The sequence below is a fragment of the Acinetobacter sp. BIGb0102 genome (genome assembly GCF_003815055.1).
GTDB classification, from domain to species: Bacteria; Pseudomonadota; Gammaproteobacteria; order Pseudomonadales; family Moraxellaceae; genus Acinetobacter; species Acinetobacter vivianii.
The window spans coordinates 57672-173014 of the sequence record NZ_RKQE01000016.1 but is presented as its reverse complement, the minus strand read 5'-3'; the positions used below and the strand labels follow the sequence as shown (position 1 = coordinate 173014).

Genomic DNA, 115343 nt, shown 5'->3' with positions numbered 1-115343 from the left:
ATTTTGTACACGTGGACATAGTAACGGTACTTTATGTGATTCGTCTAACAGGAGCCGTTCAATATCAATACTACTAATATTTATAAGCCCTCTAGCATTTTTTATGGTGGCTAATTTTTCTTTTTGAATTAAGGTTTTCAATCTAGTATAGGAAATATCTAGAATGGTCCTTGTTTGATCCAAAGAAAAAAGCTGTTTTAGATGATTTATTGCTGGTTGATTAACATGATTGCAATTGGCCAATATAGAATTTGCATATTCACGTAGTATTGAACTTTGTTTTTTAAAATAGACAGCCTGAATTTGAGGATGGGCTTTAGAAACTCTTGAATTAATGATATGGATAAGTGTTTTCTTAGATTGTTCGGGGTTTGTTAAGTACTCATATGCCATTTGAATACGTTGATGATCGGCATCGATATTATTAGATTTCCAGTCAAACTTTTCTAAAGCTAACCAATAATCTGATAGTTGATTAATAATTTTTTGATCACCATGGTATATGGTATCCATGAACCACTGTATTGCCTCAGAATTCTTTGAATAAGTTGGTAATATTCTTAAGTCATGTTCACAATTGAGACAAAAATTAATTCTATTTCGACTGATATTGAGTGCTTTTTTACATTTTGGACAGCAATCATATAACTGTGTGCCATGTTTCAAACATACAGTGTAAGGGCGCAGTAACCAATGACGTCTCCAATAAGATTGTTCACTTAAACATTTAGGGCAGAAAGCATGAACATCTTTTCGAAAGAAGCTGTGCTTTAAAATAATTTTAGAATATTTTCTTGGCATAGCTTGAGTAGAGCCACTTAGTGCAAATGCTAGTGATGCATATTCATCAGATAAGCCTAGTAAATGAAGTAGTTTTCTAAATCGCTTTTGATGAGTTACATGACTACTGAGTGTTGTGGCAGGACTGCTTGACTGAATTTTACAAAGAGAATAAACACTAGAAAACCCATTGGCCTCGGCAGCTCTAATTAAAAGGCTGGCCGCACTTTCATCTGGATAGGGGATAGGTTTAATTAATAAAGAATAAGAATTCATAGAGCAATCCTCATCTGACTCGCCAAAATATTACGTGACATCTTGAAAGGATCACTTTTGGTCAGATTGACTTTAGCTGTCGTTCCCTGTAACCATGCATTGCTGAAATCATGAGTTGTAATGATTTCTCGATTATCTTTAAGAGCAAATAGCACACTATCTTTGATAAGTGTCATGATAAAGGCTGGATTGCCAGCAGTGGCAGCATAAAGTTGTGTAGTTATCAAGGGCGAGTTTAGGCTTTGATCAAACGTTACTTCACATCTGGTTTTGATTTGATTTTCTACTTCAGCAAGAAATGGAAACATCGAGCCGTATGATGTAGATGAACCTATTGTCAGAGCATGCAAGGGATAGTGATATTGAAATCGTCGGGTTAGCTGTGAATCCATTTCTAATAAGGGAACAAACTGTGATAGACCAACCAAGCAGAAGCTAATTTGTGTCTCATTAACGATTGATTTAATCCAATCGCACACCACAATATTTAATTTAGTAGTTGTTTTTTGAAAACGGAAGAGGTGATGAAACTCATCTAGAAAAACCAGTTTAGTTTCACATTGGCGCAGTAAATGACACAGTCGCAACGAGATTTGAGTCGTATTTCCAGATGCTGGATTAGGATCTCCTAGTTCCTTGAGTAGCATACTGGCCACTGATTTGACTGATGCAGGAGATGGAACCTGAGCATAAAATGCAGGAATAATAGTTTTTTCATAACCCTCAACGATAGTTGTATAAGATGGCATTTGTTTGATAATGGCTCTACAAAGCAAAGTCTTACCATGACCACCGTCAGCGTGTAAAATACTGCCAATAGGCTCTTGGTAAGTCTGACTTTTTTGCATACATTCAGTGATGCCATGAAATGCGCGATTAAATTCTGGATGGCGCACAATAAAGCGATTAATGTGAGCAACTCGTTCAAGAATAGATATTGAATGATTCATCTTAGATCTCCATTGAAGAGAATGCTGTATAGTTATCGGTGGCTTGCTGTTCTTCCGCAACGATTGGGGATGGCTTGATTGGCATTGAAAGATTTTTAATTTCTTCAGGAAAATCTATTACTAGTTGGCGTAATTTGGGCTTTTTTCTCTGTAAATCTTCTTGGATCTTTTTCAGTAAATGCCAACGGGCAAGTAGGTTAGCCTTTTCACCTAAACGTCTAAGATCTGCCTGAGCCATCTGTTTTTTGATTTTTTGTGCTTCTTGATGGGCATACATGGTTAAACCTTGTGCATAATCAAGATTGGTACATTTAGCTTTGATGAGATTAGTTGAATCATTTGGATCAACGATAAATACATGTCCTAAATCTATTTCATCAACAAGTACAGTCACTTTGGTGAGCTTCTGTTGTTCAAAGGTTGCGAGTGCAGAAGAGGAATAATATAAATAGTCGATTAAGACTCTACCTTTATTGATACTACGTTCATAAGGTTTTCGGCATAGTACAGATGCCTCATCATCTGAAAGCGAAGTTGGCTTGACGATTTTTGTGGCATCTTCCCAAGCAAGTGTTGGTATACGATTGGTTTCAGAATGAGTATCTGTGTGATAAATCTCATTGATCCATTGCTCTGCATATTTTTGAACATCTGCAAGTGTCATTTTGGCATTTTTACTGGCGTTATAATCTCCTCTCGCTGTGGGGTTCGAGAAAGTTGTACCAGGTAGTTTTTGGATTAAACCTTCAGTTAATGTTCTGAAGAAACTTTCAATATGCGGTTTATTATTTGGCGTGCCGATCTGCGATGGCGTAATGGTAATTTTTAAAGTTTCACATAGTCGAGCAAAAGAATTATTTTTGAACTCCACGCCATTGTCTGGAATAATTTGGCTCGGCACACCACCAGGTAAACCTCTTTGGGGTCGGGTAATCATGTCCCGAATCACACACATTGTGGTCAATGCACTTGGTGGATATAAATTGACGTAAATCCCAACGATGACTCGAGTGTAAATATCAATCGCACATGATAAAAATGGACGACCTAAAATGGCTCCTGTTATATCATCAATAATAATGATATCCAGATAATGGGTATCAATTTCCACCAAAGCCATTACGGTTGGGCTGATGATGGATTGTCCAGCAGCTTTGAGTAATTTTCTTGCAGTACGAGATCCTTTTTTAGCGTTAATGACTACATAAGGATCCAAACGATTGATACGACGTTCAATCGTTCGTAAACAAGGGATTTTATGTGATGTCCAGCCATGTTCCATGGCTTTTCCAACAATAAACGCCAGTACATCTTTACCATCTCGTCGCTCTGAACAGAGGTAAATTTCTTGTATGGCTTGATGGATTAGACGTTCGATTTCTAAAGAAAATCGGACATAATGATTACCTGATTTTTTCTTTTCAAGAGATTCTGTAGACTGATTACTTAGTAGATATACTCGAATCCATCGTGCAACAGATCTAGGGCTTGGTGGTAACTGGTCTTGAATCTCTTTGGCAATCTGCTGAATTAATATTGTTAATGGTTGAACTGCAGTTGGCCGTGGCAGCTTAGATAAAGCTGCTTGTATATATCTAAATTTACGTATTCTTTTTGCTGTCATCTCAGGATTAACTAACAAATTTGATGTATTAAAATCATATTCAATCTGCCCAGACTTATACCATTCTTCAAACTGATGATATGGAATTTGAAATATACGACCACCAGCGATCGCAGAATATCGGCATATACCATGACCGATAAAGCTAATTTCAAACTGTGAACCGTGAAATAAAAAGCGAGTACCAATATTGGGAATAGGAATGGAAGTATTCATAGATCTACTCCCAGCATAAGATGTTTATTTTTGGCGTTTTTGATTTGAATGATTTGATGGAAAAGCAAATAGTCTGCAAGCTGTGGAGACAATTGGTCTTTTGCTAAAATGCTATACGCTTGTTCTAGATCATCCAATTCATAGCGAATCAAAAGGTCTTGTGCCAATTCAATTTCAAGTGATGTCCAGTCCTGAAGATGGCCACGAGAATAAAGATGCAATAACTGTGTTAGGGATTGGCGTTGGGGTAATGTATTTGCATCAACTAACTTAAAAGGGATATTTATTGACGCCAAAATGGAAGCTAGTCTCTCAAAGCGTTGAAGGCTTTCTAGGGATAGATGTTGAATGGATGGCTTAACCTCATGGACTTCAAAATCACCTTTTTGAGTACGAATCAGAAAGTCAGGATAAAGTTCCAAATTTTGCCCAATTGGAATTTTTAAGGCCTGTGTTCGATAAGATTCAACCGCAGGATGACTTTCTAGTTGTACAGCATAAGCCAATTCCAGAAAGCTTTCTAAAGCAACTGAACCACCAGCTTTACGGCTGGGAAAAAGAGAAGTTCGACGTTCTAAGCAGCCTTGGTAAATACGACGCTGGCCATGTAGTGTTCCAGCAATATTTGGTTTTTGATTAAACGCTGAATGGATCTGTTCATGAATGAGTTGCTGTATATGTTGTTGTATGTGGCTTATAGGATAAGACATATTATATCTCCATGTTTTTGAAGCATATGTATCCATAGAATGTTGTTTTCTAGGGATAAATAAGCCCATCACAGCTAAAAAAGATAGGTGTGAAAGACTTGACGTATGGTTCTACACAGAAGATACTAGGGGTCTCAATCTCTATATTATCTTCGTGTAATGTAGAACTAACGGATCTTTAAAAAGATCCGTTTTTTATTTATGCATGACTAATTTTTCGTTAATTTGTCTCCTTATTTGTATCAAAGTTAAATATAGGAACATTAACTTCTTCTTTTAAACCTAATTTGACTGCGATCTTATGGCTTTCTCCACGAATGGGAATGTGCTTACTTTTAAGTACGCTATACACAAGATCTGGTGAAAAATTATTTTGACGAGCCCAATCAGCTATTGAGAGTCCACTAAGTTCGAATTTTCGTCGAATCTCATTTTTATCTACCATAGTCACATTGCCCGAAAAAATTTGGAATAGTTTAAAAATAAGTCAAATTTTGTGTAAGGTCAACTTTTTACTTTGACTAAGATAATGTTTTATAAGATATTTTTAGTATAATTTGTATTATATTGAAATTCTCTATAAGCAATTTAAAATGATATGTAGAATTTCTATTGCCGTATCAGATGTCTGTATAAAAAATGCTTTGTGCAAAATATATCCATTTTAGTTTGTTTGTAGACAAAATAATAAAAGTTGGTAAAGAAAGGTTTTGTTTTAAGTTTTTGATTTTTAAATATAATATATGTTCAATGGAGAAGTGTTTGTGTGAAGACTCCAAAAACTTTAGAAATCAAAATGTTAATGATTGATAGAGTCAATAAGAAACAGTATATTTAGTTTCTTCAGTTGGTTTTGTGGAAAGTAAATTTTTCACCTTGAAAATTGGGATTTCATAATGGCTTTAGTTCCTTTTACCGTTTCAGCAAGAGCAGCAATACTTATAGGTCGAGAAAATATTGCTAACTCGAAAGGGGCTATTATAGAGCTAGTTAAAAATTGTTACGATGCAGATTCTCCATTTTGTATAATTTATATTGATAATGAGTTTTGTGAAGTTCCACAAATTTTATCTGAGGAACAATACAAAAAACTTATACGAAAAAATATAGATGAAGACCAAATCAATTTGTTTTATAAGGAAAAACAAGGTGAGTTTGAATTAGTTGATATCACTAAGTTATCGGCTTTAGAAACTGAAAAACTTACATTATTTAAAAATCAATTACTGCAATTATGTACTTTATATATCATTGATGTGGGTGATGGCATGACGAAGAGCATCATCGAAAATCATTGGATGACAATTGGGACTGATAACAAATTACATAACTATAAAACATCTTCTGGTCGAATAAAATCAGGTGCCAAAGGAATAGGTCGTTTTGCTTTGGATAAGCTTGGAGCAAAGTGCGAGATGCTCACAATAACTCGAGCAAGAGATACGAATACTAACAATGGATTGGTATGGGCTGTAAATTGGGGAGATTTTGAAGAATCAAATAAAATAATTAATGAGGTAACAGCTAATTTGGAAGAGTTTGATTCCGGCGGATTAGTTGAAAATGTGCAAAAAATTAATGATTCATTTGATTTTCATTTTATTACTTCAAAAGTATTAGAGCTAAGTAGTTCTGATCTACATAGTTTATTACCTGAAAGACTAGAGGATACTTTTTCTCACGGAACAATTTTAAAAATATCTCATTTACATGATCTATGGGATGATAATTTAGTTAAGCAGTTATTTAATGATCTAGAAGTATTAGTACCACCACGTGATACAGAAGACTTTTCTATACATATTTTATCAACTTTAGAGGTTGATAAATATGGTGAAGTATTGAGTTCGATTTGTGATGATTTTGATTATAAGTTAACAGCAATAGCTGATGAAAATCAGAGTGTAACTATCACTATTGAGCGAGAAGAATATGATACTCAAATTATTCCATCCGATTTTTTTGAGAGGGAATTAGTTAAAAGCTCATTGTTTGCAAGTAGAAAAGAATTCTTAAAGAAAAAATATACCCAAACTTTTACCTTTGACCAATTGGTTGGAGAATCAGTGGAAGCGAATATTTTAAATCAAATAGGGTCATTTGAGTTTATCTTTTATTTTTTGAAAAAAACAACCAATACCTCAGACTCTAAAAGATTTTTTTATAAACCAATTGCTGCTAATTTACGAAAGCAATGGTTAGATAAATTTGGAGGAGTTAAAATTTATCGAGATAACTTTCGTGTAAGACCCTATGGCGAAGTAAACGAACCTGCATTTGATTGGCTAGGTTTAGGATCTAGAAAAGGGGCAAGTCCTGCTGGTGTTGCTAAGGCAGAGGGTGGCTATCGTGTAGAACCAGACAATATAGCAGGTGTTATCAAAATCTCTCGATTAACAAATTTAGAGTTTGAAGATAAATCTAGTCGTGAGGGGCTGCAAGAAACACAAACATTTCATGTGTTTAAAAATATTATTAAGTCTATTATCAATAAGTTTGAAGAAGACAGATCATTTATTGCAAGAGAGCTTAAACATTATGACGATGAGAAATTTGGTCCAGAGAGAGATCTTGCAAAAGCACGAAAATTAACAGAGAGTATTTTGGCTCGAAATCGTCAGAAAAAGGATGAGGGAAATAGCACAGACTCTGGAATAAATGATGATGATCAATCAAAACAACATAGTGATACAGATGGTAATGAGGGGCTCGATAATTCAGAAACGAAGCTAATGGCTTTATATGCGGATTCTTTACAAGAAGAAAACGAGAGGTTGAAAGATGAACATAAGCTTCTTCGTGGAATGGCAAGTAGCGGTATTATATCTGCTGCTCTTGGACATGATTTAGGGAAAATCCAGGGGAAACTTAAATCTAGAGCAGATAAACTTTCAAATTTATTGAAAACTTTGTTTGAAAGTGATCAGTTTAATGGTGTTGAAGAGTATGAGAATCCATTCATATCACTTGATGAGATTAAAGCAGCCGATAAGAAAATTTTAACTTGGCTTGGTTTCTCATTAGGGTTTTCTCGTAAAGATAAACGAAAGAGAAAACAGCTAAGCCTTGATTCTTATTTTGAGCATCTTAAATTAAATTGGGCAAGTACTTTAACAGAGCGTGGAATAGATTTTTCAATAGAGTCTTCACAGAAAATAAACCTTAGGGCTTTTGAAATTGATTTTGATAGTATTTTTGTGAATTTATTGACGAATTCAATGGATGCTTTTACACGTCCATCTGGACGAAAAGTATCTAGAAAAATTCACATTATATTTAAAGAGGTAGGAAATCAGATTTTAATTGAATATAGAGATAATGGACCTGGACTTTCTTCCAGTATATCTAATCCTGAGTCAATTTTTGCACCATTGTATACAACAAAAAGAGATAGTAATGGCGATGAAGTCGGTACAGGGTTAGGAATGTGGATCGCAAAAACAGTTATTGAAGAATATGATGGAACAATTAAACTATTATTAAATCATATTAATGAAAGTGATACTGGATTTGGGGTTAGAATTTCTATTCCAGTAAAATATAAAGTTCAAGAGGTAAAGGATGGCCTATAAAATAGTCTTTATTGATGAACAAAAGAGTGAGCAGAATCAATTCAAAGCAGCTTTTGATATTCATAAAAAAAGTGGTGAAGTTTGTATAATAACTTTATTTCCAGCTCCTACCCTTGATGAAATGATTGCGAATATATGTGAATTGCATCCAGATGCTTTAGTTTCTGATTGGAATCTTAATGAGATCAAAACTGATTTACCTAGTGTATATGAAGTCGACTATTATGGTTCAGAATTAATTTCAGAATTTAGAAAGATTAGAACAGATTTTCCTTGTTTTATTGCTTCTTCTTATGATACTGATGCTTCACATGCAGATTCTACATATGATGTAAACCAAGTTTATTCAAAAGAGTTGAATATAGAAAGTTTTGATAATGAACAACATTTAACTTTTCCTCAAAAAGTAATTCTTCAGATTCAAAAATATAATAAAAGGATAGATGATGCAAAAAATGAACTGCATGAATTGTGTTCTAGAAAGTTCCAAAATGAAATGTTAACAGTCTTTGAAGAGCAAAAAATTATTGAATTAGATAGTTTCTTAGAAAAAACTTTTGGTGCTGATTCTGCTGTTCCCGATGAATTAAAAAGTACAACTAATTCAAAACAGTTAAGCGATTTGTTGGAGTCAGTAAATAAAGTACTCGAGACTATTAAAAATGTTAAGTAATACTTTTAGAACTTTTATTCCTGTAAGAACATGTACAAATCAATACACTGTATATACTCGTTATAAGAGTATTTTAAAAAAAGATTTTAATGGTAGATGTGGTTATACAGATAGTCCAGATAATTGGTTTGGAGGATCAAAATGTTTTCATATTGATCATTTTAAACCTAAAGATCAGTTTCCTGAGTTAAGTTGTAGCTACTCAAATTTAGTATATTGTTGTTCGCATGTTAATAATAAAAAATCTAATAAAATAGGATTATTTTTAGATCCATGTGATGTAGATATGAATGATCATTTTTTCAGAGATGATCATGGAAATATTTGTGCTAAAGAAACCAGTGCGGAAGCACAGTTCATGATGAAAGAGCTTGCATTAAACCAGAGACGTTATGGTCTTATTTGGCAACTGGAACAATTGCAACTAAAATTGGAGGAAATAACAGTTTTACTTGATAAACATCTTAATCTTGATACAAAAGAAGAGTTAATATTATTAAGACTTTATAAAGAAACGAGCTCAATGTTCCAAAAATATTTTAAGTATTTAGGTACAGAATTATGAGTCTAAAGAAACAAACAGGTTCTTATTACACTCCAACCCATATTGCAAATTTTATTGTAAAAAGGGTTTTTAATAAATCTGAAGAAAGTAGGTTAACCATTCTTGAACCTAGTGCGGGAGATGGTGAGTTTATTCGAGCTTTATCTAATAATATTTTGTGTTCTGATATTAAAGTAGAGAAAATTTTAGCGGTTGAAATATCTGAAACTGAGTCTAATAAAATTAAAAAAAATATTAATTTGGATGAGCTTGATGTTGTTCATGCAGATTTTTTAGATTTTCAAACTGGGTTGCAAGATTGTAGTTTTGATCTTGTAATTGGTAACCCCCCTTATGTAAAAAGGAATTATCTTAGTGATAGACAGATTGAGCTTTGTGCTGCTATTCATGCTCAATTTCCTACATTATCAACTAGTACAGTAAAAAACATATGGAGTTCATTTCTTGTAAGATCTATTAGCCTTTTAGCTGAAAATGGAATACTTGCATTGGTTTTACCATCTGAACTATTACAGGTTAAGTATGCGAAAGAGTTAAGAGAGCTTCTATTAAATGAATTCGAGCGTATAGAGGTTTTTACATTTAATGAGCTACTATTTAAAGAATGTAAAGGGCAAGATACGCTAATTTTAATTGCCGAAAAAAAATCAAGTGCTCCTGGTCTTTTTTTCTGTAATATTGAAGCTCCTGATGAGCTAGGTGGAGATGTTACTAAACTAAAATTAAATGAACATAAGGTGGTAAACTCCCTAAAATGGACAAGCCATGCTCTAACTACATCAGAATGTTCATTAATTGAGAAGTTTATCAAGAAAATTCCTAAAGTTAATGATATATCATCTTCTAAAGCCGGCATAGTAACTGCCGCTAATTCCTTTTTTATTGTGAATCAGGATAATATCAATAAGTATTCTTTTGAAAAATATGCAAAACCAATTATACAGAAATCTACTTATGTTGGTTGTGGAGTCGTATTTGATAATAAATCTTTTAATGATTTATTAACGTTAGGTACTCCTTGTTTTTTATTGGATTTTAATAATAGTTTTGATGTGAGTGATAATTTATCAAAGAGCCAATATATTTTAGAGGGAGTTGAACAAGGTCTACATAATCGATTTAAAATGCTCAGTAGAAAGGAATGGTTTCATGTTCCAAATATTGGTACACCAGCACCAGCTTTCTTTTTTAAAAGATGTCATGAGTATCCTAAGATTATAAAAAATGAAGCAAATGTATTAGCAACTGACACAGCATATCTTGTTTACCCTAAAGACAATTATGACATAAATAGTCTGATTTTTTCTTTTTATAATTCTTTAACTTTGCTTTTGGCTGAGTTGTATGGCAGGTATTATGGAGGAGGGGTTCTTGAGTTAACACCTAATGAGTTTAAAAGTTTATCAATACCTTATATTTCAATAAGTGATTCTGATTTTGAGATTTATTCTAAAGAGTTTATGAATATAAGTTCAATAGATGATATTTGTCTTAAATATGATGCAATAATTTTAAAAAATTCATTTCCTAGAATAACTGATGAACAAATAAAAAAGTTACAAAGCATTCGTAAGAAACTTTCTTTGAGAAGACAAAGATTGTAGATTTTTTAAAATTCCATAACCATTTAGAGTTTTCTATGACACCTGTCATGTCGTTCCATGACAGGTGTTGTGTCGTTTATGACAACTGATGTGTCGTTCAACGCTGTTAATCAAACTTACCAGCTTAACGCACCACCAGTTTGGTAATCCGTTACACGCGTTTCAAAGAAGTTCTTCTCTTTACGCAAGTCCATCATCTCAGACATCCAGCCAAACGGGTTAGTTACACCAGCAAATTGCTCTGGTAAACCAAGTTGTGCTAAACGACGGTTACAGATGAACTTCAAGTATTCTTCCATCATGCTTGCGTTCATACCCAATACACCACGTGGCATAGTGTCGCGCGCATATTCGATTTCAAGCATAGTGCCTTCAAGAATCATTTGAATCACTTCTTCTTGGAACTCGGCAGTCCACAAATGTGGGTTCTCGATCTTGATCTGGTTGATCATGTCGATACCGAAGTTCAAGTGCATAGACTCATCACGCAAGATGTACTGGAACTGCTCAGCAACACCATTCATCTTGTTACGGCGACCCATACTCAAGATTTGAGTAAAGCCACAGTAGAAGAAGATCCCTTCAAGTACACAGTAGAATGCGATCAAGTTACGAAGTAAACGTTGGTCGTTTTCAGGTGTACCTGTATTGAAAGTAGGGTCACTTAAAGATTGAGTGTACTTCAAGCCCCAAGATGCTTTACGTGCAACACTTGGAATCTCACGGTACATGTTGAAGACTTCGCCTTCGTCCATACCCAAAGATTCGATACAGTATTGATAAGCATGTGTGTGAATCGCTTCTTCAAATGCTTGACGTAAGATGTACTGACGGCATTCTGGGTTGGTAATGTGACGGTAAATCGCCAATACCAAGTTGTTTGCAACCAATGAATCGGCAGTCGAGAAGAAACCTAAAGAACGCATGATAATGGTACGCTCATCTTCGGTTAAGCCATTTTCAGACTTCCAAAGTGCGATATCGTGGTTCATGTTGACTTCTTGTGGCATCCAGTGGTTTGCACACCCGTCAAGGTACTTCTGCCAAGCCCACTCGTATTTGAATGGCACAAGCTGGTTCAAGTCCGCACGACAGTTGATCATGGCTTTATCATCAACCTGAACGCGCTGAGCGCCCATTTCAAGTTCTTCTAAACCCGGTGCAACGTCTAGGCGTTCTAGGGCTGCAGATGCTCGAGCCAGCGAATCGGCTGAATCTGTTGATCGCACGGTACTGGTTCCAGCGGATTGTGGAGCTGCCACGCGCGGCGATGATTGCTCTGAATCAGATACCACTTGCGTATTAACCGTTTTTTGCGTGTCGATGGGCGCAGACTTGTGTTCAGGTGCAGTCGGTTTTTGCGAATCATCTTCAAAATCGTCCCAACTAAGGATAGACATATCAATTCTCTCTTCGTTGCTTTATATCTTTTATGAAGACATCTCAATCAAGAAGATGTCCTTACTATACGCTCAATTTGTGTAAGCAAAATTAAGTTTTATTGATTGATTTTTTATAAGTGACCAGTGGGCACTGACAATCCCTAAGACTTATTTTGATTACGCTGTTGTCTACGTATTTTAAAAAACGCGTAAACGAGGGGGATATAAAACACTAGAAAGGCACAAATCAGAACAATCACACCAAATTGATAATTATGACTGAGATGGAACATGATCTATGCCTCTATAGATTTAAATCTTGCAAGGCCCTTCCAGAGTGAGAAGGGCGTATGCGGATTTAATTACTGACAAGCTTCACAGTCTGGATTGTCGATTGAACAAGCCATTGGTACTGGTGCTGCTGTCGTAAAACCATCTTCTTCAACTGGAGTTTCTGGTTTTTTCTCTGCAACCGCCGCAGGTGCTGCTGCAACCACAGGCGCTTCAACCGATGCTGGTTTTACTGCATTGAGTGCACCAGTATTAATTGTTGATTTCTCAGCAGAGGTCGCACCTAAAGCTCGGAGGTAATATGTAGTTTTAAGACCACGTAACCATGCCATCTTATAAGTGATGTCAAGTTTCTTACCATTCGCGCCAGCGATGTAAAGGTTCAATGACTGTGCTTGGTCGATCCATTTTTGGCGACGTGATGCAGCATCTACGATCCAGCGCGTATCCACTTCAAACGCTGTTGCGAAGATTGCTTTTAATTCGTCAGGAATACGTGCAATCTTTTGAACCGAACCTTCAAAGTGTTTCAGGTCATTTACCATCACTGTATCCCAAAGACCACGTTCTTTTAATGCACGAACAAGGTAAGGGTTGATCACAGTGAATTCACCAGACAGGTTAGATTTCACATACAAGTTCTGGAATGTTGGCTCAATTGATTGAGACACGCCACAAATGTTTGAAATGGTTGCTGTTGGTGCAATCGCCATTACATTCGAGTTACGCATACCGTCTTTTTGAACTTTGGCACGTAAAGTGTCCCAGTCTAAACGTTGTGTACGATCCACTTCGAACATGCGTTCTGGACGTGATTTTGCAACGATTTCTAAAGAGTCGATTGGTAAGATACCTTGATCCCACAATGAACCTTTGAATGTTGAGTAAGCACCACGTTCGATTGCAAGGTTGCTTGATGTTTCGATTGCGTAGTAGCTGATCACTTCCATTGATTCATCAGCAAAATCAACTGCTGCGTCAGAACCGTAAGCAAGATTCATTTCATATAATGCATCTTGGAAGCCCATGATACCCATACCCACTGGGCGGTGTTTCATGTTTGAGTTTTTCGCTTGTGGAACAGCGTAGTAGTTGATGTCGATTACGTTATCGAGCATGCGTACCGCAGTTTTTACTGTACGAGCAAGCTTTTCACGGTCTAACACACCACCTTGAACGTGTTGTACAAGGTTGATCGAACCTAAGTTACATACCGCGATTTCGTCTTGGTTTGTATTTAAGGTGATTTCTGTACACAAGTTCGATGAGTGAACCACGCCCACGTGTTGTTGTGGTGAACGCAAGTTACATACATCTTTGAACGTGATCCACGGATGACCTGTTTCGAATAACATCGAAAGCATTTTGCGCCATAAGTCTTTCGCACGTACTTTCTTGTGTAGCATGTTTTGTTCTTTTGCTACAGCTTCGTAGTGTGCATAACGCTCAGCAAATTCAGCACCAGTTAAGTCATGCAGGTCTGGTGTTTCAGAAGGGGTGAACAGTGTCCATTCCGCATCTTCAAATACACGTTGCATGAATAGGTCAGGAACCCAGTTTGCAGTGTTCATGTCATGGGTACGACGACGGTCATCACCTGTGTTTTTACGTAGCTCTAGGAATTCTTCAACATCCAAGTGCCAAGTTTCGAGGTACGCACAGACTGCACCTTTACGCTTACCACCTTGGTTAACCGCAACCGCTGTATCATTCGCAACTTTAAGGAATGGTACAACACCTTGTGATTTACCGTTGGTGCCTTTGATATAAGAGTTCAATGCACGTACAGGTGTCCAGTCATTACCTAAACCGCCAGCCCATTTTGACAGCATTGCGTTGTCACGCATTGCGCCATAAATGTCATACAGGTCATCACCAATCGTGGTTAAGTAACAGCTTGATAACTGTGGACGTAACGTACCTGAGTTAAACAGGGTTGGTGTAGATGCCATGTAATCGAAGCTAGACAATAAGTCATAGAATTCGATTGCGCGGTCTTCTTTATGTTCTTCGTTGAGTGCAAGACCCATTGATACACGCATAAAGAATAATTGTGGTAATTCGAAACGGACGCCATTCGAGTGAATGAAGTAACGGTCAAATAAAGTTTGTAGACCTAAATAGGTAAACTGGTTTGAGCGCTCTGGCTTGATTGCAGCTGCCAATTTTTCAAGGTCAAAGTCAAGCAGGTCAGCAGAAAGAAGATCAAGCTCAATACCTTTCTTCAAGAAGGTTTCTAAAGCATTGCCTTCTGGTGTATCTGAAGGTAGACCTAAGAATTCAAGGCCAGTGCTCACCAATTCATTTGATAATAAACGTGCAGTCACATAAGTATAGTTTGGCTCTTGTTCGATACGCGTACGGGTCGCCATCATCATGGTCGTCGCGATATCGCTTTCTTTTACGCCGTTATATAAGTTTTTAACGGTCTCATCAACGATCGCTTGAACATCAATACCTTCCAAACCTTCGCTTGCCGTCTGGATGGTTGCAGTCAACGCATCAAGATCTAATGGCTGGAGCTGGCCATTGCTGTCGGTGATCTGAAGGGTAGGGTGATGGTTCGCACCAGTTTGCTGACGGGCACTTGCGCGTTGGTCACGATAGATCACATACGCACGGGCAACTTTTTGCTCGCCAGTACGCATCAGAGCCAATTCAACCTGATCCTGAATTTCTTCGATATGGATCGTGCCACCAGAAGGTAGGCGACGGTTAAATGTGTTCATAACCATTTCTGTAAGTTGGGTGATGCGGTCATGGATACGACTAGAGTCAGTACCTTGTTGACCTTCAACAGCTAGAAATGCTTTCCCAATCGCAACAGAAATTTTCTCGGCATTAAATGGCGCAATCTCACCAGTGCGCTTAATGACCTGAAGTTGGCCAGGAGTAGAAGTGATGATGCTCATGTCAGCATAGCTCCATTATCATCTATTTTTATGTTCATTGACCGTTTGAATCGAGCAAAAAGCATGCCACGATGTTTGAGGGATAAACACAATACTTAGTGGTTAAAGTTTATTTTCAACACAAGATACGGGATTTTTAGTACTAGATCAATCCTTGACATTTTACTAATTTTTTTTTCATGTCTTAACTGCTGAATTCACAGGGACATAGCATAACAAAGCCATTAAAAAAGGCTTATAGATAACTCTGTGGATAAGTCAAAAAACAGACACTTAAATTGTTATAGGCGAAGAAAGAAACAAATTGTTTAACATTGGCACAAAATCTATACTAAACATCCATCCTGAAGAAAAAACGCTTACAATTCTGAAAAATATATTAAAATTCATAATTTTAATAAAAAGATAACAAAACAGGGTAAGCGTGTATCAGTTTGGTGAACGGCTACTTGTTTACAATGTAAACGTGTGTATATTGCAATTCATAAACCAATGTATCTGTCAGATTTATATAGATAGACTCACTCAGATTTTAGGGGCAACAAATGAGCCAAGAAGAAAAGTTACCGAAGATTTTGATTGTTGAAGATGACGAGCGTTTAGCACGTTTAACACAAGAGTATTTGATTCGTAACGGTTTAGAAGTTGGTGTTGAAACTGATGGTAATCGTGCCATTCGTCGTATTATCAGCGAGCAACCAGATTTAGTGGTTCTCGATGTGATGTTACCTGGTGCAGATGGCCTGACCGTTTGTCGTGAAGTACGTCCGCATTATCATCAACCCATCTTGATGTTAACTGCGCGTACCGAAGATATGGATCAGGTACTGGGTCTGGAAATGGGCGCAGATGACTATGTTGCCAAGCCTGTTCAGCCACGCGTACTGTTAGCGCGTATTCGTGCCTTATTACGTCGTACCGATAAGACGGTTGAAGACGAAGTTGCACAACGTATCGAGTTTGATGATCTTGTGATTGATAACGGTGGCCGTTCAGTGACTTTAAATGGTGATCTGGTTGATTTCACCAGCGCTGAATATGACCTGTTATGGTTACTTGCTTCAAATGCAGGCCGTATCTTGTCTCGTGAAGATATCTTCGAGCGTTTACGCGGTATCGAATATGACGGTCAAGACCGTTCGATTGACGTACGTATCTCGCGTATCCGTCCAAAAATCGGTGATGACCCAGAAAATCCAAAACGTATTAAAACAGTACGTAGTAAAGGTTATCTATTCGTTAAAGAAACCAACGGGATCTAAATCCCTAGAATCCTCCTTCTTTAAGGGGGATTCTTTCCTTTCTGCTAAGGACTTGCGTAGCAGGCTGCTCAAGCGGGGTTTTAATGAGCTTGGAATTATTTAGCTTATGGTAAGTCGAGTACTGAAAAACAGCATATTCTTGCGTATTTATGCTGGCTTAGTGGTTTTGGTTGTTGTAGTTGCCGCATTTTGTTATTTGCTGGTGCAGATTATCAACTACCAACGGGCGCAAGAATATCGTGAATCTCTGACCGATGGCATTTCCTATGTCATTAGTGAGGGAGTATCTCGCCAGCCAGAAAAACAACAGAAACTCGACTGGATTTCCGATGCCTCTGATTTGCTGGAATTACCAATCTACTATGTGGATGCGGAACGGGTAGAGTTATCACGTACCGAGAAAAAGCGCATTGCCGAGCAAAAGTCGGTGGTTCGTTATGATGCCAATAATGGGATTGGCTATATCATTATCGGTCTAAAAGACGATCCTAAGCATTTTCTCTATATCAAAGTGGATAAAATTGGCGAACGCCAGATGAAGGCGCTGCCGATTTTTGTGCTGGATTATTTGATTTTCTATCCAGGACAAGAGCGTGAATATTTAGACCGAATCAAAAAGCATTTCTATTATCCGATTGAAATTGCAGATATTAAAGATATTAATCTGGATTCAGAGCAAATTGGTCGTTTACGCCAAGATCAAAGTATCTTGCTTTATAAAGACAGTGCAACAGTCCGTGGCACGACCATTTCGATTGTGTCTCCAATGCCAAACCATCCTGCACAAGTGCTGATACTAGGCCCAGTGCCGATGTTTAACTGGATGCCATTCCAGCTTTCAGCAGGGATTACCTTATTCAGCTTATTCTTGCTGAGTTTGGGTGTCTATGGTTTGATTCTGCCGCTTGAACGTAAAATCCGTCAGGTACGTTATGCCTTGAACAAAATGAAGTCAGGTGATTTGTCTTTACGTGTTCCGATTGAAGGAACCGATGAAATGGCGAATCTGGCATCAAGTTATAACAATATGTCGGATCATATTCAGCGTTTGATTGAAGCACAGCGTGAATTGATGCGTGCGGTATCACATGAACTCAGAACCCCTGTCGCGCGAATCCGTTTTGGGATGGAAATGCTGGCAGAGGAAGATGACTATAATTACCGTATCCAGCAAGTCGATATGATTGATAAGGATATTGAAGCACTCAATACGTTGATTGATGAAATCATGACCTATGCCAAACTGGAGCAGGGCACACCATCTCTCGATTTCGAAGAAATTGTACTGGTTGAAGTTCTAGACCAAGTGGCAATGGAAACGGAAGCGCTGAAGACACAAAAAGAAATCGAGTTGATTGCACCGCCAATGGCGTTGCAGGTCGATGCAGAGCGTCGCTATCTACACCGTGTGGTGCAGAATCTGGTTGGAAATGCCGTGCGCTACTGTGACCATAAGGTGCGTATTAGTGGTGGTATCCGTGCCGATGGCAATGCCTATGTCTGCGTTGAAGATGATGGGCCAGGGATTCCTGAGCAGGAGCGCGCCCGTATCTTTGAAGCCTTTGCGCGTCTGGATGATAGTCGTACTCGTGCTTCAGGTGGTTATGGACTTGGTTTGTCGATTGTTAGCCGTATTGCTTACTGGTTTGGTGGCACCATTCAGGTTGATCAGAGTCCAAATCTGGGCGGTGCACGTTTTATCATGACTTGGCCCGCAAAACGATATAAGCAAGTCTTAAAGAAATAATCAAAGAAAAAGGAATGGCGAGTACCATTCCTTTTTTGTTTTAAAGCCAATAAAAAAGCCAAGGCGATAAACACCTTGGCTCAATTGAAATAAAAACTTTTAAATCAATTCATCTACTTTTACTCATGAACCGAAGGATCTGGTTCGATCAATGGTTTGCCTGAGCGAAGCGAGTGTAATGCATCGGCATTGAAATCAATGAGTAGGGAATTGTTTTTAATATCGATTTTATAGCCTTGGATCAGTGCCTGATCTCCATTTAAGGTTTCAACTTTATAACTGTCTGCAATATTAAGAATACTTTCTAAATTGGTTGTGGTTGCGGCAAAATCCTCTCTAAATACTTCATAGATATCTCTTAAATCAAAAATTGCATTATCAGCATCTGGATGTTTTCGAACATAACTTTCTATGTGACGCATGAGTAGTTGTGAAAAAAAGAAATAATCCGAGTCGTGTGTGTATTCTAGATGCATGTTTTTCTCCTTCTTTGCTTCTATTAGAATAACGATCTATTGCTTGAGCTGTGTATAAAGATAATTAAAGTATTTAGCTGAATTGCAACATATTATGTCGAAATGACAACTCGATTTCAGCCTAACCTTTTAACTCGAGAAAGTGCCTGATCTGCCTATTTGAATCATTGTTTAATAGAATAGGGATTCTCCGCTTGGTTAATACAAATATAGAGGGAGAGATGAATAAATTTTGTTTAAATTTTCAGCACAAATTTGTATCAATGCAATGATTTAGTTCGTGCTGCCATATTTAGGAACATTACGCAGAAATGATGAATGTTTTTGATGCACTAATAAAGAAAAAAATGATCAATATAGAGTCTTTGATTAGATAATTCGATTTCTAGGGGTGAATTAACCATGATCTTGTATATATCAGTAACTTTATGGACAAAATCATCCGAAAGACTAAAGCGCTTCAACTAGCATGAGAAATTAGAAATCAGGTACAATTGGCGGGATTAATTTTGTGTTTGGTGTATTTGAAGGCCAATACATACATTCTTTGTTAAAAATAGGCCTGCCAGGAGTTATCCCCGCATGAGTGCCATTACTCCATACGATTGGGCAATTATTGCCTTCGTGATCGGCGTTACATTTCTTTGCGTTTTTATGCTCACTGTTCCCTTACTCCTAGGGGGTAAAGCATGGGGACGTGCGAAGCAAGAGCAGTTTGAGTCAGGTGTAGTTGGTGCGGGCGGTGCTCGTATCCGCTTGTCTGCCAAGTTCTATTTAGTTGCAATTTTCTTTGTGGTTTTCGATCTGGAAGCCCTCTATCTCTACGCTTGGTCAACTTCAGTTCGTGAAGTCGGTTGGGTTGGTTTTGCAACTGCCGCAGTCTTTATTCTAGTTTTATTAATTGGTTTGATTTACGAACTTTCAACAGGCGCACTCAACTGGGCTCCTTCTGATCGCCGTAAAGCTGCTGGTGTTAAAACTAATATCGGTTCGCCAAATATGAACATTGCTGACATTACCCGATTCAATAACATTGAAGAGTTGGTTGTCGATCCTACTGGTCATATTCCAGCACAGTCTTCTGGTCGTGTTAAATCTAAAACACCGACTACCTCAACATCTGAACAGGAGTAAGTCGGGATGAAATATACTTTAACCCGTGCGAATCCGGATGCCGATCAATATCCATTACAAGATCGTCAAATTGTCACTGATCCCCTTGAGGAAGAAGTTAATAAAAGTGTGATGATGACACGTCTTGAAGATGTGTTGCATACAGCGGTGAACTGGGGGCGTAAAAACTCTTTGTGGCCATTTAACTTTGGTACTTCATGCTGCTACGTTGAATATGCAACCACATTAACCGGCGTTCATGACTTGTCACGTTTTGGTGCCGAGGTTATTCGTGCTTCACCGCGTCAGGCAGACTTGATGATTGTTGCAGGGACCTGCTTTGTCAAAATGGCACCTGTAATTCAACGTTTGTATGAACAAATGCTTGAGCCTAAATGGGTCATCTCAATGGGTGCTTGTGCTAACTCTGGTGGTATGTACGACATCTATTCCGTGGTTCAAGGTGTAGACAAAATTATTCCTGTTGATGTGTACATCCCAGGTTGTCCACCTCGTCCAGAAGCATTGATTCAAGCATTGATGTTACTTCAAGACCAAATTCAACTAGAGCGCCGTCCACTTTCAGCGGTTATTGGTGATGATCTTCAGCCTGTGTATAAGCCAAAGATGATGCCAGAACGTGACCGTAAAAATGCTGAACGTATTGCGGTGAAAAACTTACGCTCTATGGATGATATTAAATAATTTTAACGATGAGTTTTTGACGTATCCCGTGATGGATATGGTCATCGGAAAAATTGCCAGAATTTGTATTAAATAGGAAGCCAAGCCAATGGCTGAAACTGACATTGCTATGCCAGAATCAACTCCAGTTGATTCACGCCCAGCATTTGCAATCGTAGAAGAGCTCAAAACCAAATTTGGTGAGAACTTTTACGTGCAGGCGACTTTTGAAGAGTTTCCAACAGTCTGGGTTGAGCGCGCACGCGTGCAAGAAGTCCTCATGTTCCTCCGTAAAGTGGAACGTCCTTATGTCATGCTGTTTGACTTGTCAGCGGTAGATGAGCGTTTACGTGTTCACCGCGATGGTTTACCAGCATCTGACTTCACCGTGTTCTATCATTTGTTATCGCTTGAGCGTAACAGTGACATCCGTATCAAAGTTGCGTTGAATGAAAATGATTTAAGCATTCCAACGGCAACCAATATTTGGCCAAATGCCAACTGGTACGAGCGTGAAGCTTACGATATGTTCGGTATCGATTTCGCAGGGCATCCAATGCTCCGTCGTATCTTGTTACCAACCTATTGGGAAGGTCATCCGTTACGTAAAGAATATTCTGCGCGTGCGACAGAATATACGCCGTACATGCAAGACCAGGCAAAGCAAGATTTCGAACAAGAACACTTACGCTTTGTACCAGAAGACTGGGGTCTAAAACGCGGTAATGATGACGAAGACTTCATGTTCTTGAACTTAGGTCCTAACCATCCATCTGCGCACGGTGCGTTCCGTGTGGTATTACAGTTAGACGGCGAAGAAGTCAAAGACTGTGTACCTGATATCGGTTATCACCACCGTGGTGTGGAAAAGATGGCTGAACGTCAAACATGGCATTCATTCATTCCTTATACGGATCGTGTTGACTACTTGGGTGGTTGTGCGCAAAACATGCCATACGTGATGGCTGTTGAGCAAATGGCGGGAATTAAAGTCCCTGAGCGTGCACAAGTCATTCGTGTCATGTTGAACGAATTATTCCGTATCAATAACCACTTATTGTTCTGTGGTACAGCGATTCAGGATGCGGGTGGTATGACGCCTGTATTCTATATGTTCGCAGACCGTCAAAAAGTCTATGACATCGTTGAAGCGATTACCGGTTACCGTATGCACCCAGCATGGTTCCGTATCGGTGGTACAGCACACGACCTTCCAAACAACTGGCAAAAACTTGTTAAAGAATTGCTCGAGTGGATGCCGAAGCGTTTGAACGAGTACTACACTGCTGCACTTAAAAACTCGGTATTTATTGGTCGTACGCGTAACGTTGCGCAATACGATGCTAAATCTGCGTTGGCTTGGGGTGTAACGGGTACAGGTTTACGTGCGACAGGTATTGATTTCGACGTTCGTAAATATCGTCCATACAGTGGTTATGAAAACTTCGACTTTGATATTCCTGTGGAATATGAAGGCGATGCATACGCACGTGTCTTGGTTCACTTCCGTGAAATCACTGAATCATTGAAAATTATTCAACAGTGCTTGGATAACATGCCATCTGGTCCATATAAAGCGGATCATCCATTGGCTGTTCCACCACCAAAAGACAAGACATTACAAGATATTGAAACCTTGATTACGCACTTCTTGAGCGTATCTTGGGGTCCTGTAATGCCAGCAGGCGAGTCTTCATTTATGACTGAAGTTGTGAAGGGTGCGAGTACGTATTACCTCACTTCTGATAAGTCAACCATGAGTTATCGTACGCGTATTCGTACGCCAACGTTCACGCATTTACAGCAAATGCCATCGGTGATTAACGGCAGTCTGGTTTCTGACTTGATCATTTATTTGGCGACCATTGACGTGGTTATGGCTGACGTGGATCGCTAGGGGTAAACGATTATGATGATTTTGACTGATAAAAAACCACGTGTGAATGTTGAAGGAATTTTGACTGCTGACGAAATCCATGAGATTGAACATCACATTGGTCATTACCCATACCCACGTGCAGCCTCTCTGGATGCATTGAAGTGTGTACAGCGCCGTAATGGCTGGGTAGATGACGCACAAATGAATGCGATTGCACAATTGCTCAGCATGAGTGTGGCAGATCTGGAAGGCGTAGCAACGTTCTATAACCGAATCTACCGTCAACCTGTTGGCCGTCACGTGATTTTATTGTGTGACTCGATTGCATGCTTCTTGATGGGTGCAGAAACTTTGGCAGAAGCGTTCCAGCGCGAGTTGGGAATCCAGTATGGACAAACCACAGCAGATGGTCGTTTTACCTTGCTCCCAATTTGCTGTCTAGGCAACTGCGATAAAGGGCCAACCTTAATGATTGATGAAGATACCCACGGTTTAGTGGATGTGTCATCAGTTAAACAGTTATTGGAGAAGTATGTATGAATACTGAACCAAAACCAATTTATGGCGACGGTAATCCAGAAACTCATCCGCTGACTTGGCGTTTGAGCAAACAAGATGCAGTACGTAATGCTGACGAGTACGAAACACTAGAAGGCTATGCAGGCTTTAAAAAAGCACTCGGCATGCCACCAAAAGATGTACTTGAAGTCATTAAAGCTGCGACGGTAAAAGGTCGTGGTGGTGCAGGTTTCCCAGCAGGGATCAAATGGTCATTGATGGCACCAAACGATGGCGGCCCTCGCTATTTGATCTGTAATGCCGATGAAATGGAACCGGGTACCTTTAAAGACCGTTTGTTGATGGAAAAACTTCCACATCAATTGATCGAAGGTATGTTGATCGCTGGTTATACCCTAGAGGCAACTCAAGGTTATATCTTCATCCGTGGCGAATATATCGAAGCTGCTCAATACTTAAATGAAGCATTAGAGCAAATCCGTGCTAAAGGTTACCTAGGCGAAAATATCCTCGGAACTGGCTGGAACTTTGATTTACACGTTCATACCGGTGCAGGCCGTTATATTTGTGGTGAAGAAACTGCATTGATTAACTCGCTTGAAGGCCGTCGTGCCAATCCGCGTACTAAGCCGCCATTCCCGCAAGTTGCAGGTGCATGGGGTCGTCCAACGATTGTAAACAACGTTGAGACCTACAATAACTTGCCAGCAATCATGTTGCGTGGTCCTGAGTGGTATATCAACCTTTCAGCAGGTAAGTCGAAAGATCCAGGCACCAAGATTTATGGTGCATCAGGTAAAGTCAAATTCCCTGGCCTTTGGGAACTTCCATTCGGTACAACTGCGCGTGAAGTGATTGAAGAACATGCTGGCGGTATGCGTGATGGTTTGACCTTGAAAGCTTGGTTACCAGGTGGTGCATCAACTGACTTCTTGGCAGCTGAACACATTGACCTACCAATGGATTCTGAAAGCATCATGAAAGCAGGTTCACGTTTAGGTACGTGTCTGTTGATGGTGGTCGATGAAACTCAATGTATGGTCTCTGCTACACGTAATTTAGAAGAATTCTTTGCGCGTGAATCATGTGGTTTCTGTACGCCATGCCGTGATGGTTTACCTTGGGCAGTTAAAGCGCTTAAAGCACTGGAAACAGGCGAAGGTAAGAAAGAAGATATCGACCATTTACAAGAGCTTACTCGTAAATTATGGATTGGTAAAACTTTCTGTGCTCACGCACCAGGTGCGATGGAGCCGCTTATGGGCGCACTTAAATATTTCCGTAACGAGTTTGAAGCTAAGGTTAAAACCCATGCTCCAGCTCTAGACGTAGAACAAGCTTAAGGAATTCGACTATGGCTACAATTCATGTCGATGGAAAATCGTATGAAGTCAACGGCTCAGAAAACTTGCTACAAGCATGTCTTAGCCTTGGCATCGACATCCCGTATTTTTGTTGGCACCCATCCTTAGGTTCTGTTGGTTCTTGTCGTCAATGTGCGGTGACTCAGTATGCGAATCCTGAGGACACACGTGGACGCTTGGTGATGTCATGTATGACACCTGCTGCCGACAATACCTATATCTCGATTGAAGACAAAGAAGCAACGGATTTCCGTGCGTCGATCGTTGAATTCTTGATGACGAACCACCCACACGACTGCCCAGTCTGTGAAGAAGGTGGTCATTGTCATTTACAAGATATGACGGTGATGACTCAGCACGATCGTCGTCGCTACCGCTTTACCAAACGTACTCACTATAACCAAGAGTTAGGTTCGTTTATTGCGCATGAGATGAACCGTTGTATCGCGTGCTACCGTTGTGTGCGTTACTACAAAGATTATGCTGGCGGTACTGACTTTGGTGTTTATGCCAATGCTTCACGTGTGTATTTCGGTCGTCCAGAATCAGGCACTTTAGAATCTGAATTCTCGGGTAACCTGACTGAAGTCTGCCCAACAGGTGTATTCACGGATAAGACGCATTCAGCACGTTATAACCGTAAATGGGACATGCAGTATGCGCCAAGCGTATGCTTCGGCTGTTCTTCTGGTTGTAATATCTCTCCGGGTGAGCGTTATGGCGAAATCCGTCGTGTTGAAAACCGTTTCAACGGTTCAGTCAACCAATACTTCCTTTGTGATAAAGGTCGTTTTGGTACAGGCTATGTGAACCGTGAAGATCGTCCGCGTCAACCTCAATTCCGCAATGGCGAAACTGTTGCGACTGTGAGTGTGGATCAGGCACTTGATCAGGTGATTGCTCAACTTCAAGGTAAGAAAGTGTTAGGCATTGGTTCACCACGCGCAAGCTTGGAATCAAACTACGCACTTCGAGAACTGGTTGGACAAGACAACTATTCAACAGGTATGTCTCAAAAAGACCAAAACCTAGTTGAGTTAGCTGCATCAATCATGCAAACACAGGGGATCTATAACCCGAACATGCGTGAAATTGAAAGCTATGATGCAGTGTTGATCTTGGGTGAAGATTTAACTCAAACTGCGCCACGTATGGCTTTATCTGTTCGCCAAGCTGCGAAAAATAAAGCGAAAGAAATGGCTGCTGCAACACGTACACCAGATTGGTTAGCTGAACCTGTTCAACGTATTGGTCAAGATGCGAAATCACCAATTTATATCCTTGCTGCAACGCAAACCCGTTTAGAGGATGTTGCAACAGGTGAAGTGGTTGCGTCTCCAAATGACATCGCACGTTTAGGTTTCGCAGTCGCTGCTGCTGTTAAAGGCGAAGCGCTTTCTGGTTTAGCTGATGATGCAAAAGCATTTGCGCAAACCATTGCGGATACCTTGAAAGCTGCGAAAAAGCCATTGATTATCTCTGGTACCAGCTTACAAGATCCTGCCATCATGGAAGCTGCGGCTCAAGTTGCGCAAAACCTCGGTGAACATGCAGGTTTGTCATTGACTGTTCCTGAAGTGAACTCAATGGGCTTAGCTCTGTTTGGTGGCTTAAGTTTAGAACAAGCATTTGCACAAGATTATGATGCTGTCGTTGTCATTGAAAATGATTTGACTCGTCGTTTACCAGTAGCACAAGTGAAAGCTGCATTTGACAAGGCTGAAACTGTGATCGTACTCGATCATAGCGAAACTGAAACCTTGAAACTTGCAGATATCGTACTTTCAGCAGCAAGTTTTGCTGAGGGTGATGGTACTGTTGTGAGCCAAGAAGGCCGTGCACAACGTTTCTATCAAGTGTATGACCCAAGCTACTACAAACCTGAATATGCGATCAAAGAATCTTGGCGCTGGTTACATGCCATTGAGACGGGTCTTAAAGGCAAAGCAGTGGACTGGACTTTACTTGATGATGTGATTGATGACATCGTGAAGAATGTTCCTGTGCTTGAAGCGATTCAAGATGTTGCACCTGATGCGGGTTATCGTATCCACGGTTTGAAGATTGCGCGTGAACCACGTCGTTACTCTGGCCGTACTGCAATGCGTGCGCCGTTATCGATTCATGAGCCTAAACAGCCGACTGATCCTGATTCAGCATTAACGTTCTCAATGGAAGGTTATGTGGGTAATCAGACAGCATCGTCACTGGTACCTTTCGCATGGTCTGCGGGCTGGAACTCACCACAAGCTTGGAACAAATACCAAGATGAAGTGGGCGGTCATTTAAAAGGTGGTGATTCAGGTGTTCGTTTATTCGATCGTTTAGCAAAACGTCCTGCACGTAGCTATGTCGCGCCGTCAGCGGTTGTTGTGAATCCTGAAAGCTTCCGTCTTGTGCCAATGCACCATATTTTTGGTTCTGGCGAATTCACCATTAAAACACCAGCGATGGAATCTCGTATTCCTGAAGCGATGTTTGCTGTGGGCGAGCAAGATGCGACACGTTTAAATGTTCAGGATGGTCAACGTATTACCGTGAAAACGGGCGAGACTAGCATCAGCTTACCTGTACAAGTGATCGAATATTTACCAACAGGTTATATCGGTTATCCAATTGGTCTGGCACCAACAGTTTCATTGGCAGAGCCTGTTTCTGTGGCGGTAGGAGTGTAATTCATGAATCAAGAAATTATACGTCAAACGCCACTTTGGGCTGAGAACTGGCCAATCGCTTATTCAGTGATTCAAGCCATTGTGATCTTGCTGGTGGTGGTTTTGGTTGCTGCGTTAATGTCATTTATTGAGCGTCGTCTCTTGGCATTATGGCAAGACCGTTACGGTCCAAACCGTGTTGGTCCGGGTGGTATGTTCCAGATCGTTGCCGACATGCTCAAGATCATGTTCAAAGAAGACTGGACACCAAAGTTTGCTGATAAGCTGACTTTCCGTTTAGCACCAGCAGTTGCGATGGCAACTGCGGTACTTTCGTTTATGGTTATTCCAGTAAGCCCTACACTGGGCGTTGCGGATATGAGTATCGGCCTATTGTTCTTTATGGCAATGGCGGGTATCGCAGTTTATGCAGTGCTATTTGGTGGTTGGGCATCTAACAACAAATACTCATTACTCGGTGGTCTGCGTTCTGCTGCTCAAACCATTTCTTATGAAGTGTTCTTGGGTATCTCGTTGATGGGTGTGGTTGCAATTGCAGGCTCATTCAACATGCGTGAGATTGTTGAAGCACAACGTGATATGTGGTTCATCATTCCTCAATTCTTAGGCTTCCTGATCTTCGTTGTTGCTGGTGTTGCAGTCACGCATCGTCATCCATTTGACCAACCAGAAGCTGAGCAAGAATTGGCTGAAGGTTACCACGTAGAATATGGTGGTATGAAGTGGGGGATGTTCTTCGTTGCGGAATATGTCAACGTGGTATTGATCTCTGCTTTGATCGTGACTTTATTCTTCGGCGGATGGCTTGCACCATTTAATCTGGAAATTCCATTTGTTCCACCATTATTCTGGTTCATTATCAAAACAGCATTCTTTGTAATGATGTTTGTCTTGGCACGTGGTTCGTTAATGCGTCCTCGTTATGACCAAGTAATGAACTTTGGTTGGAAAGTTTGTTTGCCATTGGCGTTGGTCAACTTGTTAGTGACTGGTGCTGTGATTCTGATGAATCAGGCCTAGGACAGCAGGGAGTACAAAATGTATAAAATTCTAGCTGGCTTTGGATCGATTGTACGTTCGTTATGGATGGTGTTCAGCCATGTAACGCGTAAACGTGACACGATCTTATATCCAGAAGTACCAGGTGAACAAATTGCACCTCCACGCTATCGTGGTCGTATCGTGTTAACACGTGACCCAGATGGTGAAGAGCGTTGTGTGGCATGTAACCTTTGTGCGGTTGCTTGTCCTGTTGGCTGTATTTCATTACAGAAAGCGGAAAAAGAAGATGGACGTTGGTATCCAGAATTTTTCCGTATCAACTTTTCACGCTGCATTTTCTGCGGTATGTGTGAAGAAGCTTGCCCGACCACTGCGATTCAAATGACACCAGATTTCGAACTCGGTGAATATGTACGTCAAGACTTGGTATATGAGAAAGAAAACTTACTCATCTCTGGACCAGGTAAATATCCTGACTACAACTTCTACCGTGTCACTGGTATGGCAGTAAGCGGTAAAGAAAAAGGTCAAGCACAAAAAGAAAGTGCACCAGTTGATGTACGGAGCTTATTACCATGATGTGGCCATTTTATTTGATGGCACTCGTGGCCATTGTTTCGACAGTACGTGTTGTGACCAACACCAATCCTGTGCATGCATTATTAAGTTTGATCGTTTCTCTTCTTGCTGTTGCAGGCATTTTCATGATCGTAGGCGCGCCATTTGCTGGTGCGCTTGAGATCATCGTTTATGCGGGTGCAATCATGGTCTTGTTCGTCTTCGTTGTCATGATGTTAAATCTAGGCCAGGATACGATCGAACAGGAAAGTAAATGGTTGACCTCAGATGCATGGGCATATCCTGCACTCATGAGCTTCTTGTTGGGCTTAATCCTGGTGTGGATGTTAGGCGGTGAATACACCACAATTTCTGCGCCAATGGGTACAGAAGTTGTTGGCCCTAAAGCAGTCGGTCAAGCACTATTTACTCACTATCTATTATTGGTAGAAGTTGCCGCGATGTTATTGCTTGCAGCACTTGTTGCAGCATTCCACTTAGGCAAACGTGAACCAGGTGCAGAAGAGGATAAAGAATAATGGGACACATCCCTTTAGAACATGGTTTGATCGTTGCAACCATCCTTTTTGCACTCGGTTTTTACGGTGTGATGGTGCGACGCAACCTATTATTTATGCTAATGAGCCTTGAAATCATGATGAATGCCGCTGCGTTGGCATTCGTTTTGGCAGGTAGTGTTTGGGCACAGCCAGATGGACAAGTCATGTTCATCCTGATTCTGACCCTTGCTGCAGCAGAGGCATGTATCGGTCTTGCGATCGTCCTTCAGTTTTATCATCGCTTCCATCATCTGGATGTGGATGCTGCTAGTGAGATGCGCGGATGAGTACATTATATTTAACCGTTTTATTCCCGCTCATTGGTTTTATCCTTTTAGCGGCAGGGCGTGACAAACTTTCTGAAAATGTAGCTGCCATTATTGGTGTCGGTTCAGTCGGTTTATCTGCGTTATTTGCTTTAATTGCTGGTCTTGCATTTACCAGCAGCGGTCAAACCGTTTTTGTTCAGCACTTATGGACGTGGTTCAGTGTTGGCGGTTTTGAGCCAGGTATCAGCTTGCACCTTGATGGCTTGTCATTATTGATGACAGGTATGGTCACTGGTGTTGGCTTCCTGATTCACATTTTCGCATCATGGTATATGCGTGGTGAAGAAGGCTATGCGCGTTTCTTCTCTTATTTCAACCTGTTCGTTGCCAGCATGTTGTTGTTGGTATTGGGTGATAACCTTGCGTTATTGTTCTTGGGTTGGGAAGGCGTAGGTCTGTGCTCATATCTCTTGATTGGTTTCTACTACTCAAACCCTGCAAATGGTTGGGCAGCAATCAAGGCATTCACCGTAACACGTGTGGGTGACGTATTCTTACTCATCGCATTGTTCCTGATTTATCAACAGTTTGGTACTTTGAATATTCAGTACATCGTTGAAAATGCAGCAACTGTGATGACGCAAAGCTCATCATTGTCAATCTGGACAGCATTGATGTTGTTCTTGGGTGCAGCAGGTAAATCTGCGCAAATCCCATTGCAAACATGGTTGGCAGATGCGATGGCTGGTCCTACACCAGTATCTGCATTGATCCACGCTGCGACAATGGTTACAGCGGGTGTGTACTTATGCTGCCGTATGTTCTCTGTGATGGAAATGGCACCAGAAGTGATGCAGTTCATCTCGATTACAGGTGCAGTGACCTTGCTTGTGGCTGGTTTTGCAGCATTGGTTCAAACCGATATCAAACGTATTCTGGCTTACTCAACCATGAGTCAGCTCGGTTATATGTTTATGGCGGTGGGTGCTGAAGCGTACCAAGCAGGTTTATTCCACATGCTTGCTCACGCATTCTTCAAAGCATTATTGTTCCTTTCTTCAGGTGCCGTAATTCTTGCATGTCATCACGAACAAAACATTTTCAAAATGGGTGGATTACGTCACAAGATTCCATTCGTATTCTGGTGTTTCGTGATCGGTGGTGGCGCATTGGCAGCACTTCCAATCGTAACGGTTGGCTTCTTCTCTAAAGATGCGATCTTGGGCGCGGTATATGCTCAATCGACCATTGCAAACCTTCCGCTTTACAATACCTTGTACTGGGTAGGTGTTGCGGGCGCATTCTTAACGTCTATTTATACATTCCGCTTAATCTGGGTCGTATTCTTCGGCGAAGAGAAAACGCATGCACATGCCATTCATGGTGTAACTTATTGGGGCCCGCTTGCGATTCTTGCTGCACTGTCAACAGGTATTGGTTACTTCTTACAAGCGCCAGTTGCCAAGTTATTGACGGCTGCAAATATTCCAAGTTTTGTGATTCCTGAAACATTAGAAGCTGCTGTTTCTCATGCTGAACATTTAGCAAGTGGTGTTGCCCTTGTTGGTCTGGCTGTAGGTATCTTCTTGTTTGCCTTTGCGTATGGTGCAGTTAAATCATTTGCTCAAAGTTCTTTGGGTTCAGGTTTAGCGCATATTTGCCGTACTGCATTTGGTTTTGATGCTTTGTATGACATCGTATTTGTAAAACCTTACTTATTGATTGCGAAAATTTTAGGTCGTGATCCAGTTGATGGTCTATGGTTAGTACTCCCTGCAATTGTGAAGGGCGGTAATAGCTTTACAAGTTCGCGTCAAACAGGTTCATTACGTGAATACGCATCAAGCATGTCACTCGGTGTAGTGGTGTTATTGATGATCTTGATCGTGATTCAGGTTGTGGGGAAATAAAATGGAAAACAATTTAATTTTACCCGCACTGATTTTAGTTCCTTTCATTGCTGGTTTTATTTGCTGGTTGGTTGATAAATTCGACCAGCACTTACCGCGTTGGATTGCCTTAATTGGTATGCTCATTACTTTTGGTTTGGGCATTGCACTTTGGCAAAGTGGTACATATAGCTACGAGTTGGGCGGTAAAGTCCCGACGTGGGCGGCTGAATTCCATCTTCCATGGATTCAGACTTTAGGTATTAGCATTCACTTGGCGGTGGATGGTTTATCTCTTCTTATGGTGTTGTTAACCGCATTACTCGGTGTACTTGCAGTTGGCTGTTCATGGGGTGAGATTCAAAAGAATGTTGGTTTCTTCCATTTAAACTTGCTTTGGAGTTTAGGTGGGGTGATCGGTGTATTCTTGGCGATTGACTTATTCTTGTTCTTCTTCTTCTGGGAGATGATGCTTGTACCAATCTACTTCCTGATTGCGTTATGGGGTCATAAAGGTTCGAATGGTCGTTCACGTGTTTACGCTGCAACCAAATTCTTCCTCTATACACAAATCGCTGGTTTGATCATGTTAATCGGTATCTTGGGCCTCGTGGTCTATGGATACATGATGACAGGCATGATCGGTTTCGATTACAACTATTTATTGGCTGTTGCGAACCACTTACCACCTGAAGTTGCTTATGCATTCATGCTGTGTTTCTTCATCGGCTTTGCGGTGAAATTACCAGTATTCCCATTACACGGCTGGTTGCCTGATGCGCATGCGCAAGCACCAACAGCGGGTTCTGTGGATTTAGCGGGTATCTTGATTAAGACAGCTGCTTACGGTTTGCTTCGTTTCGTAATTCCATTCTTCCCGGCAGCGTCAGCACAATTTGCTGATATCGCCATTATTCTGGGCTTGATTGGTATTTTCTACGGTGCATTCCTTGCTTACCAGCAAACAGATATGAAGCGCTTACTTGCGTATACGTCTATTTCGCACATGGGTTTCATCTTACTTGCAATCTACGCAGGTAATATCCTGACATTCCAAGGCCTCATGATCATGATGTTGGCACATGGCTTGTCATCTGCTGCATTGTTCATTATGTCTGGTCAGGTTTATGAGCGTTTACACACACGTGATTTACGTTTAATGGGCGGCCTTCGTGGTCAGCTTCAATACTTGCCATTCTTCCTGATGTTCTTTGTTGCAGCATTGGTTGGTGTACCAGGTCTAGGTAACTTTATTGGTGAATTCCTGATACTTATGGGTTCATTTAAAGCTTATCCAGCTTTCACCATCATTGCAGCAGTGAGCTTGGTATTTGCTGGTCTTTATGGTCTGATCCTGATTCACAAAGCATTGTTTGGTGAACCAAACCCAGAGCAAAAACAGCACTATACCAGCCCGCTTAAAGATTTATCTGCACGTGAAGTCAGCATTTTGATGATCTGTGTGATCGGCTTAGTTTGGTTAGGTATTTACCCACAAACTTTCTTGGATATGTCACATTCAAGCATGCAGTGGTTAGTAAATAGTTATATGCCAGTACAAGAAGTTGTTGAAACTGTTCAACAGGCTGCAACTCAACTTGAACATGTGGAGATGCAATAAACCATGAACTTCACAATTTCTTTTTCTGAGCTGATGCCTTTAGCTCCAGTGATGATTGTGGCACTGACCGCAATCGTCGTGATGTTGTTGACTGCGATTAAACGTAATCACAACCTCATTGCGACCACTTCGGTTGTCGGTTTAAACCTTGCTGCAATCTTTATTGCATACACCATGTTTACTGGGCACTTTGCGCCAGTAAACGTGATGGGCATGTTTATGGTTGATCCATTTACCATGCTCTATCAATTCCTGATTTTGATTGCTGCTTTAGCGTGCTGTACCTTGTCTCATGCGTATATCGAGACCTATAAGGAAAACCGCGAAGAACTTTACATCTTGTTGCTGTCTTCAGTTGCAGGTGCAATGTTATTGGTTGCTAGTTCGCACTATGCAGCATTCTTCATCAGCTTAGAATTGATGTCGATTCCTGTATACGGCATGTTGGCGTATACCTATCAGCGTAGCCAGTCTTTGGAAGCGGGGATTAAATACCTTGTACTTTCAGCGACTGCGTCTGCAATGTTGTTGATGGGTATGGCGTATATCTATGCTTATACAGGTTCATTGTCATTCTATGACTCTGTTCAGGCATTGTTTACTGCGATCAAACAACCAATGGTGTTATTGGGCTTAGGTTTAATTATCTTTGCTGTTGCATTCAAACTTTCACTTGCGCCATTCCATAAATGGACGCCAGATGTGTATGCCGGTGCGCCGGCGCCAATGGCAACCTTCTTGGCTACGGCTGCGAAAGTTGCAACGATCGGTTTATTTGTTCGTTACTTACTCACTTCTGGTGCGATCCTGATTGAGTCAATTGTGACAGTGATTACCATCATTGCAGTATTGTCGATTGTTGTGGGTAACTTACTTGCAGTACGTCAAGTTAACTTGAAGCGTATCTTGGGTTATTCATCAATTGCACACTTTGGTTATTTGTTGATTGCTTTGATCAGCATGACTTATGCAAGCCTTGGTAGCGTGACGGTTTATGTGATTACTTATGTACTCACTACAATCGGTGCGTTCGGTGCAGTTGCATTAATGTCTAGCCCGTATAACAACGTTGATGAAGCACAAAGTCTTGCAGACTACCGTGGTCTGTTCTGGCGCCGTCCGATCTTGACTGCAACATTAACTGTAATGATGTTGTCTTTAGCAGGTATTCCATTAACTGCAGGCTTTATTGGTAAGTTCCTTGTGGTGATGGCTGCGGTAACCACACAACACTGGTTCCTAGCTGCAATGATCGTTGTGGGTAGTGGTATCGGTTTGTATTACTACTTACGTGTGATGGTTGTGATGTACATGACACCACCAGATGTACCACGTATTGATGCTGATGCACACTGGGGTACTAAAGTGGGTGGCTTGATGGTGCTTGCTGCTGCATTACTTGTATTCGTATTGGGTGTCTACCCAGATCCGATGATTAACCTCGCATTGAAGGCTGAGATCATGTCTCCATTGCACTTTATGTTGTCTCAACAACAGTAATCGTCTGATTTGTACAAAAAAGCCTCCAAAATTGGGGGCTTTTTTATTGCCGAGTAAAAAAACGCTTTATAATAGACAAAGATTAACATTACCTAGGTACTCACTCGTGTCGATTCAAGAAATTCGTCATCCGCTTATTCGCCATAAACTTGGTTTACTACGTCGTTCTGACATCAGTACCAAGAATTTTCGTGAATTAGCGCAAGAAGTCACGATGTTACTGACTTATGAAGCAACAAAGGATCTTCCTGTTGTTGAGCATGAAATTGATGGGTGGGCAGGGAAAGTCTCAACTCAGCGTATCGCAGGGAAGAAAATCACAATTGTACCTATCTTGCGTGCTGGTATTGGGATGTTGGAAGGTGTACTGAGCCTGATCCCAAGTGCGAAAGTGAGTGTTTTGGGTTTAGAGCGTGATGAAGCAACCTTGGAAGTTCGTACTTACTATAAAAAGTTAGTGCCAGATGTTGCCAATCGTTTGGCTATGATCATTGATCCAATGCTTGCGACGGGTAATTCACTCATCGCTGCGATTGATGTATTGAAAGCAAGTGGTTGTAAAGATATTCGTGTTATGGTCTTGGTTGCCGCACCAGAAGGTGTTGCTAAAGTAGAAGCGGCACATCCTGATGTTCGCATTTATACTGCATCGATTGACCAAGGTTTAAATGAAGAAGGTTATATCGTTCCTGGTCTGGGTGATGCAGGCGATAAAATCTTTGGTAGTGTTCAAAAAGACTAATTTTTGACACATTCTTAAAAGAGACTTGATCTCATCCTGAAGCTATTTTGAGGATTGATTGAAAGTCTCTTTTTTATTTTTATATACTGTCATCATCGCATTGAGAAAATAGGATAAATGTCATGAAGCAAGAATTCTATCAAGGCAAAGTTAAACAATATAATCCAGACAAAGGCTTTGGTTTTATTGGGACGTCTGAAGGGGATGTATTTTTTCATATTTCAGAGTATCCAGCCGATGCTGAGCCGAAAAGAAATGAAAAAGTGAAATTTATCGTTGTTGAAAATGACGGGAAGTACAAAGCGACCAAGATTGAACGTCTTGATCCGAATCCTGCCAAAACCAAGAAAACCAAAATTGCTGAGCACAATAATTCGATTACGTCGGCATTATTGTCAAACTTCCGTCGCTAAATACACAACATTTATCCTTTTTTTATTTAGGTATCCACTTAAATATTATGAGAAAAGAGGCTTTCTAGCCTCTTTTTTTATTAGAATAGAAGCAATATAAAAAATAGAGCGTACGCAATGTTTCTTGAGGGAAAAATTAAAAAATACAATTCAGAGCGCGGTTTTGGTTTTATTCAGGTAGAAGGAAGAACATCAGATATTTTCTTTCATATTACTGATTTTCCCAAAATGGCTGGTGAACCGAAACTAGGGGAAAGACTCAAATTTCTGATTGTTGAAGAGCATGGAAAATTTAAAGCAACTAATATTGTTCGACTGGATTTAAAAGAAGCAAACTCGATTTCTGAAATCACTCCTAATGAAAAATTGACCGTACCAGCATCAGCTAGTACTCAAGAGACTTCCAAGAAAGGATTAACATTTACCATCGTAGGATTAATTGTAATTGCAATCTTAAGTGGTTTAGTTTTTCAGAAGTACCAATCTTATCAGCAATCAAAAAAACTAAAAGCTGCTCAATTGATCGAAGAGCAAAGGAAAATTATAGAACAACAACGACAAGCTATTGGTGAATTATCAGAGGTGAAATTGTCAGAAAAAACCAAGAGGGCACTCGAATCTAGTCATGTCCAATCTGTTCAGAACAAATCATCTACTAAAGTAAATCACCAATTCCAGTGTGATGGACGAGAGCATTGTTCCCAAATGAGTTCTTATGAGGAAGCACTGTTCTTTTTAAAAAATTGTCCTAATACAAAAATGGATGGTGATGGGGACGGTATTCCTTGTGAACGTCAATTTGGGCGTTAAATACGGAGCATAGGCGGTGAGGGTGAGCACTCTTTAAATAACACATGTTATTGAATAGACTAAAATTATGATAAGAAACATAGAGTTGTTAAGATCGCTCTTTAGACTCTGAGATAAATTTTCGAGGTTGCTTCTTAATGTTAAAGTAATAAATAGTTATTACTTTGTTAATGGTTTTTATTATCATTTGTTAATTTTTCTTATATAATGTGATCAAATTTTTATCGGGGTATGGTCACTTGAAAAAGAATATATTGTTTCTATCTCTCATTGCATTACCTATGTTTGCTGTGGCTGAAGAAAACACAGTTTTGCCAACGATTGTCGTGAAAGCTGACTCACAAGCAACAGATGCAACAGGTAAACTTAAAAAAGATGCCAGTTTAGGTATCCTCGGTGAGAAAGCTGTATTGGATACGCCATTCAGTATCCAGTCCTATACCGAGCAGGCAATTAAGGATAAGCAAGCGGATTCGATTGCAGGCATTCTTAAAAATGATCCAAGTATTCGTACCACCACCAATAGTGGGCATTTAAACGAAAACTTTATGATTCGCGGCTTTGCGGTGACATGGGAAGATGCCAATATTAATGGTGCTTATGGCATGTCACCAAGTGGTCGTACACCGACTGATATTTTAAGCTCTGCCAGTGTATTGAAAGGTCCAAATGCATTAATTGCAGGCATGGCACCAGGTGGGAGTATTGGTGGAGTCGTGATGGCAACAACCAAACGTGCGGATCGCGATCTGACCCAAGTCTCTGCGATGTACGAAGATGGTGGTTACTACAAATCAGGTTTTGATGTATCTGGCCGTTTTGGTGAAGACAACAAATTTGGTGCGCGCGTCAGTGCGACTTATGGACAAGGTGAACATATTGTTGACGGGCTGGAAGATGAAAATACGGCTGCGGTACTAGCACTCGACTATACGACTGATCAGGCCAAAATTAACTTTGATGCTTATTCGGTACGAGATAAGCGTGATGGTGGTTCACCAGCAATGATCTCTTTTGCGACTTTGGGACGTGTTTTACCAGCACCAGATGGAAAACTGAATTATTTCCCACATTTAGAAGGTATGCAAAGTGCTAATTATGTGGGCTTATCAGGAGAATATAAGCTTCTACCAAATTTAAAAGCATTTGCCGGCGCTGGGTTCAATGAGCGTGAATACCGTGGGCATTTATTTGGTACCCGTATGGTTGTACAAAATTTAGCTGCAAATTATTGTGGCCCTTTAACAGGTAATAAATGCCTAGGCAATGCCAATCCCTTAGTTGCTGAGAATGGCGATGCTTTGTCACAATATTACCGTGTTGGTTCAAAAGAACATAACACCACATTTAATGCTGGCTTAGAAGGTCAGATTTTCACGGGTGATATTTCTCATACCTTGGCATTCCGTGCTGATTATTTAAAACGTAAATATAGTCAGCATCAGGGACGTGGTGCAAAAGAAGTTTACTTTCCGACCAATATCTATGATCCAAGTAGCGAAGGGCATATGCCTGATACTTGGCCAGTTATTGTACCTTTCGCCGATGATGTCTATGTCAGCTATAGTTTGAGTGATCAGATTTCCATGCTGGATGACAAGCTACAGTTTATTTTAGGTGTACGCTATCAAGACATGAATTTAAAGGCACTCACCACCAATACCAAATTGAATGCGGATAAAGTATCTCCAAGTGCCGCCATTGTTGTGAAACCTTTTGGTGAAGAAACCTCATTCTATGTCAGCTATGTCGAAGGCCTAGTTAGAGGGGCAACCGTGAATGTACCTACGGATGTCAATTACAATAAAACATTTGCTCCATTTGAAAGTAAGCAATATGAAATTGGTGCGAAATATCAAGATGATCGTTGGTTACACACTTTAGCACTGTATCAAATTAAAAAACCGAGCACGCTCACTACACCATTAGAAAAAACGGATCCCCTTGCTGAGAATGGTAAATATAAGCAAATCACAACGGATGGTGCGAAGACTGAATCGAAAGGTGTTGAATACGGTTTTTCAGGCAAAGTGACTGACGACCTAATCGTATATGGTAATTTGGCTTATATTGATACTGAATACAAAAAAGCAATTTTAAGTAGTGGAGTTGGGGTTTCTGGAAATACGCTTGAAGGTACGCCTGAATTTACCGCAGGTGTTGGCGTAGATTATAAAATCCCATTTGTTGAAGGCTTAAGCGTCAATGCGTTTGTGACTTATGTGGATGAACAATACTTAACAGCGGATAATAAGCTACAGTTACCTGATTATACCTTGGTTGATTTAGGTGCAAAGTACGTAACTAAACTCGGAGGCGTGAATACAACTTTCCGTGCTAATGTGGATAATGTCGCTGATAAGAAATATTGGGATGGCGTGTTTACCAGTGGTTTTACGACAGTTGGCGCAGGTCGCACTTATAAACTTGGTGTGAGCTTCGATTTCTAAACCGAACTGCATAAAAAAATGCTTCCAAGTGGAAGCATTTTTTTATTTAAAAAGTTAAACCTTTGCTTCGCAAAATTGCAAAAAGGCTTTTAAGCCAGGCCCTTGGTATTTTTGGCGATGTACCAGCATATAAAGCGGGCGGGTTAATTCCCAGTAAGGCGTATCTAGAATGACTAACTGGCCTTTTTCCTGAAGAGGTTCAATCGCCAGTTTGGAAATACATGACATGCCCAAACCACCTGCGACTATTTTTAAAATCGCTTCATTATGGCCCAGTGTTAAACGGATATTGGCATCTGGTAAATCTTGTAAAATGGCATTATCAAACACTTCACGTGTTCCTGAACCTTCTTCACGTAAGATCCATTCTACTTCATCAAAATCTGCCGGTGTAATGGGGCGGTTGAGCTGTGCAAGAGGATGATCAGGTGCGCAACATACAGCCAGTTCATCATTACGCCAATGAATACATTGTAGTTGTGGTAAATGACATGAACCTTCGATTAAGGCGAGATCAAGCTGAAATTGATTCACTGCTTCAATCATTTGACGGGTATTACCCACTTGCAGTTGGAGATGCGCTTGCGGATGACGTTGTAAAAAATCAGCCATCAAATCAGGCATTAAATAATCACTGATGGTGAGTGTTGCCCCAAGGCGTAAATCAATGCTTTGTAACTCGCCTTTGGCCGCTTGTTCAAAAGCTTCACAACGCCCTAAAATCTCAAGCGCTTGAGGAAGTAAAAAACGTCCTAGATCATTCAGTTGTAAGCGTTTTCCCAGACGGTCGAATAATGGTGCACCCAGACCATCTTCTAAATCTGCTAAGGCCATACTTGCCGCACTTTGTGTGAGACGAACAGCATCACTCGCTTTGGTTACAGTTCCCTCTTGAGCGACCGCCACGAAAACAGCCAATTGGCGTAATGTCATGCGCATGTTAAATAGCCTTAATGTTTTGAGTATCCATCATTTATTCGATCATGCTAACATGAGCCTACTGTTTCGTGCCACGTTCAAATCATGTCAATTGAAAAATTTAGCGTAGAAAAGGTTTTATCTGTACACCGTTGGGCTGACAATCTGTTTAGTTTTACCATGACCCGTCCAGCCCATTTTAAATTCACCGCAGGGCAGTTTGCCCGTATTGGTTTAATGGTAGATGGCGAACTGGTGGTTCGTGCTTATTCGGTGGTGTCTTCACCCTTTGATGAAACGCTAGAATTCTTTTCAATTGTGGTACCCGATGGCGCATTTACCTCAAATCTGCAACACCTTAAAGTGGGTGATGAGCTGTATCTGGAAAAGATCTCGTATGGATATTTAACCCTTGCGCGTTATCAACAACCTTTACCGCAGGATTTATGGTTATTGGGGACAGGGACTGGTCTGGCGCCGTTCTTATCGATGCTGCAAGATTTTGAAACATGGAATAAATACCAGCACATCAATCTGGTTTATAGCGTTCGTACCGAGTCTGAACTAGCTTATGTAGATCGTATTCAAGAGATTGCGGCACTGTTTGGTGAGGGACATACGGGCTTTAAATTTGTCCCGATCATCACGCGTGATCCAGAGGCGCCATTACATGATCGTTTACCTGTGCTGATTGGCAATGGCGAACTAGAAAAAGCCGTTGGCTTGGATTTGAATCCAGCCAGCAGTCATGTGATGTTATGTGGTAATCCGCAGATGGTGGAAGACACTAAAGAAGCGCTAAAATTGCGTGGTTTAATTATGAATCGTCGTGGTGAAGGTAATATTGCCGTAGAAAATTACTGGTAACAGACTTCGGTTGAGACGATCCATCTGAATGAAGGAGGAGGGATATGTTTAGTGAACAAACATATCCATAAATTCACGGATTTCCTGAATCGCCGTGTCTACATCTGTGGTTAACCAGGTTGGTTCAAATAACCCGATGTAATGCTCAAGGCGTTCTTGAGGAACGACCAGACGTACAGGACAATCTTCTTCCAGTAAGCGCCACGGCAAGATGGGAACTTCATTATCTAAAAAAGGCTGTACATTACGAATATCAATGATCATGGCATTGATACAGTCTGGTAATGGCATCACCGAAAACTCTTCTGTGCGGCGACGAAAATATTCCAGATCACCCCATTTCAGGATATAGCTTGGCTTATTAAACTCAATAATTCCAATCAAATGTTCATCGCGTGTGTGATGTAAAAAACATTGATGTGTTACATCAGTGTCCAAATCAAGAGAAACACTTTGTTGGCTATAGGACATAAAGCAAAACATTTAAAAAACGGGACTGAGCATTATAGCTTATTTTTGTTGCCCGCTAAAGCCGCCTATATTTTAAACAAAAAATAAAATAAAAAAAGTAGAGTTCTGCAACCAGTGCAACGATAGTCCGAAGCTTCTTCACACAATGCTACACAGCACGTTGCTAATATAAATATTGAAAAGTAATAAGGATGAGGGCTGCTATCATGCATGATTTTAGTAAGCCACAACCCCATGTGGCGAGCAAAGAAGAAATTACCAAAAAGAGAAGATTACCCGTTTATATTTTGATTCTGGTGGGAATCTTCCTGATTGCATTACTTGTTTATATGGTTGCTGATCATTCAGCCAATCCAACTGCACAAGTGATTCTGTCACAAATGCAGTCGGCAGTTCTGAATGCTTAGACAAGCATATTTTAAGACCGAGAATTAATTCTTCAAAAAGCTCATTGGTGTGAATCAATGAGCTTTTTTGCAATATTTTGCGCACTTTTTGTTGTATTAGTGCTGCCATTTATTGATTGGAAAATAGACAAAAATTATGGTGGAAGCATCCATAAATCATGTTCTTAGTTCATAGAGCAACCATGGGTGGACTGTACAAGACTGAAAAACACAACATAAGGATAACAACATGAATGAATTTTTTAATGACCCCTCCAACCGAGGAGGATTTGATGCAATGTATTATTGGGATCAATTTCACCCAATTTTAGCTGCAATTGTAATTCTGCTGGTCGGCTGGATTATTGCTCTGGTGGTTGCAGCAGGTGTGAAAAAATTACTGCAAAAACTTGATACCAATCATAAATTGTCGTCTGCAACTGGTCGTGCCCCAAATATTGAGAATCTTATTTCTAAGCTGGTGTTCTGGTTTATCATGATTCTGGCGGTTGTGGGTGCATTAAATGTCTTAAATATCAGTGGTGTGAGTGATCCATTTAGCAATATGGTCGGGCGTATTCTGGCCTTCATCCCTAATCTGCTTGCTGCTGTTGCGGTCGGTTTTGTTGGCTGGATTATTGCCCGTCTGGTACGCGCAGGATTAACCAATGTACTTGCTAGAACCGAGCTGGATGAGAAGCTGAGCGGTGAGGTCGGTGTCAGTTCACTGAGCAGCAATATCGGTGAAATTTTTTACTGGCTGGTTTTATTACTGTTCTTGCCGATTGTTTTATCGATTTTAGGATTAACAGGTCTATTAATCCCTGTACAGAACATGGTGAATGATGCCGTTGCTTATTTACCGAATCTGTTTATTACAGGTGTCATTATCTTCGTCGGTTATATTCTTGCGAAGATTGTACGTGGCATTGTTGAAGGTTTAAGTAATAGTCTGGGTTTACAAACACAGGCTGAAAAAGTAGGGCTATTTAAAAATTCAAATGTCTCTAAATTTTTAGGCTCTTTTGTCTTCGCCGTCATTATTATTACCACTTTAATTGTGGCATTTGAAGCACTTGGTATCGAAGCGATTTCTCAACCAGCGACATCAATGCTGAATGAAATTATGCACGCGATTCCACAGATTATTGCGGCAGGCCTGATTTTAATTGTGGCTTATATTGTTTCGCGTTTTGTTGGACGTTTAGTGGCTGAATTGATTTCAGGTGCGGGTGTCGATGAAATTCCAATGAAACTCGATGTACAACGTTTCCTTGGACAGACTCGTGTTTCAGATGTGGTTGGCTGTCTAATCGTGTTCTTCACCATGCTATTTGCTGTTTCAGAAGCAGCGAATCGTCTGGGGCTGGAACAGGTGAGTGTACTTATCGCCATGTTTATCCAGTTCGGTGCAAGTATCCTTCTAGGTGCAGTGATTCTGGTAATCGGCTTCTGGCTGGCGAATGTGGTTGCCAATGTCGTTCAACGTGGTGAATATAATAGCTCTCGCTGGTTAGGTAATCTGGTCCGTATTTTAATTATGGGACTTGTGATTGCGATGGGCTTGAAAGCAATGGGTATTGCGGATTCTATTGTTAATCTGGCATTCGGTTTAACACTGGGTTCAGTTGCAGTCGCATTTGCATTGGCCTTTGGTTTAGGGGGTCGTCAACCAGCAGAGCGTTTACTTGGTGATTTACTAGATAAGGCAAAAACAGAAGGCAACAAACCAAATCCGTTGCACAAGGATGAGGTTAAGCCAGCAGCGCCTGTGAGCCCAACACCAACAGCGCCAACGACTCCAGTGAATCCTGTGAGTCCGACACCAACTTCATCAGATACTCCGGCGAATCCAACACCACCAACTCCGCCATATTCGGATGAATAGTAAAAAATAATCTTTGATTTTTTCAATCAATTCGACCACTCTAAGCAGGGTGGTCGTTTTGTTTTTATTCGCACTTTTGGTCTTTATTTGTAATGCTGTCCAGAGTTGTTAGGACATACGTTTTGCATCCAGCTCAGTTCAACATGTTGTAAATTCTGAGCGAAGTAGAATGAGCAAGTTGCGCATTCGATTGAGTCGAAGTGAAAACTTGGCCTAAAAAGCAATTCATTTATAGATAAAGTCCCCATAGTCTCTCAATAAAAAGTTAATAGGAGAACAGAATGAAGAGGCCAAATCGTGTATTTGCACCGATTATTATTGCAGGTATTACTGTTGGTTTTTTGGCAAGTGCTTACAAATTTGTCGTGGCGAAATCAAGCCCAACCAAAGAAAAATCAATCGAAAATACTCAGAAAATCCCGTCTTCGGAAGCTGCTAATTCTTCAGATGAACCCCATTAAGTATTGATTCATCTGAAGCCAAAGCGAAGGGTATGTATCAGAACCGGATTTAAACGAATTGGGCTGCTGCCTGTGCAGATGACCACGCCCACTGGAAGTTATAACCGCCTAAGTGTCCTGTCGCATCCAGCACTTCGCCAATAAAATATAGGCCTTTCTGCTTTTTACTTTCCATGGTTTTTGATGAGACTTCACTGGTATCTACACCACCCAGTGTCACTTCAGCTGTGCGATAACCTTCGGTTCCAGACGGTTTAACGGAGAATGCATGGAGCTGTGCCGCAATCTGCTCCAGTTGAAGGTCGCTTATATTGCCAATCGCAGTTTCACTTTGCTCTGCCCAGATCAATTGCTGTAATTCAAGTACGATGCTTTTGGCGGTAAATTCGCTCAGCAAGGTTCGTAACAGCACTTTCGGCTGAGATTTTTTCTTTTCTTTGAAAAATTGAGCGAAGTCCTGAGTCGGAAAGAAATCTATTTTAAAGCTTTCACCGACATGCCAATAGTTGGAAAGTTGTAAAGCGCTTGGGCCGCTGAGTCCACGATGGGTAAAGAGCAAAGCTTCGGTAAATTGATGGCGTTCATTAATTAACGTTGCATCTAGCGCATTGCCGCTTAAACGGGTGGTCACTTCTTTAAATTGATCTGAGAAGGTAAAGGGAACGAGACCTGCGCGTGTTGGGTATACGTGATGTCCGAACTGTTGTGCAAGCTCATAACCAAAGCCAGAACCACCTAACGTTGGAATAGACAAACCGCCTGTCGCAACCACGAGTGAGTCACATTGATAAGTCCCTTGACTGGTTTCAATGATAAAGCCTGAATCTGCTTGTGCTTTGACTTGCTGCACTTCGCAATGGGTTTGAATCTGTACACGTTTGGCTTTATCACATTCTGAAAGTAACAGCTCAAGGATTTCTTTTGATCCTTTTAGGGTAAAAAGCTGACCGTGCTTGCGTTCTTCATATTCAATTCCGTATTCACAGACTAGACCAATAAAGTCCCAGTTGGTATAGCGGGTGAGGGCAGAAATAACGAAATGTGGATTTTCAGAAAGATAGTTCGCAGGCTCGACATCCAGATTGGTAAAGTTACATTTACCACCACCAGACATCAAAATCTTTTTACCGACTTTATTGGCTTTTTCAAGCACTGCAACCGAGCGCCCACGTTTGCCTGCTTCAGCAGCCAACATCAAGCCTGATGCACCTGCACCTAAAACAACAACATCAACTTGATGGATCATGGGGGAAATACTCAAGAGCGGAAAAGCGGGCAATTATAAAAGATTTATGCAGCTTTTAGTATGTTTTCAATTTTCCTTGTAAACCACCTGTGTGAATCGCAAGAATACGGGTATTTTCTGGGAAATGTTGCTGCTGAATCAGGTCAAAAAGTCCCATCATCATTTTAGCGGTATAGACCTGTTCTAATGGAATCGCATATTGCTGTTCAAACTGTTGCATAAATTGCAGTAGCGCTGGACTGGTTTTGGCGTAACCACCACTACAATAGGCATCAGTTAAAGACCAATTTTTTTTATCAGTCCATTGTTGAATCTCTTGTTGCAGAAAATCCCCTTTTAAGGCAGAAAAACCCAGCACATGCTGTCGATCTGAACTGCTTTCAATCAGCCCTGCAATGGTTCCACCTGTACCAACGGCACAGCAAATCACGTCATAATTTTCTCGATCATGAGCAGAGAGTATTTCCTGACTGCCTTGCAAGGCAAGTGTATTGGTTCCGCCCTCTGGAACGATGAAAGCTTGCGGATATTGTTGTTGTAGTTGTTGTAAATACGTGGCTTCATTGCGCAGCCGATATCCGGCCCGACTCACAAAATGCAGTTGCATACCAAAATCATGTGCAGTTTGTAGTGTTGGATTTAAGGCGTGCAAAGCCAACTCGTCTCCGCGAATAATGCCAATACTTTGAAAACCAAAACGTTGAGCGGCATACGCTGTTGCAGCAATATGGTTAGAAAAAGCACCGCCAAAAGTCAGTATTTTTGAGCAGCCTTGTTGCTGTGCGGCAAGCAGGTTGTATTTAAGTTTGAAAAACTTATTGCCCGAAATGTGGGGATGAATCTGATCCAGACGCTTCACGGTGAGTTGAACTGGCGCAGGAATCTCTAAGGTCTGATAGGGAGTGGGAAAAGCAATGTGATCAAACATCTTAGATCATGAGAAAAGAGCTTGATCACATTGTAAATGGATTTGATTGAGAATGTCAGTATGGTTTAGGAACTGGTGTCTACCGAAGTAATGACAGACATACCTGGACGTAAATTTTCCATCCCTTTCTGATTTGGATCTACGGTGATCCGTACAGCAATACGTTGTACCACTTTGGTGAAGTTACCTGTCGCATTGTCAGGCTTCAATACACTGAATTCTGAACCAGCCGCAGGAGAAATCTGCTCTACCTGTCCAGTGAACTTTTGATGATTCATTGCATCCACAGTGAAATAGGCCTTTTGACCAATTTTCATATTGGCAATCTGGGTTTCCTTAAAGTTGGCAATGACCCAAGTTTGTTGTGGGATTAAATAGAGCAATTGTGTGCCTGCTGCAACGTATTGACCTACACGCGGATTGACTTCGCCGAGTTGACCATCCAGTGGCGCAACAATAGTGCTGTAATCCTTGGTGGTGTTGGCTTGATCTAGTTGTGCCTGAGCGCTATTTACTTGGGCTTTTAAGCCTGCTTCAGCGACTTGCGCCGTTTTTAAGGCTTCTTGTGCAACCAGAATATTGGCTTGCGCCTGTTTGAGTAAAGCAAGGTTATTCTGTGCATCAGCCGCAGCTTTATCCTGTTCTGATTTTGAGGCAGCGCCACTATCGCCCAATTGTTGATAGCGTTTAAGTTGTGCAACCGAGAGATCGTATTGCGCCTTGACCTGATCCAGTTTGGCTTGTGCTGCAACCACATCTGCCTGACGTTGGGCAATGGCTTGAGTCTGATTGGCAAGGCTATTTTCCGCTTGTTCTACCCCAGAAACAGCTTGGGTCACCTTTTGGTCATAGGTCGTTGCATCAATATGCATGAGTACCTGACCCTGTTTAACATGATCAAAGTCCTTAACCAGAACATCCTTGATATAGCCATTAATCTGTGAGGAAAGAATAGTGGTTTTACCTTTCACATAGCTATTGTCAGTATGTTCAATCGCCGAGTGGAATGGCCCGATTCGCCATGCCCATAAAATAATTGTAATCCCGACAATTAATACCAGCAGCATCCACCACAAGGTTGAACGCTTGGTCTTGATCAACTTACTGGTTGGCGGTGGAGGTGGCGGTGGCATTTGCGTCACAGCTTCTGGTGCCTTTTCAGGTTGAACCGTCTGGTTTTGCTCGTTGTTCTGAGCATTTGTATTTTCTGGTTTATCTTGTTCAGACATAATGTTTTCTCAATCAAATACCATAAGGGTTAACTGGCTGCTTGCAGATTTTTTCGGGTCAAGTACTTATTACGTACATATTTAAATAACCCCCATAGCAGTAAAACAACAGCAAAAATGCCATTTAATACAATCACATCGTTATAGGCGCGAACCTGTGCTTCGCGGGTCACCACTTTATTCAGGTTTTGTAGCGCCTGATTGTTTTGTAGAACGGGATCATTGGTGGTTACCATTGCACTATGCTGATAAGTCTGTAAGCGTTGTGCCACCAATGGATCGGTCGGATCAAGATAGCTGTTGATCTCGACTTTATAACCATAGGTTTGGTGTTGCTGGTAAGTATTAAAGAAGGACGAACCGACCAGACCACCAAAGTTTTGGGTGGCTGAAAAGAGTACGATGAAAGTCACCACATATTGCGGTCCACGTTGCAAGGTGCGCATAAAGCCCATTAGCAGCAGTGGCCCAATAAACACACCGCCTGCAAAGCTCACTAAAAATTGACTACGATAGAAATTGGCTGGGCGTACATCACTGGTCAGGTGATAGTCCAGTGCACAGGCGATGAGGATCAGGATTTCAGCAAGGAATAAATTTAAAATTAAACGCTCGCGATGGAATGTTAATGCACTAAATACTGAACCTGCAATCGTCCCACAAAAGATCACCACATATAGGGGAACAAATTGATCTGGCCCCATACCCATGGTTTTCAAAAAATTCACCGCCGCATAACTTTGTTCTGACATCAGTAGGCGTAGCGCAAAAGCACTGACCACGAAACTGAGTAAATCGCCAGCCGCCAGCCAGCGGGTCATGATCAAGGGATTGGTTCGATAATGTTCGTAAGTGAGGCCCAATACAATCAGACAGAAACCGACGATCAAGGTATAAGCCAGCCACGGGCTATCGAACCACCACAGAATAGGCCCTTGGGTGAGGACAATACACAGACAGGCAAAACCCGGTGCCAATAGAGCAAAAGTGAAGAAATCCTGCTTCTCAAATACCTCCAGACGTAAGCTACGCGGTAGTTTAAGTGAGACCACCATCGCGAAACAGCAAATGGCCAGACCTAATTCAAAGGTATAAATTACATCCCATTGGTTTGCGCTGAGTAGAAAAGGCGAAATGATCCAAGCCAATGGCAATCCCAGTTGCTGAAATCCAAAAGCCAGATAAATGCCTTTGGCCATATCCGCTTTGCCAAAGGCCTGCATGGTGTAATACATGCCGAGTGAACTGAGTGGTGCGGCAGCCAAGCCTGCAATGAAGCGGACAAATAATGCCATTTCATAGGTTTTGACAAAGGTGTGCAAAATTAGTACGCCGATAAAAACCAGTAGCCCGATTTCTGAAAACAGACGTAAGCCATATTGTTGACGGGCTTTAAATAGAATCAGGTTTGAACTGACATTGGCCATCACATAAGCCGCAGGAAGCCATGCGGCTTGAGAGGCAGTTAATCCGTATTCACCTTGGAAAATAGGTAAATTGGCAACAATAAAGCCGTTACTCAGGCTGGCTGCAATACAAATCAGCAGGCCAATAATAAAATAAGCAACACGTTTCGGTCTGGCATGTGCAATAGCCGCAGGCGAGCCGGGTAAAGTTGGGCGCTCTTCTGCGGACCAATCAGGAGGAGTCTCTAGATAGCGAGGGCTTTTATCCATTTTATTCCCCGACCTACACTTTAATACCGTTTAATAATAATTCTATTGCGCGTTTTGCCAGTCTTAGCTGATCGCTCGCCTGATGTCCCTGAAATGAAGAGCCCAAAATTGCTGTAATCATCGCGAAATCTTGAGGGGTAAGATCAGGGCGACATAATTGGTGCTGAATCGCTTGATCAATCAGAGGCTGTAGCGCTTTATTCCGTCGTTCATAAATGTTTAGCATGATTGGGTCTTCACGATCAATAATGCGCCAGTAATCAATCAGCACGACGAGTTGAGGTATTTGTTCAATATGGCTTTCAATTAAGCGGATAAAACCATCATTAAAGATAAGTAATTCTTTCGCCTTTTGCTCCAGACGGGTAATGGCCCGTTCCAGCAAAGCTGCGATCAAGGCTTTACGATCGGCAAAATTACGATAAAAAGTTGCCCGCCCAACACCAGCATGATCAATGATGGCCTGTAGAGGCACATGCACACCTTGCTTGCGGAAAACTTCCTCTGCGGCATTGAGGAGTTCATCACGATTGTGAGCCGCCAATTGCTGACGTTTTACCATGACCAAAGCTCGTGGAATATTTAATGTGAATTAAACGGACATTTTTGTCCGAAGTAAATATGTAGCAGAAATTTATTTTGTTTAATTTAGGTAAAATCCATCATAGAAGGTACTTTTCTAAGTGCATACAGTGTTAAAAAATAAGACTAAATCAATCATGAATAAAAACGACAATCAGGTGAAGTATGCAGGGATTTGTACAACGTTTTGCAACAGGGATAAAACATCGTCCATATCTCTCCGCAACTTTTAGCTTAGGTTTGCTGATCTATGCAGCATTGCACTTTTTTACTGACTGGAAATGGGCCACCTGCTTGCAGTTAGGCTGGAATATTGCGATTTGGTTGTATCTATTTCTGATTTTGAAAATGATGTGGCATTTGGATGCAACCCATATTTTAAAACGTGCCCATCAACAGGATGAAGGGAAGTGGGTGATCTTAACTGTGGTGCTGATTGCGATCGTGGTGTGTTTTATTTCGATCGTGGTGCAACTCAGTCATGTGCCGAAAGATTTTCCTATTTTAAAAGGTGCACTGATTCTGCTGACCATTGGCACAATATTTTCAACTTGGTTATTGCTGCATACTTTATTTGCGATTCACTATGCCCATGACTATTACCTAGCAAAAAGCCGTCACCAAGAAGCGGGGCTGGATTTTCCCAAGACAGATCAACCCGACTATCTCGATTTTATTTATTTCAGCTATATCATTGGTACGTCTGCACAAACAGCAGATGTGTCCATTACCAGTTCATCGCTTAGGCATTTAAATATTTTTCATTGTGTACTGGCATTTATCTTTAATACGGTCATTTTGGCGGTCGCGATCAATGTTGCGGCAAGTTTGATTGGATTTAATTAATAACTTATTTTTATTAATTAAATTAAAATTGATCATTTTTGTTTTTTATTGTGCTTGGCTATTTTAAATAGAGACAGACACAGCAAGGATAAAAATATGAGCACCCAGCATCAAGTCAATCAACAGCAATACCAAGATAAATCTCAGGCCTATTTAAGCAGTACTGTGCATGCGCAGGGGATTGAATTTCAGAAAATGCAGCAGTTGATCCAGTCACATCAATTTAAAACAGTGTTGGATTTGGGCTGTGGCGGCGGACATGTCAGCTATCAAGTTGCACCGTTTGTAGATCAGGTGACTGCCTACGACTTAACGCCGTCGATGGTGGAGCTGGTTGCTGAACAGGCCCAACAACAAGGTTTCGATAATATCATGACTCAGCAGGGTGCAGCCGAGATATTGCCTTTTGCTGATCAAAGTTTTGATTGCGTTATTACTCGCTATTCAGCACATCATTGGCAGAATGTCGCACAAGCCATGAGTGAGATGTATCGTGTCGTAGCGCAACAAGGCAAAGTGATTATTGTTGATATTTTAGGAAATTCGAATCCTGTGTTGGATACCTTTTTTCAGACGATTGAAACGATTCGCGATCCAAGTCATGTGCGTAATTATAGTTTGGGAGAATGGGCGCGTTTTGCTGAATATGCAGGATTTACGCTAGAAATTGTTGAAAAACAACATTTAGATTTAGAATTTCAGAGCTGGACTGAACGGATGAAAACACCAGAATATGCGGTTCAGACCATACGGGATTTGCAGCACAAAGCTTCTGATCAGACACGTCAATATTATCAGATTCAGGCAGATGGTTCATTTCGTAGTGAAGTGATGTATCTGGTTTTGAGTCGGGCATAAGTTTTAAATGATAATGAATCGACTCAAAAATATTGAGTTAAAGCGATAAAATGAGACAGCAAATCAAAATTTATCTATCACCTGCATCCTGTTTTTAAGTAAAATCATTGCTTGAAAATTATTCTAATCTAGAGGTTATCTTGGAATCGTTATTGATTTTAGGCTCAATTGCGTTGGCCTTAATGTTGGGTGCGATTAGCCCAGGCCCTACATTTATTTATGTAGCGAAGAACTCAATTGCGATTTCACGTAAACATGGCTTATTTACCGCTTTAGGAACAGGCACGGGCGCAGCCTTGTTTGGTTTGCTTGCGGTTATGGGTTTACAGGCAATTCTATTAGCCGTGCCTTCTGCTTATATCGCGCTAAAAATATTTGGTGGTCTGTACTTACTTTGGCTGGCGTATAAAATTATCAAACATGCCAAAGAGCCGATGGAAGCGGTGAATGGTACTGTGAATCGCATGAGTTATGCACAGGCTTTCCGTTTGGGGCTCATTACCCAGCTCAGTAACCCGAAAATTGCCATTATTCTTGCCAGTATTTTTACTGCATTATTACCGAAAGAAATCCCAAGTTATTACTATGTGGTGTTGCCAATGCTGTGCTTCTTTATTGACGCAGGTTGGTATTCGCTGGTGGCTGTTGCATTGTCAGCAGAAGGGCCACGTAAAGTTTATTTAAAATCCAAATCGTTGTTTGATCGTATCGCTGGTGGTGTGATGACACTGTTGGGATTAAAGCTGATTTTTGGTATGAAATAATGTCATAGAGAAAGCGACCAAGAAAGTCGCTTTTTTATTGCCTAAAATTCGCTTATTCAGCTTAATCTTTAAAATGCACAGGAATCCATTGATAGCTCTTACCATCTGCTGAATAAATATGTCCAATCCCCGGGAATGGTAAATGTGGTGCAGCAATGGTTTGTCCATTTTTCGCGAAATCAGCAAACTGTTTTAAACGGGTTGCCACTGCTTTCTTAGGATCAATATCGTATTCAATCGCAGTTTTGGGTTGATCAAATTGCACGGTATGTGAATGTACAATATCTCCAATAAAGACCACGCTTTCTCCTTTGCTTTTTAATTCATAGCTAAAGTGACCGGGAGTATGTCCCGCCGTGTTAATGACTTTAAAGCCCTGAATTTCATCACCGAGCTTATAAGTTTTAAAACGTTGCTTGGCTTGGTAAGGCGCAATAGCTTGCTTAATGTGCTTTACGGTTCCTTCATAACCTGCTTGTTTGTCTTTTGGAAGCTTGGCTGCCTGTTTGGGATCTAACCAATAATTGGCTTCGTCACTAGAGACATATACTGTTGCATTGGGGAAATTGGCAACGCCATCTTTGCTGATGCCACAGACATGATCGGGGTGTAAATGGGTGAGTAAAATGGTATCGACCTGTTCTGGCTTGTAGCCCGAAGCAACCAGATTTTTTAGGATTGAACCTAAATGTGGGCCAAAACAACTGGCTGCACCGCTATCGACGAGTACCAGTGATTTTCCTGTATTGACGAGGAATGCATTGATAGAGGTTTGTACGCCTTTGTCTTGATCTGCGTAATACTTTTTCAGGATTTGTTGGACTTGTTGCGGTGAAATATCTTTAAACAAGCTTGGCGACATAAAGTTAGTGCCATCGAGCAGGGCAGTGATTTGTACGTCACCTGCTTGATATTGATAGAAGCCTGCAACCTGTTTTTGTTGTTCAATGACTGGCAGGGTTTTGCTTGTTTCTGCGTGAGTGAGTAAAGGGGTGCTGCTCAAGAATGAGAGTGAAAGGAGTAGAGCTGTTTTTTTCATTTATAAATATTCTCAAGTTTAGTTGAATTGTCTACTTTTTAGCATGTAAAAATATGTAATAGTATTTCATTGATGTAAAAAAATCTTGAAAAAATAATTTTATGTGTTGATATCCTTTGTTTGAGGATGTAATTTTATAAAAAAATATTTTATTTATAATCGTGGAGTTGAGATTAAAAAGTTATGATACCTAATAACTATTTATTAGTTTATATCGATAAATTAAGTAGCTCAAAAATTTATGCTATTTTTTCAGAAAAACTTGGAAATTTTGTTCTTAATAAAGATTGTAGAGTCGCAGAATGTAATTGTTTAGGTTGTAGTTTATTTGGAGCAAATATACAAACAATTCAAGGTGGATCTTTTCCTGTTCTTGATGTTCAAAATAAAAAGAAAATTCAAGAAAATTTAGTCGGTTATCCTTTTACAGAATATGGTGATTTTTTAGTTGAAAGTTTAAAGCCAAGGAAATATAAAAAATATGGTGGACGAATTACTAAGGAATTTTTAGATAACTTCTTTAAAGAGCCTGTGGCATTTATTCAAGTAGTAACTGAAGAAGATAAAAGTTTTACTCATTATTATATTGATCCTGATAGAGGGAAAAAAAAGATATCAATCGGTTGTTATTCAGGATCATGTCAATGTATAGCTTGTAGAATGCTAGAGACTGTGTATATAGATTTTAATGGGAATCCAAAAAAAATTATTGATGTTGAAAAAGCAAAAGTTGATTTAGATGGCAATTTATTGCTCCCAATTTATTATGAAAAGGATTTAATTACTGAATTTCTATGTAATTCTTCTCAAGTTAATAGTGATTTTCTAATTGATAACTTTGACTCTCCTCTTGAGCGATTATTTTATAAATTAGCTTGTCTTGATCTAAGGCTTATGCCTCAGCATCCTGTTGGAAAATACCGCCTTGATTTTAGTATTCCAGATAAAATGATAGCAATTGAGTTGGATGGGCACGATTATCATAAAACAGTTGATCAAAGAACTCATGATGCTCAAAGAGATAGGTGGTTATCTAAACAAGGATGGACAGTATTACGATTCACGGGCAAAGAGGTATTTCATGATCCAGATAAATGTATAGATGAAATATGTGCATATATTAATATTGAAAGAGTTTCTAAATTAGATTTCGAAGAATTTTAAAATTTTTTGCTTTAAAGTTTTTATTGTAAAAAAGCCCCACTAGAATATAGCAGGGCTTTTTATAAGTGTCTAAAAAATTAAGAAACTTTATCACCTGGTTTCGCGCCAGATTCAGGAGAAATCACCCAAACACCTTCGCCATTACCCGCGGCAAGTACCATACCGTTAGAAATACCAAAACGCATTTTACGAGGTGCAAGGTTAGCCACCATCACCACCAATTTGTCTTTTAGGTCTTCTGGTTGATAAAACTCACGAATACCACTAAACACATTACGCGGTTCAGCTTCACCCACATCCAAAGTCAGTTGCAGCAATTTATCAGAGCCTTCAACAGTTGCAGCTTCTAATACTTTTGCTACACGAAGATCAATTTTCATGAAATCTTCAATGCCAATGATTTCAGCTTCACCTACTTTTGGCTCAGGCTTCTTCTCGGCTTTCTTTTCTTTTTTCTTCTCAGCTTTTGGCGCTTCTGCCGCCGCAGCTAAAGAATCTTTAGAGGCATCCACCATTGCAGCCACAGCTTTGGCATCAACACGTTGCATTAAAGGCTGGAATTGCGCAATTTCATGACCAACCAAGATCTGCTGACGTGATGCAAAGTCAAAGCTTTCAAGTTGTAAGAAGGCTTGAACTTGTGCCGCAAGCGTTGGTAAGACTGGCGCCAAGTAAATCGCAAGTTGACGGAATAGGTTAATACCCACCGAACACACATCATGTACTTGTTGCTCTTGACCTTCTTGCTTCGCAAGTGCCCACGGTTTTTTCTCATCAATATACTGATTGGCACGGTCAGCCAACGCCATGATTTCACGGATTGCTGCCGAGAATTCACGTGCTTCATAAGCTTGTGCAATTGAATCGCCTGCATCAATAAAGCTTTGAACCAGTTCAGACTCTGCACATGTGTTCGACAAGGTATTATTGAAGTTGGTGTTAATGAATTTTGCACAACGGCTGGCAATATTCACCACTTTACCGACAAGGTCAGAATTCACTTTCTGAACGAAGTCATCTAGGTTCAAATCTGAATCTTCAACTTTGTCAGAAAGTTTAGATGCAAAGTAGTAACGTAAATATTCAGGATTTAAGTGCTGTAAATAGGTTTCAGCTTTAATGAATGTACCGCGAGACTTCGACATTTTCTGACCATTCACGGTCAAGAAACCATTTACAAATAAACCTGATGGGGTACGGTAGTTGGCACCTTCAAGCATTGCAGGCCAGAACAGTGCGTGGAAGTAAACAATGTCTTTACCGATGAAGTGATAAACTTCTTTATCGCTGTCTTTTTTCCAGAAATCATCGAAGCTTAAATCTGGACGTTTGGTTTTGATGTAGTTTTCAAAACTCGACATATAACCAATTGGTGCATCGACCCAAACGTAGAAATATTTGTTAGGCGCATCTGGAATTTCAAAACCGAAATAAGGTGCATCACGCGAAATATCCCAATCCGATAAACCTGCTTCAAACCATTCATCGAGCTTGTTGGCAATCGAAACAGGCAGACGACCTTGATCACGCGTCCATTTCTGTAAGTATTCTGAGAAATTTGGAAGTTTAAAGAAATAATGATCCGATGATTTCTCAATTGGCGTTGCACCGCTCAAGGTTGAGCGAGGATTTTCTAATTCGGTTGCATTATACGTTGTACCGCACACTTCGCAGGCATCGCCGTATTGGTCTTCTGCTTTACATTTCGGGCATGTACCCTTAATAAAGCGGTCAGACAGGAACATACCTTTTTCAGGATCAAATAACTGGGTAACAGGGCGAATCGCAATATTGCCTGCTTCACGGTTTTTGATATAGATTTCTTCTGAACGTGCTTTGTTCTCATCACTATTGGTCGAATCATAGTGATCGAAATGCACGCCAAAACCATCAAAGTCACGGATATGTTCTTTCTGAACATTGGCAATTTGCTGTTCCGGACTGATGCCATTGGCTTCAGCACGTAGCATGATCGCTGTACCGTGAGCATCATCCGCACATACATAAGTCACATCATGGCCCATTGCACGCATTGCACGAACCCAAATATCTGCTTGGATATAACCGAGTAAGTGACCCATATGGATAGGACCATTGGCATAAGGTAGGGCATTGGTGACTAAAATTTTACGCACGGATATTGTTCTCTCATTCGTATTTGCAAGGCAGATGATTTTACATGACTTGACCCCGACTTGCACAAGGGATTCAGTGAAATCTTTTCAGCCGTTCAATGCTTGGGTTGGTCAAGCTTTCTCTATTTGTATTTAAATCATTTTAATTAAGCTGATAATTTGGTCTTCATGATAGAAACAAAGCTTATAACTTTTGAGTTTACTGAGATGAGCATTCATAATGAAAACACCTGAACAGGGTACTTGCCATTGGTTTTCTGTATTCTCAGTAAAGCCGATCCAAGCATGGCCACTAAATCTGAATGTACGATCGTCTTTCATAGTAAATTGATCGAAATAGACCGCATCACACCAGAATGTATTTTTACCAAAATCTAATTTAGAAAACTTCCAGCAACTTAAAAAAGCGATACTGCTTTCTAAACATTCATCTTTTTGTTTGTATGTTTTGAATTGATTAATATTTTGGGCAATATCTCGTTCTAAGCTCAAGACTCTACGTTGAATTCTTCTTTTACTAGCATAAACATATTTTGACCATTTGATGTATTTTTCATCCTCTTGTTTTTGTCGGTTAAGTTCTAAAAACTCTTCTTTATTCATATTTTATTTTAGTTGGTTTTATCTATGAATTTTCATTCATGGGATTTAGAGAAAAAGTATGCATCCCGAAGGACTACATACTTTGCATTTGCTTGACTGTTACGCTGTGCTTGGAGTTCTTTCTTAATGAAATGACTTTTCCTTTGGAAAGGAAATGAATGTGATAACTCTTTAAACCATCTGTTTTTGGATCAAGCGTAATCTCAGCACACATCGGCGTTTGCCAAAGTTCATCACTACCCAAAATACCTAACCATGCCTGTGCTTTTAATGCCACAGTAAATTGATCTTTGATTTCAAGGTCAGTAATGCTGAGTTCGCTGCACCAATGTTCAGTTTTAGGAAACTCGGCTTTCGAAAATTTCCAGCAGATCGTCAGCGCTAAACTGCTTTCAACTGGCGCTTTATCATCACTGATTTGATCAATAACAGGAATTAACTGTTCAGCCAGATCCTTTTCAAAAGACAGAATCATATTCTGGATTCTTCTTTTACTTGAAAGAATATAGTTCAAGCGTTTTTCTTGGGCCTGAAGTTCCTGTTGAATTTCTAGAAGTTCATTTTCATTCATATAGGCAATTTTGACGACAAGGTCTATGATTGAGATATTTGCAGCAGTATATCCGATCTATCTCCTTATATTGTTAATACTTTTTAATACACATTTATTGGTTCTAAAAATGATCGAAACAGCCCGATTACGTCTCAGACAATGGAGAGCAGAGGACTATACAGCCTTTGCCGCAATGGGTAGCAATCCACAAGTGATGGAGTATTTCCCTAAACTCCTGACCCGAGCAGAAAGCGATGCCATGATTGATCGAATGAAATCAATAATCGACACGCAAGGCTGGGGTTTCTGGGCGGTTGAGTTAAAGCACAATCAGCAGTTTATTGGCTTTACGGGCTTGCATGATCAACCGACACAATTTTCATTTTCGCCGTGTGTAGAAATCGGATGGCGGCTCGATCAGGCCTATTGGGGGCAGGGCTATGCACCCGAAGCTGCCCAAGCCGCACTTGCATTTGCTTTTGATCAATTAAAACTGGACAAAGTGGTGGCCTTTACCACGGTGGACAATGCGAAATCACAAAAGGTCATGCAAAAATTAAACATGAAATACGTCACTCAATTTCAGCATCCTGCTTTAGCCAAAGATCATCCGCTTAGTTGGCATGTACTCTACGAGATTTTGCAAAAGGATTTTATTCGCTAGACAGGATGTTATTCATTTATATGATTTTTATATCTAGAAATAAAATAATTTATCGTTCGGCAATTATTTGAATCTTCCTGTATTTCATTTGTTTCAATTTGCAGCGATCAGCAAAAAACAGCTTTAAACGCGGTATAACTAAGATTGCTCCAAACGATATGTTTTTTTTACCTATAGTGAGGAAATACCATGACAAATGAAAAACTTGATGAATTAAAAAACCAAGCTGCTGAATTGGGCGATGACTTAAAATACAAAGCAAAAGAAACTCAGCTACAAGGTGAAAAAGCAGTTGATGACTTAAAGCATTCCGCAGAGGAATTGAAGTTAAAAGGCGAGAAAGCGCTGGATGATTTAAAGAAAGATGTTTCTGAACAAAATGCTGAAGGTAAAGAAGCTGTTTCAAATAAAGTGGATGATATTAAAGCCAAGCTTGAAGATACCCAGCATGCAGTTCAAGACAAATTTGATCACTTTAAAGAAGAAGCAGGTCATAAACTAGATGATGCCAAAGCCAAAGCCGCTGAACTGAAAGATGAAGCTGCGGCAAAATTTGATGATTTAAAAGCTCAGGCCAGTCACAAGCTGGACGATTTAAAGAAAGCGGCGACGGATACCATCAATAAATTCAAAGGTTAATGATTTTAATCTGCGAATAGGATGAAAGACTTCCCCAAACATATCCACGCGATGTTTGGGGATTTTTTTTATTCGACGAAATTTAAAATTGTCCAATATGGTTCACTATGAGATGGATGATCCAGTTATACGCTTATCAATATCAGCCTTTCCTTCCAAAAAAACTGCGTTGTCGGGCAGAGAAATCTAAAGCAGAAAAGTTACTATAAAAAATGAGCAATTATCTGCTTTGAGAGGAGCGTGGATTCTTCAATACTGCTAAACTAAGCGAACTCAATGCTATGTTGATCTGTTTTTGGAGTAAACAAAATGTCGTGGCTTTCTTCCTTAAAATCTGTTTTTTCACCAGCGCAAGAAGTGAAGGAAGACGAGATTCAAACAGTTCTACAAAATTATGTGTTACCGCATTCAGATAATGCGCTCAAAGATCGCATTAGTCAGGTCAATGTACAAGGTCGTATTTTACAGCTGACGATTAACACATTTCCTCAAGAAAAAGACCACTTACAACAAATTCATGATGAGCTTGCAGAAGCATTGGAAAAATGTGGCATTCAGGAATTAAACCTACATATTATTCAACAAAAACATGCAGCGCATGGTGAGGCAGGACATAGCTGCTCATCAAAGCCAAAAGCAGAAAATAGTAATCTACCGCCTGTGATGGATGCTTCACCAAAAGCAGAAGCAGATCCAAATAATCCTCCGATTCAAAAAGCTGCACCCCAACAGCGCGATGTGGCAGCACATCCTCGTATTCAGAATGTGATTCTGGTTTCATCAGGTAAAGGTGGTGTTGGTAAATCAACCACAACAGTAAACCTTGCATTGGCTTTACAGCAGCTCGGCTTAAAAATTGGGGTGCTAGATGCCGATATTTATGGTCCAAGTATTCCAACGATGCTGGGCAATGCAGGCAAAACCCCACTGATTGAAAATGAACACTTTGTGCCTTTAGATGCCTATGGTATGGCGGTATTGTCAATTGGTCATTTAATTGGTGAGCACAATACACCTGTCGCTTGGCGTGGGCCAAAGGCAACGGGTGCATTGATGCAGTTATTCAACCAGACTTTATGGCCTGATCTGGATGTGCTGGTGATCGATATGCCGCCTGGTACTGGCGATATTCAATTGACTTTGGCACAACGTATTCCTGTAACAGGTGCGGTGATTGTAACCACCCCACAAAATGTGGCGTTAATGGATGCGACCAAAGGGATTGAGCTATTCAATAAGGTGAATATTCCTGTTCTTGGTGTGATTGAAAATATGTCGACTCATATTTGCTCGAATTGCGGACATGAAGAACAGATTTTTGGTACAGGTGGCGGAGATCAATTGTCTGAGCAATATCAGATTCCATTACTTGGACGCTTACCTTTAGATGCGAAAATTCGTGAGCATGCAGATCAGGGAACGCCAAGCGTAGTTGCAAAAGATGCGGCTGCTGAAAGCTATCTCAATATTGCACAAGCGGTGTTGCAACAAATGGATAAGCTGCCAAAACGCCAGAAAGACGATAAACGTATTTTCTAAGTACACCAAAAACCCAACATGCTGATGTTGGGTTTTTGCTTTTTAAAGCAAATCACTTTTTATTTAGACCATTTCAAAACTCACCTTAATAGCAAAGTAGGTACGTTACTTGCTTTGTATAGGGTTTCTTTTTTAAGACAGGTTAATGATGCAAGTTAAATATTTTATCGGTATTGCCAGTGTATGTACGGCTCTATTTTTAGGTGCGTGTAATGGTGATGGCAATTCAAATTCGGCTCAACCTCAAGAACAAGCGAAATTACAGCCGATCGTGATTCAAGGTGCATTACCTGTCGAATCAAAAAAAATGGCATCAAAATTAGACAATGTGACAGAAGAAGTTATCGGTAAGTGGGTGTTCTGGAAGGGGACCTATAAAGGTTATCCAGTGGTAATTTCCAAGACGCGTATGGGTATGAGTAATTCTGCTGCGGCGACTGCACTTGCGATTCAGCATTATAAACCAATTGCGATTATTAATCAGGGCACAGCCGGTGGTCATGATCCAGACTTACATGTGTTTGATATTGTGTTAGGCAAATACACCACCAATATCGGTGCATTTAAAACACCGAATAAGCCGGTTGGTGGAGGCTCTAATGCATTAGAGTGGAATGAAGCTTTTGATGTATTACCCGATGATGAGTTTGATCCTGAGCCTATCGCGATCCGTAAATTTGAAGGGGATAAAGAACTCTTGCTTGCTGCCTATAAGGCAAAACCTAATTACACCAAAGGACAAGTGGTAGAAGGTACGATTGGTTCGGCAGATACATGGAACAACGAGCTTGATCGCATCCAACAGTTCCATACCGTTTATGGCACTTCGGTAGAAGAAATGGAAGCTGCTTCAGTGGCACAGATTGCACATCAATTCGAAGTACCATTCCTCGGCATTCGTATCTTATCCAATAACATTACGAATAATGGTGCCTATGACCCTGCGACAGGTGAAGCATGTCAGGAATACGCACTTGATGTGGCTGAGCAATATATGAAAGCCAAAGCAGCAGCGAAATAACGGAAAATTGATAAAGAAAGGCAACCATAAAGGCTGCCTTTCTTAAATGCATTGATAAATTTCAGCTTCCAGCCTTTGGTGATAGTAGATTCTCTTTCCTGGCTTGCATAATATTTATGGCAACCGAAATACAGACCATAGCAATCCCGATCAGATCGGTTTTAGCTTCGGGTATGATCATGAGCAATGCACCAATACCTAAAAATAAACGCCATATCCAGCTTATAGACGTTTTGAAATAACCTTCTACAGCAGCTCCTAATGCCAGAATTCCGACAATAGCTGTAATCGTAATACTAATAATGCTCCAGATTGGAGGAAGCGCGAAGTCACGCGCGTTCAATGTAACATTCGTTGTATCAATCATTAACATTGCCGGATTATAGACAAATAGAAATGGAACGATAAAACCCGCCAAAGATAATTTTAGAGCTTGAAAGCCCGTCTTCATTGGGTCGCCTCCTGCAATACCCGCACCTGCAAAAGCAGCTAATGCGACAGGGGGCGTGATATTAGCAAACAGACCAAAATAAAATACGAACATATGAGCCACAATAATAGGAACGTCAAAATGAGCAAGCGCTGGAGCAGCCATTGTTGCAGTAATGATATAAGCAGGAATTGAAGGCAACCCCATTCCTAAAATCATAGATGCAATCATTGTAAAGAAAAGTGTGAGGAAAAGATTACCTGAGCCAACATTCATAATATAAGACGTCATCACAGAACCAAAACTTGTTAAGCTGACGACTCCAATGATGAGGCCTACAACGGCGCAAGCAGCCATGACAGATAAAGATTGTTTAGCGCCGTCAGCAAATGCTTCTAAAATTTGCTTGATTCCCATGCGGGTTGTTTTACGAAGGTTGGCGACAATAATCGTCAAAATAATGGTATAGACTGCGGCATAGCTAACTGGTATTGATTGAAATAAGAAGATGACCAAAGCCACAATAGGAATGAGTAAGTGCCCGCGTTGTTTTAATACTTCTTTGATACGCGGCAAATCTGATTTTGGTAAACCTTTTAAATTGTCTCGTCCTGCTCTAAAGTGTACTTGAGAAATAACGCCAAGATAGTAAAGTAAGGCGGGCAGAACAGCAGCAAGCGCGATTGTTCCATAACTTACTCCTGTGGTTTCAGCCATAATAAAAGCGCTAGCGCCCATAATAGGGGGGAGAATTTGTCCACCCACTGAAGCACTAGCTTCTACAGCTCCCGCAAAGTTCTTTTGGTAGCCAACCTTTTTCATTAATGGGATCGTAAAAGCACCAGTTCCTACAACATTTGCAACGGCAGTGCCATTAATGCTCCCCATAAATCCGCTTGATATTACTGCAACTTTAGCTGGTCCACCTTGTTTATGACCTGCTAGTGCCATTGCTAAATCATTAAAGAGTTTCCCCATACCAGATTTAGAAAGAAATGCACCGAATAAAATAAACAGGAAAATAAACGTCACAGAGGCACCGATTGCTGAAGAATATAATCCTTCTGTTTTTAAGTACATCTGTCCAAAAATATCGCTGACACTATAAGGGCGGGTAAGTAAGCGATCAGGCATCCAGCTAAAGTGGCTAATAAATGGATAAGCGAGAAAAATCAGTCCCAATATCGGTAACATCCACCCCATGATTCGTCGGGCTGCTTCAATGACCAAGATCACGGTCATAATGGCAAACACAATATCCCAGATATTCGGAATACCGCCACGAGAGGTCATGATTTCCTGATACTCAATCCAGATATATCCCAGTGAGGCAAAAGAAGCCACCATTAAAATCCAGTCAATATATGGAATATGCTGTCTATCACTATGTTCTCGAGCAGGATAAATCAGAAAAATAAGAGCTAAGCCAATAGATACGTGTGCCGCGCGTTGTAGTAACTCAGGTAAAGGGTTGTAAGTAATAAATAAATGAAATAAAGAATAGAAAATTGCTAAACAGGTGATAAATAAAGCAACAGATTTTTGTTTAGGGGTACGTGTAACTGATTCTTTATCATATTTTTCTAATAACTCTTTTTGTCTGGCTGGATCGTTATATCTGGGTGTTGCATTATTATCAGTGTTATTCATTAGCATTCTCCTAGCCACCAAATCTTCCATAATGGTGTATGTGTACTTATAAACCGTACAAGGCTATAGTCAGGTAGATCCTTTGCTATAAACCATGTTTTCTTATTCCATAACAGTTGTCCTTGCATATTCCTCGAAACTATCCAGTTAATTTCTGAAATATTTTTATTAACAGCCATTCGGATAAATCCATCTTTTTTTGAAATAATAGGGTAATCACTTGGTGTTCCTGCTCCAAATGAGATCAGGTCAGTATGGATTAAAAAAAAGCCATTATTTTTACGGAGGTAACTTTCTCTCCATAATGTTTTTTCAACAGAATGTTGCCACTGTAAATCAAAATGAGTTTCGCGAATGATGCAATGATATTTTTCACTAATCACTTGCGTATTAGGGTGGGGATAAAATACCAATATGATAAGACTCACTGTTAAGCAGAAAAGTGCAGTAAATACTGCACTTGTAAACTTCATTAGATTTCTGCTACTTCAGCGTAATACTTTTTGGCCCCACTATGGAGTGGCGCGACTAAACCTTGCTGTGCACTTTCTAAACGAATATCTTTTGCTGCTTGGTGGGTATTGGTTAAAGCATCCAAATTTTCGAAGAAAGTTTTGGTGAGTTTATATACATCATCTTCGGATAAATCTGAACGAACAACTAAGGCATTCATAATCGCGGCTGTAGGAATATCTTCAGTATTGCCGTAGGTTCCTTTAGGAATTGTCATAGCTAAGAAATAAGCTTGATCAGCAGAGATTTCTCTAATTTTTTCAGGATTAATACTTACTAGTTGTAAATCATAACCACGTTGCAGTTCCATCAATGATGAGTTTGGAATGCCACTTGTAAGAAATGCTGCATCTAATTTTCCACCTTTGAGTGCATCAGCTGCTTCCGCATACCCTAAATAATCAACTTTTATATCGTTATAACTAATACCGAAACCGTTTAATAGTGTACGGGCATTCACCTCAACACCAGAGTTTTGCGCACCTACCGCAATACGTTTGCCTTTCAAATCCTCAATATTTTTTATACCTGACTTCTTTGAAGTCACAATTTGGACATAGTTGGGATAAAGTGCTGCAACCTGCTGAACATTATCGATCTTATCCTTAAAATGTCCTTGACCTAAGATGGCTTCGGTAAGGCTATCACTCATGACAAAAGCCATTTCTACTTTATTCTGTTTGAGTAAATTTAGGTTTTCAACTGAAGCACCAGTTGTTTGTGTTTTGGAATTAACTTTATAAGTCTTATGATAAATTTCAGCTAAATTTGTCGCGATTACATTATATGGACCTGAGGCGCCACCCGTAGCAATATTAACAAATTTGGTTTGAAGTTTATCTATATTCGCTGGCTGATTCTCACTATGGTCAGAGCTTTGATTCGCCTTATCATTTGAACAGGCCGTTGATCCTATAACCGTGAGTAATAATAGCGTTAAGAGGGAGTATTTCTTCATTTATCTCTCCTGAAATATATTGTGTAATGCGACTTATTAATTTTGGCCTTAAATTTAAATAAAAAATTCTTGTGTATTATTCAACCTATATGGTCTTATTTTATTTTCAAGTTTTTATAGAGAATTTTCCTAATATGTCCTTATATGTCAGCTTTATTCGGAATATAGGGTGAAGTAAGTATTAACTTTTATTATAGTTAAATGTAATAGTTGATGTATTAATGGATGCTAAGACTGCTTCAGTGGCACAGATTGCACATCAATTCGAAGTACCATTCCTCGGCATTCGTATCTTATCCAATAACATTACCAATAATGGTGCCTATGACCCTGCGACAGGTGAAGCCTGTCAGGAATACACACTTGATGTGGCTGAGCAATATATGAAAGCCAAAGCAGCAGCGAAATAAATATTCTTGTTGAGAGGAAACCATTTAGATGGTTTCTTCTTTTCTCTCTTTCTCACGATTTTTCCAGCTTCGAATTACACTCCAACGCCAAAGTAAGTGTGTCGCTGCATAAAATAAAACCGCAAATAAAATGGCTTCAATCATAAGCCCTGAAACCAGAATTTTGGCAAGGCTAAAATCAATATGCCCATGCCCAAAATTTTTGATCCAGTTTAGAATTTGATGTAAAACCCCCAGCAACATGTCTTTATTGATCATATTGACGTGATAAATCTTACTACCAAACCAGAACCCTAAATAAAGAATCGGTACGACTGTAAAGGGATTGGTTAACCACGCCATACACAATCCAATCGGTAAATTGACCTCAAACCAGAGCACAGTCAGGATAATAAACACGCTGTGAAACGGAACAGGTAAAATGCCCCAGAAAGTACCAATAAACATGGCTTTTGCAATAGAGCGGCGATTTACATACCAAAGCAATGGATTTAAGGTGCGTTCACCAAAAATCTTCATAAATTTTAGACGAGCGACTTTTTCCGAAGAAGGCAGCCACTTATGAAAAAATTGCTTAGGCATAAATCATGGAGAGGTAACAAGAAAGAGAAGGGAGTAGCGCATAAAATAACATTAATTGCTTAGCAAAAACTTAAAATAATGTCCTTGCTTATTTGAGGGTGGTTGAGACAATAATCAAGCGGTCTCTAAAATTTGAATCTTAAATATCCACACTTATGCCCGTGACTGTTGAGTTAGTGCTACTTGTAATTTAAAAAATATAAATAAAATAAAAACTTATGTAGGGTTTAGTCATAAGTCCTTACAGTTATTTTTTTGCTATAGCTGTGTAATTGGATTAATCTGAAAATCTCTCTTAGTGAGGTCATTCAATGATTTCATGGTTTTTTATTGGTTTAGTGATAACCATTCTGCTGACTCCTGGTCCAACCAATACCTTACTTGCATCTTCAGGGATTCAGGTCGGATTACGTAAATCTTTACTGCTTATTCCAGCGGAAGCTGTCGGTTATATTATTGCCATTACCGCATGGGGCATGCTGATTGGCAAAGTGTCAGTGACTTTACCTTTATTACCTACCTTTTTGAAATTATTGAGTGCGGCTTATATCGTTTTTCTTGCAATAAAGTTGTGGCGTACAGCAAATCAGGACGTGGTTTTAAACCAACCGACCATTCGCCCTAAAGAATTGCTTTGTGCAACCTTGCTCAATCCTAAGGCTTTATTATTTGCTTCAGCTATTTTTCCTGCTGCTGCATGGAAAAGTCAGGACATTTATATGGCACACATGAGCACATTTGTCGGGCTTATTCTTCCGATAGCCTTATTCTGGATCTCTGTTGGTGCCATGCTGGCAACCAATAAGGTGAACTGGCTCTCTCAAGCGAAATTACAACGTACCGCATGTATCGTGCTGGTCAGTTTTGCGATCCCGATTAGCTATTCAGCGCTCAGCAATTTATAAAATTCACACCTCTATTGATGCTAACGCTAGAGGTGTTGTTTTCATTAATACCATTTTAAGTTAAAGTACTCGCCAATTATTAACTTCGTCTTTGGATAAAAAGTCATGGCTATAAAATCTGATCGTTGGATTCGTGAAATGAGCGAAAAACACGGCATGATTGAACCTTATGCGGAAAATCAAGTTCGTTTTGATAAAAACGGTGAAAAGTTGATTTCTTACGGGGTATCGAGCTATGGCTATGATGTCCGTTGTGCACGTGAGTTCAAGGTATTTACCAATGTCCACTCGGCAATCGTCGATCCTAAGAACTTCGATGATAAAAGCTTTATCGATATTGAGTCTGATGTGTGTATCATTCCGCCGAACTCATTCGCTTTAGCGCGTACGATTGAATATTTCCGTATTCCACGTAATGTATTAACCGTATGTCTTGGTAAATCAACTTATGCACGTTGCGGAATTATTGTAAACGTTACGCCGTTAGAACCAGAGTGGGAAGGTCACGTTACACTGGAATTCTCGAATACGACAAATTTGCCAGCGCGTATTTATGCGGGCGAGGGTGTTGCACAAATGTTGTTCTTCGAAAGTGATGAAGTATGTGAAACTTCATATAAAGATCGTGGCGGTAAATACCAAGGTCAAACTGGTGTGACATTGCCGAAGACCTAAATATTAAAAAAACTCACCCAATTGCGGTGAGTTTTTTTTCATCTAAATACTTTAAAAATATTCAATTTTTTTATCGGTTAAATAGTTCAGATAAATGAACCTAGCATTTTAAAAAAAATAAGATACAATCTAATAAATTTGATTTTTTTTTGTACAGAATCACAGAAAAAATATAGATTTGGAATCTATAGTGATCATATAAATACGCGATAAAAATAAACATGTATGGATGTTTTAAACACGGAGGTCGGTTATGCGACAGTTCAAGTCTCTTCATTTGGCAATGCTCTTGTTAGGCGGCTCTTGCTTAAGTACGGCATATGCAACTTCTACTACAATGAAAAGCATGACGGATAGTGAACTGTCTGCAACGACAGGGCAGGCATTGATGAGCTTGTCCTATATCGCACCTACTGATTTAGCCAATAAAGAAGCACAGCGCGTTGGGGGAGATAAAACCATCGGTTTCTATAAGTTAGGTCTAGAAGCTGAGATGGAACTGAACGTGAATATTAAAAAGCTTCAGTTAGGCTGTGGTGGGGTGAATGGGGCAGGCGGTTGTGATATTGATATTGATTACCTGAGTTTAAGTGGTTTAGGTAATTCTGAAACTTCCAATACCGATAGCGCGGCCGATCGTGCAGCACGTGCTGGCTCATCTGCAGTTCTCACCAACCCATTTATTGAATTTGCAATCAAAAACCCCGATAAAGCTTCAACTCGCCAAATTGTTGGACTAAATTTAAGCGCAGAGAAGGCTTTGGGTTTAATTACCTTTGGTCTAGAAAATGGCCCGACAAAAACGGGTATCAACTCACTCAGTGGTTATATGGAAATTGCTGCGACAACCGGTCTTGCCAATGTAAACGGGTTTGGCTCCAGTTTGGTATCTGGGGAAGCAGGGCGAGGAACCTTAAATCAGTCAGATGGCTATAATCCGATTACAGGTAAGGTATGTAGTCTTCCAGCTCTTTGCGTACCTACAATTAACTTTGAAACAACCTCTTATGCACTCAACCTTAGAGATAAAGCAACGGGGAGTAATATTCTAAAAGGTGATTTAACCTTAGAGCAACAAGCGATTACTGGAAAGCGAATTAGCAGTGCTAATTTAACTGCTACTGCAAAGGTACGTGATATTGACCTAAGTGGGAATATTGTGGCAAAAGCGATCGGGTTAAATCTGGATAGACAGGTAACAGGTACCATCCAGAATTTGCTGGTCGATGTTGCGATTAGTGAAGATTTGGGTTTTTTCCATAAAGCAAATTTAAATGGGACAGCAGCGTCACTTTCGTTACAATCACAGAATATTCAATGGAGTAATAATAAATCTGTTTCACAAAATGGCTGGTGGTTAGAGTTTAGTAATCCAATCGATATTGGTTTTATTCAACCTACCTTGAATGTTGACATTCCTAAAGCCACGCTCAATGAAGCATTTTCACAAGTATCTCAATATTTGACAGATCATCCGATTAATTGTGGAACATTTGGAGTATTAAATTGTCTTTTGGGTGATACGATTCCAACAGGGACTGTGAATTTAATCAATGCAACCCGCCCACAAATGGCGTTGACGAATTTAGAGTTAGCCACTCAAAAATTTACGCCGAACTGTTATGGTACTTTGAAGTTCTGCTAGTTTTATCTTAAAAAATTTAAGCAGCTACGGCTGCTTTTTATTTGTCTATTCATTTATTACTCTAATATTGTACGTGCTGTTTTAAATAAAAACTTATAAAAAAGGATACCCCTTTAATAGACCAAAAATTAAATATTGGAGAGTTTCATCGGAAGTTTCTTATTATTTAACAATATTTTGATTATATTGCGTATGGGGGAGGCAGAATTGTTGATAATTTGCCTATAAGTAAAACTTATATTGATGGTTAATTCATCTAAGTTTTAGAAAATAAAGGGATTGTGTGATGAAAAATAGATATTCATCTATATTTTTTCTAGGGGTAATGAGTTGGTGTTGTAATGTGACCTATGCAGTTCCGCATACTATGAAAAGTATGACCGATAGTGAATTGTCAGCAACAACAGGTCAAGCATTGATGAGTTTGTCTTATGTCGCACCAACTGATTTGGCAAATCAGGAAGCAAAGCGCGCTGGTGGAGATAAAACCATTGGTTTCTATAAGCTAGGCCTAGAAGCTGAAATGGAACTCAACGTCAATATTAAAAAACTTCAGTTGGGTTGTGGTGGTGTCAATGGCGCTGGCGGTTGTGATATTGATATTGATTATTTGAGTTTGAGTGGTTTAGGCAACTCTGCTACATCCAATACCGATAGTGCGACGGACCGTGCCGCACGTGCAGGCTCATCTGCAGTTCTTACCAATCCATTTATTGAATTTGCGATCAAGAATCCGGATAAAGCTTCGACACGTCAAATTGTTGGGCTGAACTTAAGTGCAGAAAAAGCATTTGGTCTGATTACATTTGGACTGGAAAATGGCGCGGCTAAAAGTGGCATTAACTCACTCAGTGGATATATGCAGATTGCCGCGACAACAGGTCTTGCCAATGTAAATGGATTTGGAACAAGTCTAGTTGCAGGAGAGGCAGCAAAAGGCACATTAAAACAGTCAGATGGATATAATGCTATTTCTGGCGAAGTATGTTGTACATTGTTTGGCATTGGAAATATTCCATTTACAACAACTGCTTATAACTTAAATCTTCGTGATAAATCGAGCGGTAGTAATGTTTTAAAAGGTGATTTAACTTTAAAACAGCAAGAAATTACAGGAAAACGTATAACTAGTGCGAATTTAACGGCAACTGCTGCAGTTAGAGATATTGCTTTAACTGGAACTATTGATGCAGTTGCTAGAGCATTAGGCTTTGTTGATGTTCCATTAAACAATAAGAATGTAACTGGGGTGATTCAAAATTTAATGGTTGATGTGGCGATTAGTGAGGACTTAGGTTATTTCCATAAAGCGAATCTAAACGGCACAGCAGCGTCACTTTCTTTACAGTCTCAAAATATTCAATGGACGAAGAATACATCTATTTCTCAAAATGGCTGGTGGCTTGAATTTACCAATCCAATCGATATCGGATTTATTCAACCTACTTTTAATGTTGATATTCCTAAAGAAACTCTCAATGAAGCATTTAGACAAGTGAGTAACTATTTAAAAACGGATAAAGGGCGAATTCAATGTGGTAATAATCTTGCAGGAGATTGCTTATTTGGAGGTGATATTCCTGTTGGTACAGTTGATTTAATCAATGCAACCCGCCCACAAATGGCGTTGACGAATTTAGAACTAGCCACTCAAAAATTTACGCCGAATTGCTATGGTACTTTGAAGTTCTGTTAGTTTAATTCGGAAAATAACTTAAGCAGCTCAGGCTGCTTTTCATCTATACACTCATCGGAAAAATGTAACATTTAGCCAGTTTGTTTTGCATTTGTGTAATTATTCGGCATAATAAATTGTGATGAGATAGACATGATTCGTCTATAGCTTGAGTGATGCTAGGAAGCAGTTTTTAAATCACTCAGAAGGATGAAAGAAAAAATATAACGTAGGTGCGGAGCATCGGGTATTTAGGAAGGTCAAGATGGCTATACTCCATATGGATTCATTTCAAAAGACTGTTTTAGCAAGTTTTATTGGACTATGTATCAGTCAATCTGCTTTTGCATTACAAGAACTCTCCGATGAAGGTTTAAGCCAAACGACAGGTGAAGGCATCGCGCTACTCCCACAAAATACATATATGATTTTTCAGGGTGAAAAAAATACGACAACAGGCGCAGATTTACTTAATCGTCAATTAGATACTGGTTACATTAACTATGTTCCAGTCGGGCCTTTATCCCTTGAAGCAACAGATACAAATAAAAGTGGTAGTGTAGATGCGGGAGACCGCGCAGTAGGTAAAGCCGATTTATTTCTATACGGATTGGCGCTTTCTGCCTCAAATGCAGGTCGTTCAACCAATAATAATGAACGTGTAGGTTTAAATACTGCCGGAAATGCGATTAATGCAATTAGTAGCTGGGGATCGGCAAGTAATCCATGGATCTTAAAAGTTCAGTCGCAAGCCAATGTTCCTACCTTTACGCCAGATGGCAGTACACCGAATACCGATACAGGGCAAGTCACCTACATGGCTTTAGAAGCGCCTTTGTATGAATATTATAATGATAATACAACAGGTACGGGTGCTCCCACTGTGATTAAAACAGGGGCGGATCCTGTTGGTGCAAATGCTTATAACTTAAAACTTGGCTTATGGGCAGATGCCTTTGTTCGCAATCCAAATAAAGCGGATGGTGCCGCAGACCAGTTCCAGTATGGAAATAATGCTGGTTTAGTCGGCACGAGTATTGATCCTACTCGTGCGAATCGTCTGCGTTTACAAGGGATATGGAATGGCTTTAGTTTAAATGGTAGTAATGTAAAAATATTCCAGACCTTAAATGGTGCGGGCAGCACGGGGGGCTTAAGTCCTTTTTATAACAACACATTGGGTATATCAGGTATTTTCCGTTTAAATAGTGGAGATGGCGCCAATTTAAAAGCGGGCATGGTTATGAATACGCCCACTTCTACAAAAACAGATACTTTGCCTACGCTGAGTGCTGGTCAAACTTGCACCGCTTGTGGGTCAGGAACAGACATCTGGACACCTCGTTATAGCCCAGAAGAAACCAGTAACCCTGGTGGAACAGGCGTGACGGAATATCGTATCCGTAGCCAGACCACTAAAATAACATCAACGGGTAACTGGACTGCACCAACAGGCTTAAATGATCGTGTACTCCGTTTAAGTACTCGAGAGACAGCAGATACTGCGAATTTATCAACACCTGCGATTCAAGGTGGCAATGCACCTAGTTTTGATGCAAATGAAGGGATTTTTATTTATAACCTAAATACCAATCTAGTGTTGGGTAATTTATATCAGCCTGTGATTTTAGGTTCAGATGGTAAGAACTTTAGTTTGGAAGTTGCACGTATTCCGAATAAAGAAAGTATTTATAAGCAAATCTATACCGATTACACAGGCGCAGATACGAGTTATAAAGGGTCTACCTGTAACGTTTATCAATGTGGTAGCAATATCAGCTTGGGTGGAAAAACTTATCAGGGTTCAAATGCTACACACAGTAGTATTGGTATTGGTACTGTCTATAGTAATGACGGTGGTAAAACACTTCAGGCATTTAAAGGGAATAGTACTCAGGATGCAGTTGGTATTTCTTTTGGGTCTTTAAACTCAGGCACAGTATCAAAAGATCAGTATTTCTATCAGTTACAAAATCAGCAACGGACCAGTGTTGGCTGTAGTGGATTTCTTTGTAGTGGTTATCGTTGGCAATATCGGACGAGTAGTGGTAGTACTACAGGAAATAATAGGGATTATGGTCTGAGATTTGATTCAACCAGCGGCGTAAACTGGGTCAACATTGATAGTACATCACTTTATGATCCATCTGTTTTAAATGCAGGTTATACACGCCAAGATGCAGGGAATAATAATCAAAAATTTGTGGTTCCAAATACTGGAGCATTACCTGATGCACGTATTGTAGATGGACGTTGGTATTCAACTACACCAAATGCGGATATTAATACTTATAAATTAAATACTGCTTCGCCAATCAATAATATGGGGTCGGCTGTGATTGATGGTGTCTTGATTCAGCATCTTAAAATTACGACAACTGGACTATAAAAGGAGTAATACGATGAAAAAAATCACAACTTTACTTCTTGTATTAGCCACAACTTTAACACATGCCGAATTACAAAGTCTGGATAATGAAGCTTTACAGGCTGTTGAAGGTCAGGCAGGGGCAGATTTATCTATCAAATTATCATTGAACCAGATTTATAACAGTACCACTGGAAAATACGAGTTTGATAATGGTCTGGGTGGTGTGTGTGAAAACTTGGCCTTTTGTCATCTTGGGATTTCGGTCAATAAACGTTTTGTCCGAAATGGCAATCAACCTGTCAGTGATCCGACACAAGCCAATCCAGCAAATAAAGTCTGGTTGGTCTTTAAAGGGATACAAGGAACCATTGATCTGCAAAAGTTAGGTCTGGATGGTGTCGACCTGATTTATAACGATGATGGCGGAGCTGCAAGAACTAAACCAGCAATGCAATTAAGCTTTGACCCAACCAAGCCGATTTTGATCCGTAATTTTGGTTTTAATGCTCTTGCCATCGAGCAAGATGATTTTACCAGTTACTATGATAATGGAAAGCTGGTCGAAGGGAATAATCCGACTACACCGCCAGCAAGTGGCTATGGCTATTTAAAAGCACCGACATACGCTGCAGATCATCCTTCTGTGTATGACCGTAATAAAGAAACGGGATTTATGGGGTTAAAAATGAATGGTAATTTGGCGATTCAAGGAAATGTAATGATGTTTTCTTGCGATGCAAGCCATCCACGTTGCTAACCGGATATAAATTTCAAAGGATTGAAGCGATGAAAAAAAATAATGAAAATGCTAGGAATATAAGTTTTGCACTCAATACTTTAGCTGCAAGTATCTTTTTTATTAGTCATTCTGCTTATGCCTTACAAGCGTTGGATGATAGTGCCTTACGTAGTGTAAATGGACAAGATGGTGTTCATATTGAAACCACCTATGACAAGATCCATGTAGATCAGTTTTTTTGGCAGGATGACGCAGGACGAGGAAGTTCTGATGCAGCGGGCACGACCTTAAAAGCAGTCGCTAATAATTTTAACATTCAGCAAAATGCGTTAGGCAATCCGCTTGGGACAACCTATAAGCTGAATACTGGTAGCAATGGCAATAAAACAGGTCTAGACATAGAGCTTTCCTCAAATCCGTCTCTTATTACGATTGATTCATTTCAGATTTGCGATACCAATAGATGTAGTAGTGATATTGGTAATTTAGCCATTCAAACAACATCACCACTGGACTTGAAGTTTAAAACGACGGACGGACTGTTTAGTAAAAGTAGTCAGGCTTCGTTAGAGTTAGGCCTTAAAAATGCCAATATTTATTTGGGTCAGACTTCAAATAATGAGTTGAATCAACTGGTTCTGAAAAATCTGAATTTTAACTTCTTGGGTAAAGGCGTGATGTTTGTCGATTCTGTTGAAGGGATCAAGCTACAAACCAATAATGCATTACTTACTGGCAATGCAGCAAATGCTTCATTGACCCAGACACCGACGACTGATTATGGTTATGTCGATTTTACGCGTGTTAAAGATACTGGCAATGTTACAGCTGGAACCTACGCAGATGGAGGCGTAGCGACCAATGCTGGATTAAATTTAGAGTTTTTATTGAATAAAAAAGCAAATCCAGCTTCTCCTTATACGCTGGATGCAACCAATACACCGTTAAATCAGCAAGCCAGTCCTGATAATAAGGCTAAAGGTTTAATTCGTGTCGGAGCCAATGGTCGTATGATTAATGGTTCTCTACAGTTACGTGGTATCAATGCAAGTAATGCAGCGAATCCTGCTTATGGAAGCAGCTATGGCAATCCTGAGGGAACCAATATTCTCGGCAGCACCACTGACGGAAATGCCATTATGGGGAAAACTGGCGTTGCATTCCGTATGAAGGCTGAATTTACTAAAGATAATGACTCCATGTTGGGGAGTGACGGAAAGGCGACAACGTTAGAAATTGGCGGTGCTGGATTAAATACCTATGGTTTTGAATTCGGTAATTTAACGGGTTTACAGTTAGGTAGCCGAGGCTCATTTGATACAGGGAATGTCTATATTAATCTGGTTGATGCCCGTTCGGTATTTCTACCAGCAAACTATGTTTTCCAGACTTCTAAATTTGGTAATGGTAGTTTCTTAACCCGAGATGTGGACTATACGCAAAGTCTTCATACCCAAACAGGTACCACAAATCCTTATAGTCTGCTTGTGGCAATTCGGGGCGCCGAGTTTCAGGCAATTTCTCGACGTGGACGTTTTACCAACAGTGCAACCAGTAATCCTGAAAGTGGATATGAACCAATCACCAATCACACGGATAATAACTGGGGCTTAGCATTACCTTTTTATAACCTGAATGCCAATATGGCAATGTATGGGACTAAGGTGAATGCCAATGAGGCTTTCTATTTTGATAAAAATGGTGTGAAACATAGTGTTGGAAGCACTGGTGAAACGCCAAGATTAGGTTTTTCATTGGGTATGAGTACCACAGGTGTAGATCGTGATAGCAACTACAAGGCTTTGGGAAATAAAACCACTTCTATTCTGGTAATTGATGGTGCTCGAAATTATTACATGGGATTGCGTAATATTGATATGTTATTAAAAGGAACGGGAAGTCTCGGCCTCGAAAATGGCAGTTTTAACGCAACTCTCAAAGATATGCTCATCGTGATGGCAGCAGAAGTCGCCGCGGGTTATTTACCAGGTGCAACTTATACTGGTGGTGTTTCACCAAATAATAACTTTGCACTGAGTAATGATGTTTTATTTGGTTTAAAACTTCGTATCGGTGGAGATATGAATCTGTCCCTTATTCCAAATAACGAATATAAAACGGATGGCACAGGCAATGCCTTGAATATTGTCGGTGATCTTAAATTAAATGCAGCAAGCAATAACACGATTCAAATCAGTGATCCTGTGGATGGTTCAACTTTAGGTCTAGATAATATTCAGGGTGATGTTGCGTTTAACAACGCCATTAAGATCAGTCGAGATAGTTCAGGAGAAGGGGTGGCAAGCTTTAATGCTGGGCTAACGTTTAACCCGAATCGTACCACTGACGGTGTCTTTAGAACTCGAGATATTAACCTTTATGGCCCGAGTGGCGGTGCTCAGCGTTTAGGTGAAATGGCAATTACTGGTGGACGCTTAACCAGCCAATTTTCAATTATGCCTCGAAACTAAGACATTTGATGGCGTAACAGTAGATGCTTCCACTTATCTGTCTAACGATAAAGTGATTGTGCAGTGAGTGGGTTATGTTAAGCTGTAGTATATATTTTAAACATTTGTCTATGGATGAGGACAATGAATAAAAACAAGAAACTAGCGTGTTTGTCATTATTATTGTTAAGTCCATTAACAATGGCGATGCAGCCGATGGATGATCAGAGTCTTTCAGCAACGACTGGACAAGACGGTTTGACCATTGGTGTACAGTCCAATGTCCAGTTCAATCAAATGGCAATCATTGATAATGATGGTCTGCCAAGTGGTGGTTATACAGGTCGTGCAGGTCTGGTGATTGCTGGGGTGGCAGGACAAGCTGTTGCAGCGCCTGTAAAAGTGTCTGGATTAAATGGCAGTACCGAGACCACTTTCGGCTTGAAAGCAACCATTGATACAGATAAGGGGAATGCTGCTGCAAAGGGCGCTTTTGCGAATATTGGTTTGACTTTCGATAATAGTATTACAGGACTTCGAATCTCACCTTTCTCTATTTATACCGCAGGATCAAATTCGCTTTCTAATTTAAATGGAAGTAGCTATACACGTAATTCCATTTTTACGGCAGGGACTTTACTTAAAAGTGATGTTAAAGAACTGTTGCGTGTAGGTGGTATCGATATCGTTTTCGCATCAAATAAACCAAGTATGAATATCCAGCTGGGCGCGGCACCGCAAGGGCACATGATTATGTTTGATGGTGCAATTGAGTCCATCTGTGGTTCAGGAAATGGTTGTAATATTATGCTGGTTTCTGATTATACAACCTCTGGAAACGCAGCAACGACCGCTGTTGGTGCAAGTTTTAACTTTAAATTGACAGGACATAATGGTAGTCCTTTTGGGCTTAAAGGTTTCTATGCTGGTGTGTATGGTACAGAGGGAGCTGATAAGGGCGGGATTATTTTTGGCAATGCAGGTACAACAGACAAGTTTGATTTACAGTTGAATAATGTCCTGTTGGGTTCAAATGCAGCCCAACAGTCAGGTGTCTTTAATAATTTACCAAATGCTTCGATTGGAAATATTGGTATGACAGGGGCTTCCGTAACGAATTTAAAAATGAAAGTGAGTGGAATGTAATCTTGAATTGATTTTGGGTTTTCCAAAGCGGCTTAGGCCGCTTTTTTTAATTTAAAATCGAATTTCAGCCTTAGCTTTGCTTTAAGTACTGAAGGATGTCTTCGAGCTGTTTGATCTTCTTCACCTGTCCCCAGAGTTGTTGGGCTTCAGGATAAGCCTTGGTCATCATACCGAGCCATTGCTTATAACGTCCGACCATGCCAATCTCAGTCTTGTATTGTCCGCTTAAGAAGCGTAGCTGCAGTTCCACCAGTTCCGGCCAAGACAGCAGCGCCTGATCCATATTTTGACGAATACATAAGGTTAAATCTGGTGTGGTTACTGCACCCCGACCAATCATTAAATCTTGGCAATGAGATTGTTCCAGACAGGCTTTTGCATGGGCATTGTTCCAGATTTCACCATTGGCAATAACATTGATTTTTAATGCTTCGGTAATCGGTTGGATCTTTTCCCAATAGGCGGGTGGAGTATAACCATCTGCTTTGGTACGCGCATGTACGGTGAGCCAGCTCGCACCTGCATCTTCAATGGCATGGGCATTATCCAAGGTGTGATTTTCATCAAGATAGCCCAAACGCATTTTTGCTGAAACTGGAATATGTGCAGGTACGGCATCACGAACGGCTTTGACTAAGAGATGTACGGTTTCTGGCTCATCTAGTAACACAGAACCCCCACGATGGCGGTTTACTGTTTTGGCAGGACAACCAAAATTCAGGTCAATCGCAGGTGCACCCAGTTCAACCACTTTGACTGCATTGGCAGCGAGCATCTCAGGATTGTTGCCCAGAAATTGCACATGTACAGGCGTGCCAGCTGCGGTTTTACCGCCATTTTTCAGTTCTGGACAAAAGCTATAGTAGATATGATCTGGCTGAATGCTATCGGTAATACGGATAAACTCGGTCACGCACCAATCAAAACTGCCAACATGGGTGAGCACATCACGCATGATTGGATCAGTAAGACCTTCCATCGGAGCGAGTACAAGTTTCACGATTTTTACCTAGTTAAGCGAAAACAGCGTTATACGCATTTTCAGATAGGCTGTCTAGTTTTTATTAGCGTAGAAAAGCTTAACGTCCTAATATCATTTCTAAAACAAATTTACTGCCCATAAAACCTATTGCTAGCAGGACAAAACCTGTAATGGTGAAACGAATTGCTTTGCGTCCACGCCAGCCAAATTTGTAATGTCCGATCAATAATGCGCCGTATAAGAACCATGAAATGATACTAAATGCAGTTTTATGTGCGAGATGTTGGGCAAAAAAGTTATCAATGGTAAAGAAGCCGAACAATAATGCGGCTGTAAGCAGGCCAAATCCAGTAATAATCAAGTCAAATAATAATGACTCCATCACCTGAAATGGTGGAAGCAAATTCACCCAGATACGACGTTTTTGTTTCTTTTTTAGTTCTCGATCCTGAAACCAGAGCAGAACAGCATGAATCGTTGCCATGAGCAGCACAGCATAAGCAGACAGAGACAAAATGATATGTAAGTCCAGACCAAAACTATGTTGTTCAATAATTTGATTTGGCTGGCTAAAAGCGAAACCCAAGATTAAGCCAAAAGCGGCTACAGGCGTTCCAATCAGGTTCAATGGCAGGATCGGACGAATCAGGCTCAGGATCAGACTGAGTGCCAACATGAGTCCAGAAGTGAAGGACATCAGGTTGAATACATCATAATTCACCCCAATAGATGTCAGCATGTCTTGGGAAAGGACAGTCGCATGCAGCACCAGTCCTAAACCGACCATCAGGCCATAACACCAAAGATTTGGAGTACGTTTTGACATTAAACGAATAAACAAATACCAGAATGAACTGGTATAGGCGATAAGTGCCAAAATTGTGTAAACCAAGGGGAGACTGATCATGTCAAACCTTTTGTAGGAGGATGAATAATATTCACCATATAAGATATAAATTCACTTCGAACTACAGTATCCTATAGCATCTTACGCATAAATTTTCTATTTTAAGAAAGATTTTTTTGCAACTAGCCATTTTAAGCGGATTTCGCAATGTTTGATACCTTAACAGAACGACTCACACAGAGTTTAAGAAATGTTACTGGCTCAGGGCAGCTGACCGAAGACAATATTAAAGATACCCTACGTGAAGTACGTATGGCACTTCTTGAAGCCGATGTGGCGTTACCTGTAACTCGTGAATTTATCGCGAAGGTTAAGGAAGAAGCGCTCGGTCAAGAAGTCATGACTCAGCTTTCTCCTGGTCAGGCATTTGTAAAGATTGTCTATGATGAACTCACCAAGATGATGGGTGAGGCAAATGAAACATTAGATTTAAGTGCAAAACCACCTGTTGTTGTGCTTCTTGCCGGTTTGCAGGGTGCAGGTAAAACCACGACTGCTGCAAAATTGGCACGTTTCTTAAAAGAACGCCAAAAGAAAAAAGTAATGACGGTGTCTGCCGACGTTTATCGTCCAGCAGCGATCAAGCAGTTAGAAACAGTATCGAATGAAGTCGGTGTTGGTTTTATTCCTTCTGAAGCGTCTGAAAAGCCGATTGATATTGTGAATCGTGCGATTGAGCAGGCGAAAATTCAGTTTGCTGATGTTCTGATTGTCGATACAGCAGGTCGTTTACATGTCGATGAAGACATGATGGACGAGATCAAAGAATTACATGCGGCGGTGAAACCAACCGAGACTTTATTCGTTGTTGATGCAATGACAGGTCAGGATGCTGCCAATACTGCAAAAGCGTTTAATGATGCTTTGGCTTTAACTGGTGTGATTCTGACTAAAACTGATGGGGATGCACGCGGTGGTGCAGCACTTTCTGTTCGTGCCATTACTGGTAAGCCAATCAAGTTCTTAGGTATTGGTGAAAAACTGGATGCACTTGAGCCATTCCATCCGGATCGTGTTGCACAACGTATCTTGGGTATGGGTGACGTCCTTTCTTTGGTCGAAGAAGTTGAACGCAAAATCGACAAAGAAAAAGCCGAGAAAATGGCGAAAAAACTGCAAAAAGGCGGCAACTTCAACTTTGAAGATATGCTGATGCAGTTTGAGCAAATGAGCAAAATGGGCGGCATGATGGGCTTCCTGGACAAATTGCCAGGCATGAGCAATGCGGGTATTCAGGACGCGATTGAAAAAGCGAATCCTGAAAAGCAAGTGAAGCGTATGGAAGCCATCATTCAGTCAATGACGATCAAAGAGCGTCGTAACCCTGATTTGATTAATCCAAGTCGTAAAAAACGTATTGCTGCCGGTTGTGGTATGGACGTTGCTGAAGTGAATAAACTGATCAAGCAACAGGCACAAATGGCGAAAATGATGAAGAAATTTGCGAATCCATCAGGTATGAGCAAAATGCTGAAATCATTGGGCAATATGCAAAAACAATTTGGTGGCGGTGGTGGTATGGGCCCTTTATTTGGTAGTAATGACCAGAAAAAGTAAGTTCTATCGACTTCCTGAAAAGGCGCGTAATGCGCCTTTTTCTATGCCTATATTTTGAGTGGTTTTGTATAAAATTGATACAAAATATTAATGTTAAGAATAATTAAAAAAGCGCAATATATATTTCTAAGTTTATGTTTTTATTGAAAAATAGTGTTAAATATGTCACATAATTCAAAAAATAGCGTATTTATTCTGCATTGTGAAAATGCCGATCCAGATCAGCATTGGTATGGCTGGTTAGAACAACAACTGAAAAGCGATGAGCTTAGGGTTGAGCGTGTATTTCTTGCAGATGCCAGTCATCCAGAAGCAGATATTTGGCAAACTTGTCTGGAAGCGCAACTAAAAGGGCTGAATGAGCGAAGTATCGTGGTGGCACATGGGCTTTCTTGTGTAGCGCTCTCACGATTTTTGGCTCAGAAATTGAAGCAAATGACCATCAAAGCAGGAATTTTTATTGCTGGTTTTAATGACCCGATTGCTCAACATCCAGAATTTAATGCTTTTATTCAACAAGCTCAGTTTGAGAGCGGCATTCTGAGAGCGAATATTCAGCGACGTCTGGTTTTCTTTTCCAGTAATGATCCCGTGATTCCTGTGCCATTGATGTTTAAATTTTCAAACCTGCTCAATGCCCAGCTGATTGAGGTCGCTCAGGCTGGGCATTTTCGTACAGATGATGGCTTTAAGGAATTTCCACAGTTATTGCAGGCACTTCAAACCTTGCTCAAAGCTGAATTTAGCTGAACATAGTGTTTTAAACCTTGTAGCAATAAATCCGATTCAACTTGAGGTTGATAATGACTGAGGAATTTAGCAAATAAAGTGGCATCACCACCTGTTAAGATTAACTTTTTCGGGGATTGCTGCATGATTTGATCAATGGTACTGATCAGACCGAGCAAAATACCGTGATGGACGGCATCGACCGTGTTATGACCCGGTTTTAAATTATCAAAGGCAGAGTCTGGAATTTTGATCCCTTTAGTATTCTGGATCAGAGAATCCCGTTGCAGATAGAGATTTGGCAGAATATAACCGCCAAGATGCTGTAATCCTTCAACCAGATCGATGGTCAGGGCAGTCCCGCAACCAATTACACAAAAGTTGTCAGCTGGCTTTGCCATTGCCAAGACTTGCAACCAACGGTCAATCCCGAGCTGGCTGGGTACATCATAACCACATTTCATACCAGCATACTCTGCATGAACTTTGGCAAAGATGATCGGAATATCTAGAATATCGAGAATCATCTGGATACGCTGATTATTCTCTGAATCTAGTACGGAAGAAATACCGACCTGCGTCAGATTCTGATGACGAAAATGCTGGATTAAACCCAGTAATAAATCGGCAGGCGATTGCAGGTGTAACTCGGCTGCGTGCTCAAGCACCTGATCGTTTTGTGTAATCCAGTATTTTAAACGGGTATTTCCAATATCAAGCCATAAACTTTTCATGAGCTTTTCCTATTCTCAAACTGAAGCAAGACGTAAGCGACCTTGATAGAATTGCTGGATTTGATCGGTCTTGATCAATACCGCGCCTTCATTGGAGATACCTTGGAATAGTCCCTGAACTTTGCCTTGGGTATGCTCAAATTCCACTTGTTGATTGAGCCAAATCGCGTGGTGGTTAAAACGTTCTGCCAGATTATAACTGCCATGTTCAAACCACTGGGCTGCCTGTTGGATTGCGGTATAGAGTTCAGCAATTAATCCGATTCGGTCGATTGGATCTAAACCGAGCATTTGTAAGGAGGTAATTTGCTGGTCAGCATTTTCCACAGGTGGCGTGGTTAAGTTGATGCCCACCCCAATAATGGCTTGATGAGTCGAAAGTGGTTCTACCAGAATACCGCCCCATTTTCCTTGAGGGCTATATAAATCGTTGGGCCATTTCACTTGTAGTTGAAGACCGTGTAAGCTCGGCATCTGTAGAATATTTAACGCAATTTCCAATGCCAGACGACCGTCTAGTGCTGTCTTGGTCTGGATCAGTGTGCTTAAATAAATGTTTCCTTCAGGAGAGGACCATGGTCGTTGATGTTGACCTCGACCTTGTGTTTGCTGCGCACTGCAAACCAGTCCTGTCGTAATGCCTTTTTCTGCAATTTCACGCATATCATCATTGGTTGATGTCGTGGTGGTCTTGAGTAAAACCACTTCGGGAAACTGATTTTTTGCGTTCAATAATTGTTGAAGCTGGCGGGTTGCGAAATCATCCATCATTTTTACAAGTAGCGTGGTCATTTGTTTATGGAGTTAATCATATATTTGCTGATTGGTGCAATTGCCGGATTTGCTGCGGGGCTATTTGGCGTAGGCGGTGGCTTAATTATTGTGCCGATTTTATATATTGTCTTCACGCAAATGAATTATGACCCGAATGTCATTATGCATATTGCAGTGGGTACATCGTTAGCAACCATTATTGTGACCTCAATTAGTTCGGTAACGGCCCATCATAAGAAAGGTGCAGTGCTCTGGCCTGTGTTCCGTAATCTTGCACCGGGATTGGTGCTAGGATCATTTTTAGGCGCTGGTATTGCCGACTTGATGTCAGGGCAGCATTTGCAACTGGTGATCGGTGTATTTGCAGTCTGGATGGCCTATAAGATGTTTAAAGGGGCCAATGCTGTGGTTGATCCAAATCGACACTTACCAACCGCACCGTTACAACTGGCTGCGGGTGGTGGCATTGGGGTGGCATCGGCGATTTTTGGTATCGGTGGTGGCAGCTTGACCGTTCCTTATCTGAATCGTCATGGTGTGGTGATGCAAAAAGCAGTGGCGACTTCGGCAGCGTGTGGATTGCCGATCGCTGTAGCAGGTGCATTGGGCTTTATGTGGTTTGGTTCCAAAGAGCAGATCGAAGTGCCGAATACCATTGGCTACGTCCATATTTATGCTTTTTTAGGTATTAGTGTCATGAGCTTTATCACTGCGAAATTCGGTGCCAAGGTTGCTCATCTGTTATCGCCAGCCATGTTAAAAAAATGCTTTGCAGGCTTACTGGTGGTGGTTGGGTGTTATTTCATCTACAAAGGGCTGATGTAGATATTAATTTGTTTCGTTAGTCATGAACTTCAAGAATGGATGAAGATGCTTATGTGCGTATTCATCCATGATTAAATTGCGATTGATTTAATATAAATCATATTTTTTGTGATTTATTCCATAAAGTTATTTTCCGATCAGATGGATGGTTGGCGACTCATGGAAAATATAAATATTTGATAATAAAAATAGAAAAAATGATTTTTTCATCTATTTTGAGAATGGATAGGTGCTTTTTCAGGACGATTGGCTTAAAAAGCAATAAAATTGTCAGACAATGATATAGAATTTATAGGGTGAGATCAGTTAAAACAAAAAAGCGTAAATAGCATTGGACAATGCGTATAACAAAGATAGCGAGGCGCTCATGAATCTCGAAGAGGCTGATAGTCTTTCTGAACAGATTGCAAAATATATTAGTGAACAAATTATTAGCGGTGAGCTGGTTGAAGGCGAACGTATTCAAGAGTTGCGCATTGCGAAAGAATTAGATGTCAGTCGCGGTTCTGTCCGTGAAGCATTGCTATTACTGGAACGTACCTATTTAATTGAGATTTTTCCAAGACGTGGTGCGATTGTATCTGAAATGTCGGCGCAACAGGTCAAAGCGCTATTTGATACCAATGTGATGGTTCTTGGGCATATCGTGCAACGCATTAGTGAAACTTGGCGTGTCAATGAAGCTGAGCATTTACAAGCTTTACTGGATCAATTGGTTGAGTTCGTCAGGGCGGGTGACATTGAAAAATTTTACGATGCAATCTTTAAATATTTAGCTGAACAACATGAAATGGTGGCAAATCCATATCTCATGCAATTTTATAAAGAACTGTTGCCTTCATTGCGCCGTAGCTATTTTCTCACCTTGAATACCTCGCGTCGGGAGCTACAAGAGTCATTTACGCTGTTTAAGCTGGTGATTGATGCTATTTTGATCCGAAAATCACAACAAGCTGCTTTATTTATGGAAGATTTTTGTCGACACTTGCGTAACCTTGTGTTGGAATCTCTGACACGTATGAAACAGATTGAATTGGCCTGGGCTAGACGCTCACGCCGCTAGTTAGGGCAGTATGCGTTTAAGTAGTTTAAAACTCTCAGGCTTTAAATCTTTCGCCGATAGTACAACATTAAATTTTAAGGCGAACCGAACTGCGGTTGTGGGGCCGAACGGTTGCGGTAAATCCAATGTTATTGATGCGATTCGCTGGGTCATGGGCGAGTCCAACGCACGTCAATTGCGTGGCGGCAGTATGCAGGATGTCATCTTTACAGGGACAGCCAAGCGTAAACCTGTCGGTGTTGCCAGTGTAGAACTTCGTTTTGACAATACCTATGGCAAATTGGGTGGGGCATATAACGCCTATAATGAGCTGGCAGTCCGTCGTCAGGTGACGCGTGAAGGGAAATCGGAGTATTTCCTGAATGGTACGCGTTGTCGCCGTCGTGATATTACCGATATTTTCTTGGGCACAGGTTTAGGGCCGCGCTCTTATGCGGTGATTGAACAGGGCATGATTAACCGTCTGGTGGATGCCAAGCCTGAAGAAATGCGGGTCTTTATTGAAGAAGCCGCTGGAGTATCGCGTTATCAGGCTCGTCGTCGCGAGACTTTACAGCACTTAGAACATACTGAACAAAATCTGGCACGTTTAGATGACATTGCCGCGGAACTAAAATCACAGCTGAGAAGCTTGAAGCGTCAATCTGAAGCTGCGATTCAATACAAAACCTTAGAAGGTCAGATCCGTACTTTAAAAATTGAGATTCTGTCTTTCCAAGCCAATCAAAGCCAAAAATTACAACAAGAATATACCGTTGAAATGACGGCATTGGGTGAACAATTTAAATTGGTTCGTTCTGAGTCACAGACCATTGAACATGATCTGGAAGCGACCAGTGCTTTATTTCAGCGCTTAATTCAGCAGTCTTCACCATTGCAACATGAGTGGCAGCAGGCAGAGAAAAAACTGGCTGAGTTGAAGATGACACTGGAACAAAAGCAGAGCCTATTCCAGCAGAATAGCAGTAGTCTGGTACAGCTTGAACAGCAGAAAGTACAGACCAAAGAACGTTTACAGTTGTCTGAACTCCAGATCGAAACTTTATCTGCCCAGTTTGATGAGCAAAATGAAACATTATTGGCATTAGAACAGCAAACACAAACCGCTGAACAAAACGTGAGTGATGTTCAGGCCCAGCAAAAGCAAGCACAACAGCAGTTTGAACAGCTCAAAGCACAGGTCGATAAGCAACAACAGCAAAAGTTGCAGATGGCCGCGCAAATTGAGCAGCTTGCCAAAAATGTGTTGCGAATCGAACAGCAAAAGCAAACGCTACAATCGCAAAGTGGTCAGATCCGAGCGCAGGTTCAAGACGAAGAACAGGCACAACTGGAACAATTGCAGCAACAACTTCATCAAGAGATAGTTGAGTTGGAAGCTGCTATTGAAGAACTACAGCAAAAGTTACAGGCGCAACAAGAACAACAACAGCTGGATAAGGCGGATGTGCAAACGCTTAAAACCGAAATACAGGTTTTACTGGCTGAACAAAAGAATTTGAATCAACTGGTGGCAAAACAAAGTCCAAAGCATCAGCAGAATACGCTTCGCTTGATGCAAAGCCTGCATTTAACCGCGCAAGGTAAAAGCCATGCCAGTATCATTGAAAAGTTCTTAGCCAAATGGTTACAAGCGCATTTACTGGATGATGAACAGTCATTTCAAGAAGGTGTGGCTCGACAATTAAAGTCAGCGACGCAACAAGGTATTCAAATTCAACATTTAACCTGTCTAAGCGACTGGATTGAAGCCCCACAATCTTCATTATGGGCAAATGTTGCTGTAGCTGAGAATCTGGCAATCGCTTTAGCGCATCAAGCAGAACTCCAGCAGACACAGTCGATTTTAACGCTAGATGGTTATCATGTTGGCGCAGATTGGGTGATTGGTCTGCATTACGATGAAGATAGCCAAAGTGCACAAGGTATGTTGAGCCATCAAGTGCGTTTAGAGGAAATTGAGCTGCAACTTGCGGAGAAACAACCCAAGCAGCTTGAATTGGAACAGCAATTTTCTCAACAGCAGCACGCCTTGCAACAGCAACAACAACAGTTACAGCAACAGCAACAAAGTCTGAAACAAAAACAGAAAGAGCTGCAACAGCTGGATGTGCAAATTGCCAAATTGCAAAGTACAGCGCAGGCTTTTGTATTGCAGCAACAGCAATTGAGAGATCAACTCAAACAGCTGGATTTACAGCTTGAAGAAGATGCGATGCAGCGTGATGATCTGGAAATTGATTTACACGCGCTTGCACTCAAATTAGAAGCCGTATTGCCGAATTATAAAACCTTGCAGTTTCAGGTAGAAAACCTAAATGAACAACTGGATGAGCAACAACAACAGTTGCTTCAGCAGCAACAGCAACGTGAAAGTCTACGTCGCCAGACATCTCAGGCCAATCAGCAAATTGAGCTATTAGAGAAAGATATTTCATTCTTAAAAACGCAGTATCATCAAATTATTGAACAAATTGAACAGGCAAAGAAATTTGTTGATCCGATTCAATTGGAACTGCCAAATTTAGAGTCACAATTTCAGGAACAATTTCATCAAACTGAAAAATTGCAAAAAAACTGGAATGAATGGCAACTTGAACTGAATCAGATTCAAGAGAAACAGCAGCAGTTGACTGAACAGCGTCATCAAGCCCAGCAAAAAGATGAGCAGGTACGTGAACAGTTAGAGCAAAAGCGTTTGGCTTGGCAAGCAGCTAAATCGGATCGTGAACATTATCTGGAACAACTGAAAGAGTTGAATGCAGACGCTTTATCTGATCTGTCGATTGAAATTAAAGATCATCAACAGAAACTAGAAAAAGCGCAGCAGCAATTCGAAAAAATTGGTGCGGTCAATCTGGCAGCTTCGCAAGAATATGAGGAAGTATCACAGCGTTTTGATGAACTCAGTCATCAGATGCAGGACTTGCAGAATACGGTTGATCAACTGAAAGATGCCATGAAAAGTATTGATCAGGAAACCCGTAAGTTATTCATGACCACTTTTGATCAGGTCAATCAAGAGATGCAAGTCCTTTTCCCTAAAGTCTTTAATGGCGGGGAAGCGAGCTTAAGTCTTGAAGATGACTGGCAATCTGGTGTGAAATTGATGGCGCGTCCACCAGGCAAACGAAACAGTTCATTGGCTCTATTATCGGGTGGTGAAAAAACCTTGACCGCATTGGCGCTGGTGTTTGCGATCTTTAGATTAAACCCTGCACCATTCTGTGTTTTGGATGAAGTTGATGCACCTTTGGATGATGCCAACGTTCAGCGGTATTGTAATTTGGTAAAAGAGCTTTCTGAACAGGTGCAATTCATTTACATTACACATAATAAATTGGCGATGACAATGGCAACTGACTTACTGGGAGTGACCATGCCAGAGCCAGGCACATCAAAATTAGTGACTGTCGATTTAGAGCAGGCAAAAGAATACGGGTTAGTTGCGGAGTCATAGTATGGAAATGAATACAATAATAGGCATTGTTATCGCCGTTGTGATTATGCTCGTTGGTTTAATGATGCTTTTAAGAAAACCGAAACCGGTCGAGCCGTCATTAGAAGCGGATTTATATATTAATCCTGAAAGTCAGCAGCCTGTCATCCCTCGTCATGTACGAGATCAAGTTTTACCAGATGAAGTGGTCACCACAACTGAACGTGTTGAACCAAGTCTGAATACAGACGTGGTTGCGGTAGAGACCCCAGTAGAAAAAACAGTTGAATCTGCAAATACCGTAGAAAAAACAGAAGCTGTGGTTTCAACAGAAGAAGTCGCTAAAGAAGAAACTGTTGAAGCAGTTGTAGATACTGAAACTGTTCAAAAAGATGAGACCGTGACTGCTGAAGCAGAAACAACAGTCGTCCCTGAAAATGCAGAAGCTACAGAGAAAGCTGAGGAAAGTAAAACCGAAGCAGAACTCAGCTTGAACCCGAATATCGAAACAGTCGCAATTGAAGAGTTTGATGGCGAAAGTAATATTCTGGATGTGCATTTACACGAACAACAACGCTACGACGATGAAAGTGCTTTAGCAACTGCAGAGCAAATCATTGCTCTGAATGTTTATCCGAATCCACGCCGTGCCTTATCAGGTGATAAAGCACTCAAAGTTTTATTGAAGTATGGTTTACGTTTCGGTGAAATGTCGTGCTTCCATCGTTATGAAAATACCGATGAACCAAGTGCCTTGATGTTCTCTGTATTGCGTATGACGGATAATGGCCCAGCTGGTTTTGATCTGGAAACCTTATCTGGTGAGCAGGTGCAAGGTCTTGCATTCTTCTTGGCATTACCAAACAGCAAGGCCGTTACGGGTTATGACATGATGACCAGTATTGCGGGTTTAATTGCGCGTGAAGTCGATGGTAAGGTCTATGATGAAAATAATCTGGAATTTACGCCGCAGTTAAAAGAACATTGGCGTCATCACGTGATTGATTATCGTCCAAATCAAGCAACAGCTTAATGAATCTTTTATAATAAATTCAGTGAAAAGTTATAGGGCGGTTTTTCCGCCCTTTTATATGGTGAAATTTAAATGGAACACAACTCAGTTATTGAGCAAATGCGTCAGTTAATTCAACTGATTGCAAAACATAATCATGCTTACTATGTGATGGATCAACCTTCCATTTCAGACAGTGAATATGACCATTTATTTCATCAGCTGAAAGCTTTAGAACAACAATATCCAGACTGTATTCAAGCGGATACCCCGACCAATAAAGTGGGTGGTCAAGCCTTATCAAAATTTGAAAGTGTCACTCATGCAGTGCCAATGTTGTCATTGGGCAATGTGTTTAATCAGGAAGACCTGTTTGCTTTTGCCCGTCGTATTGATGAACGTTTACCGAACCAGAAAGTGCAGTATGAAGTAGAACTGAAACTGGATGGTTTAGCGATTTCACTGTGGTATGAAAATGGTGTGTTGGTTCGTGGTGTCACTCGTGGCGATGGCGAGACAGGCGAAGATATTACCCAGAATGTCAAAACCATTCGTAATTTACCCAAAGTATTATCAAGTCAGCATCAGGCGATTCCAGAGTTCTTGGAAGTACGTGGCGAAGTGTTGATGCCGAAGCAAGGCTTTGAAAAGCTCAATGCCGATCAGGAAGCCAAAGGCGATAAAACCTTTGCGAACCCACGTAATGCTGCGGCAGGCAGTTTAAGACAGCTTGATCCAAACATTGCAGCCTCACGTCCATTGGCGTTCTATGCTTATGGGATTGCGCAGTGTATACCGAATCATGGACTGGAGACTATGCACGATAGTCTGCATTGGTTGACCAAGTTTGGTTTTGAAATTGCAGAACGTCAATTCCTGTGTGCTTCGATTGAAGAAGTACAGCAACGTTATGAACAGATTCAACAAGAACGCCCAGATCTCAAGGTTGAAATTGATGGCATGGTGATTAAGGTCGACAGCCTTAAACAGCAACAACAATTGGGTTTCTTGAGTCGTGAACCGCGTTGGGCAACGGCCTATAAATTCCCAGCACAGGCTGCACTCACCAAAGTGGAAAATATTGACTGGCAAGTGGGTCGTACAGGCACACTAACGCCTGTTGCGCGTTTAGCACCAGTCTTTGTTGGTGGCGTGACGGTATCGAATGTGACCTTACATAACATTGGTGAAATTCACCGTTTAGATGTACGTGTTGGCGATACCGTAAGTGTTTACCGTACTGGCGATGTGATTCCAAAGGTCGAGAAGGTCTGGGCGGAGTTTCGTCCTGTGGATGCCGAGATGGTGCATCTTCCAGAAAATTGTCCAGTCTGTGATTCACCAGTGGTCATGCCAGAAGGTGAGGCATTGGCACGTTGTTCGGGCGGTTTATATTGTGCGGCACAGCGTATTGAAGCGATTCGTCATTTTGTTTCACGTAAAGCCTTAGATATTGAAGGCTTAGGTGATCGTTGGGTGGAGTCACTTCTGCATCTCGACCTACTCAAAGATGTGGCTGATATTTATCATTTGCATGAACATCGCGCGACCTTATTGACTATTGAAAAAATGGGTGAGAAATCGGTTCAGAACCTGATTGATGCGATTGAAGCCAGTAAGAAAACCACTTTGGCACGCTTTATTTATGCTCTGGGGATTCGTGGGGTGGGTGAGACCACAGCGCGTATGCTGGCGAATACCTTCCAGACGCTTGAGGCTTTGAAATCAGCGGATATTGAAGCACTCAAGAAAACCCCTGATGTCGGTGATATTACTGCTGAATGGATTGCTGATTTCTTCCAAGCACCACATAACATTGAGGTACTTGATCGTTTAATGGCAGCAGGTATTCATTGGGATGCACCAACCGCACCAACACGCCAACCCTTGAATGGTGAGAGTTGGGTGGTAACAGGAACATTGGAAACCATGGGACGTGATGAAGCAACCCAGAAGCTTCAAGCCTTGGGTGCTCGTGTGAGTGGTAGTGTTTCTAGCAAAACCAAATGTGTGGTTGCAGGCGAGAAAGCAGGTAGTAAGCTGGATAAAGCGCAGAAACTGGAAATTCGTGTCTTGAATGAGCAAGAGTTCTTGGAATTTTTGGCGCAATACGAGGCTTAATCTACCAAGAAAAGCCCATTCAATGAATGTGAGTTGAATGGGACTATTTAATTAAATCCTGAGACTGGGAAATAATTATCTTGACAGAGTCTTGCCGAGTTTACACTCAATTTCAGGATAAGCTTTCAGCTGGACTTACTTTGGTTTTGCCCAAAGTAAGTAAAACCTGAGGTGCGAATAGCAAAGATTTATTATCTTTGCCGCACTGCAAGGCGAAAGCTATGCTTGAGTATAGACTACGTAGATTGTTGCCTTGCGCTTCGCCAAAGCTTTAGTCGCTTTGGCTTGCTCAGGTTGTGGATGACGTCTCCGAGTACCAAGTTTTAATTAGCGTTGAATAAATATATTGTATTGAATCAAATATATTTTTTTACAATGCCGTCATCCAGCAATTGCTGGAAATGTTCACAGACACTTTCACGCACATCGCGATATTCAATCCCTAAATCTTTCACGCTACGTTGTGAATTAAAGTAGATGGGGTAACCCATATTCAATTTTACAAATTGACGAGAATGACCGAGGATTGGCGCGACAAAAGAAAAGGCTGTTTTTGGCACAGTAAAGTGCGGGAATGGAAATTTATAGCCAAACTTCTGAGTAAGTGCCTTGCCCATATCCAATAAACTTAATGTTCCACCACAAATAATATAGCGGCCATGTGCATTTGGATTTAATGCCGCAGCGACATGTGCATCGGCAACATCACGAACATCGACAATTCCATTCCACATTGGCGGAACACCGAACAAGGTGGTGCCATTACCGAACTGTTGTAGTACTTCAATACTACCTGACTGACTGGCATCGGTTAGGGATGGCCCCATGACTAAAGCCGGGTTAATGCATACCAGATCCCAACGGTTTTGTTGCTCGGCCATTTCCCATGCTTTGCGCTCGGCCATGACTTTTGAATAAGGATAGGGTTGGTGTGTTTCGCTACTGGTTGTGTTCCAGTGATTTTCATCAAACTCATTATTGGCAGTGTCTTGAATCTCAACTGCATCGCCATAAGTTGAGGCAATGCTTGAAGTGAGTACGACACGTTTAACTGATTCAGTGCGATTAACGCTGTTCAAAACATTTTCTGTGCCTTTCACCGCAGGCTCAATGATATCTTTAACAGCATCTTTATAATTGGTGACAACGAAAGGCGATGCGGTATGAATCACGATCTCGCAATCTTTCATCGCTTCATCAAATGAACCTGATTCAAGCAAATCTGCTTTGAAAAACTGGATTTGTCCAGCTGATTGCTCTGCCAGATCATACAAATGCTGGATTTTATTTTTCTTTGATGGGTCACGTACAGTTGCATGAACTATATGACCTTGATTCAACAGACGTTCGATAATCCAGCCTGCAATATAACCCGTCGCGCCAGTAACCAAAATTGGTTTGCTTTTATCCATTGTGGTTTCCACATTATGTTTTTGTGATTGCTGTTATTTACCGAATTTCGCTTAAACAAACAACAGCTGAGCAGTCATTTTTTATGATTTTTTGATTAAAACATTGGCGAAATAAGAAGCATTGCTAATGGTTACAAAAAATCAAACAAATGATTTTCAATAGAATTATCTCTTTTTAATGTGACAAATGATATGCAAAGGCTTATTTTATTTACATAAATTCAGTCAATTCGAACTGTAAATGCGTATGTTTCTCATTTTAATTTTATAAAAATCATAAGCTTACACATATTTGTTTTTGCAATTCTGTTCTAACTTGACCATAATATTGTCATTCGATAGGAGTAAGTATTATGCGTGGCAATCCAGAAGTCATCGACTATTTAAATATGCTCATTGGCGGTGAATTGGCTGCTCGTGATCAATATTTAATTCATTCAAGAATGTACGAAGATTGGGGGCTAAACAAGATCTATGAGCGTATCGACCATGAAATGCAAGAAGAAGCATCTCATGCTGACGCAATCATTCGTCGTGTTTTGTTCCTTGGTGCTCAACCGAATATGAATCGTGAAGATATCAATGTCGGTACAGATGTTGTGAGTTGCTTAAAGGCCGATTTAGCACTTGAATATCATGTACGTGAAAAACTTGCGATTGGTATCAAACTGTGTGAAGAGAAAGGCGACTTTATCAGCCGTGATATGTTACGCCAGCAACTTTCTGACACAGAAGAAGATCATACGTATTGGTTAGAAAAGCAATTACGTTTAATTGAATTGATTGGTCTACAAAATTATATTCAATCACAAATCTAATCAATTACTGTCTATGCAGTAATTAAAAAGGGAGCTTTCAATAAAGTTCCCTTTTTTATTTTGGTCTAGAAAAAATGCTGAAATGAAGGTTTAGAATTTTTTACTATAGTTCACAAATAGGCGATCTTCACCAAAGTCATTGCCATGTTTTACATCATAATCAATACGGATGTATTGTAGCGAAACACCTTTAAGATAAGGCTGTTGCAATGCATAGTTGAGAATGATATTGGACTCAGATTCATGATTTTTCTCACCATTGGCAGCTTTAAAATCATGACCATAGACATATTTCACCATTGCATTTAGGCCTGGTACATAATCTTTAAAATCATAGCCATACATCAGGTGATAAGACTTTTCATTCTTTTTAAAGAAGCCCGTCGCATTCCAGTTAATAAAATAGGTTTCAGGCAGAAAACCATCAGGTAACGGATAGGCTGACTCACCAATAATTTGCTGATACCCCATACCAAAAGACTGATTGTTCACTTTCAGCATTTCAAGCAAACCAATATTTTGAGCATCGATATCGAAGTTAGCACCATCATTTTTGGCATTAAAATATTTAAACTTTGAACTGAGACTAAAATTAGGCTGTTTCCACTGATGTTCTAATCCAACATAATGCTTGTTGTATAAGTCTTCTAAATTGCCAAAATAGTATTCTGCCTTCAATGATGGTGTGAGTTGATAACGCAAATCTAGATAATTTAGACCATCCGAGTAAACGGTTTTGCCATTCGCGGTAAAGGAGAACTTTTTAAAATCTTCTTCATTGCGGGGTGACACTTTGGTCACTCGACCAATTTCGGCATAGAGCTGATCAGAAATTTGCGATTTTAAATTTGTCCCCCAATAAGAGGTGAGTAACTGGCGACTGGCATCCACCGCAGTTACAGGTAAGTCTAGCCAGAGTTCGCCCACACTTAATAAGGTTTTGTCATAACCCAGTTTCAGGGTCGCGCCATATTTTAAATAGTCGGATGCCTGTGATTGTGTCTGAGTGTCAAAGGGCAGGACTGTATCAGCGACATGTTTATCTTTACTTAAGCGCACTGCATATTGCACCGAAGCATCTGCACCAATGGTGATCGGCTTATCTGCGATCTGTAGTGGTGTCTCCTGCATTTTGGATTTATAAAATAAGGAGGCTGCTTGGGACCAACTGCCAGTATCTTTGAGATTTGGATTGTCAAAGTCTCGATTGATATAGGCATTCTTCAGGGTAAACTTCCATTCATCTTGAGTAGTTTGAGTCGATTCTGCGGCAGCGAGTAGCGGGCTGTAAAAGCTCCCCATTACAAGCAGTGTAGAGACCGTTAAGCCATGTGGTTTAAAGCGTGGTAATAAAGTCATAATCCATATCCAACGTTGGTGCGCCAGTCCTCGGCGCACTTATTTTTATTGCTGAGTCAGTGAAGCTTGTGTATTAAAGTTCGGTGCAGATTGTGCTGCCACTGAGGCTTTTAAATTGACCATAAAGATGGCAAGTGCAGCGATAATGCCCGGGATGGCAATCGCGAGAAAGTTCATTTGGTGAGGCAGTTCAAAGGTAAGCAAGGCACCCGTTAAGACAGGGCCAATGATGGCACCAATTCGTCCAATGCCTGAAGCCCAGCCCATACCTGTTGAGCGTAATGCAGTCGGGTAGAATTGAGCGACAAAAGTATAGAGTAGAATTTGTGAGCCAATGGTTGCTGCACCTGCGATCGCAATTAAGCTATATAAAATAAATTGTGGACTATTAAAACCAAGCAAGATCAGGGCAGCCGCGCCAATCACGAACATACTGGTAATTACAGGTTTTAAATGGAATTTATCTGCCAGTGCACCGCCACCAATTGCGCCCACCATGCCTCCAATATTCAGTGCGAATAGGAATAACATGCTGGCACCCAAAGAATAGCCTGCTTGTAACATCAGTTTTGGTAACCAGCTTCCCAATGCATAAACCATCAATAAACACATAAAGAAGGCAATCCAAAACATGAAAGTACTAAATGTACGCCCTTGCTGGAACAGTGCACGGACAGGGGCTTCCGTGGTGGTGCTTTCATTTAGGATCAGTTGGGTGTTGCTGGTTAATTCAGTTTCAGGTGCAATTTTAGTGACGATCATTTTGGCTTGATCGTGATGATTCGATTTCACTAAAAATGCCAGAGATTCAGGCAGGAATTTCCAGATCACAGGTAACAATAACAGGGGAATGCCTGCAATTAAAAACATGATTTGCCAGCCCATATCTTTGACCAACCATGCACCCAGTAAGGCAGAGCTCATACCGCCAATGGCATAGCCACTAAACATTAATGCAACCAAAGTGCTGCGGATTTTCTTAGGCGCATATTCGGTCATCAGAGCCACGACATTCGGCATCACACCACCAATGCCTAAGCCTGCAATAAAACGTAAAATTGCAAATTCAACTGGATTACTGGCAAAAGCACCGAGGAAGGTAAATCCACTAAATAAGGTGACACAGACCATAATCGTTTTCTTACGGCCCAGTTTGTCTGAGAGCGTGCCAAAAATCATGGCGCCAAACATCATCCCGAATAAGGCTGCGCTGGCAAGCAATCCAGCTTGCACGGCAGTCAGTGACCATTGCTGCATCAGTAAGGGCAGTGCCACACCATAAATCACCAGATCATATCCATCAAAAATAATAATGATTAAACACCAAATTAAGACTTTCCAATGAAAAGCCGCAAAACGGGCTTTATCAATAATGTCATTAATATTGACCTTGTTTGTGTCCATTGCTTCACCTCCGATTTGTGAAGTACAGGTTATTTTTTATTAAGCTATTTTGTTATTGGGTCGGAGTCAAAAACCTAATTGATATATCTTTATGTCATTAAAGTATTGTGATTTTTATTACCTAAATAATTGAAATATATTTGATTTGTTTTTTGTTTTTTATGCTGGGATATAAAATGGTGAATTGGTGTTAAATATTAAAATACGAGAATATTGGTCATTTTAAAGTGGTGTTTTTAGATTTTTTTGGATGAATAATCATTAATGAATAAATAATGTTTTTATTCAATGATCGGGTTATTTTATCAAGCGTTAAAATACTGGATGAAATTCGTTTTATCTTCGGATTAATTATTTTTGAGTTTTGCTTTTTAAATGCAAAAATCCAGAAAACGTCTAAGCTGAGTTTTCTGGAAAAATAGAGCGTAAGAAGTGTAATTTAGTTGTTAAGTCGAAGCTGCATGCTTGGTTGGTGTGAGAATAAGATGAGCAATAACGCCAATACAGATCCCCCAAAATACCGAACTTAAGCCTAGAAAATGCATCCCAGAAGCGGTAGCGAGAAAGGTAATCAGTGCAGCATCGCGGTGTTGAAGATTCTGCATCGCAGCCGTGATATTGGTAGCAATCGCTCCTAACAAGGCTAAGCCTGCCAAAGCCGCAACCAGTTCTTTTGGTAATAAACTAAACAGCATGACAATACTGCCAGCAAACAGTCCGCCAAGAATATAAAAAATCCCATTGGCGATCCCTGCGATATAACGCTTTTCTTTGAGTTCATGTGCATCTTTGCCCATGCACAAGGCCGCGGTAATCGAGGCGAGGACGATGGTAATACCGCCAACACAGGCAACCGCTAAAGAGGCAATACTGGTTGCACTGATAATGGGTTTGGCTGGCGTGTCATAACCACTCAGTTTCATGATCGCCATACCCGGTAAAAACTGACCTGTCAGGCTGACCAGAATCAAGGGGAGTGCCAGATTTAAGGTAGAGTTCCATGACCATTCTGGGCTGATCCATTGTGGAACTGCCAGATTAAAACTCACTTCAACAGGATTCATTTTTCCCAAAAATAAACTGAGTAAGATTCCGGCTGCCAATACCCAGATCATGGTATAGCGAGGCATCAGCCGTTTTGCAATCAGAAATACCATCAGCATGCTAAACACAATCAAAGGCATGCTATCTGATGCCGTAAATAGATTGATCCCGAATTGGAACAGGATACCTGCCATCATTCCCGCAGCAACATCTTGAGGAATCCATTTCAGTAGTTTGTCGAAACAGCCTGTAATCCCAATCAGAAAAATCACAATTGCAGAAGTGATATAGGCCGCGACTGCTTCATTCAATGAAATGTCAGGAAATAACGTGACTAATAACGCCGTCCCCGGTGCAGACCATGCGGTAATGACAGGTGTTTTATATTTTATTGAGAGATAAATCCCCGCAACTGCCGCACCGATGGAAATGCCCCAAATCCATGACACCATCATGTTTGTAGAAACATTGGCGCGTTGCGCTGCCTGAAAGAAAATGATCAGTGGGCCAGAATAAGAAATTAGCACGGCAAGAAAGCCTGCAACCGTAGCTGAAATAGACCAATCTTGTTTTAATGTTTTGAGTAAAGTTGTCATTCGGTGATGGCCTCCTTGCACATCTGAAACGAAAAAGATCAGGACTAACCCTGATCTCCACCTCCCACTGGGATGACGCTGCCAGTGATATAAGATGCATCATCAGATGCAAGAAAAACAATGGCTTTGACCTGTTCCTCAATACTGCCATAACGTCCCATAAAAGTACGGTCTATGGTTTGATCGACGACCTGCTGCATCCAGTCTTTTTCGTTTTGACTGAGTGGATTGCTATTGCGTGGCACTTTGCGAGGTGGTGCCTCAGTTCCACCTGTGGCAATCGCATTGACGCGAATCCCGTCTTGGGCATGTTCAAATGCCAGCGACGCCGTCAGTGCATTAACTCCACCTTTGGCTGCTGAGTAGGGAATACGGTTAATCCCGCGAGTCGCAATTGAGGAAACATTTACAATCACACCCGCCTGTTGCTTGATCATTTCGGGTAATACGGCTCGACAACACCAAAGTGTTGGAAATAGCGAGCGATTCACTTCCTTGATAATTTCCTCTTCCGAAAACTCCTGAAAAGGTTTCATCCAGATTGCGCCACCGACATTATTGATCAATACATCGACTCGATCAAAATGTTCAATCGCTTTTGCTACAACTGCTTGTGCACCTGCAAAGCTTTCAAGATCGGCTTGAATGGTGATGGCATCAGCACCCACTGCTTTTACTTCAGCCAATACCTCTTCGACATAATCAGAACGATCTGCCAGAATCAGTTGCGCACCTTCGGCAGCCAGTTGTAGTGCAACTCCACGGCCAATGCCTTGAGCACTGCCAGTCACAATCACCACTTTATGCTTAAATCTTTGTGCTTGAGACATACATAATTCTCCAGTAACCATCAATTCGCAGAGAACTTTTCGAACAGGAAATTGGCAGGTTTGATGTGTTCTGCATCTAACCAGCTGCGTACTGCTTCGACCATTGGCACAGGACCACACAGATAAATATCGACATCACCCTTGTTCAGCCATTCAGTCTCAATATGTCCTGTGACATAGCCTTTACGCGCATGTTGACTATCAGGATGTGCAACGACAGTTCGATATTCAAACCACGGAAATTTCGCTTGTAATTCTGCTAGTTTTTCCAAAGCCACCAGATCACAATCGTTGGTCACGCCAAACACTAAACGCACAGGTTGGTTAGAACCTTTTTCTTCCAGTACCTGCAGCATCGACATAAAGGGAGCGATGCCCGTACCGCCTGCCAGCATCAGTACAGGACGAGTGACATTACGGAGATAGAAGCTACCGAATGGCCCTGTAAAGGTCATCTTGTCGCCAGCTTGTGCGGTTTTACTCAAGAAGTCGCTCATTTTGCCATTTGGGACATTACGAACCACAAAGCCTGTTAAACGATTGCCAGGCTTGGAACTAAATGAATATGAACGGGTTTCGCCTGTTGCTGGAATGCCAACATTGACATATTGTCCTGCAAGGAAATGGATATCAGGCTGGCCTTCATCCAGTTGAATATCAAATGTAATGGTGGAATCAGATAGATTTTCAACGCGGGCCAATGTGCCTTGAAAACTATGAATTTCAGTTTTACAGACGTCAGATGATGCCTGAATCTGGAATACTGCATCTGAGCTTGGGCGACATTGGCACGCCAGAATATAACCTTGTTCCGCTTCTTCAGGCGTCAAGGCATCTTCAATATATGTTTCTTCTGGCATGTCGTAACTGCCAGATTCGCAGAAGGCACGACAGGTACCGCAAGCACCGTCACGACAGTCCAGAGGAATATTAATTTTTTGGCGATAAGCTGCATCGGACAGGGTTTCACCTTGCGCAACACTAATAAAACGTGTCACACCATCTTCAAATTGAAGTGCTACATTGTGGTTTGACATGAGAGATCCTACAAAAATAATTTAAATTTGGGACCTCAGCCAAGAGTCTGTTTGACTGAGGAGACTTATTCTTTTAGAGGTGATAGATATCAATCACTTGATTGATATAATCATTTTTAAGCACCACATATTTGCTCAGGATTTTTGCTTCCTCACCCGAACAATCAATCACATAACGTGACATGCCAAAGTAGCTATAGGTAGTTTTATAGCGGAAGCTCAAGGTATTCCAATTGAAGCGAACCGTGAGTTTATCTCCGTCGCGCGCTACGATTTCAACGTTGGCAATATTGTGGCAAGTACGGGTATCAGGCATGGTGGCAGAGGAGCGTTCAGTTTTGATACGGAATACGCGGTCTTCCAAACCTTGACGATCTGGGTAATAAATCAGTGAGATTTCTGATTGTGGATCCTCAGTGAGTTGATCATTGTCATCCCACGCTGGCATCCAGAAACTGGCTTCTGGGGCATAGCAATTCAGCCAGTCATCCCATTGTTCATCATCTAAAAAACGTGCTTCGCGGTAGAGAAACTGGGCAATATTTTCCAAGCTGTTTTTGTCTTGATTGCTCATGCGTTTTCTCCTTGAGCTGCGATTTCCTTCTCTGCGACAATGGCGTGTTTCATGGTATGCAGCCAGTATTGATGTTGCGCCAGATACAAGCCTTCATCTTCGGTTTTGATTCCGCTCAACATCGGTTTGAGACCAATTTCATTGGCTGCATCATCAGGGCCATAAATCCAGTGTTTTGAACCGCGGCACATGTCATTCCATTCCAGCGCGATGCCTGCATAACCTGCCTGACAGGCACGGAATTCTTCCAGATCATCGGGTGTGGCCATACCTGAGGCATTAAAGAAATCTTCATACTGGCGAATACGACGTGCGCGTGCTTCTGGAGCTTCACCTTTCGGTGCGATACAGTAAATCGTCACTTCAGTGCGATCGACTGAAATAGGACGTAACACACGAATTTGCGAACCGAATTGATCCATCAAATACACGTTTGGATAAAGACATAGGTTGCGCGAACGTTCGATCATCCATTTCGACATCGCTGCACCGTATTTCTCGGTATATTCGTCTGCCTTCGGAAAGTTCGGACGATCTTCAGGATTGGCCCATTGCGTCCATAGCAGCATGTGGCCATTTTCAAAACCATAAGAACCACCACCTTGTTTACCCCAAGACCCAGCACTCATGGCACGAATGTTATCCGCAGCTTGTGTCTCTTTGCGGTGTTGCGTGGTTGCGGCATAGTTCCAGTGCACTGCTGAAACGTGGTAACCATCAGCACCATTTTCAGCGGTCAGCTTCCAGTTACCTTCATAGGTATAAGACGATGTACCACGCAGAACTTCTAGGCCATGTTCAGATTGATCAACAATCATGTCGATAATTTTGCTGGTTTCACCTAAAAATGCTTCAAGTGATGGCACATCTGGATTGAGGCTGCCAAATAAGAAGCCTTTGTAATTCTCAAAACGCGCAACTTTTTTCAGATCATGTGAACCATCTTGGTTGAAGCAATCCGAATAACCTGCCTCGCTTGGGTCTTTAACTTTGAGTAATTTGCCTGAGTTATTGAAGGTCCAACCGTGGAAAGGGCAGGTATAGGTTGCCTTGTTTCCACGTTTATGACGACACAATTGTGCGCCGCGGTGTGAACAGGCATTGATCATGGCATTCAGTTCGCCATTACGATTGCGGGCAATAATGATCGGTTGACGACCAATATGGGTGGTGTAGAAATCGTTGTTATTGGGAATCTGGCTTTCGTGCGCAAGATAAACCCAATTGCCTTCGAAGATGTATTTCATTTCAAGATCAAATAAGGCTTGATCGGTAAACACTGAACGATGAAGTTTAAATTCACCTGTGTCGATATTGTCTACAAGTAGCTCATCAATACGGTCAAGGTGGCTGGTATTGATTACAGGAATACGTGGCATGTCCGTTCTCCGACTTTCCAAATCTGGGGAAGTCATCGAGATGCTTTCGAAAGTATCTCGATATCCTAAAGGGTTAAATTCTGTGAGAGTCTTTTCACTTGAACCGATAATGATGAATACGGGGCAGCAATCTCAGCGGGGCGATTCATATTTCATCGGTTTATCTCTTGTCTATACCTTAAAAGAATGAGTAAACTCTGTCTAAGACTGAATTTATATTTTTATATATCTTAAAGGTATGGAAACCGCATGGAATTACGTCATTTACGGTATTTTGTTGCCGTTGTTGAAGAACAAAGCTTCACCAAGGCAGCAGAAAAATTATTTATTGCTCAACCGCCTTTGAGCCGACAGATCCAGAATCTGGAAGGTGAGCTGGGTATTCAATTATTTGAGCGTGGAAGCCGACCATTACAGACCACACCTGCTGGGCATTTCTTTTATCAGCACGCCGTTAAACTTTTGTCTAATGCTGAAGAAATTAAGAGTATGGCGAAACGCATTGGACTGATCGATCGCAGTGTCACGATTGGTTTTGTGGGATCGTTACTGTATGGATTGTTACCCCGAATCATCTATTTGTTTCGGCAGCAACAACCGCATTTAAATATTCAACTGGTGGAAATGAGCACCACGGAGCAGTTGCAAGCTTTAAAAGAAGGTCGAATTGATGTGGGCTTTGGACGTCTGCGGATTAGTGATCCAGCAGTCAGACGGATTCTGTTGCGTAAAGAGCGCTTGGTTGTGGCAGCACATACCAGCCATCCGATTGCGCAGCGGACGGAAGGGGTTTATCTGGCTGATCTGATTGATGAAAAGATGTTTATGTATCCTACCTCTCCAAAGCCTAATTTTTCGACTCAACTGCTGAATATCTTTGCCGAGCATAGTTTGGTGCCGAAAAATATGCATGAAGTGCGTGAAATCCAGCTGGCCTTAGGTCTGGTGGCAGCGGGTGAAGGCTTGTGTGTGATTCCTGCCAGTGCCGATACCATTCGTTTTCCCCATTTGAATTATATTCCGATTCTGGATAATGGCGCGGTCAGCCCAATTTTTCTGACTGCACGGGCAATGGATCGTAGCGAAGACTTACAGCTGTTATTTGATTGTGTTTATCAGGTCTATGATCTGGAAGGGATTCCATATCAACGGACTGTATTTACACTTGATCAAAATCCCATTGATGATTCGGTTGGGATTGATTTTTAAACGCGTATAAAAATGCCTAGTCTTTAAAAAAACTAGGCAGATGATCAATTCAGAAATTGACTCAAGATCTTTGAAGCAATTATTTGCTTTGTAATGTTTTTAAATCTTTTAATACCTGTTCAGCATGAGTTTGCGTATTGACGCTGGTGTAGTGATACATCACCGCACCTTGAGGATTGATTAAAAAGCTTTCTCGCTTGGCAATCTTGGTAATCCCCAAGTTTCGAACAATACCAAATTTAGTTGCAAGTTCGCCTTTATCATCTGCAAGAATTGGGAACGGTAAACCAAGTTTCTCTGAGAATTTTTGATGTGATGCGACATCATCCAGACTGACACCCAGTACTACAGCATTTGATTTTGAAAATTGTGGATACAGTGATTTAAACTGATTGGCCTCCTGCGTACAGCCTGCTGTATTATCTTTAGGATAGAAATACAGCACCACCCATTTGCCTTTATATTGATTCAAGGTATGCCATTTGCCACTTTGATCTTGCAGTTTAAAGTCAGGAGCTGATTGTCCAACCCATTCTTTTTGAGCAGTATCCTGCTTTGAAAATAAAGTGCTTTGTGCGTTGCTTAGACTTGGCGTACTTAATAAAAAAAGTGAACTGCATACAACGAGAACTTTGGACTTTATCGTATTCATTGTGTTGATCTCAAAGTGTAATAGCATCTACTTTAGCAAATTTAGAAATTGAATGTGTTAGAAAATTCTTTACAGAATTTTGATCTGCTTTATACATTGAAATCGAATGATTATTTAAAAAGAAAAGGAAAATCAATGGATGTTGGTGCGGTTATCATTAAATTAAAAACAAATACGCAGGCAGAGGTCGAGGCTTGGCAGCAAGAAATTGAAAAACGCAAAGCAGAAGCAATTCAAACGCTTCAAGCTGAAGGTGTGAAAGTGGAATCGTGGTTTCAACTTGAGTTGAATGGAGAACATTATTTACTTGCCTATACGCGAGCTAAAGATATTGCTCAGGCGCAACAGGTCGCGAAAAATAGTTCATTTGAAGTTGATAAATATCATCAGCAATTTAAACAGCATTGGGAACAAGTCATTCCAACAAGATTATTGATCGATTTGGAAAATAATGATGAGAAAGAAACAGGTTATACTTCGGAGCAAGTTTGAATAATTAGGCAACAGTGTGGAACAAAAGATTTTACTGATTACAGGATGGGGCGGTGGTGCCGAATTATTAAAACCGTTACATGAGGCTTTAGAGAAACAAGGACATGTGGTTGAGCGAATCAATATCTTTAATGCGCTGGATGATGACATGTTGCAACAGCATGTCGAACTTGCAGTGAAATTTGATGTGATTATCGGATGGTCGCTTGGTGGACAACTAGCAACAATCTTGGTCAATCAAATACAACAACAATATACTCAACAGAAAGTTTTAATCACTTTAGCTTCAAATCCCTGTTTTGTTGTTCAATCGGATTGGTCGGCAGCAATGCCTGTAGACACCTTTATGCAGTTTAAGCAGTCATTTGAACAGGATGCGATTACTACGCTAAAACGATTTGGCTTATTGGTGTGTCAAGGCGCAAGTTCGGCAAAAAAAGATTTCTTGACCATGCAAAAATTGATTCGTCCGCAACCGATTGCATCGCTTCGGGATGGGTTGCAGTTGCTGGAGCAATTAAATCTGGTTGAAATGTATAAAAATAATCAGGGTGGGCAGTTGCATGTGTTTGCTGAGCATGATGCTTTAGTTCCTTACCAAGTTGTGTGTAATCTTGATAATTTGTCTGCAAAGAATTTATCTATTGTTTCTGTTGAAGGGGCTTCACACGGTTTTCCATGCTTTATGGTTGAGCAGACTGTGCAAATAATTGAGGATTTTCTGAATGAGAAGGTTTAATCTTGTTTGAATTGAGAGTTCTCGCAATTTATTTTAGATTTTGACAAGTTTAAGATGATGTCTAAAGATTTTATATTTGTTAGGGCGGAGTCGTGCTGAGTTTTAATTTAATTTCTGGATAAGCTTTCAGCTAGACTTACTTTGGTTTCGCCCAAAGTAAGCAAAGGCATTTGTTAAGCTGATGGTACATCCTTGTACCACAGCTTAACAGGCGGCATCCATGCCGCCCCCATGATCGTAGACATTGCCATGAATTTAGTTGGCTTAGGATGAGGAGTAAATAAAGGATGACCGATTTATTTGATTTAGAACATATATGGCATCCTTATACTTCGATGTTAAATCCACTGCCAACTTTTAAAGTCAAACGTGCCTATGGTGCGACCATCGAACTAGAGGATGGAAAAACCTTGATTGATGGCATGTCATCATGGTGGTGTGCGATTCATGGCTATAACCATCCTGAGCTTAACCAAGCGGTTTCAGATCAATTGCAAAAGATGGCGCATATCATGTTCGGTGGTTTGACCCATGAACCTGCGATTGAGTTAGGCAAATTATTATTAAAAATTACCCCGCCAAATTTAGATAAGATTTTCTATGCTGATTCAGGCTCGGTTTCAGTTGAAGTCGCTTTAAAAATGGCAGTTCAATACTGGACAGCACTGAATCAACCAGCCAAAACTAACTTTATTACCACCCGTTCTGGTTATCATGGCGATACATGGAATGCGATGTCGGTGTGTGATCCAGTCACAGGGATGCATCAGATTTTTGGTACAAGTTTACCGAATCGAATTTTTGTCCCTGCGCCACAAAGTCGATTTGATGGAGAATGGGATCCGCAAGATATTCAGGAACTGAAACAGCAGATTGAACAGCATCATCACAGCATTGCTGCACTGATTATTGAGCCGATTGTACAAGGTGCGGGCGGCATGCGTTTTTATCATCCTGAATATTTACGTCAAGCCAAAGCTTTATGTGAGCAATATAATTTATTGTTGATCTTTGATGAGATCGCAACAGGTTTTGGGCGTACAGGCAAAATGTTTGCTTGGGAACATGCGCAAGTTGAACCCGATATTATGTGTATCGGTAAAGGTTTGACTGGTGGCTATATGACATTATCCGCAACATTAACCACCAAGCAGGTAGCTGAAACCATCAGTCGTGGTGAAGCAGGTGTCTTTATGCATGGCCCAACCTTTATGGCGAATCCATTGGCTTGTGCGGTTGCATTAAGAAGTACCCAATTATTGGTAGAGCAAGATTGGCAAGCCAATATTCAACGGATTGAAAAGATTCTGGCTGAACAATTAACCGATTTAGCTCAGCTTGACCATGTTGCAGATGTACGGGTTTTAGGGGCGATTGGGGTGGTTGAATTAACCACAAATGTTGATATGAAAACCTTACAGCAACAGTTTGTGGAACGTGGCATTTGGGTACGACCATTTGGAAAATTGGTCTATGTGATGCCGCCGTATGTGATTAGCGATGATGAACTACACTATTTATTAGCACAGTTGATCGAAGTAGTGAAAAGCATGCAGGGAGTTAATGCCAATGTCCTTGCTTGATCATTATGCCGAGCACCTTGACCAGCTCAAACAACATGGAAATTTTCGTCAATTTACGTCAAATCAACAGCAGGGAAAGTGGATTACCATCCAAGATCGGACCATGTTGAATTTGGCATCCAATGATTATTTGGGCTTGGCCGCAGATTTAAGTTTAAGAGAAGAATTTCTCGATACATTGAAAATCGAACGTGCATTATTTAGTTCATCGTCGTCGCGCTTACTGACTGGTAATTTTGCGGAATATGAACAATTTGAAAATAGCCTAAGCAAAGCATTTGGTCGTGCTGCCTTATTATTCAACAGTGGCTATCACATGAATATCGGTATCTTACCTGCTTTGGCGGATAGTAAAACTGTGATTCTGGCTGATAAATTAGTGCATGCCAGTATGATTGATGGGATTCGGTTATCAACTGCTCAATATGTACGTTACCGACATAATGATTTGCAGCATCTGGAACAATTATTGCAGAAGTATCATCAAGATGAGCAAATTGAACGCATTATTGTGGTGACTGAAAGTATTTTTAGTATGGATGGTGACGAGACTGATTTAGCGGCATTGGCTCAGCTAAAACAACGCTTTGCTAAAACCATGTTGTACGTGGATGAGGCGCATGCCATCGGCGTAAGAGGTGAGCAAGGACTTGGCTGTGCCGCGCAATATGGCGTGCTGAATCAGATTGATTTTCTAGTGGGAACTTTCGGTAAAGCGATTGCGTCGGTGGGTGGTTATCTTATTTGTGATCCAATTATCCGTGACTATCTCATCAATAAAATGCGTCCACTGATTTTTAGTACCGCATTGCCGCCAATTTCGATGGCATGGTCTGATTTTATCTTTAACAAAGTTTTGAACATGCAGAAACAGCGGCAGCACTTGGCTGAAATCAGTCAGTATTTACAGCAGGCAGTGATTGCAAAAGGTTTCTCAAGTCCATCCAGCAGCCATATCATTCCGATTATTGTCGGAGAAAGCCAAGCTGCAATTGAAAAAGCTCGTTATGTGCAGCAACAGGGTTTTTATGCCATGCCAGTACGACCACCAACCGTACCGCAGAATAGTTCACGTTTACGTATCTCGTTGACCTCTATGGTACAAAAAAATGAATTGGAACAATTGGTGGAGTGTTTGTGAGCATCAATAAAGCACTGGTTGCGCAGCGTTTTGCCAAAGCAGGACAAAGCTATGTTGAGCATGCGGTTATACAAAAGCAAATTAGTGCACAGCTATTTGAATATCTCAAAGTTTATTGTCCGCAATATTTAGCTTCTGTACTTGAGATTGGTTGTGGTTCAGGCAATTTAACTCATTTGTTTCAGTCTCATTTTCAAGTTGAGCAACTGTTTTTAAATGACTTGTATGACGATGTTAAGCAGCATTTTTCAAGCGTCGACAAGATTAATTGGTTGATCGGTGATATTGAGCAACTGATTTTACCTCAATCCTTGGATGCTGTAATTTCCAGTTCAGCATTACAGTGGATGATTGATTTACCAGCTTTATTACAACGGATTCATTCTGCATTAAAACCGAATGCCTATTTTTGTTTTTCTAGCTTTGGCCCTGACAATTTAACAGAAATTAAGCAGTTAACAGGACAGGGGTTAAATTATGTCGATTTGGATACTTTGCAACAGCAGCTTGAACAACAAGGTTTTGAAGTGCTGTTCATGTACCAAGATCATAAGCAGTGTTATTTTGATCATCCGAAATCGGTATTGCAGCATTTAAAAGCGACAGGGGTAACGGCAACAGCAAAGTCGCATCGTTGGACCAAGCAATCCTTGCAACAATTTTATTCAGATTTTGAACAGTTTCATGATGAGCAGGGTTTTCGCCTGACTTATCATCCGATTTATGTGATCGCGCGGAGAGCAGCATGAGTGCAGCAATTTATTTTGTCAGTGGTATTGATACTGAGATTGGTAAAACTTATGCCACAGGCTATCTCGCCAAGCTTTGGACAGAACAGGGGCAGCGCGTCATTACCCAGAAGTTGGTGCAAACGGGTAATGTCGATATCTCGGAAGATATCGAAAAACATCGTGAAATTATGGGCAGTGGCTGGTTTCAGGAAGATTATGACAAACTGACCATGCCTGAAATTTTTACGTATCCGGCTTCACCTCATTTAGCGACGCGTTTGGATGGGCGAGATTTAGATTTTGCCAAGATTGAAGCTGCGACTAAAGAACTTGCCCAGCGTTTTGATGTGGTACTGTTGGAAGGGGCCGGTGGTTTAATGGTACCTTTAACCACAGAATTACTGACCATTGATTATATTGTGCAGCATCAATTTCCTGTGATTTTGGTGACTTCTGGTCGTTTAGGCAGTATTAATCATACTTTGCTGAGTTTAGAGGCTTTAAAGCAGCGTGGTTTGAGTTTGCATGCTTTGGTGTATAACTTAAAGGATGAGTCAAAAGATCCGATCATTTCAAAAGATACGGCTGATTATCTAAAAGCTTATTTGGCAAAGCATTTTCCTGATGCTCAATGGATTGAGTTGGAAAAATTCTAATTTAATTCATTAAATTTAGAATCTTATTCAATAGGGGGAACCACAGTGTCTTCCCGAGTTTTCTCAAATGAATACCACATGATCTTACTTTTCAAGGATGAAAAGTAACAAAAATCCTTTGTAGGGCTGACGGTATATCCTTATACCGCAGCCCTACGGGCGGCATCCATGCCGCCGTCACGATAGCTAATAAATTTAAGGTGACTAATAATGAATAAAAAGAAATTTATTTTTATAACACTCTGTCTATCAAGTCTAATCTCGACAACTCATGCTGCTGTACCTAGTGATAAAACTATTATTAGTTGGATCACCAACTTTCAAGATTCAAATGCCAATCCACCTCAAGCCATTCAAATTGATTCCACCGAAGCAGTGAAGTTGATCTCGGGAGAAGAAGCTTATCTATCAGGTGTGAGTTTTGAAAATGCAGGGCGTAACTTTTGGGGAGGTTATGTGCTAACCCGTCCAAAATTAAAGCAGGCGCGAATATTAAAAGCGTTTGGTGGTCAATCAAATAGCTTCACAGTACATTCCACTGTTTATAAAGGTAAACCGATTCAGTTGGTGGAAATTGAAAGTGCAGGTTCAGGTCAGGGGACAGTTGAATCGAGTAAAAGTCTAGTTTATTTAAATCAATGGACGAGTAAGCTGATTGCAGAGCTCGAAGAATCTTCCTATGATGGACGCTATGATGACAAATTAGGTGCAGAGGATTGCCGAACTGGTCGGGATAATTCGGGCTATTTAAATGTTATGCCTTATGCACCTTATGTTGTTCAAACTACAGTTACAGGGAATGCCTGCAATAATAAACCCCAAGGCTATAAAGTCAGCAGCAAGCTGATTCCGATTGTGATCAGTGAAATAAAATAAAAAAAGCCAACAAGCGAACTTGTTAGCGCAGGAGTAAAATCTCATTATTGGAATAATTTCTTGTTTTTATTATCTAGTTATTACTGACGATGCCAATTTTAGTGACATTGGTTTGTTGAGCCAGCGCCATCACCATCGCAATATTTTTATATTCCGCTTGAGCATCAGGTTTAAATTTAATTTGATCCTGATCGGCTTTTTGAGCCACAGATTCGAATAAAACCTTAAGTGCCTGACGGTCAGCCACTGCTTGATCATTCCAGAAAATATGCCCTTGTGCGTCGACACGCAGGTTAATGGTTTCTGGTGGTTTCTGATCCGTTGGCGGCGGTGTACCATTTGGCAAGTTGATGTTAATAGCATTGTTCGGAATCGGGATAGTGATAATGAACATGATCAACAGCACCAACATGACATCAATCAAAGGTGTCATGTTGACGTCGAGCATCACATCTTCTTCATCATTTTTTGAACCCACATTCATACCCATGTGTGATTCCTCCTGTTATGGCGAAGTTGCAGGTGGGGTGGTGACAAATGCAATTTTGCCAATACCCGCTTGCTGAGTCGTACTAATCACCTGATCAATTGCTTCGTAATGGGTTAGTTGATCGCCACGAATATGAACTTCAGGCTGCGGACGTTTTTGCGCTTCAGCCTGCAAACGAGTAAGTAAAGTTTCTTTATTCGTTACATGTTGTTCATTCCAGAAAATATCGCCTGTTTTATTCACTGAGAGCTGGATATTTTGTGGTGTCGTGGCATAAGGTGTATTTTTTTCTTCTGGTAGTTTTACCGGAACCGTATGCGTGACCACTGGAACTGTGATTAAAAAGATAATCAGTAGCACCAGCATGATGTCGACTAGCGGTGTCGTGTTAATCGTTCCGATCACATCATCATCACTTTGATCTGAATTAATCATCATGCCCATAGTGTTATTCCTTATTTAGAATCACGGTTTGGGTGATTGCCGTTTAAGTCACCGCTGAGTAAGACGGCGTGTAGATCTGAACCAAATGAGCGGACATTGTCCATTACGGCTTTATTACGGCGAGTTAACCAGTTATAGCCCAGTACAGCAGGTACTGCGACCGCAAGACCAATTGCAGTCATAATCAATGCCTCACCCACAGGGCCAGCCACTTTATCAATTGACGCTTGGCCAGAAATGCCAATCGCAGTAAGGGCGTGATAAATTCCCCAAACCGTTCCGAATAAGCCGACAAATGGCGCTGTTGAACCAACCGTTGCAAGAAAGGCTAGGCCATTGCTGAGATGACTTTGCACCTTTTCAATGGCGCGCTGAATTGAAATGGTCACCCATGTATTGAAATCAATACGTTCTAATAAAGTGCCGTCATGGTGTTTGGTCGAGCGAATGCCTTTTTCTGCAATATAGCGATAGCTACTGTTTGCATTTAAGCTGTCGGCAGCACTATTCAAAGACTCAGCTTCCCAGAAGTTACGTTCAGCTTCAGTGGCATGACGTTTGATTTTACTTTGCTGAAAGACTTTAGACAGAATGATGTACCACGTGCCAATCGACATCAGTACCAAGATAAATAAAGTCGATTTTGCAACCAAATCACCCTCACGCCAGAGCGCTTCTAAACCATAAGGGTTATGTACTTTTTCAGCTGTTGCTGGTAATGGCGGTGGTGTCGGTGCCGCTTGGTTTGTAGCATCTGCACTGACGCTGGTTACTGCTGTGGTTTGCGTGGTTTCATCTGCCCACACTGTTGCAACTGGGAGTAAGGTGGTACCTGCGATGAGGCAAATTGCTGCGATTCGTGAAATATGTTTTGCTGTGTTTTTCATCTTTAAATTCTCCAAAAATTTGTTTATTCAATTCGTTTAATTAGGAAATCGTGAATGGATATTCGATTTCGTACCATTCTTGTTGTGGTACACCGTCTTTCATCGCTGCTTTAAAAGTACACAGGCTATAAGCTTTGATTGCTGCTTTATCTAAACTTTTACTGCCACTCGATTTTTTCACTTTTGAGTCAATCACCTTGCCAGAGGCATCGACCAATACTCGAATACGTACAGTGCCTTCTTCCTCATTCATCAAGGCTTCACGCGGATATTCAGGTTTTTGACAACCCGCTTCACCTTCGGAAACACCACGTGAAATCCCTGCGGGTTTGGCAGGAGCTGCAGGCGCGGCTGATGCGACAGGCGCTGCAACTGGACTCGGGCTTGGTGTTGCGGGGGCAGGCGTTGGTGTTGCAACTGCTGTTTGGGTCGGTTGCGCTGGTGCCGGTTTTTGCACAGGCATGGCTTTCTCCACCTGCTTTGGTGGATCTGGCATTTTTGCCACTTTCTCTACCATTTTCGGTGGCTCGGGTGGCTTTTCTTTTGGTTTTGGTTCCTCTGGTTTTGGAGGTGGTGGTGGTTTGATGTCCTGAATAATCTGTAGTTCTACAGGCCTATCGACAGGCTTGGTAAAGTCAGTCGATAAACTTGTCATCAGAATATAGGCGATAATGAGATGTAGAAATAACACCAGACCAATGCCAACCAGGCGTTTGGCAGGTTGATTTTCATTCTCAGAAAAGGGGATGCCCATAATTACTCCTGAAATTGTAATCATGGATTCATCGTCGTTTGGAGGAGGGGATCAATTAAAAAATTGATACTGACCGCGTTAATTTTTGATGAATCAGAGGATTACGGTGAACCACTACGACAGAGGGAACATCATGTCGTAGTGGCGAAACACATTAAAATTTATAAGTACCGCGAACAAAGTAGGTACGACCAGTAATGTCTGTGAAACGAGGATCGTAACCATACTGAAAGTTATCACCCACATTTGACGCCGCAGGCTCTGCATCAAAGATATTCTTAATCCCAGCTGTTAAGTCCAGATTTTTAAATCCTTTATAAGTTCCTGAAATGTTGTATAAGGTATAGTCACTTACACGATGGTGATCATATTTCTCATCACCTGTTGTATTTTGATCTTTATAGCCACGAGTAAACTGCTGTTGGAAATTCATAGCCCAGTTTTCATAGCTCCAGTTAAGGTTGGCAACATGTTTCCAGCGAATAGTCGGACCCGCATCACGATATTGTCCTAAGCTACTGAACCATTCACCATCCTTCTCGTTTTGGTAGTCATATTTGGTGACATAGGTTCCATCAATACCGAAACCAAAACGCCCTGTAGATGTTATTGGTGATAAGTAGTTCAAGCTGACATCAAAACCTTGGGTTTTTAAATCGCCCATGTTTTGCATGGTGGTAATGATGTAGTCAATTGAACCGTTTGCTTTACGGACAAATTTATCTTTATATTTTTCTGGAGAATTAAAGATAGTATTTGCATCTAAGGCTGAAATCTGGTTTTTGACTTCAATATTGTAATAATCAAGTGAAAAGACCAGATTTTTAACTGGCTCTAATACGAAACCTGCCGTGATTGATGTCGACTTTTCAGGTTCTAGATTTTTATTACCACCTTGCATACGATCAAACTGTTGCCCGCAGTCTTCAGTGGCTGTACCACCAGGAGCAACTTGGCCACCTGGACATAAGACTGGGTCATCATATTTTCCGCCTGTTAGTGTTCGGCTATTATTTTTGTTGATTTCATAGAGATTAGGTGCCCGAAAACCTGTACTGTAGGAGGTACGGAACATCAACTGTTTAATTGGCTCCCAGCGGAAGGCAACTTTAGGGTTGAAGGTATCGCCAAAATCACTGTAATTGTCGTAGCGGGCTGCTATCTGAGCTTCTAAGGTTTTGTGCAGTGGAATCTGTAGTTCGGTAAATGCTGAGGTAATATCGCGTTTGCCTTCCTGATGTGGATTAGTTGGATCTGTTCCGATACTTGGCAGCAGGGCAGCTAGGCTGGCATTTACATCTGAAGTCCAGTCATCATGACGGAAGCTAGCGCCAACAGCAAAGCCGACATCACCTGCAGGAAGGGTATAAATTGGACGGCTTGCAGTAAAATCGACTGTAGTCGATTCTATTTTTGCTTTATTTGTTTCACCAGAAAGTGCAAATGTATTCCAGATATTTGGGTTATCCCCAGTAGCTTGGGGGCCAAATGGATTGAGGATTCCTGCATTAAGTGCATCTTGGACGGTACCTTTATTGAGATAACCGCTTAATACTTCGTCTTTTGAGGTACTACGCGCATAGGTTAGACCTGTATTGATGTCCCAGCCATAAGCATCACCTTCAATACCAGCAAATACGCGATGTGATTCATTTTCAGATTGATTAACACGATTACCTGCTTGTGAGCGTAAAGACAGTGATAAGGGATCACCTGTTACACCATCAACAGCGGGAACGATTCCATTGCCTGGATAGTATTTACTATCTTTTCCGATCTGTACCTTGTTATTACCATTGTATACATCAGGTGCAATTGAAACCTTGACCTTGCTATTGGCATAGACATATTCACCAATCGCCGTGAAGTGGTCAGTGAGTTTAAAAGTTGCCCGACCTAAAACAGAAAGATCTTCTGTCTGCGGTACTACACCAATCAATGCTTGTGTATTGACTAAACACAAGTCATCTACAGCTTCGGTATATGGCATGTTATTACAGTTATTTGAGGCATATGGGTTTTTGCCATTAAAATTTGCAGGGAAAGTTGCTGAGCTACGCCCATCTACTCCTAATTCAGGAAGGTAAGCACCTCTTCTGCTGGTTTTGCGATCTTTTGCCATGATATCGTTGGCATGACGAAAATCGATAACACCAAAGATATTGAAGCCCTGTTCATCAAGATCGCCATAACCACCGAAAATAGAAATGTCTTGCTTATCGCCGCCTTGATGTTCAGGCTGGACTAAGCCGCCACTGATATTGAGTCCTGTGAATTGTTTCTTGGTGATAAAGTTAATTACGCCACCAATGGCATCTGTACCATAAATTGCAGAAGCACCGTCACGGACAATTTCAATACGTTCTAACATGGCGAGCG

101 protein-coding genes and 1 pseudogene (2 of these 102 cut by a window edge) are annotated in these 115343 nt (G+C 40.9%); 60 read left to right on the top strand and 42 right to left on the bottom strand.

The annotated features are described in order from the left end of the window. From EC846_RS16435 to EC846_RS16415, 5 genes are all read right to left on the bottom strand, one after another. Positions 1-1056, bottom strand: the 5' portion of a protein-coding gene (locus EC846_RS16435; RefSeq protein ID WP_123775800.1) for a TniQ family protein. The gene continues 936 nt to the left of window position 1, outside the view; only the first 1056 of its 1992 coding nucleotides appear in the window; it begins with the start codon at positions 1054-1056; its stop codon lies beyond the left edge, outside the window. Beyond that, positions 1053-2006, bottom strand: a complete 954-nt coding sequence (locus EC846_RS16430) for a TniB family NTP-binding protein (protein WP_123775799.1) — start codon at positions 2004-2006, stop codon at positions 1053-1055. The genes EC846_RS16435 and EC846_RS16430 overlap by 4 nt, the downstream gene beginning before the upstream one ends. 1 nt (position 2007) lies before the next feature. Further along, the gene (locus EC846_RS16425) at positions 2008-3846 is read right to left on the bottom strand and encodes a Mu transposase C-terminal domain-containing protein (RefSeq protein ID WP_123775798.1); all 1839 of its coding nucleotides are present in this window, start codon (positions 3844-3846) and stop codon (positions 2008-2010) included. Next, positions 3843-4556, bottom strand: coding sequence for a TnsA endonuclease N-terminal domain-containing protein (locus EC846_RS16420; protein ID WP_123775797.1), 714 nt, complete (start codon positions 4554-4556; stop codon positions 3843-3845). The genes EC846_RS16425 and EC846_RS16420 overlap by 4 nt, the downstream gene beginning before the upstream one ends. Positions 4557-4776: 220 nt before the next feature. Beyond that, positions 4777-5001 carry a DNA-binding protein gene (locus EC846_RS16415; RefSeq protein ID WP_061516341.1) on the bottom strand — a complete coding sequence of 75 codons (225 nt, stop codon included), beginning with the start codon at positions 4999-5001 and terminating at the stop codon, positions 4777-4779. A gap of 451 nt (positions 5002-5452) precedes the next feature. Here EC846_RS16415 and EC846_RS16410 point away from each other — a divergent pair, with 451 nt between their 5' ends. From EC846_RS16410 to EC846_RS16395, 4 genes are read left to right on the top strand one after another with little or no spacing between them, the layout of a single operon-like run. Then, the gene (locus EC846_RS16410) at positions 5453-8128 is read left to right on the top strand and encodes an ATP-binding protein (protein WP_123775796.1); all 2676 of its coding nucleotides are present in this window, start codon (positions 5453-5455) and stop codon (positions 8126-8128) included. Next, positions 8118-8801: a hypothetical protein gene (locus tag EC846_RS16405; RefSeq protein WP_123775795.1), complete on the top strand. Its 684-nt coding sequence runs from the start codon at positions 8118-8120 to the stop codon at positions 8799-8801. Before EC846_RS16410 ends, EC846_RS16405 begins: the two co-directional genes overlap by 11 nt. After that, the gene (locus EC846_RS16400; RefSeq protein WP_123775794.1) at positions 8791-9366 is read left to right on the top strand and encodes an HNH endonuclease; all 576 of its coding nucleotides are present in this window, start codon (positions 8791-8793) and stop codon (positions 9364-9366) included. Before EC846_RS16405 ends, EC846_RS16400 begins: the two co-directional genes overlap by 11 nt. Next, positions 9363-10970 (top strand): Eco57I restriction-modification methylase domain-containing protein, encoded by a 1608-nt coding sequence (locus tag EC846_RS16395; RefSeq protein ID WP_123775793.1) that lies wholly within the window; start codon positions 9363-9365, stop codon positions 10968-10970. Before EC846_RS16400 ends, EC846_RS16395 begins: the two co-directional genes overlap by 4 nt. A 116-nt stretch (positions 10971-11086) precedes the next feature. On the opposite strand, the gene EC846_RS16390 is transcribed toward EC846_RS16395, so the two are convergent. From EC846_RS16390 to EC846_RS16380, 3 genes are all read right to left on the bottom strand, one after another. Beyond that, entirely contained in the window at positions 11087-12370 is a 1284-nt protein-coding gene (locus EC846_RS16390; RefSeq protein WP_123775792.1) for a ribonucleotide-diphosphate reductase subunit beta, read from the bottom strand. Positions 12371-12513: 143 nt separating this feature from the next. Continuing rightward, positions 12514-12645 carry a hypothetical protein gene (locus EC846_RS16385; RefSeq protein ID WP_004655460.1) on the bottom strand — a complete coding sequence of 44 codons (132 nt, stop codon included), beginning with the start codon at positions 12643-12645 and terminating at the stop codon, positions 12514-12516. 69 nt (positions 12646-12714) lie between these two features. Continuing rightward, positions 12715-15555: a ribonucleoside-diphosphate reductase subunit alpha gene (locus EC846_RS16380; RefSeq protein ID WP_004770761.1), complete on the bottom strand. Its 2841-nt coding sequence runs from the start codon at positions 15553-15555 to the stop codon at positions 12715-12717. A 545-nt stretch (positions 15556-16100) separates the two neighbouring features. On the opposite strand from EC846_RS16380, the gene bfmR reads away from it, so the two are divergent. Beyond that, complete coding sequence (gene bfmR / locus EC846_RS16375) at positions 16101-16817, top strand: response regulator transcription factor BfmR (RefSeq protein ID WP_004770762.1); 717 nt, start codon at positions 16101-16103, stop codon at positions 16815-16817. A 106-nt stretch (positions 16818-16923) separates the two neighbouring features. Continuing rightward, on the top strand, positions 16924-18564 hold the full coding sequence (gene bfmS / locus EC846_RS16370; protein ID WP_005256169.1) for a sensor histidine kinase BfmS: 1641 nt from the start codon (positions 16924-16926) through the stop codon (positions 18562-18564). Positions 18565-18683: 119 nt separating this feature from the next. Here the strand turns inward: bfmS and EC846_RS16365 are convergent, their stop codons facing one another. Continuing rightward, positions 18684-19040 carry a hypothetical protein gene (locus EC846_RS16365; protein WP_123775791.1) on the bottom strand — a complete coding sequence of 119 codons (357 nt, stop codon included), beginning with the start codon at positions 19038-19040 and terminating at the stop codon, positions 18684-18686. Positions 19041-19622: 582 nt separating this feature from the next. Between EC846_RS16365 and EC846_RS16360 the strand changes: the two genes are divergently transcribed. The 17 genes from EC846_RS16360 (at position 19623) to EC846_RS16280 (ending at position 39088) form a co-directional block, all read left to right on the top strand. After that, positions 19623-20174: an NADH-quinone oxidoreductase subunit A gene (locus EC846_RS16360; protein ID WP_004770765.1), complete on the top strand. Its 552-nt coding sequence runs from the start codon at positions 19623-19625 to the stop codon at positions 20172-20174. Positions 20175-20180: 6 nt separating this feature from the next. Then, positions 20181-20858 (top strand): NuoB/complex I 20 kDa subunit family protein, encoded by a 678-nt coding sequence (locus tag EC846_RS16355; RefSeq protein WP_004655450.1) that lies wholly within the window; start codon positions 20181-20183, stop codon positions 20856-20858. Between the two features lie 88 nt (positions 20859-20946). Continuing rightward, positions 20947-22734, top strand: coding sequence for an NADH-quinone oxidoreductase subunit C/D (gene nuoC, locus EC846_RS16350; protein ID WP_004770766.1), 1788 nt, complete (start codon positions 20947-20949; stop codon positions 22732-22734). 12 nt (positions 22735-22746) lie between these two features. Beyond that, positions 22747-23256, top strand: a complete 510-nt coding sequence (nuoE, locus tag EC846_RS16345) for an NADH-quinone oxidoreductase subunit NuoE (RefSeq protein WP_004770767.1) — start codon at positions 22747-22749, stop codon at positions 23254-23256. Next, positions 23253-24578 (top strand): NADH-quinone oxidoreductase subunit NuoF, encoded by a 1326-nt coding sequence (gene nuoF / locus EC846_RS16340; protein ID WP_123775790.1) that lies wholly within the window; start codon positions 23253-23255, stop codon positions 24576-24578. Before nuoE ends, nuoF begins: the two co-directional genes overlap by 4 nt. Positions 24579-24589: 11 nt before the next feature. Beyond that, on the top strand, positions 24590-27274 hold the full coding sequence (gene nuoG, locus EC846_RS16335) for an NADH-quinone oxidoreductase subunit NuoG (protein ID WP_123775789.1): 2685 nt from the start codon (positions 24590-24592) through the stop codon (positions 27272-27274). A gap of 3 nt (positions 27275-27277) precedes the next feature. Further along, positions 27278-28294: an NADH-quinone oxidoreductase subunit NuoH gene (gene nuoH, locus EC846_RS16330; protein ID WP_004770773.1), complete on the top strand. Its 1017-nt coding sequence runs from the start codon at positions 27278-27280 to the stop codon at positions 28292-28294. Positions 28295-28312: 18 nt separating this feature from the next. Continuing rightward, on the top strand, positions 28313-28855 hold the full coding sequence (gene nuoI / locus EC846_RS16325) for an NADH-quinone oxidoreductase subunit NuoI (protein ID WP_004655439.1): 543 nt from the start codon (positions 28313-28315) through the stop codon (positions 28853-28855). Continuing rightward, positions 28855-29373 (top strand): NADH-quinone oxidoreductase subunit J, encoded by a 519-nt coding sequence (nuoJ, locus tag EC846_RS16320; protein ID WP_171062196.1) that lies wholly within the window; start codon positions 28855-28857, stop codon positions 29371-29373. The genes nuoI and nuoJ overlap by 1 nt, the downstream gene beginning before the upstream one ends. Further along, entirely contained in the window at positions 29373-29681 is a 309-nt protein-coding gene (gene nuoK, locus EC846_RS16315) for an NADH-quinone oxidoreductase subunit NuoK (RefSeq protein ID WP_004770776.1), read from the top strand. Before nuoJ ends, nuoK begins: the two co-directional genes overlap by 1 nt. Continuing rightward, positions 29678-31573 carry an NADH-quinone oxidoreductase subunit L gene (gene nuoL / locus EC846_RS16310; RefSeq protein ID WP_123775788.1) on the top strand — a complete coding sequence of 632 codons (1896 nt, stop codon included), beginning with the start codon at positions 29678-29680 and terminating at the stop codon, positions 31571-31573. Before nuoK ends, nuoL begins: the two co-directional genes overlap by 4 nt. 1 nt (position 31574) lies before the next feature. Continuing rightward, the gene (nuoM, locus tag EC846_RS16305; protein ID WP_004770779.1) at positions 31575-33173 is read left to right on the top strand and encodes an NADH-quinone oxidoreductase subunit M; all 1599 of its coding nucleotides are present in this window, start codon (positions 31575-31577) and stop codon (positions 33171-33173) included. A gap of 3 nt (positions 33174-33176) precedes the next feature. Continuing rightward, positions 33177-34673 (top strand): NADH-quinone oxidoreductase subunit NuoN, encoded by a 1497-nt coding sequence (nuoN, locus tag EC846_RS16300; RefSeq protein ID WP_004770781.1) that lies wholly within the window; start codon positions 33177-33179, stop codon positions 34671-34673. A gap of 106 nt (positions 34674-34779) precedes the next feature. Continuing rightward, positions 34780-35415 carry a uracil phosphoribosyltransferase gene (gene upp, locus EC846_RS16295; RefSeq protein WP_004770784.1) on the top strand — a complete coding sequence of 212 codons (636 nt, stop codon included), beginning with the start codon at positions 34780-34782 and terminating at the stop codon, positions 35413-35415. Positions 35416-35537: 122 nt separating this feature from the next. After that, the gene (locus tag EC846_RS16290) at positions 35538-35828 is read left to right on the top strand and encodes a cold shock domain-containing protein (RefSeq protein WP_004770785.1); all 291 of its coding nucleotides are present in this window, start codon (positions 35538-35540) and stop codon (positions 35826-35828) included. Between the two features lie 117 nt (positions 35829-35945). Continuing rightward, the gene (locus EC846_RS16285) at positions 35946-36638 is read left to right on the top strand and encodes a cold shock domain-containing protein (RefSeq protein WP_123775787.1); all 693 of its coding nucleotides are present in this window, start codon (positions 35946-35948) and stop codon (positions 36636-36638) included. A gap of 281 nt (positions 36639-36919) precedes the next feature. Continuing rightward, positions 36920-39088, top strand: a complete 2169-nt coding sequence (locus EC846_RS16280; RefSeq protein WP_171410046.1) for a TonB-dependent receptor — start codon at positions 36920-36922, stop codon at positions 39086-39088. 54 nt (positions 39089-39142) lie between these two features. On the opposite strand, the gene gigC is transcribed toward EC846_RS16280, so the two are convergent. Continuing rightward, positions 39143-40027: a LysR family transcriptional regulator GigC gene (gene gigC / locus EC846_RS16275; RefSeq protein ID WP_004770787.1), complete on the bottom strand. Its 885-nt coding sequence runs from the start codon at positions 40025-40027 to the stop codon at positions 39143-39145. An 84-nt stretch (positions 40028-40111) separates the two neighbouring features. Between gigC and EC846_RS16270 the strand changes: the two genes are divergently transcribed. Further along, complete coding sequence (locus EC846_RS16270) at positions 40112-40873, top strand: ferredoxin--NADP reductase (protein ID WP_047430907.1); 762 nt, start codon at positions 40112-40114, stop codon at positions 40871-40873. A gap of 48 nt (positions 40874-40921) precedes the next feature. Here the strand turns inward: EC846_RS16270 and EC846_RS16265 are convergent, their stop codons facing one another. After that, positions 40922-41344 carry a hypothetical protein gene (locus tag EC846_RS16265; RefSeq protein WP_004770789.1) on the bottom strand — a complete coding sequence of 141 codons (423 nt, stop codon included), beginning with the start codon at positions 41342-41344 and terminating at the stop codon, positions 40922-40924. Between the two features lie 206 nt (positions 41345-41550). Between EC846_RS16265 and EC846_RS16260 the strand changes: the two genes are divergently transcribed. The 3 genes from EC846_RS16260 (at position 41551) to EC846_RS16250 (ending at position 44079) form a co-directional block, all read left to right on the top strand. Continuing rightward, positions 41551-41751: a hypothetical protein gene (locus EC846_RS16260; protein WP_005256177.1), complete on the top strand. Its 201-nt coding sequence runs from the start codon at positions 41551-41553 to the stop codon at positions 41749-41751. A gap of 229 nt (positions 41752-41980) precedes the next feature. Continuing rightward, the gene (locus tag EC846_RS16255) at positions 41981-43618 is read left to right on the top strand and encodes a mechanosensitive ion channel (protein ID WP_123775785.1); all 1638 of its coding nucleotides are present in this window, start codon (positions 41981-41983) and stop codon (positions 43616-43618) included. Between the two features lie 281 nt (positions 43619-43899). Beyond that, positions 43900-44079, top strand: coding sequence for a hypothetical protein (locus tag EC846_RS16250; RefSeq protein WP_005256180.1), 180 nt, complete (start codon positions 43900-43902; stop codon positions 44077-44079). A gap of 49 nt (positions 44080-44128) precedes the next feature. Here EC846_RS16250 and EC846_RS16245 read toward each other — a convergent pair whose 3' ends face one another. From EC846_RS16245 to EC846_RS16225, 5 genes are all read right to left on the bottom strand, one after another. Continuing rightward, positions 44129-45325 (bottom strand): NAD(P)/FAD-dependent oxidoreductase, encoded by a 1197-nt coding sequence (locus EC846_RS16245; protein WP_123775784.1) that lies wholly within the window; start codon positions 45323-45325, stop codon positions 44129-44131. Positions 45326-45380: 55 nt separating this feature from the next. Beyond that, the gene (locus tag EC846_RS16240; protein WP_123775783.1) at positions 45381-46253 is read right to left on the bottom strand and encodes a 1-aminocyclopropane-1-carboxylate deaminase/D-cysteine desulfhydrase; all 873 of its coding nucleotides are present in this window, start codon (positions 46251-46253) and stop codon (positions 45381-45383) included. Between the two features lie 65 nt (positions 46254-46318). Beyond that, entirely contained in the window at positions 46319-47482 is a 1164-nt protein-coding gene (locus EC846_RS16235; protein WP_004770795.1) for an HlyD family secretion protein, read from the bottom strand. Between the two features lie 29 nt (positions 47483-47511). After that, the gene (locus EC846_RS16230; protein ID WP_069577008.1) at positions 47512-49158 is read right to left on the bottom strand and encodes an MFS transporter; all 1647 of its coding nucleotides are present in this window, start codon (positions 49156-49158) and stop codon (positions 47512-47514) included. Between the two features lie 13 nt (positions 49159-49171). Then, entirely contained in the window at positions 49172-49720 is a 549-nt protein-coding gene (locus EC846_RS16225; RefSeq protein ID WP_123775781.1) for a TetR/AcrR family transcriptional regulator, read from the bottom strand. A 185-nt stretch (positions 49721-49905) separates the two neighbouring features. On the opposite strand from EC846_RS16225, the gene EC846_RS16220 reads away from it, so the two are divergent. The 3 genes from EC846_RS16220 to EC846_RS16210 all read left to right on the top strand — a co-directional run bounded on the left by EC846_RS16220 (position 49906) and on the right by EC846_RS16210 (position 52208). Then, a complete protein-coding gene (locus EC846_RS16220; RefSeq protein WP_123775780.1) occupies positions 49906-50586 on the top strand; it encodes a DUF1345 domain-containing protein in 681 nt (226 codons plus the stop codon). Positions 50587-50682: 96 nt separating this feature from the next. Beyond that, a complete protein-coding gene (locus tag EC846_RS16215) occupies positions 50683-51444 on the top strand; it encodes a class I SAM-dependent methyltransferase (protein WP_123775779.1) in 762 nt (253 codons plus the stop codon). 137 nt (positions 51445-51581) lie between these two features. Then, on the top strand, positions 51582-52208 hold the full coding sequence (locus EC846_RS16210; protein WP_411800821.1) for a LysE family translocator: 627 nt from the start codon (positions 51582-51584) through the stop codon (positions 52206-52208). 61 nt (positions 52209-52269) lie between these two features. Here the strand turns inward: EC846_RS16210 and EC846_RS16205 are convergent, their stop codons facing one another. Beyond that, complete coding sequence (locus tag EC846_RS16205; protein ID WP_123775777.1) at positions 52270-53247, bottom strand: MBL fold metallo-hydrolase; 978 nt, start codon at positions 53245-53247, stop codon at positions 52270-52272. A 183-nt stretch (positions 53248-53430) separates the two neighbouring features. Between EC846_RS16205 and EC846_RS16200 the strand changes: the two genes are divergently transcribed. After that, positions 53431-54411, top strand: coding sequence for an endonuclease domain-containing protein (locus EC846_RS16200; protein WP_123775776.1), 981 nt, complete (start codon positions 53431-53433; stop codon positions 54409-54411). A 77-nt stretch (positions 54412-54488) separates the two neighbouring features. On the opposite strand, the gene metG is transcribed toward EC846_RS16200, so the two are convergent. The 3 genes from metG to EC846_RS16185 form a co-directional block, all read right to left on the bottom strand. After that, positions 54489-56546, bottom strand: coding sequence for a methionine--tRNA ligase (metG, locus tag EC846_RS16195; protein ID WP_123775775.1), 2058 nt, complete (start codon positions 56544-56546; stop codon positions 54489-54491). Positions 56547-56678: 132 nt separating this feature from the next. Continuing rightward, on the bottom strand, positions 56679-57149 hold the full coding sequence (locus EC846_RS16190; protein ID WP_123775774.1) for a hypothetical protein: 471 nt from the start codon (positions 57147-57149) through the stop codon (positions 56679-56681). 73 nt (positions 57150-57222) lie between these two features. After that, on the bottom strand, positions 57223-57720 hold the full coding sequence (locus EC846_RS16185) for a hypothetical protein (protein ID WP_062846453.1): 498 nt from the start codon (positions 57718-57720) through the stop codon (positions 57223-57225). Between the two features lie 109 nt (positions 57721-57829). Here EC846_RS16185 and EC846_RS16180 point away from each other — a divergent pair, with 109 nt between their 5' ends. The 4 genes from EC846_RS16180 to EC846_RS16165 all read left to right on the top strand — a co-directional run bounded on the left by EC846_RS16180 (position 57830) and on the right by EC846_RS16165 (position 61565). Beyond that, positions 57830-58366 carry a GNAT family N-acetyltransferase gene (locus tag EC846_RS16180; RefSeq protein WP_123775773.1) on the top strand — a complete coding sequence of 179 codons (537 nt, stop codon included), beginning with the start codon at positions 57830-57832 and terminating at the stop codon, positions 58364-58366. A gap of 189 nt (positions 58367-58555) precedes the next feature. Then, on the top strand, positions 58556-59005 hold the full coding sequence (locus EC846_RS16175) for a hypothetical protein (protein ID WP_004770808.1): 450 nt from the start codon (positions 58556-58558) through the stop codon (positions 59003-59005). Positions 59006-59314: 309 nt separating this feature from the next. After that, positions 59315-60544, top strand: coding sequence for an iron-sulfur cluster carrier protein ApbC (gene apbC / locus EC846_RS16170; protein ID WP_123775772.1), 1230 nt, complete (start codon positions 59315-59317; stop codon positions 60542-60544). A gap of 145 nt (positions 60545-60689) precedes the next feature. After that, on the top strand, positions 60690-61565 hold the full coding sequence (locus tag EC846_RS16165) for a 5'-methylthioadenosine/S-adenosylhomocysteine nucleosidase (RefSeq protein ID WP_171410043.1): 876 nt from the start codon (positions 60690-60692) through the stop codon (positions 61563-61565). Between the two features lie 61 nt (positions 61566-61626). Here EC846_RS16165 and EC846_RS16160 read toward each other — a convergent pair whose 3' ends face one another. From EC846_RS16160 to EC846_RS16150, 3 genes are read right to left on the bottom strand one after another with little or no spacing between them, the layout of a single operon-like run. Then, positions 61627-63645, bottom strand: coding sequence for a TRAP transporter permease (locus tag EC846_RS16160; RefSeq protein ID WP_123775771.1), 2019 nt, complete (start codon positions 63643-63645; stop codon positions 61627-61629). Next, entirely contained in the window at positions 63645-64118 is a 474-nt protein-coding gene (locus EC846_RS16155; RefSeq protein WP_123775770.1) for a DUF1850 domain-containing protein, read from the bottom strand. The genes EC846_RS16160 and EC846_RS16155 overlap by 1 nt, the downstream gene beginning before the upstream one ends. Then, positions 64118-65116, bottom strand: a complete 999-nt coding sequence (locus tag EC846_RS16150; RefSeq protein ID WP_123775769.1) for a TAXI family TRAP transporter solute-binding subunit — start codon at positions 65114-65116, stop codon at positions 64118-64120. The genes EC846_RS16155 and EC846_RS16150 overlap by 1 nt, the downstream gene beginning before the upstream one ends. 224 nt (positions 65117-65340) lie before the next feature. Here EC846_RS16150 and EC846_RS16145 point away from each other — a divergent pair. Continuing rightward, a pseudogene (locus EC846_RS16145) lies at positions 65341-65526 on the top strand (5'-methylthioadenosine nucleosidase); the annotation flags it as partial. A gap of 24 nt (positions 65527-65550) precedes the next feature. On the opposite strand, the gene EC846_RS16140 reads toward EC846_RS16145, so the two are convergent. Further along, entirely contained in the window at positions 65551-66108 is a 558-nt protein-coding gene (locus EC846_RS16140) for a DUF2062 domain-containing protein (protein ID WP_004770812.1), read from the bottom strand. A gap of 311 nt (positions 66109-66419) precedes the next feature. On the opposite strand from EC846_RS16140, the gene EC846_RS16135 reads away from it, so the two are divergent. From EC846_RS16135 to EC846_RS16100, 8 genes are all read left to right on the top strand, one after another. After that, entirely contained in the window at positions 66420-67013 is a 594-nt protein-coding gene (locus EC846_RS16135; RefSeq protein WP_123775768.1) for a LysE family translocator, read from the top strand. Positions 67014-67118: 105 nt separating this feature from the next. Continuing rightward, a complete protein-coding gene (gene dcd, locus EC846_RS16130) occupies positions 67119-67688 on the top strand; it encodes a dCTP deaminase (protein WP_002120290.1) in 570 nt (189 codons plus the stop codon). A gap of 253 nt (positions 67689-67941) precedes the next feature. After that, a complete protein-coding gene (locus EC846_RS16125) occupies positions 67942-69333 on the top strand; it encodes a hypothetical protein (protein ID WP_123775767.1) in 1392 nt (463 codons plus the stop codon). Positions 69334-69619: 286 nt separating this feature from the next. Beyond that, positions 69620-71029: a hypothetical protein gene (locus tag EC846_RS16120; RefSeq protein WP_123775766.1), complete on the top strand. Its 1410-nt coding sequence runs from the start codon at positions 69620-69622 to the stop codon at positions 71027-71029. A 244-nt stretch (positions 71030-71273) separates the two neighbouring features. Beyond that, the gene (locus EC846_RS16115; protein WP_123775765.1) at positions 71274-73397 is read left to right on the top strand and encodes a hypothetical protein; all 2124 of its coding nucleotides are present in this window, start codon (positions 71274-71276) and stop codon (positions 73395-73397) included. 13 nt (positions 73398-73410) lie between these two features. Further along, a complete protein-coding gene (locus tag EC846_RS16110; RefSeq protein ID WP_123775764.1) occupies positions 73411-74136 on the top strand; it encodes a DUF6160 family protein in 726 nt (241 codons plus the stop codon). A 29-nt stretch (positions 74137-74165) separates the two neighbouring features. Further along, positions 74166-76589, top strand: a complete 2424-nt coding sequence (locus tag EC846_RS16105; protein WP_123775763.1) for a DUF6160 family protein — start codon at positions 74166-74168, stop codon at positions 76587-76589. A 123-nt stretch (positions 76590-76712) separates the two neighbouring features. Then, entirely contained in the window at positions 76713-77714 is a 1002-nt protein-coding gene (locus EC846_RS16100) for a DUF6160 family protein (protein ID WP_062846446.1), read from the top strand. Between the two features lie 70 nt (positions 77715-77784). On the opposite strand, the gene EC846_RS16095 is transcribed toward EC846_RS16100, so the two are convergent. Together EC846_RS16095 and EC846_RS16090 are read right to left on the bottom strand one after the other, a co-directional pair. Continuing rightward, entirely contained in the window at positions 77785-78714 is a 930-nt protein-coding gene (locus tag EC846_RS16095; protein ID WP_123775762.1) for a tRNA dihydrouridine synthase, read from the bottom strand. A 79-nt stretch (positions 78715-78793) separates the two neighbouring features. Further along, positions 78794-79603 (bottom strand): cytochrome C assembly family protein, encoded by an 810-nt coding sequence (locus tag EC846_RS16090; RefSeq protein ID WP_005256228.1) that lies wholly within the window; start codon positions 79601-79603, stop codon positions 78794-78796. Between the two features lie 147 nt (positions 79604-79750). Here EC846_RS16090 and ffh point away from each other — a divergent pair, with 147 nt between their 5' ends. Together ffh and EC846_RS16080 are read left to right on the top strand one after the other, a co-directional pair. After that, complete coding sequence (ffh, locus tag EC846_RS16085; protein WP_004770827.1) at positions 79751-81160, top strand: signal recognition particle protein; 1410 nt, start codon at positions 79751-79753, stop codon at positions 81158-81160. A gap of 162 nt (positions 81161-81322) precedes the next feature. Beyond that, a complete protein-coding gene (locus EC846_RS16080; RefSeq protein ID WP_123775761.1) occupies positions 81323-81910 on the top strand; it encodes an RBBP9/YdeN family alpha/beta hydrolase in 588 nt (195 codons plus the stop codon). Here EC846_RS16080 and EC846_RS16075 read toward each other — a convergent pair. Then, positions 81880-82623 carry a pantothenate kinase gene (locus EC846_RS16075; protein ID WP_123775760.1) on the bottom strand — a complete coding sequence of 248 codons (744 nt, stop codon included), beginning with the start codon at positions 82621-82623 and terminating at the stop codon, positions 81880-81882. The genes EC846_RS16080 and EC846_RS16075 overlap by 31 nt on opposite strands. 15 nt (positions 82624-82638) lie before the next feature. Then, a complete protein-coding gene (locus tag EC846_RS16070; protein ID WP_123775759.1) occupies positions 82639-83415 on the bottom strand; it encodes a biotin--[acetyl-CoA-carboxylase] ligase in 777 nt (258 codons plus the stop codon). A gap of 6 nt (positions 83416-83421) precedes the next feature. Between EC846_RS16070 and EC846_RS16065 the strand changes: the two genes are divergently transcribed. From EC846_RS16065 to ligA, 5 genes are all read left to right on the top strand, one after another. Further along, positions 83422-84222 carry a sulfite exporter TauE/SafE family protein gene (locus tag EC846_RS16065; RefSeq protein ID WP_123775758.1) on the top strand — a complete coding sequence of 267 codons (801 nt, stop codon included), beginning with the start codon at positions 83422-83424 and terminating at the stop codon, positions 84220-84222. Positions 84223-84589: 367 nt separating this feature from the next. Continuing rightward, on the top strand, positions 84590-85285 hold the full coding sequence (locus EC846_RS16060) for a GntR family transcriptional regulator (protein ID WP_004770835.1): 696 nt from the start codon (positions 84590-84592) through the stop codon (positions 85283-85285). 10 nt (positions 85286-85295) lie between these two features. After that, positions 85296-88745 (top strand): chromosome segregation protein SMC, encoded by a 3450-nt coding sequence (gene smc / locus EC846_RS16055; protein WP_123775757.1) that lies wholly within the window; start codon positions 85296-85298, stop codon positions 88743-88745. A gap of 1 nt (position 88746) precedes the next feature. Continuing rightward, positions 88747-89757: a cell division protein ZipA C-terminal FtsZ-binding domain-containing protein gene (locus EC846_RS16050; RefSeq protein ID WP_123775756.1), complete on the top strand. Its 1011-nt coding sequence runs from the start codon at positions 88747-88749 to the stop codon at positions 89755-89757. 72 nt (positions 89758-89829) lie between these two features. Beyond that, entirely contained in the window at positions 89830-91857 is a 2028-nt protein-coding gene (ligA, locus tag EC846_RS16045; protein WP_123775755.1) for an NAD-dependent DNA ligase LigA, read from the top strand. A 356-nt stretch (positions 91858-92213) separates the two neighbouring features. Here ligA and EC846_RS16040 read toward each other — a convergent pair whose 3' ends face one another. Continuing rightward, positions 92214-93269, bottom strand: a complete 1056-nt coding sequence (locus tag EC846_RS16040) for an SDR family oxidoreductase (protein WP_123775754.1) — start codon at positions 93267-93269, stop codon at positions 92214-92216. Between the two features lie 353 nt (positions 93270-93622). On the opposite strand from EC846_RS16040, the gene ftn reads away from it, so the two are divergent. Continuing rightward, positions 93623-94087, top strand: a complete 465-nt coding sequence (gene ftn, locus EC846_RS16035) for a heteropolymeric bacterioferritin subunit Ftn (RefSeq protein WP_004770842.1) — start codon at positions 93623-93625, stop codon at positions 94085-94087. Between the two features lie 90 nt (positions 94088-94177). Here the strand turns inward: ftn and EC846_RS16030 are convergent, their stop codons facing one another. The 7 genes from EC846_RS16030 to benA form a co-directional block, all read right to left on the bottom strand. After that, positions 94178-95446 carry an OprD family outer membrane porin gene (locus tag EC846_RS16030; RefSeq protein WP_123775753.1) on the bottom strand — a complete coding sequence of 423 codons (1269 nt, stop codon included), beginning with the start codon at positions 95444-95446 and terminating at the stop codon, positions 94178-94180. 45 nt (positions 95447-95491) lie between these two features. Next, positions 95492-96850: an aromatic acid/H+ symport family MFS transporter gene (locus EC846_RS16025; RefSeq protein WP_123775752.1), complete on the bottom strand. Its 1359-nt coding sequence runs from the start codon at positions 96848-96850 to the stop codon at positions 95492-95494. 446 nt (positions 96851-97296) lie between these two features. Continuing rightward, complete coding sequence (gene benE / locus EC846_RS16020; protein ID WP_123775751.1) at positions 97297-98490, bottom strand: benzoate/H(+) symporter BenE; 1194 nt, start codon at positions 98488-98490, stop codon at positions 97297-97299. Positions 98491-98534: 44 nt separating this feature from the next. Then, positions 98535-99320, bottom strand: coding sequence for a benzoate diol dehydrogenase BenD (gene benD / locus EC846_RS16015; protein WP_123775750.1), 786 nt, complete (start codon positions 99318-99320; stop codon positions 98535-98537). Positions 99321-99340: 20 nt separating this feature from the next. Then, a complete protein-coding gene (benC, locus tag EC846_RS16010; RefSeq protein ID WP_123775749.1) occupies positions 99341-100357 on the bottom strand; it encodes a benzoate 1,2-dioxygenase electron transfer component BenC in 1017 nt (338 codons plus the stop codon). A gap of 73 nt (positions 100358-100430) precedes the next feature. After that, positions 100431-100931, bottom strand: a complete 501-nt coding sequence (gene benB, locus EC846_RS16005) for a benzoate 1,2-dioxygenase small subunit (protein ID WP_123775748.1) — start codon at positions 100929-100931, stop codon at positions 100431-100433. Beyond that, positions 100928-102310 (bottom strand): benzoate 1,2-dioxygenase large subunit, encoded by a 1383-nt coding sequence (benA, locus tag EC846_RS16000; protein ID WP_123775747.1) that lies wholly within the window; start codon positions 102308-102310, stop codon positions 100928-100930. The genes benB and benA overlap by 4 nt, the downstream gene beginning before the upstream one ends. A 249-nt stretch (positions 102311-102559) precedes the next feature. Here benA and EC846_RS15995 point away from each other — a divergent pair, with 249 nt between their 5' ends. Continuing rightward, entirely contained in the window at positions 102560-103519 is a 960-nt protein-coding gene (locus EC846_RS15995) for a LysR family transcriptional regulator (protein WP_004770853.1), read from the top strand. Between the two features lie 79 nt (positions 103520-103598). Here the strand turns inward: EC846_RS15995 and EC846_RS15990 are convergent, their stop codons facing one another. Further along, positions 103599-104171, bottom strand: coding sequence for a peroxiredoxin (locus EC846_RS15990; RefSeq protein ID WP_123775746.1), 573 nt, complete (start codon positions 104169-104171; stop codon positions 103599-103601). A 135-nt stretch (positions 104172-104306) separates the two neighbouring features. Here EC846_RS15990 and EC846_RS15985 point away from each other — a divergent pair, with 135 nt between their 5' ends. The 7 genes from EC846_RS15985 to EC846_RS15955 all read left to right on the top strand — a co-directional run bounded on the left by EC846_RS15985 (position 104307) and on the right by EC846_RS15955 (position 110389). Beyond that, the gene (locus tag EC846_RS15985; protein WP_123775815.1) at positions 104307-104663 is read left to right on the top strand and encodes a DUF6176 family protein; all 357 of its coding nucleotides are present in this window, start codon (positions 104307-104309) and stop codon (positions 104661-104663) included. A gap of 16 nt (positions 104664-104679) precedes the next feature. Beyond that, positions 104680-105402, top strand: a complete 723-nt coding sequence (locus EC846_RS15980; protein WP_123775745.1) for a hydrolase — start codon at positions 104680-104682, stop codon at positions 105400-105402. Positions 105403-105689: 287 nt separating this feature from the next. Beyond that, entirely contained in the window at positions 105690-106985 is a 1296-nt protein-coding gene (gene bioA / locus EC846_RS15975) for an adenosylmethionine--8-amino-7-oxononanoate transaminase (RefSeq protein ID WP_123775744.1), read from the top strand. Further along, positions 106972-108126, top strand: coding sequence for an 8-amino-7-oxononanoate synthase (locus tag EC846_RS15970; protein ID WP_123775743.1), 1155 nt, complete (start codon positions 106972-106974; stop codon positions 108124-108126). Before bioA ends, EC846_RS15970 begins: the two co-directional genes overlap by 14 nt. After that, positions 108123-108875: a malonyl-ACP O-methyltransferase BioC gene (bioC, locus tag EC846_RS15965; RefSeq protein WP_123775742.1), complete on the top strand. Its 753-nt coding sequence runs from the start codon at positions 108123-108125 to the stop codon at positions 108873-108875. The genes EC846_RS15970 and bioC overlap by 4 nt, the downstream gene beginning before the upstream one ends. After that, the gene (gene bioD, locus EC846_RS15960; protein WP_123775741.1) at positions 108872-109513 is read left to right on the top strand and encodes a dethiobiotin synthase; all 642 of its coding nucleotides are present in this window, start codon (positions 108872-108874) and stop codon (positions 109511-109513) included. The genes bioC and bioD overlap by 4 nt, the downstream gene beginning before the upstream one ends. 210 nt (positions 109514-109723) lie before the next feature. After that, positions 109724-110389 carry a hypothetical protein gene (locus EC846_RS15955; RefSeq protein ID WP_123775740.1) on the top strand — a complete coding sequence of 222 codons (666 nt, stop codon included), beginning with the start codon at positions 109724-109726 and terminating at the stop codon, positions 110387-110389. Positions 110390-110462: 73 nt separating this feature from the next. Here the strand turns inward: EC846_RS15955 and EC846_RS15950 are convergent, their stop codons facing one another. The 5 genes from EC846_RS15950 to EC846_RS15930 all read right to left on the bottom strand — a co-directional run. Then, positions 110463-110879 carry an ExbD/TolR family protein gene (locus EC846_RS15950; RefSeq protein ID WP_123775739.1) on the bottom strand — a complete coding sequence of 139 codons (417 nt, stop codon included), beginning with the start codon at positions 110877-110879 and terminating at the stop codon, positions 110463-110465. A 15-nt stretch (positions 110880-110894) separates the two neighbouring features. Continuing rightward, complete coding sequence (locus EC846_RS15945) at positions 110895-111323, bottom strand: ExbD/TolR family protein (RefSeq protein WP_123775738.1); 429 nt, start codon at positions 111321-111323, stop codon at positions 110895-110897. An 11-nt stretch (positions 111324-111334) separates the two neighbouring features. Further along, positions 111335-112210, bottom strand: coding sequence for a MotA/TolQ/ExbB proton channel family protein (locus EC846_RS15940; RefSeq protein ID WP_123775737.1), 876 nt, complete (start codon positions 112208-112210; stop codon positions 111335-111337). A gap of 40 nt (positions 112211-112250) precedes the next feature. Continuing rightward, positions 112251-112964 carry an energy transducer TonB gene (locus EC846_RS15935; protein ID WP_123775736.1) on the bottom strand — a complete coding sequence of 238 codons (714 nt, stop codon included), beginning with the start codon at positions 112962-112964 and terminating at the stop codon, positions 112251-112253. 154 nt (positions 112965-113118) lie between these two features. Further along, on the bottom strand, positions 113119-115343 hold the 3' portion of the coding sequence (locus EC846_RS15930) for a TonB-dependent receptor (protein ID WP_123775735.1). The gene runs 457 nt beyond the window's last position; the window shows 2225 of its 2682 coding nt (coding positions 458-2682); its start codon lies off the right edge, out of view; the stop codon is at positions 113119-113121.

Excerpts from the sequence above, each read along its gene's own strand:
- EC846_RS16430 (WP_123775799.1), bottom strand. The coding sequence starts at position 2,006 with ATGAATCATTCAATATCTATTCTTGAACGAGTTGCTCACATTAATCGC.
- EC846_RS16425 (WP_123775798.1), bottom strand. The coding sequence starts at position 3,846 with ATGAATACTTCCATTCCTATTCCCAATATTGGTACTCGCTTTTTATTT.
- EC846_RS16420 (WP_123775797.1), bottom strand. The coding sequence starts at position 4,556 with ATGTCTTATCCTATAAGCCACATACAACAACATATACAGCAACTCATT.
- EC846_RS16415 (WP_061516341.1), bottom strand. The coding sequence starts at position 5,001 with ATGGTAGATAAAAATGAGATTCGACGAAAATTCGAACTTAGTGGACTC.
- EC846_RS16410 (WP_123775796.1), top strand. The coding sequence starts at position 5,453 with ATGGCTTTAGTTCCTTTTACCGTTTCAGCAAGAGCAGCAATACTTATA.
- EC846_RS16405 (WP_123775795.1), top strand. The coding sequence starts at position 8,118 with ATGGCCTATAAAATAGTCTTTATTGATGAACAAAAGAGTGAGCAGAAT.
- EC846_RS16400 (WP_123775794.1), top strand. The coding sequence starts at position 8,791 with ATGTTAAGTAATACTTTTAGAACTTTTATTCCTGTAAGAACATGTACA.
- EC846_RS16395 (WP_123775793.1), top strand. The coding sequence starts at position 9,363 with ATGAGTCTAAAGAAACAAACAGGTTCTTATTACACTCCAACCCATATT.
- EC846_RS16390 (WP_123775792.1), bottom strand. The coding sequence starts at position 12,370 with ATGTCTATCCTTAGTTGGGACGATTTTGAAGATGATTCGCAAAAACCG.
- EC846_RS16385 (WP_004655460.1), bottom strand. The coding sequence starts at position 12,645 with ATGTTCCATCTCAGTCATAATTATCAATTTGGTGTGATTGTTCTGATT.
- EC846_RS16380 (WP_004770761.1), bottom strand. The coding sequence starts at position 15,555 with ATGAGCATCATCACTTCTACTCCTGGCCAACTTCAGGTCATTAAGCGC.
- bfmR (WP_004770762.1), top strand. The coding sequence starts at position 16,101 with ATGAGCCAAGAAGAAAAGTTACCGAAGATTTTGATTGTTGAAGATGAC.
- bfmS (WP_005256169.1), top strand. The coding sequence starts at position 16,924 with ATGGTAAGTCGAGTACTGAAAAACAGCATATTCTTGCGTATTTATGCT.
- EC846_RS16365 (WP_123775791.1), bottom strand. The coding sequence starts at position 19,040 with ATGCATCTAGAATACACACACGACTCGGATTATTTCTTTTTTTCACAA.
- EC846_RS16360 (WP_004770765.1), top strand. The coding sequence starts at position 19,623 with ATGAGTGCCATTACTCCATACGATTGGGCAATTATTGCCTTCGTGATC.
- EC846_RS16355 (WP_004655450.1), top strand. The coding sequence starts at position 20,181 with ATGAAATATACTTTAACCCGTGCGAATCCGGATGCCGATCAATATCCA.
- nuoC (WP_004770766.1), top strand. The coding sequence starts at position 20,947 with ATGGCTGAAACTGACATTGCTATGCCAGAATCAACTCCAGTTGATTCA.
- nuoE (WP_004770767.1), top strand. The coding sequence starts at position 22,747 with ATGATGATTTTGACTGATAAAAAACCACGTGTGAATGTTGAAGGAATT.
- nuoF (WP_123775790.1), top strand. The coding sequence starts at position 23,253 with ATGAATACTGAACCAAAACCAATTTATGGCGACGGTAATCCAGAAACT.
- nuoG (WP_123775789.1), top strand. The coding sequence starts at position 24,590 with ATGGCTACAATTCATGTCGATGGAAAATCGTATGAAGTCAACGGCTCA.
- nuoH (WP_004770773.1), top strand. The coding sequence starts at position 27,278 with ATGAATCAAGAAATTATACGTCAAACGCCACTTTGGGCTGAGAACTGG.
- nuoI (WP_004655439.1), top strand. The coding sequence starts at position 28,313 with ATGTATAAAATTCTAGCTGGCTTTGGATCGATTGTACGTTCGTTATGG.
- nuoJ (WP_171062196.1), top strand. The coding sequence starts at position 28,855 with ATGTGGCCATTTTATTTGATGGCACTCGTGGCCATTGTTTCGACAGTA.
- nuoK (WP_004770776.1), top strand. The coding sequence starts at position 29,373 with ATGGGACACATCCCTTTAGAACATGGTTTGATCGTTGCAACCATCCTT.
- nuoL (WP_123775788.1), top strand. The coding sequence starts at position 29,678 with ATGAGTACATTATATTTAACCGTTTTATTCCCGCTCATTGGTTTTATC.
- nuoM (WP_004770779.1), top strand. The coding sequence starts at position 31,575 with ATGGAAAACAATTTAATTTTACCCGCACTGATTTTAGTTCCTTTCATT.
- nuoN (WP_004770781.1), top strand. The coding sequence starts at position 33,177 with ATGAACTTCACAATTTCTTTTTCTGAGCTGATGCCTTTAGCTCCAGTG.
- EC846_RS16290 (WP_004770785.1), top strand. The coding sequence starts at position 35,538 with ATGAAGCAAGAATTCTATCAAGGCAAAGTTAAACAATATAATCCAGAC.
- EC846_RS16285 (WP_123775787.1), top strand. The coding sequence starts at position 35,946 with ATGTTTCTTGAGGGAAAAATTAAAAAATACAATTCAGAGCGCGGTTTT.
- EC846_RS16280 (WP_171410046.1), top strand. The coding sequence starts at position 36,920 with ATGTTTGCTGTGGCTGAAGAAAACACAGTTTTGCCAACGATTGTCGTG.
- gigC (WP_004770787.1), bottom strand. The coding sequence starts at position 40,027 with ATGCGCATGACATTACGCCAATTGGCTGTTTTCGTGGCGGTCGCTCAA.
- EC846_RS16270 (WP_047430907.1), top strand. The coding sequence starts at position 40,112 with ATGTCAATTGAAAAATTTAGCGTAGAAAAGGTTTTATCTGTACACCGT.
- EC846_RS16265 (WP_004770789.1), bottom strand. The coding sequence starts at position 41,344 with ATGTCCTATAGCCAACAAAGTGTTTCTCTTGATTTGGACACTGATGTA.
- EC846_RS16260 (WP_005256177.1), top strand. The coding sequence starts at position 41,551 with ATGCATGATTTTAGTAAGCCACAACCCCATGTGGCGAGCAAAGAAGAA.
- EC846_RS16255 (WP_123775785.1), top strand. The coding sequence starts at position 41,981 with ATGAATGAATTTTTTAATGACCCCTCCAACCGAGGAGGATTTGATGCA.
- EC846_RS16250 (WP_005256180.1), top strand. The coding sequence starts at position 43,900 with ATGAAGAGGCCAAATCGTGTATTTGCACCGATTATTATTGCAGGTATT.
- EC846_RS16245 (WP_123775784.1), bottom strand. The coding sequence starts at position 45,325 with ATGATCCATCAAGTTGATGTTGTTGTTTTAGGTGCAGGTGCATCAGGC.
- EC846_RS16240 (WP_123775783.1), bottom strand. The coding sequence starts at position 46,253 with ATGTTTGATCACATTGCTTTTCCCACTCCCTATCAGACCTTAGAGATT.
- EC846_RS16235 (WP_004770795.1), bottom strand. The coding sequence starts at position 47,482 with ATGTCTGAACAAGATAAACCAGAAAATACAAATGCTCAGAACAACGAG.
- EC846_RS16230 (WP_069577008.1), bottom strand. The coding sequence starts at position 49,158 with ATGGATAAAAGCCCTCGCTATCTAGAGACTCCTCCTGATTGGTCCGCA.
- EC846_RS16225 (WP_123775781.1), bottom strand. The coding sequence starts at position 49,720 with ATGGTAAAACGTCAGCAATTGGCGGCTCACAATCGTGATGAACTCCTC.
- EC846_RS16220 (WP_123775780.1), top strand. The coding sequence starts at position 49,906 with ATGCAGGGATTTGTACAACGTTTTGCAACAGGGATAAAACATCGTCCA.
- EC846_RS16215 (WP_123775779.1), top strand. The coding sequence starts at position 50,683 with ATGAGCACCCAGCATCAAGTCAATCAACAGCAATACCAAGATAAATCT.
- EC846_RS16205 (WP_123775777.1), bottom strand. The coding sequence starts at position 53,247 with ATGAAAAAAACAGCTCTACTCCTTTCACTCTCATTCTTGAGCAGCACC.
- EC846_RS16200 (WP_123775776.1), top strand. The coding sequence starts at position 53,431 with ATGATACCTAATAACTATTTATTAGTTTATATCGATAAATTAAGTAGC.
- EC846_RS16190 (WP_123775774.1), bottom strand. The coding sequence starts at position 57,149 with ATGAATAAAGAAGAGTTTTTAGAACTTAACCGACAAAAACAAGAGGAT.
- EC846_RS16185 (WP_062846453.1), bottom strand. The coding sequence starts at position 57,720 with ATGAATGAAAATGAACTTCTAGAAATTCAACAGGAACTTCAGGCCCAA.
- EC846_RS16180 (WP_123775773.1), top strand. The coding sequence starts at position 57,830 with ATGATCGAAACAGCCCGATTACGTCTCAGACAATGGAGAGCAGAGGAC.
- EC846_RS16175 (WP_004770808.1), top strand. The coding sequence starts at position 58,556 with ATGACAAATGAAAAACTTGATGAATTAAAAAACCAAGCTGCTGAATTG.
- apbC (WP_123775772.1), top strand. The coding sequence starts at position 59,315 with ATGTCGTGGCTTTCTTCCTTAAAATCTGTTTTTTCACCAGCGCAAGAA.
- EC846_RS16165 (WP_171410043.1), top strand. The coding sequence starts at position 60,690 with ATGATGCAAGTTAAATATTTTATCGGTATTGCCAGTGTATGTACGGCT.
- EC846_RS16160 (WP_123775771.1), bottom strand. The coding sequence starts at position 63,645 with ATGAATAACACTGATAATAATGCAACACCCAGATATAACGATCCAGCC.
- EC846_RS16155 (WP_123775770.1), bottom strand. The coding sequence starts at position 64,118 with ATGAAGTTTACAAGTGCAGTATTTACTGCACTTTTCTGCTTAACAGTG.
- EC846_RS16150 (WP_123775769.1), bottom strand. The coding sequence starts at position 65,116 with ATGAAGAAATACTCCCTCTTAACGCTATTATTACTCACGGTTATAGGA.
- EC846_RS16140 (WP_004770812.1), bottom strand. The coding sequence starts at position 66,108 with ATGCCTAAGCAATTTTTTCATAAGTGGCTGCCTTCTTCGGAAAAAGTC.
- EC846_RS16135 (WP_123775768.1), top strand. The coding sequence starts at position 66,420 with ATGATTTCATGGTTTTTTATTGGTTTAGTGATAACCATTCTGCTGACT.
- dcd (WP_002120290.1), top strand. The coding sequence starts at position 67,119 with ATGGCTATAAAATCTGATCGTTGGATTCGTGAAATGAGCGAAAAACAC.
- EC846_RS16125 (WP_123775767.1), top strand. The coding sequence starts at position 67,942 with ATGCGACAGTTCAAGTCTCTTCATTTGGCAATGCTCTTGTTAGGCGGC.
- EC846_RS16120 (WP_123775766.1), top strand. The coding sequence starts at position 69,620 with ATGAAAAATAGATATTCATCTATATTTTTTCTAGGGGTAATGAGTTGG.
- EC846_RS16115 (WP_123775765.1), top strand. The coding sequence starts at position 71,274 with ATGGCTATACTCCATATGGATTCATTTCAAAAGACTGTTTTAGCAAGT.
- EC846_RS16110 (WP_123775764.1), top strand. The coding sequence starts at position 73,411 with ATGAAAAAAATCACAACTTTACTTCTTGTATTAGCCACAACTTTAACA.
- EC846_RS16105 (WP_123775763.1), top strand. The coding sequence starts at position 74,166 with ATGAAAAAAAATAATGAAAATGCTAGGAATATAAGTTTTGCACTCAAT.
- EC846_RS16100 (WP_062846446.1), top strand. The coding sequence starts at position 76,713 with ATGAATAAAAACAAGAAACTAGCGTGTTTGTCATTATTATTGTTAAGT.
- EC846_RS16090 (WP_005256228.1), bottom strand. The coding sequence starts at position 79,603 with ATGATCAGTCTCCCCTTGGTTTACACAATTTTGGCACTTATCGCCTAT.
- ffh (WP_004770827.1), top strand. The coding sequence starts at position 79,751 with ATGTTTGATACCTTAACAGAACGACTCACACAGAGTTTAAGAAATGTT.
- EC846_RS16080 (WP_123775761.1), top strand. The coding sequence starts at position 81,323 with ATGTCACATAATTCAAAAAATAGCGTATTTATTCTGCATTGTGAAAAT.
- EC846_RS16075 (WP_123775760.1), bottom strand. The coding sequence starts at position 82,623 with ATGAAAAGTTTATGGCTTGATATTGGAAATACCCGTTTAAAATACTGG.
- EC846_RS16070 (WP_123775759.1), bottom strand. The coding sequence starts at position 83,415 with ATGACCACGCTACTTGTAAAAATGATGGATGATTTCGCAACCCGCCAG.
- EC846_RS16065 (WP_123775758.1), top strand. The coding sequence starts at position 83,422 with ATGGAGTTAATCATATATTTGCTGATTGGTGCAATTGCCGGATTTGCT.
- EC846_RS16060 (WP_004770835.1), top strand. The coding sequence starts at position 84,590 with ATGAATCTCGAAGAGGCTGATAGTCTTTCTGAACAGATTGCAAAATAT.
- smc (WP_123775757.1), top strand. The coding sequence starts at position 85,296 with ATGCGTTTAAGTAGTTTAAAACTCTCAGGCTTTAAATCTTTCGCCGAT.
- EC846_RS16050 (WP_123775756.1), top strand. The coding sequence starts at position 88,747 with ATGGAAATGAATACAATAATAGGCATTGTTATCGCCGTTGTGATTATG.
- ligA (WP_123775755.1), top strand. The coding sequence starts at position 89,830 with ATGGAACACAACTCAGTTATTGAGCAAATGCGTCAGTTAATTCAACTG.
- EC846_RS16040 (WP_123775754.1), bottom strand. The coding sequence starts at position 93,269 with ATGGATAAAAGCAAACCAATTTTGGTTACTGGCGCGACGGGTTATATT.
- ftn (WP_004770842.1), top strand. The coding sequence starts at position 93,623 with ATGCGTGGCAATCCAGAAGTCATCGACTATTTAAATATGCTCATTGGC.
- EC846_RS16030 (WP_123775753.1), bottom strand. The coding sequence starts at position 95,446 with ATGACTTTATTACCACGCTTTAAACCACATGGCTTAACGGTCTCTACA.
- EC846_RS16025 (WP_123775752.1), bottom strand. The coding sequence starts at position 96,850 with ATGGACACAAACAAGGTCAATATTAATGACATTATTGATAAAGCCCGT.
- benE (WP_123775751.1), bottom strand. The coding sequence starts at position 98,490 with ATGACAACTTTACTCAAAACATTAAAACAAGATTGGTCTATTTCAGCT.
- benD (WP_123775750.1), bottom strand. The coding sequence starts at position 99,320 with ATGTCTCAAGCACAAAGATTTAAGCATAAAGTGGTGATTGTGACTGGC.
- benC (WP_123775749.1), bottom strand. The coding sequence starts at position 100,357 with ATGTCAAACCACAATGTAGCACTTCAATTTGAAGATGGTGTGACACGT.
- benB (WP_123775748.1), bottom strand. The coding sequence starts at position 100,931 with ATGAGCAATCAAGACAAAAACAGCTTGGAAAATATTGCCCAGTTTCTC.
- benA (WP_123775747.1), bottom strand. The coding sequence starts at position 102,310 with ATGCCACGTATTCCTGTAATCAATACCAGCCACCTTGACCGTATTGAT.
- EC846_RS15995 (WP_004770853.1), top strand. The coding sequence starts at position 102,560 with ATGGAATTACGTCATTTACGGTATTTTGTTGCCGTTGTTGAAGAACAA.
- EC846_RS15990 (WP_123775746.1), bottom strand. The coding sequence starts at position 104,171 with ATGAATACGATAAAGTCCAAAGTTCTCGTTGTATGCAGTTCACTTTTT.
- EC846_RS15985 (WP_123775815.1), top strand. The coding sequence starts at position 104,307 with ATGGATGTTGGTGCGGTTATCATTAAATTAAAAACAAATACGCAGGCA.
- bioA (WP_123775744.1), top strand. The coding sequence starts at position 105,690 with ATGACCGATTTATTTGATTTAGAACATATATGGCATCCTTATACTTCG.
- EC846_RS15970 (WP_123775743.1), top strand. The coding sequence starts at position 106,972 with ATGTCCTTGCTTGATCATTATGCCGAGCACCTTGACCAGCTCAAACAA.
- bioD (WP_123775741.1), top strand. The coding sequence starts at position 108,872 with ATGAGTGCAGCAATTTATTTTGTCAGTGGTATTGATACTGAGATTGGT.
- EC846_RS15955 (WP_123775740.1), top strand. The coding sequence starts at position 109,724 with ATGAATAAAAAGAAATTTATTTTTATAACACTCTGTCTATCAAGTCTA.
- EC846_RS15950 (WP_123775739.1), bottom strand. The coding sequence starts at position 110,879 with ATGGGTATGAATGTGGGTTCAAAAAATGATGAAGAAGATGTGATGCTC.
- EC846_RS15945 (WP_123775738.1), bottom strand. The coding sequence starts at position 111,323 with ATGGGCATGATGATTAATTCAGATCAAAGTGATGATGATGTGATCGGA.
- EC846_RS15940 (WP_123775737.1), bottom strand. The coding sequence starts at position 112,210 with ATGAAAAACACAGCAAAACATATTTCACGAATCGCAGCAATTTGCCTC.
- EC846_RS15935 (WP_123775736.1), bottom strand. The coding sequence starts at position 112,964 with ATGGGCATCCCCTTTTCTGAGAATGAAAATCAACCTGCCAAACGCCTG.